General features: G+C 37.7%; 120 protein-coding genes, 1 other RNA gene, 4 pseudogenes and 2 other annotated features (2 of these 127 only partly in view). Of the genes and pseudogenes, 90 read left to right on the forward strand and 35 right to left on the reverse strand.

Annotation, left to right across the window (positions count from 1 at the left end):
- The 7 genes from CEF16_RS00950 to CEF16_RS00980 all read left to right on the forward strand — a co-directional run.
- Nucleotides 1–1,382 carry the 3' portion of an AMP-binding protein gene (locus CEF16_RS00950; protein WP_091586899.1) on the forward strand. 259 nt of this gene lie to the left of the window's left edge, so the window shows 1,382 of its 1,641 coding nt (coding positions 260–1,641); its start codon lies off the left edge, out of view; the stop codon is at nt 1,380–1,382.
- Nucleotides 1,383–1,399: 17 nt separating this feature from the next.
- A complete protein-coding gene (locus tag CEF16_RS00955; protein WP_091586900.1) occupies nt 1,400–2,749 on the forward strand; it encodes an acetyl-CoA carboxylase biotin carboxylase subunit in 1,350 nt (449 codons plus the stop codon).
- Between the two features lie 16 nt (nt 2,750–2,765).
- Nucleotides 2,766–2,978: an acetyl-CoA carboxylase biotin carboxyl carrier protein subunit gene (locus CEF16_RS00960; protein ID WP_091586901.1), complete on the forward strand. Its 213-nt coding sequence runs from the start codon at nt 2,766–2,768 to the stop codon at nt 2,976–2,978.
- 14 nt (nt 2,979–2,992) lie between these two features.
- Nucleotides 2,993–3,925 (forward strand): hydroxymethylglutaryl-CoA lyase, encoded by a 933-nt coding sequence (locus CEF16_RS00965; protein WP_091586902.1) that lies wholly within the window; start codon nt 2,993–2,995, stop codon nt 3,923–3,925.
- On the forward strand, nt 3,922–4,704 hold the full coding sequence (locus CEF16_RS00970; protein ID WP_091586903.1) for an enoyl-CoA hydratase: 783 nt from the start codon (nt 3,922–3,924) through the stop codon (nt 4,702–4,704). The genes CEF16_RS00965 and CEF16_RS00970 overlap by 4 nt, the downstream gene beginning before the upstream one ends.
- A gap of 12 nt (nt 4,705–4,716) precedes the next feature.
- The gene (locus CEF16_RS00975; RefSeq protein ID WP_091586904.1) at nt 4,717–6,246 is read left to right on the forward strand and encodes an acyl-CoA carboxylase subunit beta; all 1,530 of its coding nucleotides are present in this window, start codon (nt 4,717–4,719) and stop codon (nt 6,244–6,246) included.
- 154 nt (nt 6,247–6,400) lie between these two features.
- Nucleotides 6,401–6,610, forward strand: a complete 210-nt coding sequence (locus CEF16_RS00980) for an alpha/beta-type small acid-soluble spore protein (RefSeq protein ID WP_091586905.1) — start codon at nt 6,401–6,403, stop codon at nt 6,608–6,610.
- A gap of 136 nt (nt 6,611–6,746) precedes the next feature.
- Here the strand turns inward: CEF16_RS00980 and CEF16_RS23505 are convergent, their stop codons facing one another.
- Together CEF16_RS23505 and CEF16_RS00985 are read right to left on the reverse strand one after the other, a co-directional pair.
- Nucleotides 6,747–6,914: a hypothetical protein gene (locus CEF16_RS23505; RefSeq protein WP_170031462.1), complete on the reverse strand. Its 168-nt coding sequence runs from the start codon at nt 6,912–6,914 to the stop codon at nt 6,747–6,749.
- Between the two features lie 71 nt (nt 6,915–6,985).
- Nucleotides 6,986–7,213, reverse strand: coding sequence for a DUF5342 family protein (locus CEF16_RS00985; protein ID WP_091586906.1), 228 nt, complete (start codon nt 7,211–7,213; stop codon nt 6,986–6,988).
- A 158-nt stretch (nt 7,214–7,371) separates the two neighbouring features.
- Between CEF16_RS00985 and CEF16_RS00990 the strand changes: the two genes are divergently transcribed.
- From CEF16_RS00990 to CEF16_RS01005, 4 genes are all read left to right on the forward strand, one after another.
- Nucleotides 7,372–8,511, forward strand: a complete 1,140-nt coding sequence (locus CEF16_RS00990; protein WP_091586907.1) for a DUF445 domain-containing protein — start codon at nt 7,372–7,374, stop codon at nt 8,509–8,511.
- 75 nt (nt 8,512–8,586) lie between these two features.
- Nucleotides 8,587–8,946 (forward strand): YlbF/YmcA family competence regulator, encoded by a 360-nt coding sequence (locus CEF16_RS00995; RefSeq protein WP_091586908.1) that lies wholly within the window; start codon nt 8,587–8,589, stop codon nt 8,944–8,946.
- 146 nt (nt 8,947–9,092) lie between these two features.
- The gene (locus CEF16_RS01000; RefSeq protein ID WP_091586909.1) at nt 9,093–9,932 is read left to right on the forward strand and encodes an HAD-IIB family hydrolase; all 840 of its coding nucleotides are present in this window, start codon (nt 9,093–9,095) and stop codon (nt 9,930–9,932) included.
- 183 nt (nt 9,933–10,115) lie between these two features.
- On the forward strand, nt 10,116–11,639 hold the full coding sequence (locus CEF16_RS01005; protein WP_091586910.1) for a coproporphyrinogen III oxidase: 1,524 nt from the start codon (nt 10,116–10,118) through the stop codon (nt 11,637–11,639).
- A gap of 28 nt (nt 11,640–11,667) precedes the next feature.
- On the opposite strand, the gene CEF16_RS01010 is transcribed toward CEF16_RS01005, so the two are convergent.
- A complete protein-coding gene (locus tag CEF16_RS01010) occupies nt 11,668–11,847 on the reverse strand; it encodes a YhzD family protein (protein WP_091586911.1) in 180 nt (59 codons plus the stop codon).
- A gap of 161 nt (nt 11,848–12,008) precedes the next feature.
- Between CEF16_RS01010 and CEF16_RS01015 the strand changes: the two genes are divergently transcribed.
- The 9 genes from CEF16_RS01015 to CEF16_RS01055 all read left to right on the forward strand — a co-directional run bounded on the left by CEF16_RS01015 (nt 12,009) and on the right by CEF16_RS01055 (nt 21,198).
- Complete coding sequence (locus tag CEF16_RS01015; protein ID WP_091586912.1) at nt 12,009–12,659, forward strand: lytic transglycosylase domain-containing protein; 651 nt, start codon at nt 12,009–12,011, stop codon at nt 12,657–12,659.
- Nucleotides 12,660–12,692: 33 nt separating this feature from the next.
- Nucleotides 12,693–12,965, forward strand: coding sequence for a hypothetical protein (locus CEF16_RS01020; protein WP_091586913.1), 273 nt, complete (start codon nt 12,693–12,695; stop codon nt 12,963–12,965).
- Between the two features lie 27 nt (nt 12,966–12,992).
- A complete protein-coding gene (gene yidC / locus CEF16_RS01025) occupies nt 12,993–13,754 on the forward strand; it encodes a membrane protein insertase YidC (RefSeq protein WP_245917731.1) in 762 nt (253 codons plus the stop codon).
- 63 nt (nt 13,755–13,817) lie between these two features.
- Nucleotides 13,818–14,360 (forward strand): hypothetical protein, encoded by a 543-nt coding sequence (locus tag CEF16_RS01030; RefSeq protein WP_091586914.1) that lies wholly within the window; start codon nt 13,818–13,820, stop codon nt 14,358–14,360.
- A gap of 269 nt (nt 14,361–14,629) precedes the next feature.
- Complete coding sequence (locus CEF16_RS01035) at nt 14,630–15,862, forward strand: metallophosphoesterase family protein (RefSeq protein ID WP_091586915.1); 1,233 nt, start codon at nt 14,630–14,632, stop codon at nt 15,860–15,862.
- Entirely contained in the window at nt 15,859–18,735 is a 2,877-nt protein-coding gene (locus CEF16_RS01040; protein ID WP_170031465.1) for an ATP-binding protein, read from the forward strand. Before CEF16_RS01035 ends, CEF16_RS01040 begins: the two co-directional genes overlap by 4 nt.
- An 89-nt stretch (nt 18,736–18,824) precedes the next feature.
- Nucleotides 18,825–19,508, forward strand: a complete 684-nt coding sequence (locus CEF16_RS01045; RefSeq protein WP_091586917.1) for a response regulator transcription factor — start codon at nt 18,825–18,827, stop codon at nt 19,506–19,508.
- Nucleotides 19,505–20,851 carry a sensor histidine kinase gene (locus tag CEF16_RS01050; RefSeq protein ID WP_091586918.1) on the forward strand — a complete coding sequence of 449 codons (1,347 nt, stop codon included), beginning with the start codon at nt 19,505–19,507 and terminating at the stop codon, nt 20,849–20,851. The genes CEF16_RS01045 and CEF16_RS01050 overlap by 4 nt, the downstream gene beginning before the upstream one ends.
- A gap of 80 nt (nt 20,852–20,931) precedes the next feature.
- Nucleotides 20,932–21,198 (forward strand): sporulation YhaL family protein, encoded by a 267-nt coding sequence (locus tag CEF16_RS01055; protein WP_245917732.1) that lies wholly within the window; start codon nt 20,932–20,934, stop codon nt 21,196–21,198.
- Between the two features lie 65 nt (nt 21,199–21,263).
- On the opposite strand, the gene CEF16_RS01060 is transcribed toward CEF16_RS01055, so the two are convergent.
- A complete protein-coding gene (locus tag CEF16_RS01060; protein ID WP_091586919.1) occupies nt 21,264–22,151 on the reverse strand; it encodes a peptidylprolyl isomerase in 888 nt (295 codons plus the stop codon).
- Nucleotides 22,152–22,296: 145 nt separating this feature from the next.
- On the opposite strand from CEF16_RS01060, the gene CEF16_RS01065 reads away from it, so the two are divergent.
- The gene (locus CEF16_RS01065) at nt 22,297–22,380 is read left to right on the forward strand and encodes a YjcZ family sporulation protein (RefSeq protein ID WP_091272676.1); all 84 of its coding nucleotides are present in this window, start codon (nt 22,297–22,299) and stop codon (nt 22,378–22,380) included.
- 31 nt (nt 22,381–22,411) lie between these two features.
- Nucleotides 22,412–22,498 (forward strand): YjcZ family sporulation protein, encoded by an 87-nt coding sequence (locus CEF16_RS01070; protein ID WP_091586920.1) that lies wholly within the window; start codon nt 22,412–22,414, stop codon nt 22,496–22,498.
- A gap of 153 nt (nt 22,499–22,651) precedes the next feature.
- Here the strand turns inward: CEF16_RS01070 and CEF16_RS01075 are convergent, their stop codons facing one another.
- Nucleotides 22,652–22,834, reverse strand: a complete 183-nt coding sequence (locus CEF16_RS01075) for a hypothetical protein (RefSeq protein WP_091586921.1) — start codon at nt 22,832–22,834, stop codon at nt 22,652–22,654.
- A gap of 134 nt (nt 22,835–22,968) precedes the next feature.
- Between CEF16_RS01075 and CEF16_RS01080 the strand changes: the two genes are divergently transcribed.
- The gene (locus CEF16_RS01080) at nt 22,969–23,538 is read left to right on the forward strand and encodes a YpmS family protein (protein ID WP_091586922.1); all 570 of its coding nucleotides are present in this window, start codon (nt 22,969–22,971) and stop codon (nt 23,536–23,538) included.
- Between the two features lie 21 nt (nt 23,539–23,559).
- On the opposite strand, the gene CEF16_RS01085 is transcribed toward CEF16_RS01080, so the two are convergent.
- From CEF16_RS01085 to CEF16_RS01105, 5 genes are all read right to left on the reverse strand, one after another.
- Nucleotides 23,560–24,108: a DUF3267 domain-containing protein gene (locus CEF16_RS01085; RefSeq protein ID WP_091586923.1), complete on the reverse strand. Its 549-nt coding sequence runs from the start codon at nt 24,106–24,108 to the stop codon at nt 23,560–23,562.
- Between the two features lie 376 nt (nt 24,109–24,484).
- A complete protein-coding gene (locus tag CEF16_RS01090; protein ID WP_091586924.1) occupies nt 24,485–25,048 on the reverse strand; it encodes an HTH-type transcriptional regulator Hpr in 564 nt (187 codons plus the stop codon).
- Between the two features lie 83 nt (nt 25,049–25,131).
- Complete coding sequence (locus CEF16_RS01095) at nt 25,132–25,488, reverse strand: YtxH domain-containing protein (protein ID WP_091586925.1); 357 nt, start codon at nt 25,486–25,488, stop codon at nt 25,132–25,134.
- A 271-nt stretch (nt 25,489–25,759) separates the two neighbouring features.
- Complete coding sequence (gene serC, locus CEF16_RS01100; protein ID WP_091586926.1) at nt 25,760–26,845, reverse strand: 3-phosphoserine/phosphohydroxythreonine transaminase; 1,086 nt, start codon at nt 26,843–26,845, stop codon at nt 25,760–25,762.
- A 192-nt stretch (nt 26,846–27,037) separates the two neighbouring features.
- A complete protein-coding gene (locus CEF16_RS01105) occupies nt 27,038–27,466 on the reverse strand; it encodes an HIT family protein (protein WP_091586927.1) in 429 nt (142 codons plus the stop codon).
- Between the two features lie 177 nt (nt 27,467–27,643).
- Between CEF16_RS01105 and CEF16_RS01110 the strand changes: the two genes are divergently transcribed.
- The 5 genes from CEF16_RS01110 to CEF16_RS01130 all read left to right on the forward strand — a co-directional run bounded on the left by CEF16_RS01110 (nt 27,644) and on the right by CEF16_RS01130 (nt 32,770).
- Complete coding sequence (locus tag CEF16_RS01110) at nt 27,644–29,233, forward strand: long-chain-fatty-acid--CoA ligase (protein ID WP_091586928.1); 1,590 nt, start codon at nt 27,644–27,646, stop codon at nt 29,231–29,233.
- A gap of 199 nt (nt 29,234–29,432) precedes the next feature.
- Nucleotides 29,433–29,921: a PCYCGC motif-containing (lipo)protein gene (locus tag CEF16_RS01115; RefSeq protein WP_091587001.1), complete on the forward strand. Its 489-nt coding sequence runs from the start codon at nt 29,433–29,435 to the stop codon at nt 29,919–29,921.
- A 139-nt stretch (nt 29,922–30,060) separates the two neighbouring features.
- Nucleotides 30,061–30,801 carry an ABC transporter ATP-binding protein gene (locus CEF16_RS01120; protein ID WP_091586929.1) on the forward strand — a complete coding sequence of 247 codons (741 nt, stop codon included), beginning with the start codon at nt 30,061–30,063 and terminating at the stop codon, nt 30,799–30,801.
- Nucleotides 30,801–32,021, forward strand: a complete 1,221-nt coding sequence (locus CEF16_RS01125) for an ABC transporter permease (protein WP_091586930.1) — start codon at nt 30,801–30,803, stop codon at nt 32,019–32,021. The genes CEF16_RS01120 and CEF16_RS01125 overlap by 1 nt, the downstream gene beginning before the upstream one ends.
- An 11-nt stretch (nt 32,022–32,032) precedes the next feature.
- Nucleotides 32,033–32,770: an EcsC family protein gene (locus CEF16_RS01130; protein ID WP_091586931.1), complete on the forward strand. Its 738-nt coding sequence runs from the start codon at nt 32,033–32,035 to the stop codon at nt 32,768–32,770.
- 156 nt (nt 32,771–32,926) lie between these two features.
- Here CEF16_RS01130 and CEF16_RS01135 read toward each other — a convergent pair whose 3' ends face one another.
- Together CEF16_RS01135 and CEF16_RS01140 are read right to left on the reverse strand one after the other, a co-directional pair.
- Nucleotides 32,927–34,099 (reverse strand): M20 family metallopeptidase, encoded by a 1,173-nt coding sequence (locus tag CEF16_RS01135; protein WP_281259133.1) that lies wholly within the window; start codon nt 34,097–34,099, stop codon nt 32,927–32,929.
- A 131-nt stretch (nt 34,100–34,230) separates the two neighbouring features.
- Complete coding sequence (locus CEF16_RS01140) at nt 34,231–34,947, reverse strand: cytochrome c biogenesis CcdA family protein (RefSeq protein ID WP_091586932.1); 717 nt, start codon at nt 34,945–34,947, stop codon at nt 34,231–34,233.
- A gap of 542 nt (nt 34,948–35,489) precedes the next feature.
- On the opposite strand from CEF16_RS01140, the gene liaF reads away from it, so the two are divergent.
- The 7 genes from liaF (at nt 35,490) to hemY (ending at nt 43,989) form a co-directional block, all read left to right on the forward strand.
- The gene (liaF, locus tag CEF16_RS01145) at nt 35,490–36,383 is read left to right on the forward strand and encodes a cell wall-active antibiotics response protein LiaF (protein ID WP_091586933.1); all 894 of its coding nucleotides are present in this window, start codon (nt 35,490–35,492) and stop codon (nt 36,381–36,383) included.
- Nucleotides 36,383–37,465: a sensor histidine kinase gene (locus tag CEF16_RS01150; RefSeq protein ID WP_091586934.1), complete on the forward strand. Its 1,083-nt coding sequence runs from the start codon at nt 36,383–36,385 to the stop codon at nt 37,463–37,465. Before liaF ends, CEF16_RS01150 begins: the two co-directional genes overlap by 1 nt.
- Nucleotides 37,443–38,072 carry a response regulator transcription factor gene (locus tag CEF16_RS01155; RefSeq protein WP_091586935.1) on the forward strand — a complete coding sequence of 210 codons (630 nt, stop codon included), beginning with the start codon at nt 37,443–37,445 and terminating at the stop codon, nt 38,070–38,072. The genes CEF16_RS01150 and CEF16_RS01155 overlap by 23 nt, the downstream gene beginning before the upstream one ends.
- A 184-nt stretch (nt 38,073–38,256) precedes the next feature.
- A complete protein-coding gene (locus CEF16_RS01160) occupies nt 38,257–40,410 on the forward strand; it encodes a transglycosylase domain-containing protein (RefSeq protein ID WP_091586936.1) in 2,154 nt (717 codons plus the stop codon).
- Nucleotides 40,411–40,602: 192 nt separating this feature from the next.
- Nucleotides 40,603–41,646 (forward strand): uroporphyrinogen decarboxylase, encoded by a 1,044-nt coding sequence (hemE, locus tag CEF16_RS01165; RefSeq protein ID WP_091586937.1) that lies wholly within the window; start codon nt 40,603–40,605, stop codon nt 41,644–41,646.
- Nucleotides 41,647–41,649: 3 nt separating this feature from the next.
- Entirely contained in the window at nt 41,650–42,579 is a 930-nt protein-coding gene (gene hemH, locus CEF16_RS01170) for a ferrochelatase (protein WP_091586938.1), read from the forward strand.
- A gap of 18 nt (nt 42,580–42,597) precedes the next feature.
- Nucleotides 42,598–43,989: a protoporphyrinogen oxidase gene (hemY, locus tag CEF16_RS01175; RefSeq protein WP_091586939.1), complete on the forward strand. Its 1,392-nt coding sequence runs from the start codon at nt 42,598–42,600 to the stop codon at nt 43,987–43,989.
- A 54-nt stretch (nt 43,990–44,043) separates the two neighbouring features.
- Here the strand turns inward: hemY and CEF16_RS01180 are convergent, their stop codons facing one another.
- The 4 genes from CEF16_RS01180 to CEF16_RS01195 all read right to left on the reverse strand — a co-directional run bounded on the left by CEF16_RS01180 (nt 44,044) and on the right by CEF16_RS01195 (nt 47,078).
- Nucleotides 44,044–45,063, reverse strand: a complete 1,020-nt coding sequence (locus CEF16_RS01180; RefSeq protein WP_091586940.1) for an aliphatic sulfonate ABC transporter substrate-binding protein — start codon at nt 45,061–45,063, stop codon at nt 44,044–44,046.
- Between the two features lie 29 nt (nt 45,064–45,092).
- On the reverse strand, nt 45,093–45,860 hold the full coding sequence (locus tag CEF16_RS01185) for an ABC transporter permease (RefSeq protein ID WP_091586941.1): 768 nt from the start codon (nt 45,858–45,860) through the stop codon (nt 45,093–45,095).
- Nucleotides 45,793–46,638, reverse strand: a complete 846-nt coding sequence (locus tag CEF16_RS01190) for an ABC transporter ATP-binding protein (RefSeq protein WP_091586942.1) — start codon at nt 46,636–46,638, stop codon at nt 45,793–45,795. The genes CEF16_RS01185 and CEF16_RS01190 overlap by 68 nt, the downstream gene beginning before the upstream one ends.
- Before the next feature lie 179 nt (nt 46,639–46,817).
- Nucleotides 46,818–47,078 carry a hypothetical protein gene (locus CEF16_RS01195; protein ID WP_091586943.1) on the reverse strand — a complete coding sequence of 87 codons (261 nt, stop codon included), beginning with the start codon at nt 47,076–47,078 and terminating at the stop codon, nt 46,818–46,820.
- A 187-nt stretch (nt 47,079–47,265) separates the two neighbouring features.
- Between CEF16_RS01195 and CEF16_RS01200 the strand changes: the two genes are divergently transcribed.
- The 4 genes from CEF16_RS01200 (at nt 47,266) to pheA (ending at nt 50,775) form a co-directional block, all read left to right on the forward strand.
- The gene (locus CEF16_RS01200; protein ID WP_091586944.1) at nt 47,266–47,802 is read left to right on the forward strand and encodes a Spo0B C-terminal domain-containing protein; all 537 of its coding nucleotides are present in this window, start codon (nt 47,266–47,268) and stop codon (nt 47,800–47,802) included.
- A gap of 10 nt (nt 47,803–47,812) precedes the next feature.
- Nucleotides 47,813–49,096 carry a GTPase ObgE gene (gene obgE / locus CEF16_RS01205; RefSeq protein ID WP_091586945.1) on the forward strand — a complete coding sequence of 428 codons (1,284 nt, stop codon included), beginning with the start codon at nt 47,813–47,815 and terminating at the stop codon, nt 49,094–49,096.
- A gap of 297 nt (nt 49,097–49,393) precedes the next feature.
- A complete protein-coding gene (locus CEF16_RS01210; protein WP_091586946.1) occupies nt 49,394–49,846 on the forward strand; it encodes an ACT domain-containing protein in 453 nt (150 codons plus the stop codon).
- A 44-nt stretch (nt 49,847–49,890) separates the two neighbouring features.
- Nucleotides 49,891–50,775, forward strand: a complete 885-nt coding sequence (gene pheA, locus CEF16_RS01215) for a prephenate dehydratase (RefSeq protein ID WP_091586947.1) — start codon at nt 49,891–49,893, stop codon at nt 50,773–50,775.
- 79 nt (nt 50,776–50,854) lie between these two features.
- Here pheA and CEF16_RS01220 read toward each other — a convergent pair whose 3' ends face one another.
- Nucleotides 50,855–51,391, reverse strand: a complete 537-nt coding sequence (locus CEF16_RS01220; RefSeq protein ID WP_091587003.1) for a transcription repressor NadR — start codon at nt 51,389–51,391, stop codon at nt 50,855–50,857.
- A 234-nt stretch (nt 51,392–51,625) separates the two neighbouring features.
- Between CEF16_RS01220 and safA the strand changes: the two genes are divergently transcribed.
- The 10 genes from safA (at nt 51,626) to yajC (ending at nt 59,658) form a co-directional block, all read left to right on the forward strand.
- Nucleotides 51,626–52,657, forward strand: a complete 1,032-nt coding sequence (gene safA / locus CEF16_RS24720; protein WP_091586948.1) for a SafA/ExsA family spore coat assembly protein — start codon at nt 51,626–51,628, stop codon at nt 52,655–52,657.
- 90 nt (nt 52,658–52,747) lie between these two features.
- Entirely contained in the window at nt 52,748–53,452 is a 705-nt protein-coding gene (locus CEF16_RS01230; protein ID WP_091586949.1) for a YhcN/YlaJ family sporulation lipoprotein, read from the forward strand.
- Between the two features lie 228 nt (nt 53,453–53,680).
- Nucleotides 53,681–54,436, forward strand: a complete 756-nt coding sequence (locus CEF16_RS01235; protein ID WP_091586950.1) for a YebC/PmpR family DNA-binding transcriptional regulator — start codon at nt 53,681–53,683, stop codon at nt 54,434–54,436.
- 111 nt (nt 54,437–54,547) lie between these two features.
- Entirely contained in the window at nt 54,548–54,829 is a 282-nt protein-coding gene (locus CEF16_RS01240; protein ID WP_091586951.1) for a BofC N-terminal domain-containing protein, read from the forward strand.
- 79 nt (nt 54,830–54,908) lie between these two features.
- Nucleotides 54,909–55,514, forward strand: coding sequence for a Holliday junction branch migration protein RuvA (gene ruvA / locus CEF16_RS01245; protein ID WP_091586952.1), 606 nt, complete (start codon nt 54,909–54,911; stop codon nt 55,512–55,514).
- A gap of 241 nt (nt 55,515–55,755) precedes the next feature.
- Entirely contained in the window at nt 55,756–56,760 is a 1,005-nt protein-coding gene (gene ruvB / locus CEF16_RS01250) for a Holliday junction branch migration DNA helicase RuvB (protein WP_091586953.1), read from the forward strand.
- Nucleotides 56,753–56,971 carry a DUF2905 domain-containing protein gene (locus tag CEF16_RS01255; protein WP_175488375.1) on the forward strand — a complete coding sequence of 73 codons (219 nt, stop codon included), beginning with the start codon at nt 56,753–56,755 and terminating at the stop codon, nt 56,969–56,971. Before ruvB ends, CEF16_RS01255 begins: the two co-directional genes overlap by 8 nt.
- 192 nt (nt 56,972–57,163) lie before the next feature.
- Nucleotides 57,164–58,216, forward strand: a complete 1,053-nt coding sequence (queA, locus tag CEF16_RS01260) for a tRNA preQ1(34) S-adenosylmethionine ribosyltransferase-isomerase QueA (RefSeq protein WP_091586955.1) — start codon at nt 57,164–57,166, stop codon at nt 58,214–58,216.
- Nucleotides 58,204–59,343 (forward strand): tRNA guanosine(34) transglycosylase Tgt, encoded by a 1,140-nt coding sequence (gene tgt / locus CEF16_RS01265; RefSeq protein WP_091586956.1) that lies wholly within the window; start codon nt 58,204–58,206, stop codon nt 59,341–59,343. The genes queA and tgt overlap by 13 nt, the downstream gene beginning before the upstream one ends.
- A gap of 60 nt (nt 59,344–59,403) precedes the next feature.
- Nucleotides 59,404–59,658, forward strand: a complete 255-nt coding sequence (yajC, locus tag CEF16_RS01270; protein WP_091586957.1) for a preprotein translocase subunit YajC — start codon at nt 59,404–59,406, stop codon at nt 59,656–59,658.
- A 336-nt stretch (nt 59,659–59,994) separates the two neighbouring features.
- Here yajC and CEF16_RS01275 read toward each other — a convergent pair whose 3' ends face one another.
- Nucleotides 59,995–60,369 (reverse strand): TIGR04086 family membrane protein, encoded by a 375-nt coding sequence (locus tag CEF16_RS01275; RefSeq protein WP_091586958.1) that lies wholly within the window; start codon nt 60,367–60,369, stop codon nt 59,995–59,997.
- 370 nt (nt 60,370–60,739) lie between these two features.
- Here CEF16_RS01275 and CEF16_RS01280 point away from each other — a divergent pair, with 370 nt between their 5' ends.
- Both CEF16_RS01280 and CEF16_RS01285 read left to right on the forward strand, forming a co-directional pair.
- On the forward strand, nt 60,740–62,035 hold the full coding sequence (locus CEF16_RS01280) for an ArsB/NhaD family transporter (protein ID WP_091586959.1): 1,296 nt from the start codon (nt 60,740–60,742) through the stop codon (nt 62,033–62,035).
- 68 nt (nt 62,036–62,103) lie between these two features.
- Entirely contained in the window at nt 62,104–62,757 is a 654-nt protein-coding gene (locus tag CEF16_RS01285; RefSeq protein ID WP_091586960.1) for a DUF421 domain-containing protein, read from the forward strand.
- Between the two features lie 11 nt (nt 62,758–62,768).
- Here CEF16_RS01285 and spoVB read toward each other — a convergent pair whose 3' ends face one another.
- Nucleotides 62,769–64,307, reverse strand: coding sequence for a stage V sporulation protein B (gene spoVB / locus CEF16_RS01290; RefSeq protein ID WP_091586961.1), 1,539 nt, complete (start codon nt 64,305–64,307; stop codon nt 62,769–62,771).
- 286 nt (nt 64,308–64,593) lie between these two features.
- On the opposite strand from spoVB, the gene CEF16_RS01295 reads away from it, so the two are divergent.
- The 11 genes from CEF16_RS01295 to aspS all read left to right on the forward strand — a co-directional run bounded on the left by CEF16_RS01295 (nt 64,594) and on the right by aspS (nt 78,725).
- Nucleotides 64,594–64,908: a post-transcriptional regulator gene (locus tag CEF16_RS01295; protein WP_091586962.1), complete on the forward strand. Its 315-nt coding sequence runs from the start codon at nt 64,594–64,596 to the stop codon at nt 64,906–64,908.
- Between the two features lie 328 nt (nt 64,909–65,236).
- The gene (secD, locus tag CEF16_RS01300; RefSeq protein WP_091587004.1) at nt 65,237–66,538 is read left to right on the forward strand and encodes a protein translocase subunit SecD; all 1,302 of its coding nucleotides are present in this window, start codon (nt 65,237–65,239) and stop codon (nt 66,536–66,538) included.
- Complete coding sequence (gene secF, locus CEF16_RS01305) at nt 66,528–67,475, forward strand: protein translocase subunit SecF (RefSeq protein WP_091586963.1); 948 nt, start codon at nt 66,528–66,530, stop codon at nt 67,473–67,475. Before secD ends, secF begins: the two co-directional genes overlap by 11 nt.
- A gap of 95 nt (nt 67,476–67,570) precedes the next feature.
- Complete coding sequence (locus CEF16_RS01310; RefSeq protein WP_091586964.1) at nt 67,571–68,467, forward strand: cation diffusion facilitator family transporter; 897 nt, start codon at nt 67,571–67,573, stop codon at nt 68,465–68,467.
- Between the two features lie 22 nt (nt 68,468–68,489).
- On the forward strand, nt 68,490–68,816 hold the full coding sequence (locus tag CEF16_RS01315) for a LapA family protein (protein ID WP_091586965.1): 327 nt from the start codon (nt 68,490–68,492) through the stop codon (nt 68,814–68,816).
- Nucleotides 68,817–68,894: 78 nt separating this feature from the next.
- A complete protein-coding gene (gene recJ / locus CEF16_RS01320) occupies nt 68,895–71,270 on the forward strand; it encodes a single-stranded-DNA-specific exonuclease RecJ (RefSeq protein ID WP_091586966.1) in 2,376 nt (791 codons plus the stop codon).
- The gene (locus CEF16_RS01325) at nt 71,260–71,775 is read left to right on the forward strand and encodes an adenine phosphoribosyltransferase (RefSeq protein ID WP_091586967.1); all 516 of its coding nucleotides are present in this window, start codon (nt 71,260–71,262) and stop codon (nt 71,773–71,775) included. The genes recJ and CEF16_RS01325 overlap by 11 nt, the downstream gene beginning before the upstream one ends.
- Nucleotides 71,776–72,329: 554 nt before the next feature.
- Nucleotides 72,330–74,528 (forward strand): RelA/SpoT family protein, encoded by a 2,199-nt coding sequence (locus tag CEF16_RS01330; RefSeq protein ID WP_245917733.1) that lies wholly within the window; start codon nt 72,330–72,332, stop codon nt 74,526–74,528.
- 40 nt (nt 74,529–74,568) lie between these two features.
- A complete protein-coding gene (gene dtd, locus CEF16_RS01335) occupies nt 74,569–75,018 on the forward strand; it encodes a D-aminoacyl-tRNA deacylase (protein WP_091586969.1) in 450 nt (149 codons plus the stop codon).
- Between the two features lie 51 nt (nt 75,019–75,069).
- Nucleotides 75,070–75,297 (forward strand) — a binding site (T-box leader).
- Nucleotides 75,298–75,666: 369 nt separating this feature from the next.
- Nucleotides 75,667–76,947, forward strand: a complete 1,281-nt coding sequence (gene hisS / locus CEF16_RS01340; RefSeq protein ID WP_091586970.1) for a histidine--tRNA ligase — start codon at nt 75,667–75,669, stop codon at nt 76,945–76,947.
- A complete protein-coding gene (gene aspS / locus CEF16_RS01345) occupies nt 76,947–78,725 on the forward strand; it encodes an aspartate--tRNA ligase (protein WP_091586971.1) in 1,779 nt (592 codons plus the stop codon). Before hisS ends, aspS begins: the two co-directional genes overlap by 1 nt.
- A gap of 9 nt (nt 78,726–78,734) precedes the next feature.
- On the opposite strand, the gene CEF16_RS01350 is transcribed toward aspS, so the two are convergent.
- Nucleotides 78,735–79,043 (reverse strand): hypothetical protein, encoded by a 309-nt coding sequence (locus tag CEF16_RS01350; RefSeq protein ID WP_091586972.1) that lies wholly within the window; start codon nt 79,041–79,043, stop codon nt 78,735–78,737.
- Between the two features lie 275 nt (nt 79,044–79,318).
- Between CEF16_RS01350 and ssrS the strand changes: the two genes are divergently transcribed.
- A non-coding RNA gene (gene ssrS, locus CEF16_RS01355) (6S RNA) lies at nt 79,319–79,502 on the forward strand.
- 79 nt (nt 79,503–79,581) lie between these two features.
- The gene (locus CEF16_RS01360; RefSeq protein WP_091586973.1) at nt 79,582–80,352 is read left to right on the forward strand and encodes a tRNA threonylcarbamoyladenosine dehydratase; all 771 of its coding nucleotides are present in this window, start codon (nt 79,582–79,584) and stop codon (nt 80,350–80,352) included.
- A 61-nt stretch (nt 80,353–80,413) separates the two neighbouring features.
- On the opposite strand, the gene CEF16_RS01365 is transcribed toward CEF16_RS01360, so the two are convergent.
- Nucleotides 80,414–80,995, reverse strand: a complete 582-nt coding sequence (locus CEF16_RS01365; protein WP_091586974.1) for an RsfA family transcriptional regulator — start codon at nt 80,993–80,995, stop codon at nt 80,414–80,416.
- A 404-nt stretch (nt 80,996–81,399) separates the two neighbouring features.
- Here CEF16_RS01365 and CEF16_RS01370 point away from each other — a divergent pair, with 404 nt between their 5' ends.
- The 8 genes from CEF16_RS01370 to CEF16_RS01405 all read left to right on the forward strand — a co-directional run bounded on the left by CEF16_RS01370 (nt 81,400) and on the right by CEF16_RS01405 (nt 89,842).
- On the forward strand, nt 81,400–82,707 hold the full coding sequence (locus CEF16_RS01370; protein WP_091586975.1) for a replication-associated recombination protein A: 1,308 nt from the start codon (nt 81,400–81,402) through the stop codon (nt 82,705–82,707).
- Between the two features lie 401 nt (nt 82,708–83,108).
- Nucleotides 83,109–83,810: a YczE/YyaS/YitT family protein gene (locus CEF16_RS01375; protein ID WP_091586976.1), complete on the forward strand. Its 702-nt coding sequence runs from the start codon at nt 83,109–83,111 to the stop codon at nt 83,808–83,810.
- Nucleotides 83,743–84,162 (forward strand): cysteine metabolism transcriptional regulator CymR, encoded by a 420-nt coding sequence (cymR, locus tag CEF16_RS01380; RefSeq protein ID WP_091586977.1) that lies wholly within the window; start codon nt 83,743–83,745, stop codon nt 84,160–84,162. The genes CEF16_RS01375 and cymR overlap by 68 nt, the downstream gene beginning before the upstream one ends.
- 27 nt (nt 84,163–84,189) lie before the next feature.
- Nucleotides 84,190–85,332, forward strand: a complete 1,143-nt coding sequence (locus tag CEF16_RS01385) for a cysteine desulfurase family protein (RefSeq protein ID WP_091586978.1) — start codon at nt 84,190–84,192, stop codon at nt 85,330–85,332.
- Nucleotides 85,333–85,349: 17 nt separating this feature from the next.
- On the forward strand, nt 85,350–86,471 hold the full coding sequence (gene mnmA / locus CEF16_RS01390; RefSeq protein ID WP_091586979.1) for a tRNA 2-thiouridine(34) synthase MnmA: 1,122 nt from the start codon (nt 85,350–85,352) through the stop codon (nt 86,469–86,471).
- 72 nt (nt 86,472–86,543) lie between these two features.
- Nucleotides 86,544–87,203 carry a tetratricopeptide repeat protein gene (locus CEF16_RS01395; RefSeq protein WP_091586980.1) on the forward strand — a complete coding sequence of 220 codons (660 nt, stop codon included), beginning with the start codon at nt 86,544–86,546 and terminating at the stop codon, nt 87,201–87,203.
- Nucleotides 87,204–87,217: 14 nt separating this feature from the next.
- Nucleotides 87,218–89,512 (forward strand): SF1B family DNA helicase RecD2, encoded by a 2,295-nt coding sequence (gene recD2, locus CEF16_RS01400; RefSeq protein ID WP_091586981.1) that lies wholly within the window; start codon nt 87,218–87,220, stop codon nt 89,510–89,512.
- A 138-nt stretch (nt 89,513–89,650) separates the two neighbouring features.
- Entirely contained in the window at nt 89,651–89,842 is a 192-nt protein-coding gene (locus CEF16_RS01405) for a hypothetical protein (RefSeq protein ID WP_091586982.1), read from the forward strand.
- A 248-nt stretch (nt 89,843–90,090) separates the two neighbouring features.
- Here the strand turns inward: CEF16_RS01405 and CEF16_RS25175 are convergent.
- From CEF16_RS25175 to CEF16_RS01420, 3 genes and pseudogenes are all read right to left on the reverse strand, one after another.
- Nucleotides 90,091–90,263, reverse strand: a pseudogene (locus tag CEF16_RS25175) (IS3 family transposase); the annotation flags it as partial.
- A gap of 72 nt (nt 90,264–90,335) precedes the next feature.
- A pseudogene (locus CEF16_RS25180) lies at nt 90,336–90,554 on the reverse strand (helix-turn-helix domain-containing protein); the annotation flags it as partial.
- Nucleotides 90,554–90,853, reverse strand: a complete 300-nt coding sequence (locus CEF16_RS01420; RefSeq protein ID WP_091586984.1) for a helix-turn-helix domain-containing protein — start codon at nt 90,851–90,853, stop codon at nt 90,554–90,556. The gene CEF16_RS01420 and the pseudogene CEF16_RS25180, both read right to left, overlap by 1 nt.
- Before the next feature lie 380 nt (nt 90,854–91,233).
- Here CEF16_RS01420 and CEF16_RS01425 point away from each other — a divergent pair, with 380 nt between their 5' ends.
- Nucleotides 91,234–92,310 (forward strand): AI-2E family transporter, encoded by a 1,077-nt coding sequence (locus tag CEF16_RS01425; RefSeq protein WP_170031472.1) that lies wholly within the window; start codon nt 91,234–91,236, stop codon nt 92,308–92,310.
- Here CEF16_RS01425 and CEF16_RS01430 read toward each other — a convergent pair.
- Complete coding sequence (locus tag CEF16_RS01430; RefSeq protein WP_091586986.1) at nt 92,288–93,202, reverse strand: proline dehydrogenase family protein; 915 nt, start codon at nt 93,200–93,202, stop codon at nt 92,288–92,290. The genes CEF16_RS01425 and CEF16_RS01430 overlap by 23 nt on opposite strands.
- Nucleotides 93,203–93,936: 734 nt before the next feature.
- Nucleotides 93,937–94,139 (forward strand) — a binding site (T-box leader).
- A 153-nt stretch (nt 94,140–94,292) separates the two neighbouring features.
- On the opposite strand from CEF16_RS01430, the gene alaS reads away from it, so the two are divergent.
- The 12 genes and pseudogenes from alaS to CEF16_RS24185 form a co-directional block, all read left to right on the forward strand.
- Nucleotides 94,293–96,932, forward strand: coding sequence for an alanine--tRNA ligase (gene alaS, locus CEF16_RS01435; protein ID WP_091586987.1), 2,640 nt, complete (start codon nt 94,293–94,295; stop codon nt 96,930–96,932).
- Between the two features lie 109 nt (nt 96,933–97,041).
- Nucleotides 97,042–97,314 carry an IreB family regulatory phosphoprotein gene (locus tag CEF16_RS01440; protein WP_091586988.1) on the forward strand — a complete coding sequence of 91 codons (273 nt, stop codon included), beginning with the start codon at nt 97,042–97,044 and terminating at the stop codon, nt 97,312–97,314.
- Complete coding sequence (ruvX, locus tag CEF16_RS01445; RefSeq protein ID WP_091586989.1) at nt 97,311–97,727, forward strand: Holliday junction resolvase RuvX; 417 nt, start codon at nt 97,311–97,313, stop codon at nt 97,725–97,727. Before CEF16_RS01440 ends, ruvX begins: the two co-directional genes overlap by 4 nt.
- A 22-nt stretch (nt 97,728–97,749) precedes the next feature.
- The gene (locus tag CEF16_RS01450) at nt 97,750–98,037 is read left to right on the forward strand and encodes a DUF1292 domain-containing protein (RefSeq protein ID WP_091586990.1); all 288 of its coding nucleotides are present in this window, start codon (nt 97,750–97,752) and stop codon (nt 98,035–98,037) included.
- Nucleotides 98,038–98,359: 322 nt separating this feature from the next.
- Nucleotides 98,360–99,490 (forward strand): endolytic transglycosylase MltG, encoded by a 1,131-nt coding sequence (gene mltG, locus CEF16_RS01455; RefSeq protein WP_091586991.1) that lies wholly within the window; start codon nt 98,360–98,362, stop codon nt 99,488–99,490.
- Between the two features lie 138 nt (nt 99,491–99,628).
- A complete protein-coding gene (locus CEF16_RS01460; RefSeq protein ID WP_170031475.1) occupies nt 99,629–100,270 on the forward strand; it encodes an O-methyltransferase in 642 nt (213 codons plus the stop codon).
- A gap of 18 nt (nt 100,271–100,288) precedes the next feature.
- On the forward strand, nt 100,289–101,221 hold the full coding sequence (locus tag CEF16_RS01465) for a peptidase U32 family protein (protein ID WP_091586993.1): 933 nt from the start codon (nt 100,289–100,291) through the stop codon (nt 101,219–101,221).
- Nucleotides 101,222–101,234: 13 nt separating this feature from the next.
- On the forward strand, nt 101,235–102,500 hold the full coding sequence (locus tag CEF16_RS01470; RefSeq protein WP_091586994.1) for a peptidase U32 family protein: 1,266 nt from the start codon (nt 101,235–101,237) through the stop codon (nt 102,498–102,500).
- Nucleotides 102,501–102,679: 179 nt separating this feature from the next.
- Nucleotides 102,680–103,156, forward strand: coding sequence for a transcription elongation factor GreA (greA, locus tag CEF16_RS01475; RefSeq protein ID WP_091586995.1), 477 nt, complete (start codon nt 102,680–102,682; stop codon nt 103,154–103,156).
- A 289-nt stretch (nt 103,157–103,445) separates the two neighbouring features.
- Nucleotides 103,446–104,123 carry a YrrS family protein gene (locus tag CEF16_RS01480; protein WP_091586996.1) on the forward strand — a complete coding sequence of 226 codons (678 nt, stop codon included), beginning with the start codon at nt 103,446–103,448 and terminating at the stop codon, nt 104,121–104,123.
- Between the two features lie 118 nt (nt 104,124–104,241).
- Nucleotides 104,242–104,370, forward strand: a pseudogene (locus CEF16_RS25185) (helix-turn-helix domain-containing protein); the annotation flags it as partial.
- 141 nt (nt 104,371–104,511) lie between these two features.
- Nucleotides 104,512–104,799: pseudogene (locus CEF16_RS24185) on the forward strand (transposase); the annotation flags it as partial.
- A 384-nt stretch (nt 104,800–105,183) separates the two neighbouring features.
- On the opposite strand, the gene CEF16_RS01490 reads toward CEF16_RS24185, so the two are convergent.
- Nucleotides 105,184–105,396 carry a DUF2536 family protein gene (locus tag CEF16_RS01490; RefSeq protein WP_091587110.1) on the reverse strand — a complete coding sequence of 71 codons (213 nt, stop codon included), beginning with the start codon at nt 105,394–105,396 and terminating at the stop codon, nt 105,184–105,186.
- A gap of 101 nt (nt 105,397–105,497) precedes the next feature.
- On the opposite strand from CEF16_RS01490, the gene mtnN reads away from it, so the two are divergent.
- The gene (gene mtnN / locus CEF16_RS01495) at nt 105,498–106,202 is read left to right on the forward strand and encodes a 5'-methylthioadenosine/S-adenosylhomocysteine nucleosidase (RefSeq protein WP_091587111.1); all 705 of its coding nucleotides are present in this window, start codon (nt 105,498–105,500) and stop codon (nt 106,200–106,202) included.
- 116 nt (nt 106,203–106,318) lie between these two features.
- A complete protein-coding gene (locus CEF16_RS01500; protein ID WP_091587112.1) occupies nt 106,319–106,543 on the forward strand; it encodes a YrhC family protein in 225 nt (74 codons plus the stop codon).
- 570 nt (nt 106,544–107,113) lie between these two features.
- Here CEF16_RS01500 and CEF16_RS01505 read toward each other — a convergent pair.
- Complete coding sequence (locus tag CEF16_RS01505; protein WP_091587113.1) at nt 107,114–107,746, reverse strand: NUDIX hydrolase; 633 nt, start codon at nt 107,744–107,746, stop codon at nt 107,114–107,116.
- A gap of 139 nt (nt 107,747–107,885) precedes the next feature.
- On the opposite strand from CEF16_RS01505, the gene CEF16_RS23510 reads away from it, so the two are divergent.
- Complete coding sequence (locus CEF16_RS23510; protein WP_170031478.1) at nt 107,886–108,062, forward strand: hypothetical protein; 177 nt, start codon at nt 107,886–107,888, stop codon at nt 108,060–108,062.
- 71 nt (nt 108,063–108,133) lie between these two features.
- On the opposite strand, the gene CEF16_RS01510 is transcribed toward CEF16_RS23510, so the two are convergent.
- Nucleotides 108,134–110,128 carry a S9 family peptidase gene (locus CEF16_RS01510; RefSeq protein ID WP_091587114.1) on the reverse strand — a complete coding sequence of 665 codons (1,995 nt, stop codon included), beginning with the start codon at nt 110,126–110,128 and terminating at the stop codon, nt 108,134–108,136.
- Nucleotides 110,129–110,607: 479 nt separating this feature from the next.
- Nucleotides 110,608–110,769, reverse strand: a complete 162-nt coding sequence (locus CEF16_RS24190; protein ID WP_245917734.1) for a hypothetical protein — start codon at nt 110,767–110,769, stop codon at nt 110,608–110,610.
- 227 nt (nt 110,770–110,996) lie between these two features.
- Between CEF16_RS24190 and CEF16_RS23515 the strand changes: the two genes are divergently transcribed.
- Together CEF16_RS23515 and sigK are read left to right on the forward strand one after the other, a co-directional pair.
- A complete protein-coding gene (locus CEF16_RS23515; RefSeq protein WP_170031480.1) occupies nt 110,997–111,137 on the forward strand; it encodes a hypothetical protein in 141 nt (46 codons plus the stop codon).
- Between the two features lie 94 nt (nt 111,138–111,231).
- Entirely contained in the window at nt 111,232–111,978 is a 747-nt protein-coding gene (gene sigK / locus CEF16_RS01520) for an RNA polymerase sporulation sigma factor SigK (protein WP_091587115.1), read from the forward strand.
- A gap of 194 nt (nt 111,979–112,172) precedes the next feature.
- Here sigK and CEF16_RS01525 read toward each other — a convergent pair whose 3' ends face one another.
- From CEF16_RS01525 to CEF16_RS01550, 6 genes are all read right to left on the reverse strand, one after another.
- Complete coding sequence (locus CEF16_RS01525; protein WP_091587116.1) at nt 112,173–112,445, reverse strand: HU family DNA-binding protein; 273 nt, start codon at nt 112,443–112,445, stop codon at nt 112,173–112,175.
- A gap of 267 nt (nt 112,446–112,712) precedes the next feature.
- Nucleotides 112,713–113,078, reverse strand: coding sequence for a monovalent cation/H(+) antiporter subunit G (gene mnhG, locus CEF16_RS01530; protein ID WP_425427944.1), 366 nt, complete (start codon nt 113,076–113,078; stop codon nt 112,713–112,715).
- On the reverse strand, nt 113,059–113,340 hold the full coding sequence (locus tag CEF16_RS01535; protein ID WP_091587118.1) for a Na(+)/H(+) antiporter subunit F1: 282 nt from the start codon (nt 113,338–113,340) through the stop codon (nt 113,059–113,061). Before CEF16_RS01535 ends, mnhG begins: the two co-directional genes overlap by 20 nt.
- Nucleotides 113,340–113,816, reverse strand: coding sequence for a Na+/H+ antiporter subunit E (locus CEF16_RS01540; protein WP_091587119.1), 477 nt, complete (start codon nt 113,814–113,816; stop codon nt 113,340–113,342). The genes CEF16_RS01535 and CEF16_RS01540 overlap by 1 nt, the downstream gene beginning before the upstream one ends.
- 6 nt (nt 113,817–113,822) lie before the next feature.
- Complete coding sequence (locus CEF16_RS01545) at nt 113,823–115,307, reverse strand: Na+/H+ antiporter subunit D (protein ID WP_091587120.1); 1,485 nt, start codon at nt 115,305–115,307, stop codon at nt 113,823–113,825.
- Nucleotides 115,300–115,343 carry the 3' end of a Na(+)/H(+) antiporter subunit C gene (locus tag CEF16_RS01550; RefSeq protein ID WP_091587121.1) on the reverse strand. 298 nt of this gene lie beyond the right edge of the window, so only the last 44 of its 342 coding nucleotides appear in the window; its start codon lies beyond the right edge, outside the window — the gene reads right to left on this strand; it ends in the stop codon at nt 115,300–115,302. The genes CEF16_RS01545 and CEF16_RS01550 overlap by 8 nt, the downstream gene beginning before the upstream one ends.

The raw sequence follows: 115,343 nt of genomic DNA on the forward strand, positions 1-115,343 counted from the left end.
TAACGGTCAACACAAATTATATGGCACAAGAGCTGGAATATTTACTTCAACAGTCGGATGCTTCCACCTTAATTTTACAAGAATCATTTAAAGGTGTTTCTTATACAGAAATTCTTTATGATGTCATCCCTGAACTAAAGAATGCAGAGCCTGGCAAGCTATCTAGCGATAAGTTTCCTTTTTTAAAAAACATTATATTTTTAGGTGATGAACAAAAACCTGGCATGCTTACATGGAAACAATTAATGGATATGTCAAACGGCACAAGTGAAGAAACTTTAAAGCAGCGAATGTTGTCTTTAAACCCTGATGATGTAATAAATATGCAATACACCTCAGGAACGACCGGATTTCCTAAAGGAGTAATGCTTACACACAAAAATATTGTAAATAACGGCCTAAATATTGCAGAATGTATGGAGCTTACAGAAGAAGATCGTCTTTGTATTCCAGTTCCGTTTTTTCATTGTTTTGGCTGTGTTCTTGGAACAATGGCATGCGTAACGAAAGCGGCAGCTATGGTTCCAGTAGAAGAGTTTGGACCTTTGAAAGTGTTAAAAGCGGTGGAGAGTGAACAATGCACTGCGCTTCATGGAGTCCCAACAATGTTTATTGCTGAAATGAACCACCCGAAGTTTCCAGAATTCAACCTCCGTTCCCTCAGAACAGGAATAATGGCAGGCTCAAATTGTCCGGTAGAGGTAATGAAAGGTGTCATCGAAAAAATGGGGGCAGACGAAATAACGATAGCATATGGTCAAACTGAATCTTCCCCCGTTATCACTCAGACAAGAGTAGATGATTCGATTGAACGAAGAGTGGAAACAGTTGGAAAAGCTCTTCCTAATGTCGAAGTCAAAATCGTAAATCCTAACACGAAAGAAGAACTTCCACGCGGGGAACAAGGTGAGCTTTGCACGAGAGGCTATCACGTGATGAAAGGCTATTACAAACAAAAAGAGGCTACGAGAAATGTTTTATCGGAAGATGGCTGGTTATTTACAGGGGACCTGGCCGTGATGGATGAAGGCGGATACTGTAAAATTACAGGCCGTTTAAAAGATATGATTATTAGAGGCGGAGAAAACATATATCCACGAGAAATAGAAGAGTTTTTATATCAACATCCAAAACTTCTTGATGTGCAAATAGTCGGTATACCGAATGATAAATATGGAGAAGAGGTCTCTGCATGGGTTCGATTAAAAGAAGGAGAAGTATGTACTGCTGACGAAATACGTTCGTACTGCGAAGGGAAAATTTCACGTCATAAAATCCCTGCCTACATTACTTTTGTGGATGAGTATCCTATGACTGCTTCGGGAAAGATCCAAAAATTTAAACTCCGTGAATTAGCGAAAAGCCAATTTTCTATTAAATGAAGAGTGAGGTGAAAAATTTGTTTCGTAAAGTGTTAATTGCTAATAGAGGAGAGATTGCTTGCAGAATTGTGCGGGCATGTGAGGAACTAGGTATTATCTCTGCAGCAGTTTATTCAGAAGCAGACCACCAGGCTGAGCATGTAAAAATGGCTGATGAAGCTTATCTTATCGGTCCTGCACCAGTTAAAGAAAGCTATCTTAATATTCATTCTATTCTGCAGGCAGCTAAAGATGCAGGGGCTGATGCAGTGCATCCCGGATATGGTCTATTATCAGAAAACGCTGATTTTGCAAAAAAATGTGAAAGAGAGGATATTACGTTTATAGGACCTTCTCCGGAAAGCATGGAATTAATGGGAGATAAAATATCGGCTAGAAAAGCAATGAAAAATGCAGAAATACCGATTATTCCAGGTATAAATCAAAGGGTGGAAAGCGTAGAGGCTGCTTTAAAAGACGCTGAACAAATAGGATATCCCGTCATGTTAAAGGCCTCTGCAGGCGGGGGCGGAATTGGTATGCAGAAAGTTAACAATGAAAAAGAATTAAGAAAAGCATTTGAAGGGAATAAAAAACGAGCCAGTGACTTTTTCGGAAATGGAACTCTTTATATTGAAAAAATTATTGAACATGCAAGACATGTTGAAATACAAATTCTCGCCGATCAGCATGGAAATGTGATTCATCTTGGAGAGCGAGATTGTTCGATACAGCGCCGTAATCAAAAAGTGCTAGAAGAAAGTCCATCTCCTTTTATAAACGCTGCCACTCGTCAAAAAATGGGAGAAGCAGCAATAAAAGCAGCAGAACATATCGGATACAGGAATGCAGGAACGATTGAATTTTTAGTGGACGATCAACAACAATTTTATTTCTTGGAAATGAACACAAGACTTCAAGTGGAGCACCCAGTTACGGAAGAAGTAACAAACGTTGATATAGTCCAGTGGCAGCTGCGCGTAGCTTCAGGAGAAATACTTCATATAACACAAGATAGTATTATACAAAATGGTCACGCATTAGAAGCAAGAATTTATGCTGAGGATCCAAGTAATTTTTTTCCTTCTCCTGGAAAAATTACAGCTTTAACTCTGCCAAGAGGAGAACATATACGTCACGAATGCGGGGTAAGGGAAGGGATCGTCGTCACTCCTCATTATGATCCGATGATTGCTAAAATTATTACTACTGGTAAAGACCGACACGAATCCATTAACCAAATGATCAGCGCTCTCAATAATTATCACGTTGAGGGGATAAAAACGAATATTCCAATGATATTAGAAGTACTTAACCATCAAGATTTTAAACAAGGACAGACAACAACGGCTTTTGTAACGGATATTCTTCGTTCTACAAATGTATAAGCAAGGAGGCAAAAAAATGAATGTCATAACAGCTTCAATGGCCGGTAACTTATGGAAATTATTAGTAAGTTCCGGTGAAGAAGTAAAGGAAGGCCAGGAAGTAGCCATTTTAGAATCCATGAAAATGGAGATACCGATTACAGCAAAAGCAAACGGCAAAATAAAAACAGTGTTAAAAGAAGAAGGGGAGTTTGTGAATGAAGGGGATGAATTGTTTGAATTAGAGTAGATAGGGGGAGCAGGATGAGTTGGCCAATAAATGTAACGATAAAAGAAGTAGGACCTCGTGATGGTCTTCAGAATGAAAAAAAATTAATCCCGACTAAAGTAAAAACGGACTGGATTAATCAATTATCACAGAGTGGATTACGCCATATTGAAATTACGTCTTTTGTCCACCCAAAGTGGGTTCCTGCTTTGGCGGATGCAAAAGACGTTGTCAAATCGATTCAGCGAAAAGAAGGAGTAGTCTATACCGCATTAGTTCCAAATCAAAAAGGGCTTGAAGCTGCAATAGAGACTAACGTTGATGAAATTGCAGTTTTTATGTCCGCTACAGAAACCCACAACAAAAAGAATGTAAACAAAAGTATAGATGAAACACTGCCGGTTTTACGACAAACAGCAGAAGAAGCAGTCAAAGCAAATATACCCGTTCGAGCCTATGTATCTACAGCATTTTTTTGTCCTTATGAAGGACGAACCAATTCTGAAAATGTACGAAGAATAAGTGAATCACTTTTAGAAATAGGGGCATATGAGTTATCGATTGGAGATACAGTTGGTACGGCTTCTCCTATGCAAGTAGAAGACACGTTGAACCATTTATTAAAAGGCATTCCTGCAAATAAATTAGCTATGCATTTTCATGATACGAGGGGAACCGCCCTTTCTAATACACTAAAAGCACTTGAAATGGGGATACAGACTTTTGACAGCTCTTGTGGAGGATTGGGAGGCTGTCCATACGCACCAGGTGCTTCTGGAAATACAGCAACGGAAGATCTTCTTTATATGCTTCACCAAATGGGCATCAAAACAGGTGTTTCAGAAGAAAAAATGGTCGAAAACGCTATGTTTATGGAAAATCATATTGGAAAGCCTTTACCAAGTAAAGCGCTGCAAGCACATAAAGGAAAAAAAGCAATTCTAGCTAAGAATGGAGAGAACAGATGACCCGATACATTCGCGTTGATAAGCCGCATGAAGGAATAACGGTAATAACTTTGAATAGACCATCCACAGCAAATGCTCTATCAATATCCCTTTTAAATAAATTGCAAGAGACTTTAAAAGATCTCGCTTATGATGCTTCCTGCCGCGTTTTAATTATTCGTGGAGAAGGAGAAAAAGTATTTTGCGCTGGAGCAGATCTAAAAGAAAGAGCTAATATGAATCAGATCGAAGTTCGAAAAACTGTCTCTTTCATCAAGGAATCCATAAATCGAATTGAAAATTTTCCAAAACCGGTCATTGCTGCAATGAATGGAAGCGCTCTTGGCGGCGGACTTGAATTAGCTCTCGCATGTGATTTGCGTATTGCAAGTGCCGACGGAAAATACGGACTGCCAGAAACTTCTCTAGCTATTATCCCTGGAGGAGGCGGAACTCAGCTTTTACCTCGGCTTATTGGAAAGGCAAAAGCGAAAGAATTAATATATACAGCCCGGAAAATTTCTGGAAAAGAAGCAGTTGAATTAGGAATCGCGGAGTATGCAGCAGAAAGTGGTCACGTATTTAATAAAGCAGTGGAGCTGGCATTAGAAATAAGAAGAAATGGGCCTGTTGCTGTATCAGCTGCGAAAACAGCCATTAATGGCGGGATTGATTCAGAATTAACGACGGGTCTTGTAATTGAAGAAAAATCCTATGAAGCCACGATAAGTACAGAAGACAGATTAGAAGGGCTAAGGGCTTTCAAAGAAAAACGTGAGCCAGTATATTACGGTAAATAGGAGGTGTACATTATGATAAACGAAGATTTTCACCAACAATTAGTCAATCGCATCGAAAAAGGCGGGGAAGAAAAATATCATGAAAAAAATAAAGAAAAAGGCAAATACTTTGTCCGTGACCGTCTAAATTTATTGTTGGATGATGGATTAACTTATGAAGACGGAAAATTTGCAAACAGCCAAGCGGAAGGGCTTGCTGCAGATGGTGTTATTACTGGTACTGGAAAAATTAATGGGCAGTTCGTTTGTTTTATGGCAAACGATTCTACTATAAAAGCAGGATCTTGGGGGGCAAGAACTGTAGAAAAAATTATTAGGATACAGGAAACCGCAGAAAAGCTGAGTGTACCTATACTCTATTTGGTTGATTCTGCAGGAGCAAGGATCACCGATCAAGTAGAAATGTTCCCAGGTCGACGAGGAGCTGGACGGATTTTTTATAACCAGGTGAAGCTGTCTGGACAAATTCCACAGGTTTGTATACTTTTCGGTCCATCAGCTGCTGGTGGGGCTTATATTCCAGCTTTTTGTGACACAGTAATTATGGTTGAAGGAAATGCTTCTATGTACCTTGGTTCTCCTCGAATGGCTGAGATGGTTATTGGGGAAAAAGTCTCTTTAGAAGAAATGGGAGGAGCAAAAATGCATTGCTCTGTATCTGGATGCGGAGACATACTTGCTAAAGATGAAGCAGAAGCTATCGAACATGCTCGTCAATATTTATCTTATTTCCCAGCTAATTTTGAAAATAAGACATCGTTAAATACACCGGAACCAGCGGTCCCTCCTGAAAAACCCTTGAAAGATATTATTCCTGCGAATCAAAACGCTCCATATGATATGTATCAGCTTATTAGTCATATTACAGACGCAGATCAATTTTTTGAAATGAAAAAAGAGTTCGCACCAGAAATTATTACTGGATTTGCTCGTTTAAATGGAGAAGCCATCGGAATTATTGCCAATCAGCCGAAAGTCAAAGGAGGAGTATTATTCCATGACTCTGCAGACAAAGCTGCCCGGTTTATTACGCTATGTGATGCATACCATATTCCCTTATTATTTTTAGCTGATATACCAGGATTTATGATTGGAACGAGTGTAGAAAAAGCAGGTATTATTCGTCACGGAGCAAAAATGATCGCTGCAATGTCAGAAGCAACCGTTCCAAAAATATCTGTTATTGTTCGAAAAGCATATGGAGCAGGATTATACGCAATGGCAGGTCCAGCTTTTGAGCCTGATTGCTGCTTAGCACTGCCTAGTGCACAAATTGCAGTAATGGGTCCAGAAGCTGCTGTGAATGCAGTATATGCAAACAAAATTGCAGAACTGTCTGAAAAAGATAGACCAGATTTTATTGAAGAAAAGCGTCAGGAGTATAAAGAAAATATTGATATATATAGACTAGCTTCAGAAATGGTTATAGACGGCATTGTAGAACCAGATGATTTAAGACGGGAATTAACCGAGCGGTTTGAGGGCTATAGGAGAAAATATCAAGTATTTTCTAAAAGAAAACATGCAGTTTATCCTGTATAACAGCAATATAATAGAAATGTATAGATTGACGAAGTAGAAAAACACATGGTTATACTAACTCCCTTCTCTTTTTTTCCTTAAATTACTATTCTTTTTGTAGCATAGTGTTTGAAATTCGATACAAACTATAGGTACAAAGAGGAGGTGAAAAACCATGGCAAACAACAACAGCGGTAACACTAACCAATTAGTAGTACCTGGAGTTTCTCAAGCTCTTGATCAAATGAAATTCGAAATTGCTCAAGAATTTGGAGTGCAACTTGGTGCTGACTCTACTTCTCGTTCTAACGGTTCTGTAGGAGGAGAAATCACTAAACGTCTTGTTCAAATGGCTGAGCAGCAAATGAGTGGTCAGCAGCAATAATTAAATAACATGGCTAGAGAGACTGTCGATAGGGGTGGCATGCCGCCACCTTGACAGTCTCCTATTTGTATAAGAAAAGAAAAAACAACTTAAATACAGCCTGGTTTGTTATACGCAAAGCCAGGCTGACGTGTATTTAATTGTGGGAAGGAGGTTCCTCTTTATCTAACTTTCTAGCTCCATCAATTTGAAAATTTTCATATTTTGGATTTACAGTACCTCCTGCCATTCCTTCGTTGATCATTCGGTCTACATCCATTCTATAATTTGTCTTATCCGTTTGTCCTTTTTGCAATTTATCCATGCCTTCCCCTCCCGTATTTTTAGCATGTCCCTTCATAGAGACGGTATACGGTGCATATTTTGGGAATTCATTTATACGGGCGGAGTATGATCCTCAAAAATATGATACAAAACTAAATCATGAACCTGAGTTGTTATATTTTCTTTGTCATTAGAAGGAAGCTGTTCTCCCTCCCATTTAATCGACCCGTCTTTAAAATACACGCCATTGTAGTATGATCCTTTAAAATAAAAGGAGAATGCCCACTCTTTTCGCAGCCAGTTATTCTTTTTTTCATACCATTGAAAATGCATAATCATTTCTATCCCCCCATTTCTAGGATAGTAAGTATTCTTTGCATCTTATCATATCAGAAAACAATCAAAAAGTTACTGCTGTCATGCTTGCCGAAAATTTATCCAATTGGTAAAGTAATAATGGTAAATTCATCAAGGTGCTAATTCAAAGGAGTTTAAAAATGGACGGATTATGGCTGATTATAATAATGATCACGGTTGGAGCTGTTATAGGCGGATTGACAAACTCGTTAGCTATAAAAATGTTGTTTAGACCGTATAAGCCAATTTACGTGGGGAAATGGAGAGTTCCTTTTACGCCTGGGCTTATTCCAAAACGAAGAGGAGAAATGGCAGAACAAATGGGGAAGATGGTGGTCAATCATTTATTGACACCAGAGGGAATTCAGAAAAAAATAATAGAAAAGTCTTTTCGCGTGAAGATGACAAAATGGATAACAGACGAAATCACTAAATCGCTTTATAGTTCTGCAGCTCTGACTGATTTTTTTCAAGAAACCTGGAATGTAAATGACATTAGAAACACGATCCAAGAGAAAACCGAATATTTTATAAAAGAAAAATTAGATCGTTTTATAATGGAAAATAAACATAAAGAAATAAAAGAACTTCTTCCTAAAGGTGTAATCGAAAAAGGAGATGAATTAGTTCCTTTTCTTGCTCGAAAAGTTACAAAAAAAGGAGTGGAATATTTTAAAGGGGAAGAAGGACGAAAACAGCTTTATGTTCTTTTGGAGAAATTTCTCCAGGGAAAAGGCTCAATGTTGAATTTTTTAGGTTCTATGTTTGGTAATGATAAAATAATTGAAAAACTTCAGCCGGAGATTGTTCGTTTTTTTGAAGATCCAGCCTCAGAAGTATTCATTAGGGATTTAATTGAAAAGGAATGGTTAAAAATACAACGGAACCCCTTTTCTACAGCAGCTTATCTGATTGATACGGATAAATCAGCCAAGAAGACGGCTGATTTATTAAACAAAGAGTTACCTCTTTTCAATTATTTAGATAGTCCTTTATATGAATGGGCACCATCCTTTGAAGAAAAAATAACAAAACAATGGATACCTGGGGTTATCGAACAAGTACAAGGTTTTTTAGCGGACAGACTGAGTAACTTGTTTGAACAATTGGAGTTAGAAGATGTTGTGAGAGAAAGAGTAGACACATTTTCGGTAGATCGGCTAGAAACAATGATACTCTCTATTTCAAGACGTGAATTTAAAATGATAACTTACCTTGGTGCTCTTCTAGGTGGATTAGTTGGACTGTTTCAAGGCGTATTTGTTATCCTTTTTCTTTAAAAGTTGGGGATAAGGATGATTTATAGAAGCTTTTCATGTTATGCTCGGTAAAGATTTAAAAAAGGAGGACCAATAATGTCCAATATTTATGACAGTGCCCGAGAATTATCTCAGACTTTAAGAAACAGTGATGAATTTCAAAACTTGAAAAATTTGCATGAAGAAGTGGAAAACGATGAAGTAGCAAAAAGAATGCTTGATAATTTCCGCCAAATACAATTGGACCTTCAACAAAAACAAATGCAAGGCCAGCAGCCATCGGAAGAAGAGATTACACAAGCACAAAAACAATTTGAAATGGTTCAGCAGCACGATGTTATCTCCAAATTGATGGAAGAAGAACAACGTATGAGCACTATAATTAGTGATTTGAATAAAATTATTACCGAACCTCTTGAAGATCTTTATGGGTCTCCTGAAGAGCAGCAAGGTTAGTAAAAAATTTTCCCTGCAGAAATGTTTCTGCAGGTTTTTTCTATACATAAAAGTCATTTGTTTCATGATTTGTTTCCGTTCTAAAGAATGCCCGGACAACATAGGGTAAAGTAGAAAAGGCTTAGCGCCGAGGAGGGGGAAACAACATGAAGTACCGATTATTGGCGATGAGTATAGACGGTGTACTTTTGAAAAATAATGATCGGATCAGCCGGGAAACAAAAGAAGCCGTTGATTTTGTTCGAAAAAAAGGAGTATATTCTGTACTTGTAACCAACCGAAGTTTTTCAGCAGCTAAAAAGACAGCAAAACAATTAAAAATGGAGCATGAGATGATTTCTCACGGCGGAGCCTTATTAGCAGGCATGTCGGGTATGCCGATCTTAGAGGCCAGAATGCCTACAGAGATGGTATTTGATGCTGCTGAATATTTAGAACGTTATCCATGCCGTATACAACTTGAAAGTCAAGACTATGAATGGGAAAATAAACATCAGCATACCAGAAAGATGCTCGGTAAGATACAATTCAGCCTGGGAGAGGGGTTATTCCAGCCCAAAACATACACAGAAAAAGTATCTGCTTCTGTTTATGAACAACAGCTAAGTGCTTTACGGTTGTTCGGAGAGTTTGAAGAAGAACAGCAAGCTGTAAAGTGCAGGGAGGAGTTATTAGAAGCTATACCAGGTATTATAATAGAACAAACTGGAAAACATTTAACAATAAAAAAAGAGCAAGCAACGAAGGAATATGCATTATCCTATCTTATGTCTGAACTTGGTATAAACAGGGAAGAATCAATTTTTGTTGGTTCAGGAACCGCGGACGCACCTGCCTTGGAAATGGCTGGAATTGGGGTAGCTATGGGGCAGGCGTCTGATGAGTTGAAGGAAAAAGCAGACTGGGTTACACGTTCAAATGAGCAAGACGGAGTAGCATATATGATTAAAGAAGTATTCCGAAAGCAAATGAGAGTAGAAGTATAACACCTATAAAACAGCGGGCCGGTATAAATACCGGCCTTTTCTAATACTTTAGGAAAGTATCAGTTTGCTAAAGGTTCAAAGTATAACATAAGGGTTCACTGGCAAGCCGAGTTTTTATTGACCACAGGAAATACATTATGTACACTTAAGCTGATTTCAACCAAACAGGAAGGAATGAATCAAATGATTATTCATATAAAAGGGGCAGGAGACAAAGAACTGCGCCCTCTTCAGCACATTGCTGACATGTACGATATAGATGCAGAGATAAATATGGCCACAAAAACAAATTCAGAAGCGGTAGTTACTTTTGAAGAAACAAGGAAAGGTGAGTATATTGCTTTGACAGCGACATTTATACATACTAATGGAGCCTGTTTAAAAGAGACGTTCCAAAAGCACGCCCCTCTATTATTAAGCGAAAAAGATATTTATAAGAAAGCAAAACAAGTAAGAGCTCATCTGTTTGTGAAGCTTTTAAACAAATGGACAAGCACCATTCAGCCTTGGGGAACCCTAACCGGTATTCGTCCTACTAAATTATGGCACTCTCTTTATCAGGATGGACTTGAACTAGCAGAAATAAAAGAACACTTGCAAAATGACTATTTAGTGTCAGAAAATAAAGCTGCCCTTTTAGAAAGTATCGGCCGCCGCCAGCAAAAAGTGCTGCCAGACTTATATGAATTGCATAATGGCGTAAGCATTTATATAGGAATACCGTTTTGCCCTACAAAATGTGCTTATTGTACATTTCCAGCTTATGCAATAAACGGAAAGAATGGGTCTGTCGAAGCATTTCTTACTGGACTGCATTTTGAAATGGAACAAATTGGAGCATGGCTTGAACGAACTGGGGTGCCGGTAACAACCATATATTTTGGAGGAGGTACGCCAACGAGTATAAGTGCAGCAGAAATGGATGAGCTATATGCAAAGATGTATGAAGTTATTCCTGGAATACATGACGTACGAGAAATAACAGTTGAGGCTGGCAGGCCTGATACAATCACTCCCGCAAAGCTTAATGTCCTTTCAAAATGGAATATAGATCGTATAAGTATTAATCCTCAGTCTTTTGATAATCAAACGTTAAAAGCAATCGGCCGGCATCACTCCGTTGAAGAAACAAAAGAAAAGTACGAATTATCTCGTAAAATGGGAATGAAAAACATAAATATGGACTTAATAATCGGTCTTCCTGGGGAAGGGACAAAGGAAATGGAAAAAAGTCTAGAAGAAACAGAAAAATTGTCTCCTGAATCCGTAACGGTTCATACGTTATCTTTTAAAAGAGCTTCTACGATGACAAAGCAAAAAGAAAAATATAAAGTAGCAGAAAAAGATGAAATTGAAAAAATGATGGAGATGACAGCTGCTTGGATGAATTCTCATCATTATCACCCTTATTACCTGTACCGGCAGAAAAACATATTAGGTAATTTAGAAAACGTAGGATATTCATTAGAAGGACAAGAAAGTTTATATAATATTATCATTATGGAGGAAGTTCAAACAATTATTGGTCTTGGCTGTGGAGCTGCAAGTAAATGGGTAGATCCGGTTACTAAAAAAATAGGCAGATTTGCCAATCCAAAAGATCCGGTATCCTACAATAATCGGTTTGAAGAATACACAGATAAAAAAATCGCCTCATTAGATCAATTGTTTAAAAACCATATAGATCATAAAGCTGTTCCGGAATAACCTTGGAACAGCTTTATGTATAATTCGTTTACCTGTGAAACAATAGTAATTTTCCATTTCGGGTCATCCGGTGAGTTACATCTTGAAAGTTTTTTTCTTTAAGCCGCTGCTTTCCGTGGTCAATAGCTAATGTATCTTTTTCATATTCGAATGTTTCATTTAATAATAAGGAACCGTCTTTATCAAACACCGTAAGAAAGTATTGCAAGTGAAATCCCCTCCTTTAATTTAACTGAATATTCGTTTAATATATTTATTTTACGACGAAATAAAACATCAAACAAGTCACTTTATTTATAAATTTTGTCACTATTTCGTCTATAGATTTATTTGTTGTTTTTGGTAACATGGTAGAGGGGAGGTGCAGCATTGGCAAAGAAAGAAAAGAAAAAGCCGGTACGAACTGCTATCGTTTTGTTCTCCTTGTTTTTATTCATTGGAGCGTTATTTTTAAAAGCAGTCAATAACGGAGAATCAGGTAAAGAAAAGTTTTCCCAAACTTTTTCAAAAGAAGAAATACCAGAATCTTTGATTCCTATATATAAAGAGGCAGCAGAAGAGTACGAAGTGTCATGGGAATTACTTGCAGCCGTTCATAGAGTAGAAACAGTGTTTTCAACGATGGATGAACTAGAGAGTCCAGCCGGTGCAATCGGGCACACCCAATTTATGCCATGTACTTTCATCGGTTGGGGATATCCAGGATGTGAAGACGAAGAAAAAGGAAATTTGGATATACCAAAATCTACTTTAACGGATATGTCTGTTATTAATAAATATGGTGGTTACGGTGTGGATGGGAATGGAAATGGCAGAGCAGATCCTTATGACATAGAAGATGCGGTTTATTCCACAGCAAATTACTTGGCCGCAAATGGAGCAGCAGATGGAAAGGAAAAGAAAGCAATATTTCAATACAATCAAGCTGATTGGTACGTGGAAGAAGTGTTAGCTTATGCTGAAGAATATGAAAAACATTATGTGGCAGTGAAAAATAAAGAATATGACTTACATAATTAAGTGCTTATTTAGAAGAAAAGGAGCGGGTGACTATTGATTGAATTCATAATCGATGTAAATTTAATCGAAATGTTGTTCGTCATTTCTTTGCTTTATATTGCTGGATGGTCTGTATTAGAGTCATCTTCTGGATACTGGAACTGCAGTCACCAAATAATACACCGTCTTCAATTAGAGAGAGAAAACTTTGAGCCTCTGTTTATTCCAAAATATTTTTCGTTCACTTTTATTAAAAGAAAAGTTCCAGCAGTGGATGATCATAAGGATGAAGATGAAGCTAGTAATCATTTCTCCAAAAATGTTTAAAAAACAAACGGGAGGAATGATGAAACTTTGGATAAAAAATGGAAATTATTTTTAGCAGCTTTAGCAGCAGTAATTCTTATTTCAGGTTGTGGAATAGAGCAAGCCCCGATTACTTCAGAAAGTGAGGGCATATGGAACCACTATTTTGTCTATCCGCTTTCCTGGGTGCTGACTTTTTTCGCAGACCTTTTTCTAGGCAGTTATGGATCAGCGATCGTGATGGTGACCATAATTATTCGCTTGCTCCTGCTGCCTCTGTTTTTAAAACAGCAAAAAAGCACTTTGGCCATCAAACAGCTTCAGCCTGAAATGGAAGCTTTGAAAAATAAATTTGATTTAAAAAAACAAGAACAGATGCAGCAATATCAACAGGAAATAATGAGCCTTTATAAAGAAAATGGAGTTAATCCGATGGCAGGCTGTTTGCCTATATTTATTCAAATGCCGATCTTAATGGCGTTTTATTTTGCAATTGTACGAACGGAAGAGATTGCAAATCATAGTTTTTTATGGATGAATTTAGGCGAGCCGGATCCATGGTATATTACACCTTTAGCAGCTGGTATTGTTATGTTTTTACAGACAAAAATGAGTATCACAGATACTTCTTCTGCTCAGATGAAGCCGTTGTTGTATATAATGCCAGTTATGATGGTGATAGCAGGAATCGCATTGCCGTCTGCTCTCTCTTTATATTGGTTTGCAGGAGGAATATTTATGGTCTTTCAATCTCTCCTATTTGCGCACCAAAGAAAACAAATGAAAGAACAGGAATCAACTCAGATCTAAAGGATTATGCACAAACGCCCGTGTCTTGAATAGGATAGGATGGAAAAGGAGGCGGGCGTTTATATGAACAATGATATGCATATGTATAATTTGTGCCAGCAGCATCTGGGTCAATTTGTGATGGTTCAAACAAAAAACAATGAATATTTTAATGGTTATGTTGAAGACGTAGACGAAAACAATGTTTATTTGATGATTCCAGATTATGATAACAATCATGCGTACCAAAACATGAATGGAAATAATATGGAAGAGGTAATGCCGCAGTACATGAACGGAAACGATATGCACCACATGATGCCGCAGCACATGAACGGAAACGATATGCACCACATGATGCCGCAGCACATGAACGGAAACGATATGCACCACATGATGCCGCAGCATATGAACAATAACCATATGGAAAATGTGATGCCTTACACTTCTCCATCGAAGCAAAAAAAATGCGGCTGCAATAATAGAGATGACCGGCAATTTTACGGATTTGGCGGATACCCTGGTTTCTATTACCCTTACTACTACCCCTATTACTACCCTCGTTTTAGAAGATTAATTCTGCCATTAGCAGCGCTCGTTGCGTTATCTGCACTACCATATTATTAAACACTCAGCTCCCTCTTCGAAGAGGGGGTTTTTACATGTCCAGGAAGCTTTCTGCTGTGGATAATTTTTCGTATTATTTGATTAGTGTCGAGCTTCAGAGTCTAGCCCCACAGTTAAAGAGGACCTTATACTAAAACAGCGAATGTTCTAAAAGAAGACAAGCCGAGTTTTAATATTTTTCTAATAAAACAGCAAGGAACTCATACGAGCATATGTTCACTTGATTTTGATATAATGAAATAATAACAAATAAGAAAGGTTGGCCTTATATGGAAGCATTGCGATTTATTCATGCTGCTGATCTTCATTTGGGCTCCCCCATACCGGCAGCTGCTGGAGCTTCTTCCTTATTAAAAAATCAATTGGAAGATAGTATATATACTGCTGTACATAAAATGATTGAAGATGCTATTCAATTACAAGTGGACTTTGTAATATTAGCAGGCGATTTATTCGATCAAGAAAACAGAAGCGTAAAAAGCCAGCTTTTTCTCAAACAAAAGTTAGAGCTGTTAAAACCCTATGATATTAACGTTTACATTCTATTTGGCAACCATGATCCCATGGACAAAAAATATGCACCGGTCGGATGGCCAGATCACGTTGAAACTTTTTCAACAGAGCCGGAGACAAAAATTTATTTTAAAAACAATAGACCAGCAGCCCGTCTCTATGGATGCAGCTATAGTGATCGATCACTTCAAACGAACATTGCTAAAACATACGAGAAAAAAGAAGGAGTTCCATTTCACATAGGTGTTGTTCACGGCCAAGAAAAAAATATGGCAGGGTCCGCTCATTATGCTCCTTTTTCCTTGAGGGATCTTGAGGAAAAAAATATGGATTATTGGGCACTTGGACATATTCATACAAGGCAGTATTTAAGACGTCATATTTGTTATCCAGGTAATATCCAAGCAAGACATCGCAAGGAACAAGGGGAGAAAGGCTATTTGTTAGTGGAATTGGAAAAGGATAATATTGATGTTTCTTTTCAAGCCGTTTCCCCAGTGGTGTTTGAGAAAGTCGACGTGATAATAGATGGGCACGAAACATTTGATAGTTTATCGAACACACTGTTAAGTCAAATTAAAGAAATGTCCCATAATAATGCAGCTGGTTTATGGCTTGAAGTGGAGTTTACCGGGAATGGCAATTTAAGTGAATATATTCAAAGCGAAACAATTATCGAAGAATGGAAGGAAACTTTGAATGAAATTGGTTCATCAGAAAGTCCTTTTTTTTATATTTACGAAATAATAAATAAAACACTTCCACTTTCTATATCTAAACAAATCAACGAAGGTGATCATTTTCTCGGCGATGTGGAGCAAGCAGCGAATTATTACAAAACGTCTCCAAAAATTCTTGAAAAAGAATGGGAGGAGCTGCTTGGCCATCCATCAGTGAAAAAGTTTATTTCACAACCGGAAATCGATTTTATTATAGAAGAAGCAGAGCGGTTAGTATGGAATAAGTGGGGAAAGGGGGAGTCGAGTTGAATATTGAAAAAATACATATTTATGGTTTCGGAAAGTTTATAGATTGCTCCATTGATATTCAACAACCCATTCATATTATACAGGGAGAAAATGAAGCAGGAAAATCTACTCTGCGGGCTTTCATCGCAGCTATTCTCTTTGGATTTCCTTTTAAAAAAGAAAAAAGGCTTCGATATCAACCAAAAAAAAGCAGTTCTTATGGCGGAAGCTTAACATTGCGGTTACAAAGTGAAAAAGTAATTACCATTGAACGTGTAATGAGAAACAAAGCAGCTGGCGATGTTGCGGTGTACTTAGAAAATGGGGAAATATTAGGAGAAGAATGGCTGCTTTCCTTTTTAGGAAACATGGATCGAACGGTGTTCCAAGGAATTTTTTGTTTTGGTTTAGAAGGCCTAAGTGAAATCGAGCAATTAAAAGGAGATGCCTTAAACAGATATATTTATGAAGCTGGCATGACAGGAACAAAACGAGTTTTTCAAATGGACAAAGATATAGATAGTGAGTTGAGCGCTCTTTTTAAGCCAAAAGGGAAAAAGCCAGTAATTAATAAAAGTATTAAAGAGCTAAACAGTCAGCTAATGGAGCTGAGAAAATGGGAAAGAGAATTTGATCGTTATAGTATGCTTCTAAAACAAAAAATGCAGTTTAAACAAGAGCTGGATGCACTTCAAACAGAAAAAAAACGGTTACTGAAAGAAAAGGAAAATCTGCAGCGAAAAGAGACCTTACTTCGTTCAGTGCAGGAAAAAATAGAATTAGACCGAAAAGCGAAAGTTTTGGAGCCATTTGATAAGGTAGCTCTAGAATTAGAGGAACAATGGAAACATTATAATAATGATAGAACGGAAGCAGAGAAAAGAATAGAAGAAAATAATATACGCATTCAACAGCTGTCTTCTAAACATTCTGGGGCTTTCGTTAATTGGACTATTATTAATGCAAAAGATAAAATTTATGCATTAAAAGAAAAAGTCCCACTGTATAAAAAATACGTGAAGGACAAAGAAGGTCTGGGTTTATCTATACAGAAAAAAAAAGAGAAAGCAGCAGACCGATTAGAACGTTTAGGGATATTAGATGAAGGACAACTGGAATTAAGTGTAACAACCATTTTGGCCGAGAAGGAACTCCATCAAATTATAGAAAAGGGCAAAGAGCTAAAAGAAAGACAGCGACTGCTTGAGGAACAACATATAGAGCAGCAACGAAAACTCGATCTATTAAAAATGGATCTCTTTGAACTTGAACAACAACGAAGGCCTCTCTCTGAGTGCAATAATAGTAAGAGAATAGTGTTTGACCAAGAATATCTGGAAAAAGGTTTTCGCCGTTCAGGAAATACAACCGAGGTGATGCTTCAACTAGCAGCAATTATTTTTTTAACCTTAGGATGTTGGGAAATACTAACCGGCAGCTTGCTTTTTGGGGGTGTTGTATCCGTAATAGGAACTGCCGCGTTTGTTTTCTTATTTTACCGAAAACAAAGACAAAAAAACTCTTTTGAAGAAAGTGATAATCAAAATTATTCAGAGCATAAGCAACTGCTTGAACAAGATCAAAGGACAGAAGCTGCTGTAAGAGAAATGAAATGGCAGTCTGACAGAGAAGAAAACATATATCAATCTTTTGTCGATCGATTAAAAGAGGCAGCTGTTAAGTGGAAGGGACTAGAAAATGAATTACAAGAATGGTGCAGCCGTTATCAATTTCCTTCTATAAACAGCATTCATATTGCTGAAAGTTTCTTTCAAGCTGTTAGAGAATGGAAAGAATTAAACGAAGAAATATTAGAATTGAAGAAAGAACAAGAGATGGTTAGTAAAGACTTAGAAGAAATAAAAACAGAAGTAAATGATATCGCAAAGCTAACCGGTTTTCCATTGGATAATCCTTTAGAAGACATTAAAACGGGATTGTGGGAGCGATATAAAAGAGAAGAACAAGAAAATAATATATATTTAAAAGAAGCAGAGAAAATAGATGCAGCGTTTCAACAGAAACAATATTGGATGACAAAGAAAACAAATGCTGTAAAACTTATCAATAATCTCTATAAAACAGCTGAAGCTGACAACCAAGAAGCATTTTTTCATGCGATCAGCCAAAAAAAGCAATATTTAGAATGGAAAAAGCAAAAACAATGGCTTGAACAGCAAATAACTGGTCAACTCCTGCCAGAAGAAACAATAGAGGATTGGGTAAAAGAACTGCATTCCACTTTTACTCAGCCAGAAGAAAAAAGAGGGCTGCTGCATGACGATTTAGTCAGCTTAGAACAAAAAGAACAAGACCTTTTTCAAACGCTTGCAGAGGTTAGACAAGATATAAAAAAAATAGAAGAAGGGGGAACTTACGAAGAAAAATTACAACAATTTGAAGAAGACAAAGCAAATTTACGGAAGAGGATTCATCAATGGCTTGTCTTAAAAACATCTAAACAATTGATTGAGCAAGCAAAAGCTGTATACGAAAAGGAAAGACAGCCTCAAGTGATTCAAAAAGCATCGTCTTATTTTTCTTATATCACAAGAGAAAAATATGAACGACTGTTTGCACCAGCTGGGGAAGAAAAATTTATCGTAGAAGATTCATCGGGATTAAGGTTTTCGCCTGAGGAATTAAGTCGGGGAACAGCTGAGCAGTTATATCTCTGCTTGCGTCTTGCCCTTGCAGAGGCGTATAGCCAAGCAGAAGTTGTTCCGCTCATTATGGATGACCCTTTTGTGAATTTTGATCAAGTCCGTCAGCAATCAGCTTTTTCATTATTACATAAAGCTGCTGCCAACAGACAAGTCATTTATTTTACCTGCCAAATCCCCTCTAGCCGCGTCTTATCGGAGTGTGCTGTAACACGGCTTTCTAGCAGTTGATCATAAGGATAGGTGGAACTATAACAAAAAGCCTGCTACGATAAACCTTGACCCAAAATAATATTCAGGCTCAGAAAGGATAATAGAATATGAGTACGTATAAAATTTATCTCGTCGAAGATGAAAATAATTTATCAGAAGTATTAAAAGCATATATGGAAAAAGAAGGCTGGACAGTCAACGTGTTTGATAATGGGGATGATGCCATTGCTGCAGTAAAAGAACCTCCTCATTTATGGGTGCTTGATATTATGCTTCCTGGTACCGATGGCTATCAAATTTTAAAAGGAATTCGAGAAAATGAAGGGAACGTTCCTGTTATTTTTATATCAGCGAGAGATCAGGATTTAGATCGGGTGCTGGGCCTTGAAATGGGAAGCGATGATTATTTAGCTAAGCCATTTTTACCTCAAGAACTCATTATCAGAGCGAAAAAGTTGTTATCACGTGTTTACGGTGAACAGACTAATGAACATAAAAAGGTAGAATTAAATGAATATGTTATTGATCCAGAAGCAAGAACGGTTACGGATCAAGAAAATAGTAACCAGCATGTTGAACTGACGACAAAAGAAATGGATCTCATATTACTATTGACTGAAGATATTGGAAAAGCTCTTTCGCGAGAAGAAATTATTGAAAAGGTATGGGGAGAAAATTATTTTGGTTCCGAACGGGCAGTAGATGATGTCGTACGACGAGTTCGTAAAAAAATGCCGCGTATTCATCTAGAAACGTTATATGGCTATGGGTACCGTGTTTTGTCGTCATGATGAAAGTTAACTTAACACAGCGGATTTGGTTATCATTTATTGCTTTAGTTGTATTGGTCGGTTTAACGATGATAATCGTTTATCCGATATCTATCAAAGGAACTTTAACAGATGAAACGTACCGTATTATTGAACAAGAACAGGCAAGAATGGCTAATCCATTTAGCGATTATTTTACTCCTCCTCAATCAGAACTTGACTTCATTGAAAGAAGGGAAGCAGAACGTTCTGTCGGTCATCTGTTTTTATTCAATGATTTAGGAACATTACGCGGTGAGCCGGTGCCGCCCGATAATGTTCTAAAAGAAATGGTTTCAAACGCAGTTAATCAAGATAACGAACGAGAACGGTATGAATTAACGTATAATGATGCTACTTTATTTTATGTAATCACAAGGATTGAATCCGATGGGGAGGAAGCATTCCAAATTTCATACATGTGGGACACATACAGGGATCTTATGGTAAACAGATTGTGGGAAAGACTTATATACTTGCTTTTGATTACAAGTGCTCTTAGTTTGCTGCCGGCAATATGGTTAAAACGCTATCTACGCCAGCCGTTAAGAGTGTTAGGGAACCATTTTGAACAAATAGCAAAACGAAATTGGAAAGAACCTTTTCGTTGGGAAGGAGACGATGATTTTCAGAAGCTATCTGACCAATTTGAAAGCATGAGACAAAATCTTATACGTTATGACCGTTCGCAAAAGACGTTTATTCAGCATGCTTCCCATGAACTAAAAACACCTATTATGGTAGTGAAAACGTATGCACAATCAGTTAAAGATGGAATTCTTCCAAAAGATAATATCGAACAGACGATGGATGTCATATTAGATGAAGCAGATCGCATGGATAAAAGGGTAAAAGATATGCTCTATTTTACTAAATTAGATGCGTTGAAAAAAGAAACCATTAATGTAGAAGAAATAATGTTTGGGAACTTGGCTTTTCAAATTGAAGAAAGATTTCGTATGCAGCGTGAAGATTTGAAGTTCATTATTCAGGGGGCTGATGTGAGAATAAACGCGGACCCTGAGCATATGCAGGTATTATTAGAAAATTTAGTAGAAAATGCGATGAGGTATGCAGAAGATACAATATGGATGAAAGCAGAACAGAAAAAAGATACAGTCGAAATCCATGTTAAAAATAATGGTACACAAATTAACAAAGAAGATATTCCTCATTTGTTTGCTCCTTTTCGCAAAGGCAACAAAGGTCAATTTGGTCTAGGACTAGCTATTGTTAAAAGAATTGCGGAGCTACATCAAGGGCATCATGAAGCGGTCAATGAAGAAGATGGTGTGACGTTTAAAATTACCTTGCCGAAGAAGTGAGATTCTGCAGGAGAATAGAATATCTTTTTGATAGGCGCATATGATGAAAGCAAGGACAAGGTTTTACGAAGGAGGGGCTTATGAATAACCGCTCAAAAAAATTCTTGATGACGCTTATCGTACTGTTTTTCGTTCTGGTAGTATGGCAGCGTTTTGCACAATCAGGTCCAGTTCAAGTTCCATCATGGGTGCTGTTAACAGGGGTAGGGATTATATTTAGCGGATATATGTATTGGCAGACAAGCAGGACGGAAAAAAAGGAAGATGAACGCTGGATTGAACAAGAAGGTCGTATTTTTATACGCAGGATGGAGGAAGAAAGAGAAAAAAGACGTGCTTCTTCCTAAGCTGCTGTAACAATCAGCCTGGCTGAGGTTTAAACCCGGCCAGGCTGATTATATGAAAAAGGAATTTATGACTGAATCCAGTCCTCATAAGAAGATTCTTTTACGTCAATGTTGGCTTCTTCCATTAATTCCTGCATCACTTCTTCTGGAGATTTTGACTGTTCTTCTCGTACTTTCTCTTCGATATCTTCTTCAAGTTCTTCATATGATTCATTTTTGTCGAGCACTTCGATAATATGATAGCCAAATTCACTTTTAACTGGTTCACTGATTTCTCCAGGTTCCATTGAAAAGGCTGCTTCATCAAATGCTTCGACCATTTCTCCTCTAGTAAAAGTATTTAGGTCTCCTCCTTCAGAAGCAGAGCCAGGATCCGTTGAATGTTCTTCAGCCAGTTCAGCAAAATCTGCGCCATTTTCGAGTTCTTCACGAATTTCATTAGCTTGATCTTCATCCTCTACCAAAATATGACGAGCAGAAATGCTTACTAAATCTTCTTTGTTTTCCTCAAAATATGTTTCTTTATCTTCCTTGGTAATCTCTACATCAGCTGCTGCAAGCTCTTCTAAAACGAGCTGCGGCTTTAAAAAATCATTTTTGAAGTCATCCATTGAGTCAATAGGAAGCTGAAATTGAGTTTGAAGCATGGTCAAAAGCTCCTCATCTTTTTCCACACCGTAATCCTCTTTAAATGATTCGAGCTCTGCATCAACTTGTTCGCTATCAATACTTAGCTGTTCAGATTTATCTTGAATAATAATATTTTGTACCATTTCATTTAAAACCTGTTCGCCAACATTATTTTTTAATTCTCCTATAAATTCTTCTTCAGTAAGAGAAGTATCATTAACCTCTACAATTGTTTTCTCTTCTCCGGCTCCTTGGTCACCGCTGCAGGCTGTTAATACAAGCGTTCCACTTAAAACAGCTGCCAAAAAATAAGATTGTTTCATAAAACTTCCATCCCCTTAACATTTATCAGACAAACTATATCTTATCACACTATCCCAAAAAAAGAAAAAAATTTAGGCAAAAACCTAAACCAAGTCATCTCTCTATACATAACATAATTCAGCAAGAGAAATAGGAGGTGTGAATATGTCTAAGGGTTATTACGGTGGATTTGCCTTAATTGTAGTCCTTTTCATACTGCTTGTTATTGTAGGTGCGGCTTGGTGTTAAATATATCGCCGTGAATAAGGGAGGGAGAAAAATGGGATATGATTACAACTTCAATTTTGCTCTGATTGTCGTGCTGTTCATTTTGCTTATTATTATTGGGGCAGCATGGATGTATTGATGTATTAATGAAAAAAACTTTCCTGAAGGAAAAGTCCTTCGGGAAAGTTTAAATACTCTGTTAGTATAAAATTTTATTGGATAATAATACGGAGACACAACCCGACGGCTTTAAAAAAATTTTTATACCGTAAGACTTAGTCTCCTAATATACCTATACAAACCATAATTCTACAAAAGTAGATGTGAGTAAAATGGTTAGTAAAATATTAATGGTTCTAAAAATTTTAGGCTGACGTTCTGCTGGAATCTCTTTTTGGACACAGAGGGCATTTGTCATGGAATTTATAACAAATAAATAAACTAAAGAAAATAATAAGAAAAATACAACGAGCATAATTTTACCCCCAATACCTTATATCTACTTTACTTTAACAAAACTTTTTACAAAATGATAGTTTTTTAGGTGGCTGGAATGGAAATGGACAAGCATAATAGTAATAGTTTAATTGTAGAAAGCAGGTGTTAACAATGAGTCGAAGCAAAAAAAACAGTTGGAAATGGTTATTCTTTTTATTGCTGACTCTTAATGTATTATTTGTGTTCAGCGTATTTCTATTGATTACAACAAACCCCAATTCCGAATCTGAACCACATGATGATTACTCTTCTGATGAATATACCGAATATTTTTCGGTACATTTAACCCAATCACAGCTCAATCACTTGCTGCATGAACAACTAGAAGAGGAAAAAGTAAGCGCAGAAATAGTTGATAAAGAGGCTAGAATTTCATCTTCTGTATCCATATTGGGGAGAACAATCGATGCAAGCATGGATTTTGAGCCAGCTGTCTTAGAAAATGGAAATATTGTATTGCACCAAAAGTCTTTCAATATAGGAGGATTATCCTTACCAGGTTCAGAGGTTTTATCTATATTAAGCTCACAAGCTGATATACCGGATTATGTTGAAGTGCAGCCTGGTAATAATCAAATTTTGGTCAAGTTGAATGAAATACAGATAGCTGATCAATATTATTTAAGAGCGGAAACCTTCGACTTGGAACAAGATGCTATAACAATAAAAGTTGGAAAATGAACTGGTGTATAAAAGCAGCCGTCAAATCGGCTGCTTTAGTAATATATCTATACCATTTTTGTTTTGTTCAATAAAACATTCTCGAGGAGCGCCAGACAATTGTTTAAGATAAATAAAATCATAGACGGCAAGACCTGTATTAAATGAAAACACCAATAAAAAATAATACATATATGGTGGAAATGTAATAGCTCCTAAAAAGGAAGCAAAGTTAATAAACAAGGTTGGAAACAACATGGCACCTACATAAAAGTTCCGCCCCACCGGTTTTGTGAATTTCATCATGATTGAAGGGAATTTTTGTCTTCTGTTAAATTTGAAGTCAGCTTTGATTCGTACACCCACAAACCATAACGGAATGATATGAAGCAGAGTGTGCACAGGATACAATAACATTAAGAAGCCAAACGTTTTTAGCATACTTAACTCTGCATAGGTGACTTCATTATAATAAAGACTAAAAACTAAAAAACTGAATATAAAAGTTATAATTATAAAAGTTAATGAGATAAGCATTAATCTCGAAGGGTTGTATTCTTTTCTTAAGTTAATGGATTTCCAACAATTCATGAGGATTCCCCCTCTCTCTACTACCTAATTGAATAATTTAAAGCCTAAAGCGTCAAAAATCAATAGAATAATGAAAAATAGTCAAAAGAAAAACCTTTTCGACAATTCTGGACAAGAGAGGGTTCCCTTTAGTAAAACTTGGCTTACCGTCCATTCTTATGGCGGAAGACGAAGTTTTGCTTATAATTTGATCCTTTAACAAAGTTATATATTCCTAAAGTATTAGAAAAACTCGGCTTACCGCCGAGTCCTATGGCGGAAGACGAAGTTTTGCTTATACTTTGATCCTTTAACAAAGTTATATATTCCTAAAGTATAAAAAATGTCTGGTTCGCAATCGGAACCAGACACTGAAAAAACGGATAAAAATATTATGTTACTCGGAAGGTTTTACAGGGGTGAGGGTACCATTTTCTTCTGTAAACTCTTCATCAAACGTAAACAAGGACTTTTCGAATATCTCCATGAAATCTTCACCGTAAATATGACGAAGAATAGTTGTAAGCTCTGAAAAATCAGGAAATTTCCCGTAGAGTTCTTTAATTGGCAATGCGCCGTTATATACACTATACGTATCTGGATTATATGCTTCAATTGTTGCTAATAATAACTTATCTCCTTCTGGTGTTAATTCAATATACGTGTTTCTTTTATCATTTGTTTTTTTAGAAAATGTCAATAATTCTCTTTCCTCAAGTTTTTTTGAGAAGTTGAATGCTGTGGAAACATGCATTACGCCAAATTTTGCTATATCTGAAATGGAAGCTCCCTCCATATGATATGCAATCCATAAAATTTGGTGTTCATTAATATTTAAATTATATGGTTTAATCCATTGCTGCCAATCTTTTTCAACAGATTTCCATAATGCTTTTGTAATCTGGGCAAATTTATGGCTGAACAGTATAGACTGTTTTGTAGAAAAAGAAGACTGGTCCATCTTCTCCCTCCCCTCCCTGGTATTATTGTAATAAAAAGATTAATTAATTTATTTTTCCAAAAATTAAAGATGCTAAACGACAATTATTCAGACTCTTTACGAATTTGATCATTTAATTCAGCAATAGCATCTGAAATTTCTTTCACTTGATGTTGGATGGCTTCTACTTCTGGTTCGACTTCCTCTTTATAGCGGCTGTATGTTCTTTTCATCTCTTGTGTTAAGCCATCAACAGCTTCGAAACCTTCAGTAGCCGCATAGCGCCAGTCTTGAACTGTATCTCTTCCTTTGCTTGCAGCTTTTTGATTAAGAGATCTCCAATTAAAGTTCTTAAAAGAATCTCTTGTCCTGTCTCCAGAAGCGGGAGCAGTAAGCAAGGCAGAAAGCCCTCCAATAACAAAACCGGTAAATATGCCAGTAAATAATGATTTCGAATCCACTCTACCACCTATCCTTTCTCTCTTTTTTTACACTTTTAGGAAAGTATAAGAAAACTACGGCATTCGCAATAATGCTTTGCCGACAAGCCGAGTTTTCTCTAACAATATTTATTAAAATATTATTCTTTTATAACAGTATAGAGAAAAATTTTGACAATGAAAAGCATTCTAGGGTATTTAGCGTTAAAAAGAGAAAAAATGAAAAGAAAAAAGCTGTCCACAGATTTATCATCTGAAAACAGCAAGAAATTAAATCGGTTACGTTTAAAAGTTATTGATTTTTTTGTTGAAAATCGATCATAAAATCTTTTAAGGCTTTACAGGATTCAACAGAAACAGCATTATATATAGAAGCTCTGCATCCTCCAACAGACCGGTGACCGTTTAAACCCACAAAACCTGCTTGTTTTGCTTCCATAAGAAATTTTTGGTTTAAATCTTCCTTTTTAAGATTAAAGGTTACATTCATATATGAACGGCTTTCTTCTTGAGCATGCCCCTTATAAAAGCCACCGCTGTTATCAATTACGTCGTAAAGCAGTTCTGCTTTTTCTTTATTACGTATTTGCATACCAGCTGCACCGCCGTTATCTTTGATCCAATGCAATACTTTATTAAGCATATAAATGGCAAATGTCGGCGGGGTATGATACAAAGAATTCTTTTCAACATGTGTGTTGTATTTTAATAATGTAGGGATATTTTCTTTTGATTGTTCAAGAAGTTCTTTTTTCACTATTACTAGCGTAACTCCTGATGGCCCAAGGTTTTTTTGCGCACCAGCATAGATAAAAGAGAAACGATCTACTGGAATTGGTTTGCTTAAGATATCACTTGACATATCTGCAAAGAGGGGCGCGCTCGTGTTTAAATCGAAATCATGGTACTGCGTGCCAAAAATCGTATTATTTGAAGTAATATGAACATAGGCATCATCACTGCTTGTTTCTATGCTGTTTCTATCGGGAATATACGTATAGTTACTTTCTTTAGATGCTGCACCTATTTTTGTCTCTCCCAACGCTTTTGCCTCTTTTAAAGCTTTTTCAGACCAGGCCCCCGTAAGTATATAGTTTGCTGTTTTTCCATTGGTAAGAAAATTCATTGGAATCATTGAAAACTGAAGACTGGCTCCTCCCTGTATTAAGAGGACTTCATAATCATCTGGAACGTTTAGAAGGTCTTTTACTAAAGAAATTGCTTCATTATGTACAGCTTCATAATCTTTGCTACGATGACTTAATTCCATCACAGACATCCCAGTGTTATTAAAATTCACGAGTTCTTTTTGCGCTTCTTCCAGGACCTCGACAGGAAGAGCTGCAGGACCTGCATTAAAATTATGGGCTCTGGCCATATTCTCCACTCCTTTTATAACTAACAAAATTAATAAATTGCTTTTGTGAATATCCTAACAAAACTGTATTAGAAGTGCTAATACTTTTTTGAAAAAGAAGCAGAAAAGTAGAAATTTTTATTGATTGTTCTTTGTTGTTTTGTAAAAAAACCTGCTGGATCATCCAACAGGAAATAATGCTTATATCATTGTTTAAAGGTGCTGGTTAATCCCTTGGGCAATTTGCTGAAGTTCTTCTGCTGAATATTTACTGCTGTTATCCTGCCAAGTCGGCTGAAAACCATCTTCTGTTCCATAGCGGGGGATAAAGTGCAGATGATAATGAAAAACAGATTGAGAAGCAGCTTCCCCGTTATTATTAACAAGATTTAACCCCGCAGGATTGAATTCTTTTTTGATGGCATTAGCGATGTTAGGGACAACTCGGAATAACTGAGAAGCCGTATCTTCTTGCAATTCATATACATTTGGCTGATGATCTTTAGGTATTAATAAAGTATGACCTTTTGTAACTTGTCCAATATCTGCAAAAGCTATGACATTGCCGTCTTCGTATACAATAGAAGCAGGAATGTCACCGGCAACTATTTTACAAAAAATACAGTTTTCGTCTCTTTTCATCTTTTTCTCTCCTTTGGTGAAAGTATCTATTTTCCATTATCTTATCAGCCAATGTAAGTGAAAACAATAAGTGCATCTGTATTATAACTGAATAATTAATAAAATTCTTACAATTGAATATGGAGAATGATATAATACTATTATCTTACTGGTAATGAAGGCAAAGGAGGAATTATAATGTATGTCCCTCTTGTACTAACACAGTTTCTTGACCGAGCAGTCGAACTATATGGAGAAAAAATTGCAGTTATTGATGAAAACAAAAAAGTAACGTATTCAGAATTAAACGATAGGGTGAATCAATTATCGCACGGTTTGAAAGCGCTTAATATAAAAAAAGGCGATAAAGTTGCTTATCTCGCTCCTAACACACTTGAAATGCTAGAAGGGTTTTATGGCGTGTTCCAGCTTGGCGCTGTTATGACACCCCTTAACACTAGGTTGAAACCAGAGGATTATCAATTTATTTTAAACCATAGTGAAAGTAAAGTTTTGTTTGTAGAAAACGAATTATTTCCATTGATCCAACCAATTGTTCCGAAACTTGAGACAGTAGAAACAATTATTGTTCACGGAGCTGAGTCGAATAGGGAAGAATATAAAAGTTATGACATTTGGCGTGAACAATTTTCAAAGGAATCTGTTGAACGAGTGGAACTCGATGAACATGACATTGCAAGTCTGCTTTATACAAGCGGCACTACGGGCAATCCAAAAGGAGTATTGCTTACACATCGCAGCAATTACTTGCACGCTATGTCAACAATGCATCACCTTCGCGTTTCCGATCAAGATACGCTTTTACACGTTTTGCCAATGTTTCATGTGAATGGGTGGGGATCTCCTTTTTATTATACTGCAAACGGAGCTACGCAGGTTATGCAAAGGAAAGTAGAACCTGCTTCCATTTTTGGGAATATACAAAAACATAATGCAACAGTAGCTCATATGGCCCCAACGGTCTTAAACATACTGTTAGAATATTACAGTTTAAATAAAGAACGATTAAATACAGACCAGGACATGCGCATTGTAATTGCTGGTTCTGCACCGCCTCCTGCATTTGTAACAAAAGTAGAAAAAGATCTCGGCTGGGAATTCATACAAGTTTACGGGATGACCGAGATTTCTCCGCTCGTCACTATTTCACAAATTCGTCCACAGCATTCTCATTTGTCTATAGAAGAAAAACATTCAACGAAAGCCAAAACCGGATACGCTATGATAGGGTCAGAAGTAAGGGTGGTAGATGAAAAAGGGAACCAGGTACCAGCAGATGGCAAAACAATAGGGGAAGTAATTGTTCGTTCAAATAATGCAATGGAGGGATATTTAAAAAATCCGGAAGCAACCTCAGATACGATAAAAAACGGCTGGCTGCATACAGGAGATATGGCAGTGGTCGATACAAATGGTTACATTCAAATTGTAGACAGAAAAAAAGATGTAATCATAAGTGGTGGAGAAAATATATCTTCAATCGAAGTAGAAGGATATTTGTATAACCATCCGGATGTAGTAGAAGCAGCCGTTGTTGCTGCTCCTCATGAAAAATGGGGAGAGGTTCCTCATGCTGTCGTCGTTAAAAGAGAAGGGTCTAATGTTTCGGATCAAGAATTAATAAACTTTGCTAGAAGTAAAATGGCTCATTTTAAAGCACCAAAAAGCATATCGTTTATTGACGCACTCCCCAAAACGGCTTCTGGCAAAATTCAGAAAGTACAGCTTCGTAAAGAGTTTTGGGGGGAAAAACGAAAAGTTAATTAGTTCTAACAAGAAAACGCAAAATAATTAAGGGAGAATGCTTCACTTTAGTGGAGTGTTCTCTCTTTTTATCCACTTGGATTTGCCGGCTAGCGGAGTTTTTCTAAAGTCAGGAGGTATCATAACGCCATATAATTGTCAGGAAATACGGATTCAAGACTGTGATACAATAAATATTGAAAAAATGAGAAAAGGTGAGGGTATGAAAAAAATTAGAAATGTAGTTTTCCTTCTTGGTATATCTGTTATTCTTGCTGCATGTTCTGAATCTGAAAATGCCGGGCCGCCTGTAGGAGAACAAGAAGAAAAAGGATATGATATATTGGAAACCACAGCTTCCGCTGCAGAGGGTCCGCAATTTTTAGAACACGCCAACGGCTCTATTCCATCAATTTATGAAGAAACTGCTGGCCATCAAGAACTTTTAACACACATTCCATGTTATTGCGGATGCGGAGAGTCTGCTGGTCATGATCATGCGTTTGACTGTTTTATAGATCATGTAAATGAAGATGGTACTGTTGTATGGAACAATCATGGTATGAAATGCGGCGTGTGCCTTGAGATAGCAGCTAGAGCTGTGGACATGAAAAATGATGGGTATTCAGATAAAGAAATTCGGGAAACTATTGATAAAGCTTATATTGACAGTGGTATGGAACCTACTTCAACACCGAAGCCGCAAGCATGAAATAGAAAAAACCTTTGAAAATGTGGTCTTATCCGTTTCAAAGGTTTTTTAGCAGCTTCTTTTCCTTCGGATTCAGAGAGGGTAAAATGAAAATTGTATCGTTGCAGTACTGTGAAAAGCTAGTTAAAGGAGTAAAGATATGACAGATTTGTTAGAATTAGATAACGTCAGTGGAGGCTACAATATCCATAAGCCTGTATTACACGAGCTCAATTTCAATTTAAATAAAGGAGAAATGGTTGGTTTAATAGGTTTAAATGGTGCCGGCAAAAGCACGACCATTAAACATGTGCTGGGATTAATGGAACCAAATCAGGGTGAAATCCGTATAAATGGACAACGTTTTCAAGAACACCCTGAAACATATCGAAAAACGTTTACATATATCCCGGAAACTCCTGTATTATATGACGAACTAACGTTATGGGAACACTTAAAATTAACTGCTATGGCATATGGATTAGAAGATAAGATTTTTAAAGAAAGAGTAACTGGTCTTTTAGAAGAATATAGAATGGAAAAAATGAAAGATTGGTTTCCAAGTCATTTTTCTAAAGGGATGCGCCAAAAAGTAATGATTATGTGTGCATTCTTAGTGAAACCTGAATTATATATAGTGGATGAACCATTTGTAGGGCTAGATCCTGTAGCTATAAAATCACTCCTTGATATGATGGTACAAATGAAAGAAGAAGGAGCAGGCATTTTAATGTCTACCCACATCCTGTCTACTGCGGAACGTTATTGTGATCGATTTATTCTTCTGCACGAGGGACAAATCTGTCTAAGCGGAACGTTAAAAGAATTGAGGGAGCAGGCTGGTATGGCAGATGCTAACTTAGATGATTTATACATAGAAGTAACTAAAGGAGAAATATAATGGATGTTACTGATTTATGGGAAGAACGATCAAAACGTTTTTGGAATGAGGCAATCCGTTACCTTCGACTATTAGGAAACAGCGGTTTTATGTTCAGTTTATATGCCTTGTTCTTAGCAGGCGGCTATTTTTATCCTTCATTTATCGAATGGCTTCCTGAAACTTTTCCAATTCCTTTCGTACTTACGGCGTTATTCACCTATTTACTAACTGTCTGCCCTCTTCGTACATTTCTTAAAGAAGGGGATTTAGTTTTTTTATTGCCTTTAGAAACAAAATTAAAATCTTATTTTCGTAAGTCAGTTATCTATTCTATTGTGATGCAATCTGTCCCGTTATCTATTTTATTACTGCTGACTGGCCCACTATTTCAAGATAGAGTATCATCAAATACCAGCTATCTTTATATCGTATTATTACTCCTGCTGACAGGAAATGTATGGAACTATGCTGTACGCTGGGCAGAAGTTCGAATACAAGATGATGAAAAACGAAAAGTACACACCGGGGGAAGAGCGCTGATTAATACGGTTTATTGTTATTTTCTATTCGTGGCAGCACCGTTGTGGTTTGTATTGACTGTTTTACTGATCATGGTATTTCTTTTCTGTTTTTATCATATAAAACTTTTAAGAAATCATCCATTGAAATGGGAATTGCTGCTTCGCCTAGAGGAAAAACGTTTATCTGCATTCTATAGGTTTGTGCAGTCTTTTACAGATGTCCCCCATATAAAAATGGCTGTGAGACGCAGAAAATGGTTATCAGCAGCTGCAGACCGTTTTTTATGGAATTCAGGCTCTATATACTCGGTATTGTTTGGAAAAGCATTCATACGTTCGGGGGAATATTTCGGAATGTATGTAAGGCTTTTGTTAACAAGTGCTTTGGTAATGTATGCCTTTCCGTCTGAATGGGTTCGGTTGGGAGCTGCTTTGTTGTTTTTATATATGACCAGTGTTCAGTTAAAGACGCTATGGCACCATTTGGATACTATCATGTGGCCTGATCTATATCCTATTTCTTATCACGAAAAAGAAACGGCTTTCAAACAGTTAATGAAAAAATTATTAATATTTCAGACCATATTGCTGACGGTTGTTTACTGGATAGTAAGTGTGAGCGTGTTACCTGGCCTCATGATTTTAGCGGCAGGATTTATATTCAGTCTAACGTACCCGGTGTATAAAGGGAAAAGGAGCGTACTCCAAACGAATTAGGAGGAGGATTAATGGATACGTATGAGCAACAGGCTTATGAAGATGTTCAAGTGTGGCTTAGAAAGCTAAAAAAACCATCCAGTATGACGCAAACCTTTACAAAAAACATTCAAAGCAGAATGAATAATTTGGTTCCTAAAAAATTTCATCATTTAATGGGGCAGGCTGTTAAGCAGATGGTGGAAGGTGTACTAAATGGCTCCGAGTATTTACCAAAAGGAGACTATAAGAAAGCAAAAACTCTAAGAGAAGCAGATGAGAAACTTCAAGAACTTATTCCTGTTTTTCAAAAAGGGGCCGCAGCGGAAGGGGCAGGTACTGGAGCTGGCGGCATCTTTCTAGGAGCGGCTGATTTCCCTCTTCTTCTCGGTTTTAAAATGCGGTTTTTATTCTCAGCTGCACAAATATATGGATTAGATGTATACGATTTTAGAGACAGATTGTATATGCTTCATCTTTTCCAAGCAGCGTTTTCAAGCCCAGAAAAAAGGTGTGAAACAGCAGATAGGCTGGAAAATTGGGAAGAATATATTAGTGATAAACCAAGAAAAATATCGATGGCAGCAGAATGGGATTGGACATCTTTTCAGCAGCAATATAGAGATCATATTGATTTAGTCAAATTACTTCAGCTAATGCCTGGTTTTGGAGCAGTGATCGGAGCGGCTGCAAATTATCGGCTGCTTGGTCAGCTCGGGGAAGCTGCAAAAGAAGGCTATCGATTAAAATGGCTTCATTCAAAAGAATAATAAAAGAAAAGTGCGGGATTATCCGAGTTCAAACTAATATGCTGTACTGAAAAAGAAAAAAGAATTACAAGACCCCTATTTCTAAAGAATTAACTTTAAAAATAGGGGATTTTTTTCATCTAACCGAGACATAGGACCACCCGGGTTTTTACTTTTTTAATTGTCATACTCAAGTGCTGCTTTTCCCATTACTTTAGCAGCTAGAAGCATAGAACGTTCATCAATATCAAATTTGGGATGGTGGTGAGGATAGGTTTTTTCCCAGTTTGGATGTTGGGCGCCGGTAAAGAAGAAAGTCCCTTTCGCGTGTTTTAAATAATAAGCAAAATCTTCTCCGCCCATTTGCGGTTTCATTTCTTCTGTTTCTGTAACTCCAGGTACCTGATAGGCACAATCTGCAAGAAAAGCTGTTTCTTCTTCATGGTTAACAACAGCAGGATATCCACGTGAATAAGTAAAATCAGCTTCTGCGTTTGCACCTTGACATGTGGCATGTGTAATGGTTTCCAATTCTTTTTCTAATAAGCTGCGTACGTCTTCGCTGAATGTTCTTACCGTACCTGTAAGTTTCGCTCGGTCTGCAATAACATTGAAAGCGTTTTGTGCAACAAAAGAACCGACCGAAACAACCGCAGGCTCTTGTGGATCAACCCGGCGGCTGACGAGCTGCTGCATATTTGTAACAAGCTGTGATCCAATAACGACAGCGTCTTTGGTAAGATGTGGCATGGCACCGTGCCCTCCTTGACCAATGATTTCTATCTCAAATCGGTCCACTGCTGCCATCATCGGTCCATGTTTATATTGAATTTTTCCATGTGGAACAGTGGCCCATAGATGGGTGCCAAATATGACATCAACCCCGTCGAGGCAGCCATCTTTAATCATATCAACAGCCCCGCCTGGCGCATATTCTTCTGCATGCTGGTGAATAAAAACAACCGTACCTCTCCATTTCTCTTTTAAAGCATTTATTGCTTTTGCCAAAATGAGTAAAGTTGCTGTATGTCCGTCATGACCGCATGCGTGCATCACTCCATCTACTTTAGAACGAAAAGGAAGATCTGTTTGTTCGTGAATAGGAAGCGCATCAAAGTCTGCCCTTAAGGCGATGACAGGACCGGGTTTACCGCCTTGCAAGACGGCAGTAACACCTCTTCTTCCAACATTTGTTTTCACATCATGGCCAAGCTTTTTATGAAAATCTGCTATATATGCCGGTGTATGTTCTTCTTTAAAGGACAGCTCTGGATACTGATGAAGATATCTCCTGATTTCTACCATTTCATTATAAAAACGATCTAGTAAATCATAAAGTTTAGTTTCCAAAAAACAACCCCCCTGTATTTTATTAATGTTTTTCTATTTTATCATAGCTGATTTCCTTTCATCGTACTTTAGAAAGGTTTAACTTGCTAAAAGAATTGCATTATGAGGACTAGGCGGCAAGCCGGTAATTATTATAGTCCAAAAGGAACGAATCGGGCTAGATAGCTTGAAAGCATTTGAAAGTAACCAGTAAAAAGCATAATACCAAGCACGATCATAATATAGCCGCTAGTCTTTTGAATGATAGGAACCCACTTGTTTAATCTTTTTAATTTATTTAGTGATTTTGAGTAAATCAATGCTACTAATAGAAAGGGAATGCCTAAGCCGATGGAATAAATGAACAGCATAAATATTCCTGAATACATTGTCTCGGCCTGGCTTGCTAGTGTAAGTATAGCTCCAAGCACTAGTCCTATACAAGGGGACCAGCCGGCTGCAAACAATAATCCAAGCAGAACAGAACTTGTAAAACTAGTTGATTTTTTTGGTTCATAATGAACTTTTTTATCAGTTAATAGAGAGCGGATAGAAATAATACCAGCCATTTGGAGTCCGAAAATGACGATTATAATTCCTCCAAGTTGTTCTATGAGGTTATTCCACCTTGCAAATTGCTGTCCTAAATAGGTTGACGAAGCACCTAGCAGCATAAAGATGATCGTAAAACCAAGAATGAATCCTATACTTCTTGTTAAAATTAAACGCTTTTGGGCATTAACTTGATTGTTAGAAACTGTTGTACCGGTCAATTGAGCTAAATAAGCTGGTACAAGCGGAAAAATACAGGGAGAAAGAAAAGAAACTATTCCTGCGCCGAACGCGAGCCATATGCTTACTTCATTCAAAAGAGTTACCTCCTATTGCTATTCTGTCATTTTTATATACACAAGCCGTTTTTATTATACACTGGAAATATGAAAATTGCGTGAAGCGACGAACGTTAACTTGTACTTTAGGAAAGTTTCACTTTGTTAAAGGTTCAAAGTTAAGTAAAACTACGTCTTCCGCCATAGGATTCGACGGCAAGCCGAGTTTTTCTAATTAGATAGGAAAGTATAAAATTTTGCGCTTTGATGTCTAGCTTCAGGGGGCCCGAGATGGTTTAAGGAACTTTTGCTAGATTCGCGAACATCGTGTTCCGAGCGCAAAAGTCAGCACCTCCTGTGCAAGCCAGTTCGACGTTCTCACAGGACGAGAGGAACTTAGCCGAACGTCATTTAAAACAAGGACGCTTGCGCTTTTCTTAAGTATCCGTCTGTAGACGGATAAAAAAATAAACTCTGGCTGGTCGCATGATAAGAACTTTCATATTACACTAAATATATACAAAATTTATATGGGTTATTATTCCAAAAAATTTTAGCAGCAAGGAAGGATAGATGCGCTCATGCGTAGCTCAGGAAATATAGTATTAGGATTAATAATTATTATATTAGGACTAAACATTTTATTTGATCAGTTGTATATCGATATAAACTTAGGCTTACTTATATGGCCCATTATAGCTTTTTCATTAGCATACCATTTTTATAAGAAAGGTCGAAAATGGTTGATGTGGTTATTTACTGCTCTAGCTGTTATTTCAATTAGTAATGAAATTTTTCATTTTGATTTAACAGGTTTTATTATTGCAGCTGTTTTTCTATATTTTGGGCTGAAACTTATGAAGCGAAATGACACTGCAAAAGAAATTGATATTGACAAGGATTTGCCCTCTATAAATGAAGAGGAGAATTCAAACACATCCTCTCCATATACTGTTGATCAAACTCCAGACTTAGCGCCGTTCATTACTAATAGAGAAGAAATAAAATACAAATCCACCTCAGAAGCAGAAGAGTCTGTGAAAAACCGTCATGCGAACAAAACAAAAGTCTCTCAAGCAGATAAAAGAAAGGAACCAATTGTCACACCTTCTTACAAAAATATGTTTATCGGTGATTATAAATTAATGAAAAGAAGGTTTGCTTTGCAGGATATGAATGTGAAATACGGAATTGGTGATATTTCGATTGATTTTTCAAAAGCCATTATTGATGAAGGAGAAACGGTGATTGTTTTACACGGAGGTATTGGAGATGTAGATTTATACGTTCCTTATGAATTGGATATATCGGTTCAAGCGAGTGCCACCATTGGGGATATGAATATATTAGGTCAGCGTGAAGAAGGGCTTAATAAGCAGCTTACTATTAATACCGATTATTATAAAGAAGCTGATCGAAAAATAAAGGTTATTATATCTGTGATTATCGGTGATATAGACGTGAGGTATGTATAATGCGAAAAATGGTAAACATCCAATGGGACTATATCCGATATTCTTTTGGAACAGCAGTGATTACAGCTGTGCTGTTATTTTTGATTCTGTTATCTAGCACGGAAGATTTATTATTATTACTCACTTTTAAAAGTTGGTTTGGTTTACCTACACTTCTAATATGGGTTGTTGTGTCCTTTCTTTTAGCCTTATTGATAGGATGGCGAGGCGGAAAAAGGCAGAAACTGCGAATAAACAAATTATTAGCAGGAACATTGGCGTTGGAAAAAGGAGATTTTTCTAAAAATATACACATAGACGGTGAAGACGAGTTTGCAGTAATGGGAAATCACTTGAATGCTGTGGCAAGCAGGATGGAAGAACAAGCAAGGTCTGTTCAAAAGCTTTCGGCGGAACGAGCTGAATGGCAAGCTTCCATTAAACAATCAGCTGCAGCTGCTGAAAGACAAAGGCTGGCCAGAGAGCTGCATGATGCGGTAAGTCAACAGTTATTTGCTATATCGATGACGACGGCAGCTCTACAGAAAACGATACCGAACGATATTGTTAAAGGAAAAAAACAAGTATCACTTATAGAAAAAATGGCAGGAAATGCACAAGGGGAAATGAGAGCATTGCTTATGCATTTACGTCCGGCAAGTTTAGAAGGTAAATTACTAGAGGATGGTTTGAAAAATTTGCTGCAAGAGCTTTCAGAGAAGACAAAATTGCAAATTAAGTGGAATATTCAAGAAATTCCAGACGCAGGGAAGGGGATTGAAGACCATCTTTTCCGGATTGCACAAGAAGCACTTTCCAATGTATTAAGACACGCTCAAGCTGCTCAAGTAGATTTTCAACTAAAGTGCTATTCTGGTCAGTTGCGAATGAAAATCATTGACGATGGAGTCGGATTTCACTTAGAAAGAGACCAAAAACAATCGTCTTATGGTCTTTCTATGATGAAAGAAAGAGTGAACGAACTTGGGGGAGTAATTCATATTTTATCTTATCCAAGAAAAGGGACACAGATTGAAGTAAATGTTCCAATAGTGGATGATAAAGAGGAGGAGAAGCCGATTGATAAAAGTAGTGCTGATTGATGATCATGAAATGGTGCGTATGGGAGTATCAGCTTACCTTTCAACGGAAGAAGATATAGATATTGCAGGAGAAGCTGCCAATGGAAAAGACGGCGTAAATGTAGTGCGAGAACATAAACCTGATGTCGTTTTAATGGATCTTATTATGGATGAAATGGATGGTATTGAAGCAACGCGACTGATTACATCTGAGTTTCCGAATACAAAAGTCATCGTGCTTACTAGCTTTTATGATGATGAACAGGTTTATCCTGCGATTGAAGCTGGGGCGTTCAGCTATTTATTGAAAACGTCAAAAGCACATACGATTGCAGAGGCAATACGTGCAGCGATGAACGGGGAATCTAAAGTAGAAGCAGAAGTTACGAAGAAGATGATGAAAAAAATGCGCCACCCTGATCAAATGCGTCATGAAACGTTAACATCAAGAGAGCTAGAAGTGCTGGCTTTAATTGGAGAGGGGAAAACTAATCAAGAAATTGCTGATGAATTATATATTGGAATTAAAACCGTAAAAACCCATGTGAGTCATATATTATCTAAGTTAGAGGTAGATGACAGAACACAAATAGCGGTTTATGCTCATCGACATGGATTAGTAAAATAAGAGTGTTTAAATTTTTCAATGGGTATTTCCGTAATTTTTCAAATAAATATTAAAAAATAACAGATAATATAAAAGGATATGTAAAAATATATCGAAACAGAGCTAACTGATTTATAATAGATTCGAGCCAAATACCTATTGAGTCTTGCGCTTAAATATGCGCGTATAATGAAGGAGTAATAGCATGAGGAATAAATGGATAATCTGGGGGCTTGCAGTTTTTACTTTTATTATATTGAGCGCCGGGATTTATCTTTCTTCTGTCGTAATTGGTGCGGCCGCGATAGATGAGAAAAAATTAGTAATGAACGAAACTACTGAAATCTTTGATAATAATGGAGAAAAATTGGCAGAACTCTATATTGAGGACAGAGATTTGATTAATATAGAAGACATACCTGACCATGTTAAACAGCCTTTTGTAGCTATAGAAGATATTCGGTTTTATGATCACCAGGGAATTGATCCTCGCGCCATACTTAGAGCCTTATATCGTGATATTTTAGCAGGGTCTAAAGTAGAAGGCGGAAGTACGATTACCCAGCAATTAGCAAAAAATGCTTTTCTATCGAGTGATAAAACCTTGCTTCGTAAAACAAAAGAAGTACTTATTGCCATGGGACTTGAACGGAAATTCAGCAAAGATGAAATACTAGGATATTATTTAAATCAGGTATATTTTGGCCATGGTGCTTACGGTATAAAGTCAGCGGCAGAACTTTATTTTGACAAAGCTGTCGAAGATTTGACAACAGATGAAGCAGCTTTACTTGCTGGTATACCTAAAGCACCGGGAAATTACTCGCCTGTTGAAGATGCGGAACGTGCAAAAGAAAGACGAAACACTGTTTTAGCTCTTATGGAGCGGCACGGATTTATTACAGCAGAGGAAGCAACAGCATATCAAGGAAAAACAGTGCCGGATTCACTTAACCGGTCAAAAGAAACGACAGCTTTTTACACATATATCGATATGATGTTAGAAGAAGCTGAAAACAAGTACCATCTCACCCCAGAAGAAGTATATCGAGGCGGATACGATATTGTTGTTCCGATGAACAAAGAAATGCAGCAAGCTTCCTACGACTTATTTCAAGAAGAAGCCTACTTCCCTGAAGAAGCAAAGGATGCCGAAGGGGCTTTTTTCATGATGGATCACCATAGCGGCGGAGTTGCAGCTGTGCAAGGCGGAAGAGAGTATGTTCGCAGAGGTTTAAACAGAGTAAAAGTGAAACGACAGCCAGGGTCAGTCATGAAACCACTTGCTGTGTATGCTCCGGCATTAGAATCAGGAGAATACCATCCGTATTCGTTACTAAAAGACGAACAGATGGACTTTGATGGGTACTCTCCTAAAAATTATAATGGCGAGTACCGCGGTGAAATATCGATGGCTGATGCAATCACTGAATCTACCAATACGGCTGCTGTTTGGTTATATGATCAGATTGGAGAAAAAGAAAGTAGTACATGGATGGAGGAGCTTGGACTTCAAATAGAGGATAACGGCTTGGCTGTGGCACTTGGAGGACTTACTGAAGGTCTTTCTCCAATGGAACTGGCATCTGCGTATACTGCCTTTTCTAATCAAGGCACAAAAGTTAACCCTTATTTTATCGAAAAGATAACCGATAGAAATGGGGAGGTAATTGGACAAGCAGATCCCGAAACAAAAGAAGTAATGAGTGCACAAAATGCCTGGTATATGACAAGACTTCTGGAAAATGTAGTGCAAGAAGGGACCGGAACTGCTGGAGAAACGGTTTATCCATTGGCGGGAAAAACGGGCACGACTTCTTTTTTAGAAATAGAAGGAGGAACACGGGACGCATGGTTTGCCGGGTTTACTCCACAATGGACCGGGGCTCTTTGGATGGGATATGACAAAACTACAGAAGATCAGCATCTTCAGGCAGGCAGCTCGTATCCAACACGTTTATTTAAAGAAATTCTTAACGACGTTCCTGCTGATGATAGTGTGCAAACTGCATTTCAACAACCAGAAGATGTGAAAGACTTAGAAGAACCTGTAGAAATGGCCCGGGTGAACGATTTGTCTGCTTCACTCAGTTTAAAAGGAGGCGGGCTTTTCAATGTTCACTTAAAATGGTCTGCGGCGGCAGATGAACGTGTAATATATCGAGTGTATGAAGTGAACGATGGAGAAGGTGAAATCATTGAAGAAGTTGAAGGAGACAGCGAATTTACGATTGAAGGAGTCAATGTTTTTAATTTACAAGATTATATGGTCGTGCCTTTTAATCCACAAACAGAAAAAGAAGGTGAGCCATCAAACGTTGCAGAAGTAAGTGTAGGCTCTTTATTTGGAGCTGGTTAAAAATAATATGGATGGGGCTGTGTTAAGGCACAGTCCTTTTTTTCTTTCTATTTTATGAACAAAGTCTATGAGTACTGTACATGACAATAAGAGAAGAGTATGGTAAAAAGGGTATGGAAATAATATTAAAGAAATAATTTATATAACTTATATAACGTTTGTAAGCGTATTAGATAAAAGGAGTGCTTGGCTATGGGTGAAGAAGCATTTAACGATAATTTTTTGAGGGCTGCTTATGGACAAAATACAGATCACATCCCTGTGTGGTATATGAGACAAGCAGGTCGTTCTCAGCCTGAATATAGAAAACTAAAAGAGAAATATTCTTTGTTTGAGATTACTCATGATCCAGAACTTTGTGCTTATGTTACTAAGTTACCAGTAGATCAATATAATAATGACGCTGCGATTCTCTACAAAGATATTATGACCCCTCTTCCATCTATTGGAGTAGATGTAGATATAAAACCGGGCGTCGGGCCAGTTATTAATAATCCAATAACACAACCGAAAGATGTTGAAAAGCTGGGAAATATTGATCCTGAAAAAGAAGTGCCCTACGTGTTAGATACAATTAAGCTGCTGAGAGAACAACTGAATGTACCATTAATTAGTTTTAGCGGAGCGCCATTCACACTGGCAAGCTATATGATCGAAGGCGGTCCTTCTAAAAATTATCATAAAACCAAAGCTTTTATGTATTCCAAACCCATTGCCTGGTTTGCTCTTATGGATAAATTAGGAGATATGACGATCCGCTACGTGTCCTCTCAAATAAAGGCAGGAGCTCAAGCTATTCAAATATTTGACTCATGGGTAGGGGCTTTAAATGCGGAAGATTATCGGTTTTACGTAAAGCCGGTTATGAAACGAATCTTTGAAACGATACAAAAAGAAGAAGTTCCATTAAGTATGTTTGGAGTTGGAGCTGGTCACCTTCTGCAGGATTGGAACGATTTTTCATTACAAATTATCGGTCTAGATTGGCGAACTTCTATTTCGGAAGCTAGACAGCTCGGAGTTACAAAATCTTTGCAAGGGAATTTAGATCCTTCCATTCTATTGGCACCTTGGGATGTTATAGAAGAGAAAGTGAAGCCTATCCTTGAAGCAGGTATGCAAGAAGAAGGTTTTGTTTTTAACCTCGGTCACGGGGTCTTCCCAGAAGTAGATCCAGATTCATTGAAGCGGCTAACCGCTTTTGTTCACGATTATACCAATAAAATTGGGAGGTAAAGCATGAAAAAAATCGGATTACTGGTAATGGCTTACGGCACTCCTAGAAGTTTAGATGACGTGGAGCCTTACTATACACATATAAGAAGAGGAAGAAAGCCGTCTGAAGAAGCATTACAGGATTTAATATCTCGGTATGAAGCTATTGGAGGAATTTCACCTCTAGCTAAAATTACTGACAATCAAGGAGAAAGCTTAAAAGACCGTTTAAATGAACGTTATGATGATATAGAGTTTCACTGGTATTTAGGTTTGAAGCACATTGATCCTTTTATTGAGGACGCAGTCCAAAAAATGAAGGAAGACGGTATTGAAGAAGCATACAGCATTGTACTAGCCCCGCATTTCTCTACGTTCAGCATTAAATCTTATAATGGACGAGTTCAAGAAGAAACGAAAAAAATAGGTGGGCCTGTCATTCATTCTGTAGAAAGCTGGTATGATGAACCAAAGTTTATTGACTTTTGGGTAAATCAGGTGAAAGATACACTGGCAAAAACAGAAAACGAGAAAAAAACATGTGTGATTTTTTCAGCACACAGCCTGCCGGAGAAAATTATTCAGGCGGGGGACCCTTACCCTGAACAGTTAGAAAAAACCGCTAAATGGATTGCTGAAAAAGCACATGTACCACATTATGCTATCGGCTGGCAAAGTGAAGGGAATACACCAGATCCATGGCTTGGACCTGATGTGCAAGATTTAACAAAAGAACTTCATCGTAAATATGGATATACTTCTTTTGTCTATTGTCCTGTAGGATTTGTGGCAGATCACTTGGAAGTATTGTTTGATAATGACGTGGAATGCAAGCAGGCTTGTGATGAAGTAGGGGCTTCTTATTACCGTCCTGACATGCCAAATGCACATCCTGATTTTATTGATGCTCTTGTAGATGTTATTACCAAAAAGATGAATGAAAAGACTGGTTAAGTAAACGGGGAATATATTATGAAAGTAGCAATTATTGGCGGCGGGATAACGGGGCTGACCGCTGCTTATTATTTACAGAAAGAAACGATGAGTCAAAACATCAATATGGATTATCATTTATATGAAAGTTCTAGTCAACTTGGCGGGAAAATACAAACGGATTATCATAATGGTTTTATCATTGAACAAGGACCGGATTCTTTCTTGGCAAGAAAAGAAAGTGCTGCAAAACTAGCTAAAGAAGTAGGACTAGAGCATGAACTCATCTTTAATAATGCAGGGAAAGCATATGTTTTAAAAGGCCAAACGCTTCATCCAATTCCTGGTGGAGCTATAATGGGAATCCCGACAAAACTTGGTCCATTTTTGACAACAAGCCTTTTTTCACCTGCTGGTAAGACCAGAGCAGCCTTGGACCTCTTCTTACCAAAAAGCAGTACAAATAATGATCAATCATTAGGCGGTTTTTTTCGACGCCGTCTTGGCAGTGAAGTTGTAGATAATCTCATTGAGCCGCTTCTCTCAGGAATTTATGCAGGCGATATTGATCGCTTAAGCTTGCAATCAACTTTTCCTCAGTTTCATCAAGTGGAACAAAAACATCGCAGTTTAATTCTCGGAATGAAGGCATCCAGGCCTCTTGAAAAATCGCAAGAAAAGAAGACAGGAGCATTTCAAACATTAAGGAATGGCCTGCAATCGCTGGTGGATGGACTAGAAAACCATTTAGACGAAGATGCGATTAATAAAAACAAAACATTAGAGCAAATCGTGCCAGAACAGAGCCAATATAAACTGTTATTTACAGACGGTGATTCAAAAATTTTTGATAGAGTAATTTTGGCAACCCCGCCTCATGTAAATGCGAAGCTCTTTAATGATAAGGAGACCCAGCATTTATTTTCTTCGATTACTTCTACATCAGTGGCTACTGTTGCAATGGCTTTTGAGGAGGAGCAAATTCCGGAGGATTTTAATGGCACAGGATTTGTTGTATCTAAAAAAAGTGATTATACGATAACTGCTTGCACATGGACTCATTTAAAATGGGAGCATACTGCGCCAAAAGGGAAAGCTCTCCTTCGCTGTTACGTAGGGAAGCCAGGAGGCGAAAGTATTGTGGAAGAAGATGATGAGAGTATAATAGAAGTCGTACTAAAAGATTTAAACAAAGTAATGAATGTGAACGGACGACCTGAATATTACAAGATTACACGCTGGCGGAATTCTATGCCTCAATATGAAGTGGACCATGCTATACAAATGGATAAAATAAAAAACACAATTCAAGCATCATACCCTGGTGTGTTTGTTGCTGGAGCGGCTTATGAAGGGGTTGGCTTACCGGATTGTATCAACCAGGGAGAAGACGTCATCCATCAATTATTAACATCCCTGAATGAAAAATAAAACCACCCAATCCTGCTTTGAAGCAGGTTAGGGTGGTTTTTTGTGTTCGATTCTTTATTCTTTCTCTTCTATTTCTTCCAATAATGAAGTATCAACAAGTCCCTCCAAATTTGGTTCGTCTTCAATAAAGCCGAGTTCATAGGATGCATCGGCCCAAGATTGAAGGGCATCTGCAGAAACTTCTGTGGTAATATTCATGCGCTCCCATGCGTTTTGCAATACACCGTCTGAAAATTGAGTTTGAGAAAGTTCATATACAAGATCGTTAACAGCATTGAGCGTTTCTTCTTCGTATTCTCCTGTGAATGCCACCGCTTTTTCATGTGCAGCTAGAACACTTTCAACTTTCTCTGGATTTTCTTCCATAAATTCTTCTGATGTTACTAGGACAACACTTGGTAGAGATTCTCCAAGGAATACTTCATCCCACTCTGTAACCACATTTGCATTTAATTCTTCGACAAGGTAGGTTCCCCATGGCTCGGGTGCAGCGGCAGCATCTACTTCCCCTTGTTCAAAGCGAACCATCATAGAAGCTGGATCCACACGTGATTGGTGTTCGACTGTTCCGCCTACTCGATTTGATTCCATACCAAGTTCTTGAAGCATAATTTCTAACTGGACGTTATGGGTACAGCCGTTTCCAGGGGTGCAAAAGGATTTCCCATCAAAATCATCTAAGGACTCAATGCCGGAGTCTTCACTTGAAACAATCAGAGTAGCGCCGTTTGCGGCACCGCTTAGTATTTTTATATCCCCGCCGCTTAAATGATAGTTAATAGCTGGTCCTGGACCCACATAACCAATATCTAAATCCCCAGCGTCAAGAGCTTCAATAAAATCATTTCCATTTGGAAAGTTAGTAAATTCTACGTCAGTTCCTTCTAGCTCTTCTTCAAAAATACCTTCTTGTTTTCCGATGATTCCTGCAGCATGGTCAAGATTAGGAAAGTAACCTATATTAATTTCCCCGCCGTTGTTTTCTCCGTCACCTGAAACAGACTCCCCACCGCCGCAAGCAGTTAGTCCTAAGACTGCTATGGATATGAGGGTTGTAAGACCCCATTTTTTCATGTTAACCTCTCCCTTTTAATAATTATGTTTTAAGAAGACAATCCCCAGCGTGAAAAAACTTTTCTTTCTATGCGATCAAAAATAACATACTCCATAATAAGACCGATTGTTGCAATGATAATCATTATAGCGATAACTAAATCCATATTATAAAAATCTCTAGCGTCCATTAAGGTGCGCCCTAAACCGCCTGATCCTATCAATTCAGCAGCCATCAATGCTCTCCAAGCAAAAGCCCAAGCCAGTCTCGTTCCTGATAAAAAAGATGGAACAGCTGCTGGAATCATAACACGCCACACAAGTTCAGACCCTTTATATCCTAATGTTCTGGCAGCTCTAATCAAAATAGGCTGAACGGATTTAATGCCGAGCCTCATATTAGAGGTCATAACCCATGTTCCTCCTAAAGTGACGATCATGACAATAGAAAGCGTTCCGGTACCAAATAACATTAACATGATTGGCAGCCAAACAATACTAGGTATCGATTGAAGAGCAATCACAAGCGAACCAAGCGTTTCATCAGCTAATTTAGAACGTGCTAACAATAGACCGAGAGCTGTGCCAATAATAATCGCAATGATAAATCCGATTATTAACCTTTGAATACTGGTTGTAAGTGCTTCTGTTAATATACCTGTCTCAAAAAAGCCAATGTATAGTTCGTTTACTGAATTAAAGGGCGATGGAAACCCTGTACCTGGAAAGAATTGAAGCGATAAATTAATCCTATATATTATTTCCCATGTTGCGATCAGAATGATAAAGAAGAGCACCCTTCTTACTGTTGTAATCATCACCCATCTCCTCTCTCATCACTTTCTCAATTTCTCTTGCTAGTTTTTGCTGAATTCTTTCTTCAAGCTCGCCAAATTGTTTAGATGATGGTTTTCTTGGTCTATCAAGTGGTACATCAAATATTTCAACAATTCTTCCTGGGCGGGTTCCCATCAACACAATCCGATCAGAAAGAAGGATGGATTCGCGAATGTTATGAGTGACAAACACAATCGTTTTCTGTGTTTTCTCCCAGATGTATTGTACTTCTTTATGGAGCATAGAACGGGTTTGTTCATCTAAAGCTCCAAACGGTTCATCCATAAGAAGAATATCAGGGTCTAAGGCAAGCGTTCTTGCAATGGACACGCGTTGTTTCATGCCTCCTGAAAGTTCATGTGGGTAAGAGTCAATAAATTTACTTAAATGAACTAATTTTAAGAAGTATTTGGCTCTTTCTTTTGCTTCTTCTTTTTTCATTTTCTTTCGGAGACCAAACATTACGTTATCTAAAACCGTCAGCCATGGCATTAGCGCAGACTCTTGAAAAACAACGCCGCGATCAGGTCCAGGTTCTTTTACTTTTTTAGTACCTACATTAATTATTCCGTTTGTCGGTTGCTCAAGTCCGGCAATAATGTTTAAAAGAGTAGACTTGCCACACCCTGAAGGTCCTAACAACGAGACAAATTCCCCCGATTTAATTTCGGTTGTAATATCCTTAAAAACTGTAAATGATGATTTGTTTTCTTTATCAAAAAATGTTTTTTCTACATTATCTATAATGACATCAGCCATTGGGACTTCACCGCCCGATTCTATAATTCATATAAATTTAGTAGGTTTTATGTTGTTAGTATATGTGGCAGCACGGTTGATGTCAATATTCTTTCTATAAAAACTAGAAGCTTATCATAAAAAGGGTCCCCCGCTAAATTGGGGAACCCTAATCACTAGTATTAAATGATTTACGTCAATTAACCCTGTTGTTGTGCTTGCTGAAGTTGTTGTTGTGCTTGTTGCAGTTCTTGCTGGGCTTGTTGAATTTGTTGCTGGTTTTGTGTGTTACCTTGCTGCTGGACCTGCTGCTGAGCTTGTTGAAGCTGCTGTTGTGCTTGCTGAAGCTGCTGCTGTGATTGTTGAAGTTTTTGTGGATCATTAGCTGCATTTTGCATGTTTTGTTGAGCTTGTTGAATGGCTTGCTGAGCTTGTTGGACTTGCTGATTTTGTTGTGGCATAATAACCCTCCGTTTTAATGTTGTATAGGTTAACGATATTTATCGTTTCCGTTGTACAAAATAATATGCACAAACCGTAAAAAACTTGGCAATTGAAAGATAAATGTATTACGTCTATGCCCGTTTTTTTGGTTATGGTACAATATGTTTTATCCTCAAACGCCAAAATAATGAGGAGTGCTAAGCAGTGGATGCAAAAAAGCAATTAGAATTATTAAATCATTCTAGGCATGATTGGATGAATGTTTTACAAATAATAAAGGGAAATATCACGTTAGAACGCTATGAAAAAGTAGAAGAAATAGTGGAGAAAACGATCCAGAAAAAAGAGCATGAAAGCAGATTAACACGTTTGCAAATGCCTAAAACAGCAGCATTTTTACTAACTTTTAATTGGTATTCCCGCATGTTCACTTTAGATATAGAAGTCACAGAGAATACAGGAAGCTGCACTGTTTATGATAATGATTGGAATTATTTAATAACGACTTTCCTTCATACTCTGGATCGATCAGTCCTTCCGGGGGCTGATAATCAGTTACTTATTACGATTCATACTTTGGAGAAACCTTTTCTGGAGTTTGATTTTCTAGGAGAAATTGAAAAGCTAGAAGAAATAAATAATTGGCTTTACGCTTTCTCCTCTTCTTCTAATCATTGCTTTGTAACGAATGTTGTTTGCAATGAAAAGGAAATATTTTTTACAGCATGGAATAATAAATGAGGTGAAAACATTGTTTGTGGATAAAGTAAAAGTTTATATAAAGGCTGGTGACGGCGGTAATGGAATGGTTGCTTTCAGGCGTGAAAAATTTGTTCCTGAAGGCGGTCCTGCAGGCGGAGATGGTGGGAAAGGTGCGGATATAATTCTTGAAGTGGATGAAGGACTTCGTACTTTAATGGATTTTCGATATCAAAAGCATTTTAAAGCAAAAGCCGGAGAAAATGGCCGTCCTAAAAATCAGCACGGTAAAAACGCCGAAGACCTTGTTATAAAAGTCCCTCCTGGAACGACGATTACAGATGATGATACGAAAGAAGTCATTGCAGATCTCACAGAACACGGAGAGCGTTCAATTGTTGCAAAAGGTGGAAGAGGTGGAAGAGGAAATACACGTTTTGCGACTCCGGCAAACCCCGCTCCTGAATTAAGCGAAAAGGGAGAACCAGCAGAAGAACGGTACATTAATCTTGAATTAAAAGTATTAGCGGATGTTGGGTTAGTTGGATTTCCAAGTGTAGGTAAATCAACCTTGTTATCTGTTGTTTCTGCTGCTAAACCTAAAATTGCTGATTATCATTTTACGACATTAAATCCCAATCTGGGAGTGGTGGCGGTAGATGACGGCCGCAGTTTCGTGTTGGCTGATTTACCTGGCTTAATAGAAGGAGCACATGAAGGCGTCGGTTTAGGACATCAATTTTTACGTCACATTGAACGTACGAAAGTGATTATACATGTTATTGATATGTCGGGTTTAGAAGGCCGGGATCCCTTAGAAGATTTCGAGAAAATTAACGATGAGCTGAAACAATATAATTTAAGGCTGCTTGAACGTCCCCAAATAATAATGGCTAATAAAATGGATATGCCTGATGCAGAAGATAATTTCGAGCAATTTAAAGAAAAAGTGCCGGATAATTATAAGGTCTTTCCTGTATCTGCTTTAACCAAAAAAGGCTTAAAAGAAATGATTCGAGAAGTGGCTGACCTAGTCGACAACACTTCTGAATTTCCGTTATATGATGAAGAGGAAAACAAAGAAAGAGTAGTTTATCGATTTGAGAAAAAGGAAGATCCATTTTCTATATCCCGTGATGTTGATGGGGCATTTGTCCTTTCTGGACCAGAAATTGAAAGAGCATTTAAAATGACTGATATGACACGTGATGAGTCTATAAGACGTTTTTCTAGGAAAATGCGTCATATGGGTATTGATGAAGCATTGAGGAAAAAAGGAGCCCAACATGGTGATACGATTAGGCTGCTTGATTTTGAATTTGAGTTTATTGAATGATGGGTATAACAATAGAACTTTAGGGATCTAGAAACATATTCAGCGTTTTCGTTATTAATTGACAATGCTCAATTCTAAGACGCTGCGTTGCCGTAGAACGTACTTTCAAGCGGTGATCAGTATACGGTTAAACACATGCCGTCTAAGCGGGATAGACGGCATGTGTATGCCTATTCGCTTTTTATTATGAAGAAGTAATTTATAAAGGAACGTTGTCAAAAAGTTTTTGCAACTTTATAATAAGTAATCAGTGCGGTACAATCACTGGACGTAACCAGTACCGGCGGTGGTGTATATATGGCAGAAAAAATTGATAACTTTTATTTGGTGAGACAGGATATGTTAACAGAAGCCATGCAAAAAACATTAGAGGCTAAAGCACTTTTAGAAAGCGGTAAAGTTCATAAAGTAGCAGAAGCTGTACAAACAGTAGAATTGAGCAGAAGCGCTTTTTATAAATATAGGGACGCTGTTTTCCCGTTTCATCAAATGATTCAAGAACAAATTATTACTTTGTCTATACAACTCGCAGATAAGTCAGGTTCATTATCTGCATTATTAAAGGAAGTGGCCAAAGCGAACTCGAATGTATTAACCATTAATCAATCCATTCCTTTACAAGGACGCGCAAATGTGACTTTGACTGTGGATACTTCTGCCTTAAAAATGGAAGTAATGGATTTGGTTAAAAGGATTCAAGCAATGGAAGCTGTGGATAAAGCAGAAATTGTTGGATCAGGTTCCCTTTAGGTAAATAAAACACATGACGGTTTAAATGAAAAGGAGTGGAGTAAATGACAAAAAAAGTCGGGTACTTAGGGCCAGAAGGATCATTTACAGAAGCGGCTGCAAAAGCCGTATTACCAGATAATGATCGCTATCCTTATTCTACGATACCTTCTTGTATGGCTGCAGCAGCTAAAAGTGACATTGATATTGCTGTTGTACCATTGGAAAATGCCATTGAGGGTTCGGTCAATATGACCCTCGATTACTTAATCCATAAACATGACCTTCCAATTATTGGCGAGATCACCGTTCCGATTGAACAGCATCTCATGGTACATCCAGCAAGAGAAAAGGACTGGAAGGATGTAAGTAATATTTATTCTCATCCGCAAGCCATTGCTCAATGTGATGATTTTATAAATAATAACTTGCCAAATGCAAAAATTCATTACACCAATTCCACGAGCTCCGCAGCAAAAGATATTTCTGAGCATCCGGGATTTAATGGAGCTGCTATTGCGAATTATTTAGCTGCAGAAAAATATGGTTTGAAAATAGTTGAACAAAATATTCATGATTATGATAACAACCATACCCGTTTTGTATTGCTTTCTAATAAAGATAATAAGGATTCTTTCGAAAGTAAAGAAAATCAAAGCGGAAAAACTACTTTGATGATTACCCTTCCTTCAGATTATTCAGGCGCATTACATCAAGTACTTTCAGCTTTTGCCTGGCGAAAATTAAATTTAACAAAAATTGAATCCAGACCCATGAAGACAGGAATCGGCAATTATTTCTTTATTATTGATGTGGACCAAGATATGGATGATGTACTAATTCCAGGTGTTATTGCAGAATTAGAAGCACTTGGATGCGGAGTACGTATTCTTGGGAGCTATCCCTGTTTTCTCTCTCTCAGTTTAGAAGTTAAGCCTATCCTCGAATAAGGGGAAGGCTTAATTTATTTATAAAATAAGATTGAAAAACAGCATAATAAGAAAATTACCATGCTTTCCATAAATGGCACTATTCTTTTGTAAATGAAGTCAATAGAAATCCTTTATTTTTTAGTGCTTCTTCTACGTCCTGAATAATTTTTTCAGAAGAGGCTTCGATTGTATGTAAATGAGTACCATCTGTCAGTTCAGAAAGTAGAGGCGCATTCGTCTTATCTAACTCTTTAATAAATTGCTGTACGTCTTTTCGGCTTGATACCATTAGAGAAGCTGTTAAATCACCATATAAAGGATGTTCGATCGTAACATCCACCACTTTGGCACCATGATCTACCATTAAATTTAATTCCTCTTCCGTTACAGTCCGATCAGAAGAATGAAAACACGCTATCTGCTTTCTTATGGATGTGTTTTCTTCATTAGCAATAAGTAAATAACCTTGAGCCGTTGCAATAATTGGGTGGTTTTTTGCTTTAAGCAAAGAAATGTCTTGAACAATAACTTGTCTGCTCACATTTGTTTTTAAAGCAAGTTCACTTCCTGTAATGGGATCATTACTTTCTGAGAGCCAGTCTAAAATCAGTTCTCTTCGTTTTTTTCCCGGCATTTTATCTGATTGTTTTACCAATGTAATACCCTCCAATACAAAAATAATGATTAGTTAAATCTTACAAGATCCTGTTTTTTATGCATAGTATAGGGTTTTAGCGTTTTGCAGGGAAGTCATATATATATTTCCTCTAGCATATGCTTGCCATAGACGATGGGAACGGAAGGGAAGAAGTAAGCCGTTATAACTTCTTCAAACCGGCTTCGATCATTTCTAGGAGGAGGAAATATAATGCAAATTCATATTGTTCAAAAAGGAGATACATTATGGAAACTTGCCCAGCAGTATAATGTTGATTTTGATTCAGTAAAAAAGGCGAATACACATCTATCTGATCCGGATAAAATAATGCCAGGGATGAAGATAAAGATCCCGACAAAAAGTGTGCCGGTAAAAAAAGAACAACAGAAACCCGACGTTAATCAACAGTATAAACCTAAAGAACAAAAAAAAGAGGAGCAAGTACCAAAAAAGCCTGAACCTAAACAACCAATTCAGAAAAAGCCAGCACCAAAACCAGCACCAAAACAGCCTCAAGCACCTAAACCTAAAATGCCTCCGAAACCACCGGTAGTCAGTCCGTCACAAGAACAGCATTTTAATATGAATGTTAATTTATACAAACCGTATCCGTCAAAGGCACCAACCGAAGCACCTAAAAAAGAAAAGCCCAAGCAGCAGCCTGTAAAAGAAAAATATGCACCTAAGAAACAAGATAAAAAACCAATGGTTAAGCCAATGGAACAACAAAAAATGCCTAAAATGCCAAAAACACCAAAAATGCAAACTATGCCAATACAGCAATCCCCTATGCATCATACAATGCCTTATATGATGCCAGGACCAGGACATAGTCATTGCCCTCCAATGCCGCCAATGTTGCCTTGCTGTTCTCCTTGCGGTCCTTCTCCTATGATGCCTATGCACCCGCCGATGCACCCGATGCACCCGATGCATTCTCCAATGAGCGGAGGACCTTGTGATGGAAACATGATGCAGCATATGACTATGCCATACGCTTCTGAGAGTATGAATGGCTATAACCAATATTCACCAAACCACATGATGAATCCATATCACAATTACAATGGTAATTATGGAGATTACAGTAATTATAATAATAACTATAATAACGACAATAATTATAACAGCACCAATAATTACAATAACTATAACAACGATTACGACAACCATAATAATGACAATGATTTCGGGGGAATGTATTCTCCATGGATGAATAATTATAACAGAGACGATGAATAAAAAATAAATACATTTACCTTTATTACCTTCAACTAACAGCTTAAAAAAACCCTCCTTGAGTCAAGCTAAATGATGAAAGGAGGTTTTTAAATGAAAAAAGCTGCATTAACGATGACAGCATTTACAATTATTGCAAGTGGGATAACAGGTTGTGGAGCTGCAAATGACGATAATGAAATGGGAGCACCTGCACGCTATAGTGGATATGATAATAACATGGATGGCCGAAATACTGGCGGGAACTTTAGACGTGATAATTATCGCGGTGAAGGACCAGTTACTGATATGATGACAGTAGATGATCGCCAGCAAGGCGGCAATTACCGAGGCGTAGGAGATGGCCGTGGTCAAATAGGTGACAGAGGTGGAATGATTGGTGACCGCGGAAATTTAAATACTAGAAATATAAATAATGGTCAAGGTGGCGGCCAAGCCGGAGGTCAAGGCAATAACCAACAAACTGCAGAAGAAATTTCTAGTGAAGTAGAAGATTTAAATGGTGTAGATGATGCCCGAGTCATTGTGCGTGACCAGGATGTTCTTATTGGTATTGACACCTATGAAGATGAAGAAAAAGCAGATAAATTAGCTGAAAAAATTAAAGCTGAAGTTGAAGAAGATTTAGATGAAAATAAAAATGTTTATGTTACTACCGATGAAGAACAATATGGAAACATTCAAGAGATCGACAATAACTTGCAAAATGGTATGGGATTAGATGAAGCAGGAGATACCATTAACTCAATGATTGAAGATTTAAGTAATGCAGCACAAAGACCTTTTGAAGACAGCTAACAATAAAAAGCGTTTCACAGCAGGAAAAATCCTCTGTGAGACGCTTGATTTTTTACTTTTAGAACGTTTAATTTTATTAAATGATTAAAGTATAAGTAAAACTACGGCTTCTACCATAAGGACTCGGCGGCAAGCCGTTTTTTTCTAAGTTTTTCGATTATAATTTGGGAAGCCTTTCATTGTTCTGGATTTTTGTGCTATATTTAATTATTGGAGGAGGAATGAACAATGGCGGGACATTCCAAGTGGCATAATATTAAGAGAAGAAAAGAGAGTCAGGATGCTAAACGCGCCAAAATTTTTACTAAGCTTTCAAAAGAAATTTTTGCTGCAGTTAGAGAAAGCGGAACGGATCCAAATACAAATTTAAGGCTGCGCATGGCTTTGACAAAAGCAAAAGCGGAGAATATTCCAAACGATAATATTGAAAGAACGATAAAAAAAGCAGCTGGCGAATCAGGCAGTGTGCAATACGAAGAAATAACATATGAAGGCTATGGTCCAGGCGGGGCTGCAGTTATGGTTCAAGCTCTTACCGATAACAAAAACCGTTCAGCAGCAGATATTCGTCATGCATTTACAAAGCATGGAGGAAACTTGGGTGAAAATGGCTGTGTTTCCTTTCTCTTTGATAAAAAGGGCCAATTAATTATTAGTCGTACAGAAGATATTAATGAAGATGAACTTATGCTAGAAGCGATAGAGGCAGGAGCAGAAGAGTTTGAATCAGACAAAGAAAATTTCTTCATTCAAACTGCTCCAGAGGAATTTGAAAACGTAAAACAAGCCTTAGAAGAAAATAACTTTCGTTTTTCAAAAGCAGAAGTAACAATGATACCACAGACTTACGCTGAAGTTACTGATGAACACGCAGAAAAAATGTTAAAAATGATTGATGCATTAGAAGATAATGATGATGTGCAAAGCGTTTATCATAATTTTGAAATAAATGAAGAACAGCTTTCTAGAGTGGCTTATGAATAATATTAGCATAAAAACCTTTTTTGTGGGGGATCATTTCCATAAAAAAGGTTTTTCATTGTCCTTTGGTAAAATATCACCTTTCATGGTAAGTAAAGGAAAAGGAGAAAGCATATGTTAATATCAGTAACTCGATATGTTGTAACTATTTTTTTGACTGGAACAATTCTTTTTTCACCTCAAGCAGAAGCGGAAATGGATAATTACCATCCTCGTTATCCTGCCATCTATGAAGTGATATTAGAAAAAGAAACATCAAATGGTTTGGTTGTAACAGAAAAAAAATATGAGACGGTGTGGGCAGTAGAAGATTTTTGGAGTAAGTATCAAAATTGGGAATTAATTGATCAAAAACAAGACCAAATAATTTTAAGAAAACCATATGAAAAGCATTAATATGTTTTTCATTATGACCACAGTTTGCTATTATTAAAGAAAGCATGTTCGCGTTTATAAGGAAAGGAAGTAACTTGTTTTGTATGAATTTCTTAGAGGATCGGTTGTGCATACGGAAAGAGAGACAATAACCTTAGAAGTAAATAATATTGGATATCTTATTTATTGTGCAAACCCGTTTGTTTTTGATAAAAAAGGCCAAGAGATCATTATTTATACATATCAATATGTTCGAGAAGATGTTTTGCGATTATATGGGTTTGCATCTAGAAAAGAAAGAGGATTATTTGAACTTCTTTTGCAAGTATCAGGAATTGGACCTAAAGGAGCGCTTGCAATTCTTGCAGCGGGAGCACCAGCTCAAGTAATGCAGGCAATTGAAGAAGAAAATGATAAATTTCTAGTTAAGTTTCCTGGAGTCGGTAAAAAAACAGCTAGACAAATGATACTCGACTTAAAAGGAAAACTGCAGGATATCATTGGAGATTCTGCTGGTTCCTCTTTAGATTTAAAGGATGAGCCAATAAACTCCATGGAAGAAGATGAATTAGAAGAAGCTTTAGAAGCACTAAGAGCCTTAGGCTATGGTGAAAAAGAAATCGCAAAAGTAAAACCAAAATTAAAAAAGGAAAATTTGAGTGCGGATGAATATGTGAGAAAAGCATTACAATGGATGCTTGCTTAAATTAATTATTAACATATTTACGTGGACGAACAGCTTTATTTTATAATTTGGAATGTTTAACTTTGTTAAAGGAACAAAGTACAAGTAAAACTACGACTTACGCCATAAGGACTCGGCGGCAAGCCGAGTTTTTCTAAAAAATTAGTTGAGAATGTTTACCTTTTTTAAGTAGTCCTCATCTGAAAGCTTGGTACAATATACGAGTTTGATGAGTTAAAGCAAGCAAGCAGGTGGTGTTAATATGGAAGAGCGCGTGGTTTCGCAGGAAGCTCACGGTGAAGAAGATATCGCAGAAAGCAGCATTAGACCGATAGATTTCTCTCAATACATTGGCCAGGAGAAAGTAAAAGAAAATCTTGAAGTCTTCATAGAAGCGGCAAAAATTCGTGAAGAGTGCCTTGATCATGTCCTTTTGTATGGACCCCCAGGACTTGGGAAAACAACCCTTGCAATGATTATTGCAAATGAAATGGGGGTAAACATCAGGACAACCTCAGGACCTGCCGTGGAACGTCCTGGTGATTTAGCAGCCGTGTTAACTGCACTAGAACCGGGCGATGTCTTATTTATAGATGAAATCCACCGTTTGCCTCGTTCTGTTGAAGAAGTATTATATCCAGCCATGGAGGATTTTTGTATAGACATAATTATTGGGAAAGAATCAACCGCAAGATCGGTTCGATTAGACCTTCCTCCTTTTACGCTTGTAGGAGCGACAACACGGGCTGGTATGCTGTCTTCCCCTTTAAGAGATCGTTTTGGGGTACATTCTAGACTCGAATATTACAATGAAACAGAACTCGCAAAAATTGTTAATCGCAGCGGTGAGTTATTGGGTGTTCAAATAGAGGAAGACGCAGCCCTAGAACTGGCAAGGCGGTCCAGAGGTACACCTAGAATTGCGAACCGTTTATTAAGAAGAGTCAGGGATTTTGCTCAAGTAAAAGGAAGCAGCAAAGTCTCTTCATCGCTGGCTGATACAGCCCTCGAAAAATTACAAGTTGATCGCCTTGGGTTAGATGAGGTTGATCATAAACTGCTTGTCAGCATTATAGAAAAATTTAGAGGAGGCCCTGTCGGTGTAGAAGCACTTGCGGCTACGATAGGTGAAGAAGCAAACACACTAGAAGACGTTTATGAACCGTACTTAATGCAGATAGGATTTTTAGTAAGAACTCCTCGAGGCCGCATGGTAACAGCACAAGTCTATGAGTATTTGCAAATGGAGGTGCCAGATCGTGGCTGATTTTCCAAAAATATTGATCGGACTTGGTATTGCTCTCATCCTGTTTGGCCTCATTTGGCAGGTAGGAGGAAAGTTCATATCACTTGGTAAGTTGCCAGGTGATATTATAATAAAGAAAGAAAACTCTACATTTTATTTTCCGATCGTTACGTCCATCGTTATTAGCATCGTTCTTTCCCTTGTATTTTATATTATAGGTCGATTCCGTTAACTGCTTGTCATCGTCTAATTTTTTTTGTACTGTTAGGAAGGTATAAGTTATATTGGTAAACAGTATAAGACAAAACTAAGTATCCGTTATTTGAGCTCGGCGGCAAGCCAAGTTATTCTAATATACAGATGCAGGTATGTTACCTCATTACCGGTATTAAAGAGGAAACAGGAGAAAAGAGGTTGAAGAGAAATGAATGTGGAAGATTTTAATTTCACGCTGCCAGAAGAATTAATTGCTCAAATCCCCCTAAAAAAAAGAGATGCCTCCCGGTTAATGGTACTTGACCCGGAAGCGGCAAGTTACAAACATGAAATGTTTCCTGCTTTATTAAATTATCTTAAAGAAGGGGATTGTCTTGTTCTTAACGATACAAGAGTCCTCCCTGCCCGTTTGTTCGGAGAAAAAGAAACAGGTGGACAGGTAGAAGTGCTTCTTTTAAATCAAGAGCAAGAAGATGAATGGGAAACGTTAATAAAACCAGCTAAGCGAGTGAAACCTGGTACGAAACTTTCCTTTGGAAATGGTAAATTAACAGCAGAGTGTACAGGGATTTTAGAACATGGCGGGAGAATGCTCCGATTTGAATATGAAGGTGTATTTTTAGAAATACTCGATGAATTGGGAGAGATGCCGCTTCCTCCTTACATAAATGAAAAGCTTTCTGATAATGATAGGTATCAAACGGTTTATGCAAAACATGATGGCTCTGCTGCAGCTCCTACGGCCGGCTTGCATTTTACAGAGGATCTGCTGCATCGTATAAAAAAAATGGGTGTTCACGTCACTACAGTAACACTCCATGTAGGGTTAGGCACGTTTCGTCCGGTGGCTGCTGAAACTATAGAAGATCATCATATGCATGCAGAGTTTTTTCAAATAAGCGAAGGTACAGCTAAGCTATTAAACGAAACAAAAGACAACGGAAATAACATTATAGCAGTCGGCACAACTTCTGCGCGAACATTAGAGACAGTTGCCCAAAAGGAACAAGGTAGATTTAAAAAAGATTCGGGCTGGACGGATATTTTTATTTATCCTGGCTACTGTTTTCAAGGAATAGATGCGCTTCTTACCAATTTTCACCTGCCAAAGTCTACGCTTGTTATGCTTGTTAGCGCTATGGCAGGAAGAGAGTTTTTATTATCTTCATATCAAGAAGCAGTTAAAGAACGTTATCGTTTCTTTAGTTTTGGCGATGCTATGCTTATTATGAAAGGAAGTCACAACAAATGGCGGCAGTGACATATGAACTGATTAAAACATGTAAACAATCAGGAGCAAGATTAGGGAAAATCCACACCCCTCACGGTACAATTGACACTCCTATTTTCATGCCGGTAGGTACATTGGCTACAGTGAAAACGTTAAGTCCTGAAGAATTAAATGATATGGCAGCACAGATTATTTTAAGTAATACATATCACCTATGGCTTCGTCCTGGAGAAGATATCATTGCTGAAGCCGGCGGCCTTCATTCCTTTATGAATTGGGATAAGCCAATACTTACAGACTCAGGTGGTTATCAGGTTTTCAGCTTAAGTAAACTTCGAGATATTAAAGAAGAAGGGGTACATTTTAGAAATCATATCAGCGGCGAAAAACTATTTCTATCTCCTGAAAAAGCAATGAACATTCAAAATGCGCTTGGGCCTGATATCATGATGGCATTTGACGAATGTCCGCCATATCCTGCTGAAAGGGATTATATGAAAGCTTCGGTTGAACGTACTACAAGGTGGGCGGAACGTTGTTTAGAAGCTCATCAAAGACCAATTGATCAAGCTTTATTTGGGATTGTCCAAGGTGGAGAATATGAAGATTTGAGGAAACAATCTGCAAATGATTTGATTTCCTTAGACTTTCCGGGTTATGCTGTAGGCGGATTATCTGTAGGGGAACCTAAAAATGTTATGAATGAAGTATTGGACTTTACTACTCCGCTTTTACCAGAAAACAAGCCCCGCTACTTAATGGGAGTAGGTTCAGCAGATTCTCTAATTGATGGGGCAATTAGAGGAATAGACATGTTTGATTGCGTACTGCCAACTCGTATTGCTAGAAATGGTACATGCATGACCAGCAGAGGACGTCTTGTAGTACGAAATGCTAAATATACCCGGGATTTTCGCCCGCTTGATGACCATTGTGATTGTTATACATGTAAAAATTATTCGCGAGCTTATATTAGACATCTAGTTAAGTGCAATGAAACATTTGGTTTTAGATTAACTTCTTACCATAATCTTTATTTCCTGTTAAAATTAATGAAACAGGTTCGTGAAGCTATTGAAGATGACAGGCTGCTTGATTTTAAAGAAGAATTTTTTGAACAATACGGATTTTACAGCCAGAACGCTAAAAATTTTTAAAGGAAGAAAGCGCTGTATATTCAGTTTCACTGATGGAAGGCTATGAAGGGAGGGAAAATAATGGAAGCAATTATTATGCTGGTGCTCATGTTTGCTATTTTTTATTTCTTGCTGATCCGGCCGCAGCAAAAACGACAAAAACAGGTTCGGGAAATGCATTCCAACTTGCAAAAGGGAGACCGCATTGTCACCATTGGCGGTTTGCATGGGACAATTGATGCGTTAGACGAAAACAAAATTGTTCTTCTCGTTGAGAATAATCAAAAGCTAACTTTTGATCGCAATTCTGTACGAGATGTCGTTAATGAGGACTAATATGTCTTCATTTACATAAGTAAGGTACAAACTAGCGAATAAAAGAACTCAAAAGGGCTGTCTCAAAAGGTTAGTTTACATTGGTTATCTAGCAACTGGAATATGTGATACTTCTCAGCGGTAAATAGGGCAGTATGAAGACCCCTCAGTGAGGGGTAACCGTCGCCCGCAAATAGTAAGTATGTTCCAGTTGCTCTTGCCGAGAACTGACTTATGGGACAGCCTTTTCTTTAACACTTTACGAAATTTAAATTTGTTAAAGGAACAAAGTATAAGTAAAATTACGACTTCCGCCATAAGGACTCGGCGGCAAGCCGAGTTTTTCTAACATAATTATTAAAGGGAAACAGCGTTTACGCCAATCGCCCCTCCGATTGCGGAAGAAGCGAGAAAACTAGAGAAAAAAACGGCTTGCATACTTGATAAAGAACTGTCATACCCAAGATATTGAAATAATACGACAATACATAAGACTCCTGCAGCTGTTAAGATGCCAGTGAACATCCCCTTTTCCTTTGCCCGCAGTCCTGAAATAAATCCTCCTATTCCAAAACTGATGAGAGCCAATATAAATAATAACCATTGGATCGATCCTTCAGATATAGCTGTGAATCGAAGCATTACAGAAAAGATGATGCTGCAGCCAATAAGCAGCCCGATAATGACAACCATACCTGCCCCTATTGCATTGAAACGGCTAGAACGCTCCATAATTCTCCCCCTTTATTTCTTGTTATTAAAGGTATATGGACAAGGAGACGAAAATAGAAGAAGTTTGTTTTGGCAGCAGCCATTTTTCCTTGTACCTTTAGGAAAGTTTAAGTTTGTTGAAGGATCAAAGTATAAGTAAAACTACATCTTCCGCCATAGGACCCGGCGGCAAGCCGAGTTTTTCTAACATTGTTAGAAAAGTAAACGTATTGGTAAAAAAGTATAAGCAAACGACCGCATGTCAGTGTATAAGACCTGGCATTGTTTCCTTTAGGAGGCAATCCAGGTTTTCATAAAAACAAATTATCAGTTCAAAAGAGTGCTCTCTATACATAAGCTAGTACAAACCCGTAAAAAGGTGGTAGCTTAAGTGGAAGAAGTAGCACTTGCTCTTTTAATATTCATGATTAGTTATTTTTTTCTTATTACCGAAAAAGGCGACCGTGCTCTAGTAGCATGTGCAGGCGGCCTGCTTATGGTTATTTGCGGAGTGCTTGATCTAGGTCTTGTTTTCTTTCGGTACATAGATTGGCACACGATTGCCTTATTATTATCTATGATGATCATTGTATCTATAAGCAGTCAGAGTGGAATGTTTCAATTTGCGGCTGTAAGGACAGCACAACTAGTAAAAGGAAGGCCTTTACCTCTCCTTGTATTACTATCTTTCTTGACAGCCGTGGGCTCTGCATTTCTTAATAATGTTACAACCGTTCTGCTCATTACACCTGTGGTGTTCACATTAACGAACATGCTGCGTTTAAAAACACTTCCTTTTCTTATGGCTATTATTATTTCATCAAACATAGGTGGAACGGCTACATTAATTGGAGACCCGCCAAATTTAATGATTGGACAGGCAGCAAAAGATTTATCATTTAATGATTTTTTGGTGCATCTAGGACCTCCTTCAGTCATAATTTTTATATTTGCTATGACTGGACTCGCCCTATATTACAAAAACGTGTTGAAACGAAAAAACAGTCAGGAAGCAAGGCAGAGTTTAATGGATCTTACAGCAGCCGATTTTATTACGAGCAAATCGTTGTTAAAAAAATCGGTATGGGTACTGGTTTTGACGATATCAGCTTTTTTGCTTCAGCCTTTGATTAAAGTAGAATTAACAGCGATAGCGATGGGCGGAGCCCTCTTTTTAATGTTTTTAACACAAAAAGAAGCAAACCCTGAAGCTATCTTTAAACAAATGGAATGGACGACCATTTTCTTTTTTGCAGGGCTGTTTATGCTCGTAGGAGGTCTTGAAGAAACTGGTTTATTAGAAGAATTAGCTAGAGGCATAATATTTATGACAGAAGGAAATATGACAAAGACATCTCTATCATTGTTATGGATCTCTGGAATCGTATCAGGTTTTGTAGATAATATTCCGTTTGTAGCAGCAATGATTCCTGTGGTACTGGAATTAGAAGGTTATGGAATGGGAGATCTTGAGCCAGTGTGGTGGGCATTAGCGCTTGGAGCATGCCTAGGAGGAAATGCTACTCTCATTGGGGCAACAGCTAATGTTATTGTTGCAGGTTTGGCTTCCAAACAAGGAAAGGGTTTCAGTTACCTTGATTTTTTTAAGATCGGCGCACCGACGGCTCTTGTTTCATTGATTGTTTCCACCCTTTACGTATATTTGCGTTATCTATTGCTTTACTAAACAATACATGTATATAAGGATGATAGGTAACAATAACGGAGACGAATTGAGACAAGAAGGTGTGGAATGTGGAGGTCTTGACTATTGTGCTGCGCACCATCGTCGTATATTTGTTCTTATTGATCATTTTGCGAGTGATGGGGAAAAGAGAAATCGGGGAACTGTCTGTTTTAGATTTTGTAGTATCTATTATGATTGCTGAACTTGCTGTCGTATCAATAGATAATGTCAATGTACCAGTTATTGAAGCGTTTACTCCTATAATTGTACTCTCTATCATTCAAATAGTATTGGCGTATTTATCTTTAAAAAGTCCAAAACTGCGGCACCTTATTGATGGAAAACCTGTCGTTTTAATCAAGGACGGAAAAATAAATGAAAAAGAGATGAAAAAACAACGATACAACTTTGATGATTTGCTCATGCAAATTAGAGAGAAAGATATAAAAGATGTGTCAAACGTAGAATTTGCTATACTAGAGCCTTCAGGTGATTTGTCTGTGTTTGAAAAACAAAACGAAGAAGATGAACAGGAATACACCTATCCGATCCCCTTAGTTATTGACGGTGAAATTCAAATTGAGCAGTTGGGAATGGCAAAAAAAGATGAACTATGGCTTCGAAGAGAATTACGAAAGGCTGGAATTGACAATTTAAAGGCCGTCTCTTATTGCGTATTGCAGGAAAGTGGGATATTATATATAGATTTAAAAGAAGAGTAGATCTAACCGCTCTATACTTTAGGAACGAGCTTTTTAAGCTGGTTCCATTTTATTATTCCAGCTGAGAATAAAAGAATAAAATACAGTCCTGCAGACAGCAATGCTGCAGCTGCGGTTTGTATAAAAGTCGTTTGTTCTTCCAAAAAATGGTTAATAATTATTTGTGTACCTATTACAGATGAAAGAGCTGTTAGAATAACCAAAAAACAATACCCAGCTTCAAAAATAAAACCTACAGTTTTAGAGACCACATAAAGATGAAGCAGTGTAACCAGCATCATATTAATAGCAACAGCTAAAGCAGCACCCTTAATGCCCAGTTCAGGCTGTGATGTAAGAACGAAAAGAGCAGCCATTTTAATAACAGCACCAACTAACGTGTTTATCATCGCAGACCTTGCAAGGTTAAGACCTTGTAAAACAGCTTGAAGAGGGCCTTGCAAGTATAGAAAAATGCTGAATGGAGCCAGGATTTTAATATAATATGCTGTATGCGGGGCATCATACATGACTGTCATTACTAATTCTGCAAAGACATATAAAAAGAGAGATGAAAACACCCCAGCTAATAACGCTGTCCTAAGCGTTTGGCGGAGCCTGTTTTGAATAACTGCATAATTATTATTAGCTGCAGCTTCGCTTACAGCAGGAACTAATGTTACAGAAAAAGAATAAGTAATAAAAGTAGGTAAAAACAAAAGAGGTATCACAAACCCGCTTAATTCACCGTATTGAGCTGTTGCTGCAGCCGTAGCTACCCCGGCGAGGGCAAGACTTTGAGCAATGATGATCGGTTCAAAAAACAATGATATAGATCCGATCATACGGCTTCCAGTAGCTGGTAAAGCAATAGCCATTAAATTATGAAAAGTATTCTTACTTTCTTTAAGAGCCTCTAGAAATTGGCTTCTTACTTTTAACGGTTTATTGCTTTTAAAACATTTCATCATATACAGTAACGAAACAAGTTCTCCTGCCACTACAGAAAGCATTGCGCCAGCTGCAGCATATTCTAGCCCATAGGGGAGTAATGCTTTCGTACATACGGCTACCAGGGAAATACGCACTGTTTGTTCTAATACTTGTGAAATGGCTGTCGGTTTCATATTCTGTCTGCCTTGAAAGTATCCTCTCAATACTGCAGAAACAGCTACAATAGGGATGATAGGAGTAATAGCAATTAAGGGATAAAGGGCGCGATCGTCTGTTAAGAAATATTTTGCAAAGAAAGGCGCTGCTGTTAGTAAAGCGATAGTGAAGAGAACACTTAAAGTCCCTGTAACACAAAGAGACACTACAAGTACTTTTTTCATTTTCCGGGTGTCATTTTGAATATCTGCTTCTGCAATTAATTTAGATATCGCAACAGGAAGGCCTAATTGTGTTAAGGTAATAATAAGTAAAAGAGACGGAAAAGCCATCATATACAGGCCTACACCTTCAGCTCCTAATATCTTAGCAGTGATTATTCTATTTATAAATCCAAGAATGCGAGTAACTAAACCAGCAATAATTAATATTATCGTTCCTTGAATAAAGGTTTGTTTCATCCTTTCGCCCCCGTCTTTTTTTCACAGTGCAACCTTTCTTAAAGGCTGCTGTATCTGTAAGTAAAGAAGCACCGAATTTTAGCTGGCACCTCAATTTGATTTTGCAAATATGATTAAGAGGGATGATATCATTGCACCTATCGCATTTACGGGCCTGTACTATGAAAGACGCACTCGTTGAAGTTGCAATTTATGGTCAGTAACCTCTACTTCTAGAAATGTATATGCAAAAAGTCCGGACAGGCATGACATTTTTTTAAAGAAGAAAAACTTGGGAGGAACTATTATGTGTGAGCAGCAATTCGAAGTTTGGAAATCAGACGCTGAACCGGCTTTAAGAAGTAAAGTTGAGGAGTTTCAGCTGATGGGCTACAATCATGCAGATAAGGATGAAGTGTGGAAGTGTGTTATTGAAAAATTAAAAAAGAAAAAAGATTATGTACGCTTTCATGTACTTATCAATTCAATATTAACGTTAAGACTTAGTGAATACATGAACAGATTAACGATTTCTGCTTATAAGGAAAGCCGCACCTCAAATTTAAACAACTTAATGAATGAAATTGAAAACCATAATTCAAATAAACGTCATTTGACATGAAAAACCAGGCATCAGTATAATTAAAATGCTGCTTCATAGGCAATCTTTTACATAGTTTGTTTTTTATAGAAAGAGGTTTATAAAGAATAGAAATGCCCAGCCACTCGGCCCCCAAACGAGATGGGGTCGTTTAGCGTTACAGGGTGTGGTGGATGCTGTTAGTGCAGGACGTTTGCAATTGCAGCAGGAGTTCTTTTATTTTATTTGAACTTCCCTATTCCCATGGTGTTTGTGCTTTTTTATTGGTAGTTAACACCCGGTTTTAGTCAGCCTTTTTCCTGTTTTTAAACGGCATCAGGGAACTGGCCGAAGGAGGATGAAAGCATTAATGGTGAAAAAATCGAGAATTGTGGCTTTTTTTGTGATAATTGCCCTTTTGGGTGGAATCATTTCACAAACTGTCATGGACACCGCAAAAGGAATTAATTTAGGGTTGGATTTACAAGGTGGTTTTGAAATCTTATATGAAGTGAATCCAGCAGAAGATGGATCAGAAATTACAGAAGAAACGTTACAGGCAACAGTAAGCGCCTTAAATCAGAGAGTTAACGTGCTGGGGGTTTCAGAACCGAATATTTCCATTGAAGGAGAAGATCGGATTAGAGTACAGCTTGCCGGTGTAGAAGATCAGCAGACAGCTCGTGAACTGCTGGCTACAGAAGCTGACTTAAGCTTTAGGGATGTAGATGACAATGAACGTCTTTCTGGTGAAGATCTTGAAGAGAACGGAGCAAGCGTAGGCTTTGATCAATCTAATCAACCGGTTGTAACGGTAACGTTAAGAGATGGAAATGCTTTTGGGGAAGTAACGGAAGACATTCTTAATGATTATAGTCCTCCTAACAATCGTCTTGTCATTTGGCTGGATTATGAAGAAGGAGACTCCTTTGCAGAAGAATACCAACAAGAGGAACCTAAATACTTATCAGCCCCGGCTGTGAACCAGCCTCTTTATCATAAAAATATACAAATAGAAGGTAATTTTGAATTAGAAGAAGCAGAGTTTTTAGCAGAAGTACTTAATTCCGGTTCTCTACCAGTAGAGCTTGAAGAAATTTACTCCAATGCTGTTGGTGCTTCTCTTGGGGAAGATGCGATGGAAAAAACAATATTTGCTGGTTTCATTGGTATAGGCCTTATATTGGCGTATATGATGATATACTATCGTTTTATGGGAGTGGTTGCAGCAATCACCCTCAGTGCTTATATTTATATTGTCCTTACGATATTTAATTGGATGGAAGGCGTGTTGACACTCCCAGGTATTGCTGCTCTCATTTTAGGGGTAGGTATGGCAGTGGATGCTAATATCATTACATATGAAAGAATAAAAGAAGAGATTAGGTCTGGAAGATCTATTATGTCAGCATTCAAATCAGGTTCTAGAAGATCGCTTTCAACTATTCTAGATGCTAACATTACAACGATTCTTGCGGCAGGAGTCCTGTTCTATTACGGAACCAGTTCTGTGCAAGGTTTTGCGGTTATGCTTATCGTTAGTATATTAACAAGTTTTTTAACGGCTGTTTATGGTTCCAGGCTGCTTTTGGGATTATGGGTGAAAAGCAGAATATTTAACAAGAAGCCGCGTGTTTTTGGAGTGAAGGAGAGTGAAATCAATGAACTTTAAGACAAATAAACGTGTTCCTTTTGTTAAACACCGTAAAAAGTTCTTTTTGTTTTCTCTCGTCTTTACACTGGCTGGAATTATTTTATTATCGACAGCAGGATTAAACCTCGGTATTGATTTTGAGAGCGGCTCAAAAGTAGAGGTATTGGCAGATGAAACATTGACAGAGGAAGAAGTTTATGAACAGTTTGCTGAAGCCGGAAGTGGATATGAGCCGGATGATGTAACGCTTGCCGGAGATAATAATGAAATGGCTTATGCGAGTTTTATTGGTACGTTAGATCAAGCGGAAATAGCAGAAATTCAAAATTATTTTGTTGATCAATATGACAATGAACCAAGTGTGAGTACGGTTTCTCCCCAGGTTGGTCAAGAATTAGCTAAAAATGCTCTCATATCTGTGCTTATTGCTTCAATAGGGATCATTATTTATGTGAGTATTCGTTTCCAATTTTTATATGGTGTAGCGTCGATCGTTGCTTTACTGCATGACGCCTTTTTTATCATTGTTGTGTTTTCTATTGTGCAATTTGAAGTCAATGTACCATTTATTGCGGCGGTGTTAACAATTGTAGGTTATTCTATCAACGATACAATAGTTACGTTTGACCGCATTAGAGAAAATATGAACGAAACAGAAGAAATAAAAACCTTTGATGATTTGGCCGAAGTCGTAGATGTGAGTTTGAATCAAACATTGACAAGGTCTATCAACACAGTGTTAACTGTTGTATTTGCTGCTGTTTGTATATTTCTTCTCGGCGGGGAAGCTATTCGATCCTTTTCTTTTGCTTTAGTTATAGGGTTGATAGCAGGTACCTATTCTTCATTGTTTTTAGCTTCTCAGTTATGGCTCGTTTGGAAATGGAAAAGCTTAGAACGTGAGAAGAACAAGCCGAAAAAAGAAGATCCAGAGGATTTAGAGCCTGAAGTATAGTCTTTTAAAAGGTCATGGTACATACCATGGCTTTTTAATTGGTATAATTTAAAGGACATCTTTCGCTTAGGTACGTCTTAACTGGTGGTGGGAAAATGGAAAACTATGAGGAACAGCGTTATAAAATGGTAAGAGTCGGAGCCCTGGTCGGTATTTTCGGTAACATTTTCCTGGCATTACTAAAAGGAATCGTTGGGTGGGCAGCAGAAAGCAGGGCATTAATTGCAGACGCAGTTCATTCTGCTTCAGATGTAGTAGGTTCTGTTGCTGTGTTAATAGGAATACGTGCAGCGAAGCTCCCGCCCGATAAAGATCATCCATATGGTCACGGGAAAGCAGAAACTGTAACATCTATTATTGTTGCTGTTTTACTTTTTATCGTAGGTTTCGAAATTGGTTTAGATGCGGTAAAGGATGCAGGTCATACTATTGTTATACCTAAGCCGGCAGCATTGTATGCTGTAGTTTTTTCTATTCTATTAAAAGAAATAATGTTTCGTTACAAGCATTTCTTGGGAAAAAAATATAGAAGTGAGGCACTTTTAACAGATGCATGGCATCATCGCTCAGATGTGTTTTCATCATTAGCTGCACTGTTAGGTATTGGCGCCTCTATTATAGGGGATCAATTAGGCATTTCCTGGTTATTATACGGCGATTTGGCTGCTGGTTTATTTGTAGCTGTATTAATTATGAAAATGGCGTGGAAATTAGGAGAAGAATCTATTCACAATGCACTTGATCATGTATTACACCCAGAAGATACTGTTAAAATGCGGGAACAAGCTGAACAAATAAATGGTGTAATACAGATTGATGAATTTTTTGCAAGAGAACATGGTCACTATGTCATCGTGGATATAAAAATTGCGGTGGACCCTGGTATCACAGTGGAAGAAGGACACGCCATCGGAAAAAAGGTGAAAGAAAAACTTTTACAAAATGAACACATAAAAGATGTTTTTATTCACATAAATCCATACGAAGGCTAAGTCTTTGGAAAGGGGGAAGATAATGAGGGGACAATCCGCGTTAATATTAGGATTTATTGCTGCTCTGGTTATCGCTGTTTTTGCAGTAATTAATGTTGATGGTGTAGAAGTAAACTATTTGTTTGGTTCTGCTGAATGGCCCTTAATTTTAGTGATACTTGGTTCTGTAGTGATGGGGGCTGTTATAGTTGGTTCTCTAGGTATGATTCGAGTATATCGATTGCAGCAGGAAGTGAAACTCTGGAAGAAAAGAGCAGAACATTCTACAAGAGAGCAGGAAAATGCAAGAGGATCAGTTGAAGAAAACTCCGATTCCATTAAAAAAGGTGCGGCTTCCAAACCAAAATAAGAAGTTTATGTGAAAGGTATGTGACTGATTGTAACCCTTGACCCCCTTTAGTATAATGGGTGGGTCAGGGGTGGTTTTATGTTGAGACCAAAAACGAGATGGGAATGCACAGAAGAGGAATTTAACGGAAATGAAGAATTACAACAAGAAATGAATCTATCTTCTTTGACTTCAAAAATTTTATGGACAAGAGGATATAAAAGTATAGATGAAGCAAAACAGTTTTTGAATACAGATATATCTCAAACGCACGACCCGTTTTTAATGGATGGAATGCAGCAGGCTGTTGATAGAATAAGACAGGCTGTACAAAACGAGGAGAAAATTCTTGTATTCGGTGACTACGATGCAGATGGTGTTTCAAGCACGACTATTATGATCATGTTGTTAAAAGAATTAAAAGCTAATTTTGGGTGGTACATACCAAATAGATTTACAGAAGGATACGGACCGAACATTCCAGCACTGAAAACAGCAAGTGAAGAGGGAGCTTCACTAGTTATAACAGTAGACACTGGAATAGCAGCTGTGTCAGAAATAAGAGCAGCGACTGAAATGGGACTTGAGGTAATTGTTACGGACCATCACGAACCGCCGCCAGAACTGCCTGAAGCCTACTCTATTGTAAACCCTAAAAAGCCAGGATGTCAGTATCCATTTAAAGAACTTGCAGGAGCGGGAATTGCTTTAAAGGTAGCACATGCAGTATTGGGTTATTTCCCAAAACATATGCTTGATATATTTACTTTAGGCACCATCAGTGATCTAGTACCTTTACTAGATGAAAACAGAGCAATGGTGAAAACTGGTTTAAAAGAACTTACTTTTTCTCAAAAGCCGGGAATACAAGCATTAAAAAGTATTTGTGGTATTGACGGGGAAGACATTCAAGAAGACCACGTCGGATTTGCAATGGGACCGCGAATAAATGCGGCAGGAAGAATGGAAGCGGCAGATCCAGCAGTTCATTTACTTACTGCTCAAAACCTAGAAGAAGCCAAGGAATGGGCTCATGTGATAGATGAATTAAACAAAGAACGCCAACAGATAGTCAATGAAATGACAAAAGAAGCGATAGAAGAAGTAGAAACAAATTTTCCGCTAGACGAAAATAAAGTAATTGTTATTGGGAAAAAAGGATGGAACCCAGGGGTCATTGGCATCACCGCTTCAAGGTTAACAGAAAGGTTTTACCGCCCGGTCATTGTGTTAGCAATTGATGGAGAAACAGGGGAGGCAAAAGGTTCGGCCCGCAGTATTGAAGGTTTTGATATGTTTAAACAATTATCTAAAAACCGAGACCTGCTGCCGCATTTTGGAGGTCATCCCATGGCAGCAGGTCTTACGATGAGCATGCACGATATAGAAGAATTAAGAAGCCGGTTATGCAAACAAGCAGAAGAAGATGTAGAGGAAAGTGCTTTTATTCCAATGACCAAAATAGATCTGCCGATAGCTTTACAAGAAGTAACTGTTTCATCTTTAGAAGAAATGAGCAAACTTGCACCGTTTGGGGTAGGCAATCCTAAACCAATATTTATCATCAAAGATACAGAAATTACTTCTAAACGAAAAATAGGAAGTGAAAGAAATCATTTGAAAATGGAACTTGGCTGGGAAACGGTCCGTTTGGATTGTATAGGTTTTCGACTAGGACATTTAGAAGATGAATTAACAGAAAAAGCGACAGTTTCTGCTGTTGGAGAATTGTCTATTAATGAATGGAATGGCTTTCGAAAACCTCAATTATTTTTAAAGGATGTAGCTGTGAACACTTGGCAGTTATTCGATAAAAGAAAAAATAGAAAAAGTCTAGAAGAGCAAATAAACCAATTGCCAGATGAAGAAACGGCTGTATTAATCTTTCAAGATAGTACATATTCAACGTTATTGCCAATTTTGCAGAATAAGCAAGTACTATACAATACTAAGGAAAAAGAGGAGAAGATTTCAGCAGCTTACGTGGTGATTGCTGACATGCCTTCGTGTATGTCTGAATTAGCTGATCACTTAGCACGTGTTAATAATGTGGAACGGCTTTATGCTTTTTTTGAAGAGAAAAATGAACTTTACTTTCAACCTACCCCAACACGCGATGATTTTAAGTGGTATTATGCATTTTTAAAAAAACGGGAAACATTCGATGTGCAAAAACACGGGGATGAATTAGCCAGAAGAAAAGGATGGCTTTCTGCATCGGTTACTTTCATGACAGAAGTGTTTTTTGAACTTGATTTTGTTACAATGAACAATGGTGTTGTTACTATTAATAAATCACCATCTAAAAAAGATCTTACGAATTCTTTATATTATCAAAAACATATTCAAAAAAAACAAGCTGAACAAGAATTGTTATATTCTAGCTATAATGAATTGAAAGAGAAATTGGAGCCGTATATTTCGGATGTCTCTCTGAAAAATGATTTGAAGGAGAAGGTTGGCAATGGATTTTAAAGATTATATCACTGTAGTAGAAAATTACCCTAAAGAAGGTATTCGATTTAAAGACATAACAACTTTAATGCAAAATGGAAAAGTCTATAAAAAAGCAATAAACGATATGACCGCTTTTGCTTCCAATCAAAATATAGATGTCGTTGTGGGACCGGAAGCTCGAGGTTTTGTAGTAGGCTGTCCGATTGCATACTCTCTTGGTAAAGGCTTTGTTCCTGTTCGTAAAAAAGGAAAACTTCCTAGAGAAACAGTTGATGTGGAATATGGTCTTGAATATGGAAAAGATAGTCTTTCAATCCACAAAGATGCTATCCTTCCCGGGCAGAATGTTTTGATTACAGATGACCTTCTTGCAACAGGTGGAACGGTAAATGCTACGGTAAAGTTAGTCGAAGACCTTGGCGGTAAAGTTGCTGGTCTGGCATTTATGATAGAATTAAAATACTTAAACGGTCGAAAAAATCTTGATCAGTATAATATTTACTCCCTTGTTGAATTTGATTAAGGAATATAAAACAAATTATACTGTGTGAGGGTGCTGTTTGCGCTATACTGATTAATAAGCTTAATTATGTTGTATGAAGTGTCCGCAAAAAAACAATAATTCTTTCCAATGGAAAGAGTTATTCACTCCTATTTTGATTAAGCTCGCCATTCGGCGAGTTTTTCTAAATAAAAGACCGGCGTCTTCTACAGCACTTATTATTTTAGTAGCAGGTATATTCGTCCTTTTCTAGCTGTTAATAGAAACGTTTGCAATGGTAGAAAGTACATGTGATCTTTTAAAATAACTTCCGACCTGCGATGGACGGCGTAAGCATATTTATTTTCGAAGATAAGAGAAGTCCTTTACATAAGCTGACATTATTCACATTGCAGGGATTTTTGTTCTTCTACAGTTAAAAAATGAGGCTGATCAATGGTATAAAGTAAAACGACGGCATTCGTCATAGAAAATCGGCGACAAGCTGTGCTTTTTTAAGCGCGTCAAGCTTCATAATACTTTACAGAACCATGAAACTTAAAGATAATATAAGGTAATAATGATTTTAGAAAGGCATGCAGGGTGATTCCATGACCATCGATGAAGTGTTGGAAAAAGCTCAAAATTATTTGTCGAATGAAGACGTTTCTTTTTTGGAACGTGCATATAAATATGCAGAAAAATCTCATAGAGAACAGTATCGCAAATCAGGTGAGCCTTATATACTGCATCCTATTCAAGTCGCAGGCATCCTTATCGAACTTGAAATGGATCCTGATACGATAGCTGGAGCATTTTTACATGATGTCGTAGAAGATACGGAAGTGACCGTTGAGGAGCTGCAAGAGGCTTTTAATGAAGAGGTCGCAATGCTTGTTGACGGCGTAACGAAGCTGAAAAAAATTAAATATAAATCAAAAGAAGAGCAACAAGCAGAAAACCACCGCAAAATGGTGGTGGCAATGGCCAAGGACATCAGAGTTATTTTAATTAAGCTGGCTGACCGTCTTCACAATATGCGAACTTTAAAACATCTGCCGCCGGAAAAGCAGCGCCGTATTTCAAATGAAACATTAGAAATTTTTGCTCCCTTAGCTCACCGTTTAGGGATTTCGACTATAAAATGGGAGCTTGAAGATACTGCATTAAGATATCTAGATCCTCAGCAATATTATCGTATTGTTAACTTAATGAAGCAAAAAAGAGCGGAACGAGAACAGTACATTGAAGAAGTTATTGATAATATAAAAGATAGTATGGGAGATATTAATGTAGACCCAATTGAGATTTACGGCCGTCCTAAACACATTTACAGCATTTACAGAAAAATGGTCAAGCAAAAAAAGCAATTTAATGAGATTTATGATCTTTTGGCAGTTCGCATTATAGTAAAAAGCATTAAAGACTGTTATGCTGTTCTCGGCATTATACACACTTGCTGGAAGCCTATGCCTGGACGTTTTAAAGATTATATCGCTATGCCTAAAGCTAATATGTATCAATCTCTGCATACCACAGTTATCGGACCAAAAGGAGAACCGCTTGAAGTACAAATTCGTTCAGAAGAGATGCACCGTGTTGCTGAATTCGGGGTAGCTGCGCATTGGGCATATAAAGAAGGAAAAAATGTATCAGGAAAAAAATCGTTAGAAGATAAATTAACATGGTTCCGTGAGATTATCGAATGGCAAAATGACGCATCGGATGCACAGGAATTCATGGAATCCCTAAAAATCGATCTCTTCTCTGATATGGTTTTTGTATTTACTCCAAAAGGGGATGTTATCGAGCTCCCAAGGGGTTCCGTTCCACTTGATTTTGCTTACCGCATTCATACAGAAATAGGAAACCGGACAATAGGAGCAAAAGTGAACGGTAAGATGGTTCCTCTTGATCATCGATTACACACAGGGGACATTGTTGAAATGTTAACATCTAAGCATTCATATGGGCCAAGTAAAGATTGGTTAAAGTTAACACAAAGTTCACATGCCAAAAATAAAATCAAACAATTCTTCAAAAAAGAACGCCGCGAAGAGAATATTCAAAAAGGCAAAGAAATGATAGAAAAAGAATTAAAGGCTCAAGACTTCGAAGCAAAAAACATTTTAACTGAGGAAAATATACAAGAAGCAGCTGATAAATTCAGTTTTAACGGTGAAGAAGATATGTTTGCGGCTGTAGGATATAACGGAGTCAGTCCAAAACAAATTGTTACCCGCCTTACAGAGAAACTGCGGCAGCAGCAAGAAAGAGAAGAAGAAGATAAATCTGTTGCTGAAGCAGTAAAAGATGTCTCGACACAAACTATATCTAAAAAGACGAATACGGGAGTTAAAGTAAAAGGGGTGGATAACCTTCTCATACGCCTTTCTAAGTGCTGCAACCCTGTACCCGGTGATGAGATTATCGGTTTTATTACTAAAGGCCGAGGGGTTTCCATTCACCGCGTAGACTGCCCAAATGTAAATAATGAAGAAGCACAAAAGCGGTTACTCCCAGTAGAGTGGGAAGGTTCTAATGAAAAACGAAAAAATTACAGTGTAGATATTGAAATTACAGGGTATGATAGGCGCGGATTATTAAATGAAGTACTGCAGTCTGTTACGGAATCCCGTACTAACATCAGTGCTGTCAGCGGCCGTTCTGATAAAAATAAAATGGCAGTTATCGATATTACCATCTCAATCCACAATATTGATCACTTGCACCGAGTAGTAGAGAAAATAAAAAAATTACCTGATATTTATTCTGTTCGAAGAGTAATTCATTAAAAATATATATAGCCAACATCAGAAAGGATAAGTTGTACGTATGAAAGTAGTTGTTCAGCGTTCACAGAATGGAGAGTGTGTGGTAGAAGGAGAAATTACTGGATCTATTGATCACGGAATCGTCGCATTAGTAGGGTTTACTCACGACGATACTGAACAAGATCTAAAATGGATGGCAGATAAACTCATTCACTTAAGAATTTTTGAAGATGAAACGGGCAAAATGAATAAAGGACTCATGGATACGAACGGTAAAATACTGTCGATTTCTCAATTCACTCTATATGGTGATTGCAAAAAGGGAAGACGTCCTAATTTTATGGAAGCTGCAAAGCCTGAAAAGGCAGAAGCATTATATAATCAATTTAATAAAATTATTAAAGAAAAAGGTGTTGAAGTTGAAACTGGAAAATTTGGAGCAATGATGAATATCACCTTGACAAATGATGGTCCTGTTACTCTTATTTTAGAAAGCACTCCAAAAAAATAGCAGGTTGACAACAATCACCTACATTCGTATGATAGATATCAGTTAATAAGAGTTAAGCTGATGAAGGAGAAAGTAGGCGGGAGATAAGTATACACAGAGAGGAACTGCAAGGGCTGAGAACAGTTCTATATACTTCCTGCTGAAAGACACTCTTTAGGCTCTGTTTCGAAAGCACTGGTTAGTAGGGACAGACGTAAACCAGGCGTTAACTGTAGCAAGTGGAAGCACAAATTACTGCTTCAACCAGGGTGGTACCACGGGTGAAAACTCGTCCCTCGTTGTTTACGAGAGACGAGTTTTTTGTGTTATCAAAGAAAACAGAAGTTATAAGAGAAAGGGAACTGTCTCAAAAGATTAGTTCAAGGTGTATGTTCATCCAGCAGCGGAAATATGCGGAAGTCCTGCTGAAATGGGCCCGTGTAAAGACTACGCAGTGAAGGATTTGCTTACGAGAAGGCTGAACCGCCGCCTGTGGAAAGCGAATATATTCCAGTTGTGTTTGCGAGGAACAGGCTTATGGGAAAGCCCTTCTGATTTTCAGTTTTTTAAGTATATCTTTTTTTGTTTTGAACCCTTTTCATAAAGGTGTGGGTAATAAGACGTTTTTCGCGTGAAGCTAAAAGGGGAGCCTAGAAAGGAGCATTACATATGGATATTCGCATACCTAGAGGGACACAGGATATTTTACCGGGAACCTCTGAAAAATGGCAGTGGATTGAAGGGAAAGTTCATGAAATTTGCCGAAGATTCAACTATGCTGAAATTCGAACGCCGATTTTTGAACAAACAGAATTATTTCAGCGTGGTGTAGGAGATACAACGGATATTGTGCAAAAGGAAATGTATACATTTACAGATAGAGGCGGCCGCAGCTTAACGTTGAGACCAGAAGGTACTGCATCTGTTGTCCGTTCCTACGTTGAGAACAAACTTTATGGAAGTGCGACTCAGCCGGAGAAGTTGTACTATATTGGTCCGATGTTTCGTTATGAAAGGCCTCAATCAGGGAGAATGCGGCAGTTTTTTCAGTTTGGTGTAGAGGCTATCGGAAGTGATGACCCGGCTATTGATGCAGAAGTCATTGCTATGGCCATGGAATTTTATAATGAATTAGGTTTGAAAGGATTAAAACTTGTACTTAACAGTCTGGGTGATCAAGACAGCAGAAAAGCTCACAGAGATGCGTTAATCGCTCACTTTAAACCTCACATTCATGAATTTTGCAGTGATTGTCAAGACAGGCTGGAAAAAAATCCACTTCGCATTCTTGACTGCAAAAAAGACCGAGACCACCCATTGATGGATAATGCTCCTTCCATCTTAGATTATTTAAATGAGCAGTCCCGTCAATATTTTGCCGCTGTCCAGCGTTTACTAGATAACATGGACATTCCTTATGAAGTAGATTCGGGGCTTGTGCGTGGTTTAGATTATTATAACAATACCGCTTTTGAAATTATGATTGAAGGCGAAGGTTTTGGAGCAATTACAACGTTAATGGGAGGAGGCCGCTATAACGGTCTCGTTGAAGAAATGGGAGGTCCGGAATCTCATGGCATTGGATTTGCATTGAGTATTGAAAGGTTATTAATGGCATTAGAAGCACAAAAAGTGGATCTTCCTGTAAAAAAAGGCTTGGACTGTTATCTTGTTGCTTTAGGAGAACAGCCATCAGAAGAAGCGGCAGTTTTATTAACCGAATTGCGAAGGGCTGGTATTTCTGCTGACAAAGATTATGTAAATAAAAAAATTAAAGGACAGTTTAAGGCAGCAGACCGCCTGCAAGCTTCTTATACAGCTGTACTAGGAGAGGACGAGCTGCAAAAAGGAATTATTAATGTTAAATCTATGGCAAGCGGGGAACAAAAAGAAGTCCCGCTTAAAGAATTTACACATTATATTAGAGGGAAAATGGAGGAAGAAAAGTAATGATTGGACGTACTCATTATTGTGGAGAGATTTCAGAAAAGCTAATCGGAGAAAGAGTAGAATTAAAAGGCTGGGCTCAAACGAGAAGGGACTTAGGACAAGTTATTTTTGTTGATTTAAGAGACCGAACTGGCATTGTACAAATTGTTGCCAATCCCGAAATATCAGCGGAAGCGTTGGAAAAAATGGATACTGTAAGAAGTGAATATGTACTTGATGTGAAAGGTACGGTCGTTAAAAGAGATGAGGAAACATATAATGAAAAAATTCCAACAGGAACCGTTGAAGTTCAAGTTGATGAAATGGCGATATTAAACAATTCAAAACCGCTTCCATTTCAAGTGGATGGTGAAACAGATGTATCAGAAGATGTTCGTTTGAGATACCGCTATCTTGATTTACGTCGTCCTGAAATGAGAGAAACATTTAAACTTCGTCATAAAACGACAAAATTAATTCGCGATTTTCTTGACGAGAATGACTTTTTGGACATAGAAACTCCTATGCTCACAAAGAGTACACCAGAAGGGGCCAGAGACTATTTAGTGCCAAGCCGTGTGCATCGTGGTGAATTCTATGCGCTTCCTCAGTCACCGCAGCTATTCAAGCAGCTATTAATGGTATCTGGTTTTGAGAAATACTTTCAGATTGTGCGCTGCTTCCGTGATGAGGATTTAAGAGCAGATCGGCAGCCAGAATTTACGCAGGTAGATATCGAAGCCTCCTTTATGGATAAAGAAGATTTTCTGTCTATGATGGAAGAGATGATGAAAAAGATTATGAAAGAAGTTCACGGTCTTAATATACCTGCGCCGTTTCCGCGTCTTACATATGAAGAGGCGATGAACCGATACGGCTCGGATAAGCCGGATACTCGCTTTGGGATGGAACTAGTAGAACTTTCAGACATTGTAAAAGACAGTGATTTTAAAGTATTTGCTAATGCAGTTAAAAACGGCGGTATTGTAAAAGGCTTGAATGTAAAAGGCGTGGCCAATGAGATGTCAAGAAAAGAAATTGACGACTTAGCAGATTTTGTAGCGGTGTACGGAGCTAAGGGACTTGCCTGGTTAAAAGTGGAAGAGGAAAGCCTGAAAGGACCGATCGCAAAATTCTTCAGCGAAGAAGAAACAGCAGAAATTAGAAAAGCACTTGATGCACAGGCAGGTGACTTATTGTTCTTTGGTGCAGATAAAAAGCAAATTGTATATGATGCAATGGGAGCACTTCGTCTGAAATTTGGAAAAGATCTTGGCTTGATCGACCACAGCAAATTTAATTTCTTGTGGGTGACAGAATTTCCGCTTATGGAATATGATGAAGACGCTGACCGCTATACAGCAATGCACCATCCGTTTACAAGTCCAATTCGTGAAGATATTCCTAAATTAGAGGGAAATCCAGAAGAGGTTCGTGCAGAAGCGTATGATCTTGTGTTAAACGGCTACGAATTGGGAGGGGGTTCTCAACGCATATATGAAAGAGAGCTTCAAGAAAAAATGTTTAAAGCTCTCGGTTTCAGTGAAGAAGAGGCTCGTGAGCAATTTGGATTTTTATTAGATGCATTTGAGTATGGAACGCCTCCTCACGGCGGGATTGCCCTAGGCCTTGATAGATTGATAATGCTGCTTGCTGGCCGCAATAACCTTCGGGATACGATTGCTTTTCCAAAAACGGCCAGTGCAAGCTGCCTGTTAACTAAGGCACCTGGGGAAGTAAGCAGCAGTCAGCTTGATGAACTGAATTTAGAAATAGTGAAGTTTGAAGAAGAAGAATAGGGAACCCGTTTATAAATGCTCCATTCCTCTAAACTTTTGAACAAAATAGGACGGGTCTGACTGTATGTGAAAGGTTCTGACCCCTCCAGTAGTATGAAGGTACAAAAAACCAATTTGTCCAGGCGACCACCTATAAGATATATCAAACACTTCCTTTAAAGAATAGCTGTGCTCGCCTGCTATGATCGAATGAGAAAAAAGGTAAATAAACTCTCTATATTCTGATTGTGTTTTTTGCAGCCATTCAATTTTTTGTTCGATAACAATTATTTCTTGGCTTGCAAGTGGTTGATCAGCCGCAAGATCTTCTTCTGTCATGTTGAATCATCTCCTAGAGTCTAATTGTATGCTCAAAAAACGCAGGATTTATTTAAGCAGGGAATGGGCAGAAGATTGTTTTATTGTATCTTCCTGTTATACAATGTTAACGAACACTTACTATACCCAGATTACATCAAGTGCAAACATTAATTAAGGGAAATGAACAAGGTACAGGAGATTTATCCTATTTTGTTAAAACAAAGGCAACAAGCACTTGGAAACACCTTGACCTGATTGCCGCTCCGTGCTATTATATAATCAAATCAATTTGAAGAGTCCTGAGGTGTACGTGGGACACTCATCGTTTTGAGCCAACATTTTCACATTGGGAGCCTGCAGTTTCAATCTGGATAACAAGCCTCTAATGAAGTGGACGTTTGAAGGATTGAACAGGGCACCCACCTGCCAAGAGCAGGCTTCAAAACTAAGTTCGTTTGACGGCACATCGGGACTCTTCCAACTTTGAAAAACAACCCCCTGGGGAATTATCCCCGGGGTTTTTTATGTGAAATGACATTTTGAAGGAGGGACTATCATGCTTCATCAGTTTTCTCGAAATGAATTAGCTATAGGACAAGCAGGATTGCAGCAGTTGAAAAATAAATCAGTGGCTGTACTCGGTGTTGGAGGAGTCGGTTCTTTTTCTGCTGAAGCGCTTGTTCGATCTGGAGTTGGACGTGTTATCCTTGTTGACAAAGATGATATCGATATTACAAATGTTAACAGACAGTTGCATGCTCTAATGTCTACAGTTGGAAGACCTAAAGTAGATGTGATGAAAGAGAGACTTCTGGATATTAATCCTGAGTGTGAGATTGAAGATGTAAAAATGTTTTATACGGAAGAAACGCATAAAGAGTTTTTTGCATACGAACCCGATTACATCATAGACGCCTCAGATACAATTTCTTACAAGATCCACTTAATTAAAGAGTGCCATGAGCGGGGAATTCCAGTGATTTCAAGTATGGGAGCAGCAAATAAAATGGATTCTTCCCGATTATCCATTGTAGACTTGTTTGAAACAGAAAATGATCCAATGGCCAGAGTGATGCGAAGAGAACTAAGAAAAAGCGGTATATATAAAGGGATAGACGTAGTGTTTTCAGATGAAACACCAATCAAAATAAAAGAGGAAGTACGAAATCGGATTGTTCCAGATACAGCGGAAAAGAGTAACATACGCAAATCGAAAATGCCGCCTTCTTCTAATGCATTCGTACCCTCGGTTGCTGGGTTAATAGCAGCAGGTCATGTTATTAATAAGCTGCTGGAAGGAATCGACATTCAACGAATGCATGAGTAACAAAAAAACTGTCTCTGATTACACGGAGACAGTTTAAATTAACACTTAATTTGAATGCAGTTCAGATGGAAAGCTTTTCTAAATTGCCGTTGCGATCCATACGAAAAACGTTAGAGGCAGGGAGACTTTCTTCTGTCATAGCCATTTCTCTTGCTCGATTCATCATATGAACAATAGTATCATAATCACGTTTCATCGTATTATACTCATTTTTCATTTCATTAATTTCTTGCTGCAATGTCTTTTTTGCTTGTTCTAGAGAAGTAATCTCTTTTTCAATGTCCTCCGATGGAGCAGGACCATGTTGATCTAATTCATCGGCTACTCCTTCTAGATGAGTGATAATATGGTCTATTGTAAGTGAACCGCTATGACGTGCAGGATTAATTTGGTTTGCGGCTTGATTTGCACTAGCACGCATTCTCATTTTGCGTTCTCGTTTTGCTTCCTTCACTTTATGCTCATATTTTTGCCGAACAATTGCATTCCAGCGGAATCCGCAGGCAGCTGAGGTCCTTTCTAACATATCTCCTGTTTCATCAAACGCTTTTAGTTGTGTGCTTCCTTCACGAATATGTTTTAAAACAGTATTGGCCAAAAGTCGGTCGTCTTTATCTGACCATGCATCCTGTCTCAAATTCATAATTATTCTCTCCTTTATTTCATTTGCTTATCTTTACTTCAATTCATAAGGCATCCTGTCTTTAGAGCGCAAAAAACTAGATTTACCGTTAACCAGTCTGGACGCTAAAATGACTTTTTATACGTAGTAATGAGGAATAACAATTTATGAAAATACTGGTGTGTGCTTATAGTTTGAGCATTATCTGTTACATAGATTTAATGAAATTTCTTTAAGTGATGTGTAGTGAAACGAGGCGAAGAGCAGCATTTTACATACCAACTCTATAATAAGTGAAGCAAAAAGATAGAAAAGACGGATTAACATTTGGTAATGTGTTTTATGTATTGTGTTACTTATAATGAAAGAAGCAATGAGAGAAAGCCTTTTAGTACTTTTAATGTCTAAAACCTGGAGTGAAAAGTATGAAACATGAACCTCTAGCATATAAAATGAGACCGGAAGTAATAGAAGAAGTTATTGGACAAAAACATTTACTTTCTGAAGAAAAACCTTTGTTCCAAATGATTAACAAGGAACATTTATCCTCCATGATCCTTTACGGAAGGCCCGGAGTAGGTAAGACATCTATTGCCAATGCTTTTGCTGGTTCTACCGGCCTTCGTTTTCGAAAACTTAACGCAACCTCAAGTAACAAAAAAGACTTGGAGATCGTGGTAAATGAAGCCAAGATGTATAACGAGACTATCGTACTTTGTGTGGATGAAATTCACCGTTTTTCTAAGACACAAATTGAGTTCTTGCTGCCGCATATAGAGAAGGGACTTCTAATATTAATAGGATTGACAAGTGAAAACCCGTACCACAATATAAACCCCGCTATAAGATCTAGATGTTTAATTTTTGAGTTACAGCCGCTAACGAAAAGTGAAATTGTAGAAGGTTTAAAAAGAGCAGTTGAGGATGAAGAAAAGGGGCTTGGACAATACGAGTTAGATGTGGAAGATAATACGCTGCAAGTAATCGCAGACATCAGCGGCGGTGACATGAGAGCTGCACTTAATAAACTTGAAATTTCCTTTTTAAGCAGTGAAGTTGATAGCAATAACCGTGTCCCTATCACTGTGGAAACAGTGAAAAATTCTGTGCAAAAAAATGATCTTAATATAGATAAAACAGGAGACGGCCATTATGACGTTTTAAGTGGATTTCATAAATCTATTAGAGGAGGAGATGCGGACGCAGCATGTTTAATGCTTGCTCTTTTAATAGAAGCAGGAGATTTAGTCGGTATTTCTAGAAGAATATTATGTGCTGCTTATGAAGATGTAGGATTAGCAAAACCTGAAATGGGAGAACGAGCACTAGCAGCAATCCAGACTGCCGAACGATTAGGATTTCCAGAGGCAAGAATACCACTTGCAAATATAGTCATTGAACTATGTCTTTCTCCGAAATCAAACCGTGCTTATATGGCGATAAATGAAGCAATATCATATGTTCAAGAAGGAAAAAGAATAACGATTCCAGATCATTTGAAAGACGCTCATTATAAAGGTGCTGAAAAATTGGGGCATGGCAATGAGTATAAATATCCCCACCATTATCCGATAGGTAAATTCGGCGGCTGGGTGGCACAGCAGTATCTTCCGAGTGGTATGGAAAACATTGGATTTTATGACCCAATCGAAGCAGGACAAGAAGAAAAATTCAAGAAGGTATATGAAAAATTAAAAGAAGAACAGCTCCGGCAATTAAAAAAAAATAATTAATTATTATTTTTTTACAGTACATGAACGGGATCTTTTAAACAACTGAGAAACATGTCAGCTGCATGGAAGCATGCGTCATGCAAAATCATTTACATTCATGCTATAATGGCACTTGGCTGTAAAGAAATTTTTATTTTTACACTTATTAGCACATATACCTTTTATGGTTAACAGTATAAATAAACGTCAGCGTTCAACGTACAGCATGTACGAATGCCATCGTCACAAAACGAGGGGTTCTTTGCAGAATGTGCTTAAGACTATTTGGAATATAGTAAAAGGGTAACTATGCTCTGTCACTGCCTTTCAGACTCGTCAATTGCCGGTTTTCTTTACAAGGTGTCAAGCCGAGTATTTCTATTATATCATTAGTTTTTGCTAAAATAGAGAGAAGGGGAAAAATGGAGAGAACATTCGTAAAAGGGGAGCACCTCTTATCAAGGTGGCTTATTTTTATGGCCGGATTAATTATCATGTCATTCGGAATTGCCATGATGATTACTGCAGATTTAGGAAGTGCTCCGTGGGATGTCCTGCACATCGGGCTTCAAAAGCAGCTGGGATTGACAGTTGGTACATGGAGCATTATAATGGGTATTTTTATTATTGGGTTTACCTCCCTTTTGCAAAAAGAATGGCCGCAGTCTGGCGGTATAGCCAACATGGTTTTAGTTGGAGTTTTTATAGACATTTTTTTGTTTTTATTATCGACGCCTGATGCATTTGTGTTTAAGCTTTTAATGCTTTTATTAGGAATCTTAATTATCGGATATGGAATAGGCATTTATATTGCCCCGGAATGCGGAGCTGGTCCAAGGGACAGTCTTATGATTGCACTTCAAGAAAAAACAGGCTGGAAAGTATCCCGTGTTCGGGGGATAATGGAAATAACAGTTTTATCAGCAGGATGGTTTTTAGGAGGCCCTGTGTTTATAGGGACGATTTTATTTTGTATCGGCATAGGCCATGTCGTTGGTTTTGCCTTGCCGCAGTGCAGAAAACTTGTTCATCGACTTATTGAAAGAGGTGTAAAATGTGAAGATATCAACCAAGGGACGATACGGACTAACTATAATGATGGCTTTAGCAAAAAAATACGGTGAAGGCCCTGTATCTTTAAAATCAATTGCAAAAGAACATTCTTTATCCGAACACTACCTTGAGCAGCTGATTGCTCCTTTAAGAAATGCTATTTTAGTAAAAAGTGTCCGCGGCGCATACGGAGGTTATATGCTCTCAAAAGCCCCATCAGAAATAACTGCCGGAGATATTATTCGTGTACTTGAAGGACCAATCAGCCCTGTAGAAGTATTAGATGATGAAGAACCCGCCAAGCGGGATTTGTGGATAAAAATAAGGGATGCAGTCAAAGATGTTCTTGACAGCACAACATTAGAAGATCTTGCTTCCTATGAAGGAAAAGATGATCACGAATATTATATGTTTTATATCTGATTGTAAGCACTGTAGGACGGTGAAAATGTGAAAAAAATTTATGCAGACCACGCTGCAACTACTCCAATTCATTCAGAAGCAGCAAACGTAATGATGAAAGTAATGCAAGAGAGTTTTGGAAATCCATCTAGCATTCATAACTATGGACGAAAAGCCAGACAAGAGTTAGATAAAGCCCGAGATCAGCTAGCTCAAACAGTTGGAGCTTCCCCTGATGAAATTGTTTTAACGAGCGGAGGAACAGAAGCTGATAATATTGCTATTATTGGTTATGCACAAGCAAATAAAGATCGAGGCAATCACATTATTACGACAAAAATAGAACATCATGCAGTGCTTCATACTTGTGAAAAGCTTGAAAAGTATGGATTTGAGGTCACTTATCTTCCTGTAAACAATGAAGGCTTTGTCCAATTAGACAAACTAAAAGAGGCGATAACAGATCGTACTATTTTGATTACTATAATGCATGGAAATAATGAAGTAGGCACGCTGCAGCCCATTTCACAAATTGCAGAATTAGCATCTGCGTATAATATTGCATTTCATAGCGACGCCGTACAATCCTATGGACTAGTGGCTATCGATATAAGTGATACACCTCTTACAATGATGACTGTTTCTTCTCATAAAATTAACGGCCCAAAAGGAGCCGGATTTTTGTATGTTAAAAAAGGAACAAAACTGACCCCTTTTTTAACTGGGGGAGAACAGGAGAAAAAACGCAGAGCAGGTACGGAAAATTTAGCTGCTGCTGCAGGGTTTGCAAAAGCAGCAGAAACTGCAATACAAGAACGACAAAAACGATATGACGCTTACAAAACATTAAGCGATCAATTTTTAAAAGCTTTGCAGGCTGAAAAAATACCTTTTGAAATGAATGGACCGGATAAAGATAAGCTCCCTCATATTACAAATGTATATTTTCCAAATATACATTTAGAGTCTTTTCTTGTGCAGTTGGACCTTGCCGGAATTGCAGCATCAAGCGGTTCTGCTTGTACGGCTGGTTCCGTAGAACCTTCTCACGTATTAAGCGCAATGTTTGATGATAAAAATAGGGCGTCTTCCTCTGTAAGGTTCAGCTTTGGAAAGGGAAATACAGCCGATGAAATGGAATATATAGCTGCTGAAATACGAAAAATATTAGATCGTATGAAAGCTATTTAAGAAAGGAGGAAACAATTATGTCTGCTTCAAAAAAAAAGCCAGAAGATACAAGAGTAATTGTAGGAATGTCAGGCGGTGTGGATTCTTCGGTAACAGCCGCTCTTTTAAAAGATGAAGGATATGAAGTAATCGGTATTTTTATGAAGAATTGGGATGATACCGACGAAAATGGTGTTTGTACCGCTACAGAAGATTATGATGACGTTATAAAAGTATGCAATCAGCTTGGAATCCCTTATTATGCAGTGAATTTTGAACAGAAGTATTGGGACCATGTGTTCACCTATTTTCTAGACGAATATAAAGCGGGAAGAACGCCGAATCCCGATGTGATGTGCAACAAAGAAATTAAGTTTAAAGCATTTCTTGACCATGCTATGTCCCTGGGAGCTGATTATCTTGCTACTGGTCATTATGCAAGAGTACAAAGAGAAGAAGACGGCACGGTCTCTATGCTGCGCGGAATAGATAACAACAAAGATCAAACATACTTTTTGAATCAATTAAATCAAAATCAGCTTCAAAAAGTGATGTTTCCGCTAGGACACTTAACGAAAAAAGAAGTCAGGACGATCGCTGAAGAAAAAGGGCTTGCTACAGCGGGCAAAAAAGACAGCACTGGTATTTGTTTTATTGGTGAACGTAATTTTAAAGACTTTTTGAAGTCATATTTGCCAGCACAGCCAGGCAGCATGGTTACTCCAGATGGAGAAGTGAAGGGATCGCATGACGGCCTTATGTATTACACACTAGGTCAAAGACAAGGATTAGGCATTGGCGGCTCCGGAGAACCGTGGTTTGTTATAGACAAAAATCTAGAAGATAATACACTGATTGTAGGACAAGGTTTTCATCATCCAGGTCTTTATTCAGAAGGACTTTATGCGTCTGACATGAACTGGATAAACGGTAAAGAAAGAAAAGAACCGTTTTCTTGTACTGCAAAATTCCGCTATCGTCAATCCGATCAGGAGGTCGTTGTATATCCAAGTGAAAACGGTATAAGAAAAATCATGTTTAAGACTTCACAACGGGCAATTACCCCTGGTCAGTCTGTCGTGTTATATGATGGAGACATCTGTCTTGGAGGCGGCACAATTGAACAAGCAATAAAAATAAGGGAAAGCGTAGGGGCGTAATACGTTTTCCCTTTCTTACATATAGTGGAAATTCATTGAACAGCAGGATTCAAGTGGGAGTGTGATGAAGATATGAGTTCCAACGAACAAGCGATGAAAGCTATACAAAATGGCGAGTTGGAAAAAGCACTGGAGTTATTAAATAAGGCTATTGAAGAAGAACCCGAAGATCCGGTGGCCTATATCAATTTTGGAAACCTTCTAACTGAAATGGGAGAGAGCGACAAAGCACTTAACTTTTTTCAAAAAGCGTTAGAATTAAATAATGAGGCAGCTGCTGCTTATTACGGGGCAGGAAATGTATTATACAACGCAGAAAAATACGGAGAAGCTATAACGATGTATCAGCAAGCCCACAAGGCAGGGTTAGACGATGAAAGTTTACATTACATGATGGGGATGTCTTATATTCAATCTGGAAGGCTTCCTCATGCACTAGCCTCGTTACAAAGAGCATTGGAGTGTAATCCAAGTGACACGGATGCAAGATTTTATTACGGATTATGTTTAGCTCAATCTCACCAAATTGATGAAGCTGTTCCTCATTTTAAAAGAGTAGTCAAAGAAGATGAAACACACGCGGATGCTTATTATAATTTAGGTGTTGCCAGCATGTACCAAGACGAATTAAAAGAAGCTATTTCTTTTTTTGATCAAGCAATTGAACAGCAGCCTGACCATTTGTTAGCCCAGAATGGAAAAGAACAAGCAAAAAAGCTGCTGGATAAATAATCCGGAGGTTTCTTATGTCAAGTGTTTCTTACGAAAACGATTTACCTTCCAAATCGTTTATAAGCGGCACAGTCGTTCATGTTATTTTTAGAAATGAAGAAAATGGGTATACCGTTCTCATTGTAAAAGTGAGAAAATCTCATCCCAAGGCAGACGAAAAAAAAGTAACCGTTGTTGGGTACTTTCCATCAGTGGAAACGGATGAGCGGTATTATTTTGAAGGCGTCTTTAAAGAGCATCCGCGTTTTGGAAAACAATATCACGTTCAAATATATAAAAAAGAAATACCGACTGAAAAGGAAGCACTTATTGCATATCTTTCAAGTGAGCGATTTCCAGGAATAGGTAAAAAAACGGCTTCTGTACTAGTTGAAAACTTCGGGGAAAACGTGATCGAAAAAATTCTTAATGATCCGGATAAACTCAAAAAATTATCTGGATTAAATCAAAAAAGAAGGCAGAATATTTACCAGACCATGCTTGAGAACCAGGGAATGGAACAAGCGATGACAATGCTGACCCGATATGGGTTTGGAATGGAGCTGGCTGTAAAAATATATAACGCGTACCGAGAGCGTACTTTTGATGTCATACAGGATACACCTTATCAGTTAGTTTGGGATATAGAAGGAGTGGGATTTTACAAAGCAGACAAATTAGGGAAAAGTCTTGGCATTAAACGCGATGATCCCGAACGTGTTAAGGCTGGAATGTTATATATTTTGTATGAAAAAACAATGCAGGACGGTCATGTATATGTACCGTGGTCTCTTCTCACCCAAGAATCAAGGCACTTATTAAACGATTCCCAAAATAAGATAAGTAATGAATTATTAGAATCGGCACTGCTTGAACTTGCTGAAGAAGATAAATTAATTCAAGAAGATGACAGGGTATACATGGCATCTCTTTATTTTGCAGAAAAAGGGTTTGTTACTAAAGTTAAAAAATTGCTTGAGCGAGAAGAAGAAGCGGCTTTTTCTGAAGCGGAATTTTTAAAAGCCCTTGGTAAAACAGAAGAGCAATTTGGTATTGAATACGCCGACCATCAAAAAGAAGCCATTCAAAAAGCGGTTCACTCCCCTTTAATGATATTGACGGGGGGGCCTGGAACTGGGAAAACCACTGTAATTCGAGCCATTGTAGAAATATTCTCGAAGCTGCATGGGTTTTCGCTTGACCGTTCGACTTATAAAAAAGAAGAACCGTTTCCAGTGCTGCTGGCAGCTCCAACTGGACGTGCCGCTAAGCGGATGAAGGAGTCTACGGGTCTAAAAGCAAGCACTATCCATAAATTATTAGGATATAATGGCGTGGATGGTGATGAAGCTTTTGAAAAAGATGAAGAAGAACCTTTGGAAGGGAAACTTTTAATTATTGATGAAGTATCTATGGTAGACATGTGGCTTGCCAATCAATTATTTCGATCTGTACCTGAAGACATGCAAGTAATTTTAGTTGGTGACGAAGATCAGCTTCCTTCCGTTGGTCCAGGACAAGTGTTAGGTGATCTGCTTGAAACAAACATTGTTCCCATTGTTTCCTTGTCTGTTGTGTATAGACAAGCAGAAGGCTCATCTATTATTAATCTTGCTCACTCGATAAAAAAAGGCATGCTCCCGCATGATTTAATGAGTCCTTGTAAAGACCGCCGCTTTTTTTCCTGTAATAAAATTCAAACATCCGATGTAATTGAAAAAGTTTGTGAAGGAGCTGTCAAAAAAGGCTATTCACCTTTAGATATACAAGTGCTCGCACCAATGTATAAAGGTCCTGCAGGTGTAGATGCGTTAAATAAAACACTTCAACAGCTTTATAACCCTCATGAAGATAAGAAACGGAAAGTCTTATTTGGGGAAACGACGTATTCCAAGGGTGATGTCATTCTTCAACTCATTAACAATCCTGAAGAAGGCGTATTTAATGGTGACCGCGGCGTAGTAGAAGCTATTTTTGAAGCAAAAGAAACGGCTGATAAGCAGATGCAGATCGTTCTATCTTTTGAAGGAAAAGAGGTCACGTATACAAGACAAGACCTTAACCAAATAACTCTTGCTTACTGTACTACGATTCATAAAGCCCAAGGAAGTGAATTCCCAATTGTAGTAGTTCCGATGCTTATGGCTTATAAAAGAATGCTGCAGCGGAATTTGCTGTATACGGCAATTACAAGAGCCAGAGATTATTTGATATTATGCGGAGAAAACAGTGCTGTCGAATTTGCAGTTGACAATAAACATAGAGAGAATAGACATACAACGTTGAAAGAAAAACTCCTTGAAAAGGATAATGCTTCATTTCATGAATAAAGCTTAAATAGTAAATTTTAATATCCTCCAGACAAAGTAGTATCCGTAAAAAGTATATTCTTTAGAAAGCTGGGACATAATGGATAAAAACTTTTCGTGTTTACGAAACAATTTACGAAAAAAGGGAAGGTTATTTATATGGAATGTCCCTATTGCAAAGCAAAAAATACAGGTAAAATAGGTACAGAACATTATTATTGCTGGGAATGTTTTGTAGAATGGACAATTGAAAACGGAGAATATACTTTATATCAGGTCGAAGAAGACGGAACGCTTTGTTGTTTGGATGATTTATTTGGTAAAAATTGGTATTCCGAACACGGAGGATGAGGAACAAATGACAAGGAGAAGAAATATTTGGACATCTCTTGCTGTAGCTGGTATTACACAGCTGCAGGAATGACAAGACGCCGCAGTCGTGCTAATTTTTCTGCTGAAAACATCTGGGATTAACCCAGCACTGGGCGAAAACCTGGAGAAGGAAATAACAAACAGTTTATTAAAACGAAAAGATCAGGTGGCCGTCCCATAAGTAAACTGCACCCCGTCAAGTAGACAGTAGAAATAATAAAAAGAATCTAAGCGGCTTTACTCCTATATTCCATAGGGGTAAGGCCGTTTAATCGTTTTTGTAGCCGTTCGTGATTATAAAAGTGTATATAGTCATCGATAACTTGTTGTAACTCGCCAAACGTTTGTACTTATGTAAATAATACTTCTCTCACTTTAGCGTACCCCAAAAAGATTCCATCGAAAAAGTAGTATGGGAAGTCAAATCCCCAGCACACCGTTTTTTCTTCTGGGGTGTCACTCTCCCACGTCGATCTCGAAGAGCATCTTCTCCCCCTTCTTCGTATTTCTTGGTCCATTGATACTCTTGTTGATAGGACACATTATACCGTTCAGCGATGCCTTGATAGTCTTTATTATTCTCCATGTAATCTCTGGCAATGAAAATTCTTTCTGCTAGTTTGGTTGTTCTTCCTTTGGTCATTGGACGATTCACTCTTTTCCCCGTGGTTTTCACGTCTTTTTTGACCATTACGTTCGCAAAACCGACTGGGTGGATATCCCGTAACGAATAATAATCCCCGCGAGAGAATACTTCCCCGAAAGATAGTCATGAACTGCCTGTAATTTTGTTTCTTTCAAATAGGTTGTCCAGCTTTTTGAAGGTTGTAAACCTTCGAGGCCCAGATGATTGTACTTATTTCTCCAATCTTTAAAGGCAGATAATCTAATCTGATACTGTTCTATGACTTCTTTGATGGAAGAATTCCCTTTTTCATAAGCTTGGATCACTTCAAGCTTTTCTTGTGCACTAAACTTACTTTTCGCCATAAAAAATACTCCCCTTGAGGTCAAACAGATTTTTTATTTAATCTGTCTACCTTTTGGGGAGCATACCATAAGTCGGGTCGGCTAAATTTTTTAATTAACTTAAGCTGCAATACACGTAGACTCCATCGGGAAAAGCAATAGCTGAAGCGTTGTCCTCGGTAAAGAAGACACTACGAGAACGATCAAAGAGAGTTTGAGTAGATGTCGCACTTGTACCCTGAGGGAGAAAGCGAAGTTTATTTCAGCTGAAAGACAGCCCCTTTTAATCAATAGGAAAGAAAGTATACATTTTGTTGTTTGAACAAGTTAAATTTTCATATTTTCTTTTCATAAATAATTATGATAAGCCCCATCCTATAATGAAGAGGAGGGGTATTATTATGTTAAAAGAAAAGGAATGGATCTGGCTTCAGCGTCTTTTGTTATTAGCTGTATCTCTATTGATTATCTATTTATTGAGTTTGCTGAAACCGATTTGGTCTTTCTTACTTAATGCTGCTGGAAAAGTACTGCTTCCTTTTATTATTGCTGCATTTATTGCTTATTTACTTCACCCTATTATTGATTTCTTACAAAAACGCCATATACCTAGGTCTATTTCTATCTTAATTGTGTATGTTGTTTTTTTTGGAGGAGGAGCATGGGCGATATGGTATTTTAGTCCAGTAATGTACAACCAGGTTGAAAAGTTTACCCGCTATCTCCCGGGATATTTTGAACAGTTATATACTATTTTTTCTAATCTTCATCATCGAATTGATACACTGCCTCCTGCTATTCACGATAGTATTGAATTAGCTTTTGAACAATCAGAATTAAAGGCTAAAGAGAGTCTGAATGGGTTAATTCATAAATGGAGAAACGTAGTGGATATTATTATTCTGCTTCTACTCCTGCCATTTTTAGTTTTTTACCTTTTAAAAGATCTAAAGGCGATTGAAAGAACGATAAAGCATGTCGTTCCCAATAAATGGAGAGATGAAGGGGAAATGCTTGCAGGTGCTGTTGATGAAGCCCTTGGAGACTATATTAGAGGGCAGTTCATGGTGGCAGGTGCAGTAGGAATTCTGTCATTTTTTGGATTATGGCTTATAAACATACCAAACGCTATAATACTTGGGCTCTTTATCGCCATCACTGATATAATACCTTATTTCGGACCAGTTTTAGGAGCTGCTCCTGCGTTAATGGCAGCTGCTTCGGTTTCTACGAGTAAACTAATTATAACCATAATTCTTTTATTTCTTATTCAGCAAATTGAGGGGAACTTTTTGTCTCCTTACGTCGTTGGACGAAATGTTCATCTGCATCCTTTAGTTATTGTCTTTGCTCTTTTATTAGGGTTTGAAGTAGCTGGGTTTCTTGGTCTTTTGATCGCCGTGCCGATATTTGTAGTCGCAAATAATATTTTTCATACGTTTAAAAAGCAAAAGGTCACTTTGAAAAGAACCCCTTAAAAGCAAAAGCTACATTTTGCGGCCTTTCCGCTAACCGTCTCATAAAATACCCATACCAATCTTTTCCGAATGGTACATAGGTTCGGAAACGGTATCCTTCGGCTGCTAATGTTTTATGCATTTCTACACGAAATCCATAAAGCATTTGAAATTCAAATAAGTCTCTTGGAATGTTATTTTCTTGCACAAACTTTTTTACTTTTTCAATGATATGATGATCATGAGTCGCTATCGCTGTGTAACTGCCATTGCAAAGGTGCTGCTTAATAATGTGGATAAAATTGTTATCAATGTCGGATTTCTTCTGTAATGCGACTTCAGGTGGTTCCTTATAAGCACCTTTAACAAGCCGCAAAGGAATGCCTTTTAATGCTTCTACATCTGCAGAAGCCCGGTGCAGATATGCTTGAATAACTGTACCTGTATTGTCATACTTCATTCGCAGTTTTTTTAAAATGTCAATTGTCGCAGGATAATGGCTGAAGTCTTCCATATCAATTCTTACAAATATTCCGTATTTTTTGGCAGCGGAAAGAATATTTTCCATGTTATACATGCAGATCTTTTGGTCAATATCAAGACCTAGCTGAGTCAGTTTTAAAGAAAGGTTGCAATCTACGTTTTTACTAACTATAGCATCCAACGTTTTTATACAGTACTCTGCAGACTTCAATGCTTCGTTTTCATCGGTAACAAATTCACCAAGGTGGTCGACCGTACACATAATCCCATCCTCATTTAATTGTTGTACAGCCTGCATAGCGCTATTAATATCTTCTCCAGCAACTACTCTTGAAGCTCCTAATTTCCACCCCCATCGTTTTGCACTTTTATTTAATGTTTGATTTTGTGAAAGAAACAGGAAGAAATTCCGGGAAAGATTTTTCAATATATATCTTCCTTTCCTATTAAATTTTTTCGCAAAAACATTAAATGAAGCGTGAATTTATAAAAGCATATGCACATTTTAGAAAATCAGAAAGGTTTTCTTTTAGGGAGAAATTTCACTTGTTCATAAAACTGTTTTTGAGGAGATTTGTAATAGCTTTTTTAATTCCGTTCTTTACTGCAAGTGTATTATAATTATATCAATGAACTTGAACAATAGATAATCAAAAAATCAATTTCTGTTCGGTCTGTATTTAATTCACCGTGTTTTTCTTCCCTTAGCTGAAAAATAAGGGATTTGACAGATGACTTCATTTTTTATACTGTTAAGAAAGCATAAAATTTTATTAGATTCCAGTGAATCAATTTCATAAGTGCCTATTTTGATTATCAAAAACGAACATTATATCGATTGTAGCGGAAGGCGGCGACTCCTGCGGGATAAGCTTGAGCTGAAGACCACGCAGGCAGATTGCTGCCGAAGAGGCTGAAGCCAAGCCCGCGGCAAAGAAGACAATACGAGAACGAACAAAGTGAGTTGGAGTAGATGTCGCGCTTGTCCCTGAGGGTGAAAGCGTCCGCCTGAATCGAAAATCGAACGATAACGAGGAAATTTTATATAATGTTCATTTATGATAATGTAGAAATGAATTATGAAATTCATTTCAGTATAGATTTTTTCTTTTTTAAGACCTGGCGGCAAGCCAAATTTTTCTCAATAAAAACGGAAAATATAATGATAACATGAAGATGGGGAAAGTATGCTAAAGCCCTCTGCACAGAGACCGTTTTACTTGGCTGGAATAAAACGGCAGAGAAGAGTAGCAGAAAGCTGTCCCGGAATGCAGTTAATTGCTGCCGTGAACCTGCGTTAATGGCATAAGTTGACAGACTTTAGTCTGTAAACAGGGTGGTACCGCGAAACAAACTTCGTCCCTGCACCATGGGGGGCGGAGTTTTTTTATTGTCCAGGAAATTATATTTTCTCTTTTGTGGATTACGATACGATCCGTCTTCATAAAAATGGATGTTTTGTCTAATGTTATGGCAGTCGAAAACATAATGAATATCATTTTACCTAGGAGGAATAAAAAATGAAAGCTTATACTGCTGCGGAAGTAAGACAGAGGTTTTTAGATTTTTTTAAAGAAAAAGGACATTCCATAGAGCCAAGTGCTTCATTAGTTCCACATGAAGACCCAACTCTTTTATGGATTAACAGCGGTGTTGCAACTTTAAAGAAGTACTTTGACGGCAGAGTTGTCCCGGAGAATCCACGTATTGTAAACGCCCAAAAATCAATACGAACAAATGATATTGAAAACGTCGGAAAAACCGCCAGACACCATACATTTTTTGAAATGCTTGGAAACTTTTCCATTGGAGATTATTTTAAAAAAGAAGCTATTGAATGGGCGTGGGAATTTTTAACGAGTGAAAAGTGGATCGGATTTGAAAAGGAAAGACTATCAGTGACGGTCCATCCAGAAGATGATGAAGCTTATGATTATTGGAAAGAAGATATAGGTCTGCCTGAAGAACGGATTATTCGTTTAGAAGAAAATTTCTGGGACATCGGTGAGGGGCCGAGCGGGCCAAACACAGAAATATTTTACGACCGCGGGCCAGAGTATGGGAATGATCCAACTGACCCGGAATTATACCCAGGAGGCGAAAACGAACGGTACTTAGAAATCTGGAACTTGGTATTTTCACAATTTAATCACAACCCTGATGATACCTACACCCCGCTTCCAAAGAAAAATATTGATACAGGTATGGGGTTAGAAAGAATTGTATCTGTTATACAAGATGCTAAAACGAATTATGACACTGATTTGTTTTTACCGATCATGAGGACAGTAGAAAAAATTACTGGTCTTTCTTATGGTTCGTCTGAAGAAAAAGATGTAGCTTTTAAAGTAATTGCTGATCATATTCGTACAGTAAGCTTTGCTGTTGGTGATGGTGCTTTGCCTTCGAACGAAGGAAGAGGATATGTTTTAAGACGATTGTTAAGAAGAGCGGTGCGTTATGCAAAGCTTATCGGTATAGAACGGCCTTTTATGTACGAATTAGTGCCTGTTGTCGGAGAAATTATGGCAGACTATTATCCTGAAGTAAAGAACAAAGAAGCGTTCATTCAAAAAGTGATTAAAAATGAAGAGGAACGTTTCCATGAAACGTTAAGTGAAGGGCTTGCTATTTTATCAGATATAATGAAAAAAGCAGAACAAGCTGATACATCTGTTATATCTGGAGAAGATGTCTTTCGTTTATACGATACGTATGGTTTTCCTGTCGATCTCACAGAGGAGTATGTTACAGAAAAAGGCTTTGCTATTGACTTAGAAGGGTTTGAGAAAGAGATGCGAGCGCAGCGCGAGAGGGCAAGAGCAGCTCGTAAAGAAGATGCTTCTATGCAATCACAAAATGCGGTATTAGCTGAAATAAAAGAAAACAGCGAATTTATCGGCTACGACGAGCTTCAAGCGGAGGCAGTGGTACAAGTAATCGTTCACGAAAAAGAAAAAGTTGATACCGTTTCTGCTGAAATGACAGCTCAGCTCATTCTTGATCAAACACCTTTTTATGCTGAAAGCGGTGGTCAGGTCGCTGATAAAGGAAAAATAGTTAACAAAAAAATGGAAGCAAACGTTGTTGATGTTCAAAAAGCACCAAATGGCCAGCATTTACACACTGTTGAAATAGTAAGCGGATCGCTTAGAACAGGCGCTGCCGTTAAAGCTGTCGTGGAAGAAAGAGAACGCGTCGATATTGTGAAAAACCATACGGCTACGCATTTACTTCATCAGGCGTTAAAAGATGTACTGGGAGACCATGTAAACCAAGCTGGTTCTTTGGTTTCTGAAGACCGTCTGCGTTTTGATTTTTCCCATTTTGGTCAAGTGAAACAACACGAATTAGACCAAATTGAAGAAATCGTAAATGAAAAAGTATGGAAAGCTATTCCTGTCACCATCGAACAGAAAAAACTTGAAGAAGCTAAAGAAATGGGAGCTATGGCTTTATTCGGGGAAAAATACGGTGACGAAGTAAGAGTAGTTCAAGTAGGAGATTATAGTATAGAGTTATGCGGAGGCTGTCATGTAAATAATACAGCTGAAGTAGGAATGTTTAAGATCGTTTCAGAAGCAGGCATCGGAGCAGGAGTGCGAAGAATTGAAGCAGTAACCGGACAAAAAGCATATGAGTTTATGAATGATCAAATGAACATTTTAAAAGATGCTCGTGATAAACTTAAAGCTAAATCCCTGCAAGATGTTCCACAGCGGGTTGAGGCACTTCAACAGCAGATTCGTGATTTGCAGCGAGAAAATGAATCTCTGAATGCGAAAATTGGAAACATGGAGGCAGGAAATCTGCTTGATAATGTAAAAGAAGTAAACGGTGTTAATGTTATCGCACAAGAAGTATCTACTGCAGACATGGATGGCCTGCGCAACACAGTGGACGAATTAAAACAAAAAATAGACTCTGGTATTGTTGTATTAGGTGCAGTAAATAATGGTAAAGTAAATCTTGTCGCTGGTGTGACAAAAGATTTAACCGAAAAGGGATATAAAGCAGGAAATATTGTTAAGGAAACAGCTTCTATATGCGGAGGCGGCGGAGGAGGCCGTCCGGATATGGCCCAGGCCGGCGGGAAAAACCCAGATAAACTTTCCGAGGCATTGGATGCAGTCACTGAAATTGTGAAATCCATTTCCTAAAAGGGAATAATTGGTGTACAATAAGGGCAAGATGTTGAAAGCATTGGACTGTTATATGTAATAATTGTCCTTAAAAATAAATGCAGTACTTATTGAGGAGGTGTATGGGATGGGTTCAAACGACAACACCATGAAATTTAATGTCCAGGATGATTCCATAGACGTAGATGCCAGCGAAGTATTGTTTACGGTTTACCAGGCTCTTGAAGAAAAAGGATATAATCCAATTAATCAAATTGTAGGTTATTTGTTGTCCGGTGATCCTGCATACATTCCTAGGTACAAAGATGCCCGTACTCTCATCCGGAAGATTGAAAGAGATGAGCTGATCGAAGAATTAGTGAGGTCTTATTTGCATGAACACGGGAAGGAGAAGGAATGAAAGTATTAGCCTTAGATGTTGGCATGAAAAGGATAGGGGTTGCTGTTTCTGATGCATTGAGATGGACAGCCCAAGGGCTTGAAACTATTCATGTTAAAGGGGACAACCCACAGGAAGCATTTGGAAGAATTTCAGAGTTAATGAAAGAACATGAAGCTTCTGAAGTAGTAGTTGGTCTTCCTAAAAATATGAATGGGACAATAGGTCCGCGCGGGGAACAATGCCAAGAATTTGCCAGGCACCTAGAGAAAGAATTACAAGTGCCAGTCTATATGTATGATGAACGTTTAACAACACAGGCTGCAGAACGTACTTTGATTGAAGCTGATATGAGCAGAAAGAAAAGAAAAAAAGTCGTTGATAAAATGGCAGCCGTGATGATATTACAAGGATATCTTGATCAAAACCAATAGAATGACAGCGGAGGTGTAACGAATGACACAAGAAGAAAACGAGCGTATTGTAATCCCTGACGATGAAGGTAATGAACATCTTTTTGATGTATTGTTTACATTTGATGTAGATGATACAGGGAAATCCTATATGGTATTAACGGATGCTGGAGAAAATGAAACCGAAGAAGAAGTCGAAGTGTTTGCCTTCCGTTTTGAGGATGAGGGAGAAAAAGACTCAGATATCTCTTTATTTCCGATTGAAACAGATGAGGAATGGGATATCATAGAGGAAATGGTTGAAACATTCAGTGCTGGTGAGATGGAGTAAAGATATATACAAGTGAATGATAAAATAAGCTGCCTTAAAAGAGTGAAGTTTCTCTTTATAAGGCAGTTTTTATTAGACGATTGGGAAAGTGTATATAGTATAGACAAGCAGTATAGACAAGCGATTGGTTTTTCATTTAGATTTATCTAGAAGATCAAGGGAAAAACTTGTTTGAGATTCTATGATTATCAAAATTAGTGAATAAATGCTTTCCTCCAAAACCAACTGTAACAGCTTTGTCACTATCAGCATTATGATTTCGTGAAACTCGAATATTGACAAATGTTGTATAATGAAAGCGTTGGAAAAGGGGGAGGCTTTTATGAGTGAGAAAAATTCAAAAAATCAATTGACAGAACGAGCTGGACAAGCAAAAATTGTGAGACGGATTGTGTTTATTGTGATTGCTGTCATATTGCTTGTCATTATTGGAGTCAGTTTAGGCGGGTATATATACATAACATCAGCGTTAAAACCATTAGAGGAAGAAAGCGAAGAAACAGTAGAAATAGAGATACCGATTGGCTCAAGTAGTTCGTCCATAGGACAGATACTAGAAGAAAAAGGCGTCATAAAAAACGGAACAATATTCCGGTACTATGTGACATACAAAAATGAAAAGGGTTTTCAAGCTGGAACGTATGAATTATCTCCTTCCATGGATATAGATGAAATTATTCATTCTTTAAAAGACGGAACGGTCATAAAAGAACCAGAACTGACTTTTACGATACCAGAAGGTACTTGGTACGAAGATATTATATCCCAAATTGCAGAGGCAGTACCTTATGAGGAAGAAGAAATTGAGTCACAGCTTGAAGATGAAGAGTATGTAAAAGATTTAGTAGAACGTTTTTCTATTCTAGACGAAGAAGTACTTGAGGCAGATATTCGTTATCCGCTTGAAGGCTATTTGTTCCCGGCAAGATATGACTTTATGGAAGAAAAACCTGAGCTTACTTACATAATAGAACAGATGATTGAACGTATGGAGGAAAATGTGGTAGAATTTTCAGAACAACTAGAAGCAAGTGACTATTCGATACATGAACTATTAACATTAGCTTCTATTGTTGAAAGGGAAGCCCAGCATGAAGAAGATCGGCCAATCATTGCAGGAGTACTTTTTAATCGGTTGGAAGAAGGCATGAGACTTGAGGTGGATCCTACAGTTGCTTATGCGATAGGCGAACATCGTTATATGACTTCTTTAGAGGATACAGAAATTGACTCACCATATAACACTTATCGGTATGGTGGATTACCACCAGGACCAATAGCCAGCCCCGGAGTTAATTCTATAAGAGCAGTTATGCTGCCAGAAGACAGTGAATATCTTTATTTCTACGCAAGGCCGAATGGTGAGGTTATTTATAATGATAATTACGAAGAACATAGAAGAACACAAGAAACATATAGAAGTGAATGGGAAGAGGCGGAAGAAACTGAATAAATAAAAGTAATTTAGGAGAAATCTTGATCTATACATTTAGATAAAGCTCCAGCGGCTTTCCTAAGTTATGGGAAGCCGCCTTTTAAGGATACATCTATGAAAAAATAAAAACATTTATTAATGTACAGGAGAGACACAATGTATGAACAGCCTGAAATGATAAAATATATACGTGATCTAAACAATAAACCTAGCCTATTATTCCTTGAAATGGAGAAATTCGCAGAAAATAACAATGTCCCTATCATAGAAACAGAAGCGTTAGATGTTATGCTGCAAATATTACATATACATAACAGCAAACGTATCCTTGAGATTGGAACTGCTATAGGATACTCAGCGCTTCGAATAGCAAATGATTCACCAGAGAGAAAAGTTATTTCTCTTGAAAAAGATAAAGAGCGTTATGAAACAGCTCTTAACTTTAGAAGTAAAAGTAAATTAAAGTCTCAAACTACGTTTGTTCACGTGGATGCACTTGATGAGACTTTTTCTCTTGAAGACAGATCTCCATTTGATGTATTATTTATTGATGCTTCGAAAGGAAAGTATGAAGAATTTTTTATAAAGTACACCCCTTGCTTGAAGCATAAAGGTCTTGTGATTACAGACAACGTCTTTTTCAAAGGACTGGCTGCTAAACCTGAGGACGCTCCTAGACGTATTCGTTCGATGGTAAGAAAAATTCATTCATATAATAAATGGCTGGCAGATCATCCTTCTTTTTCTACAAAGTTTCTTGCTGTTGGTGATGGGCTGGCTGTAAGTCAAAAAATATAAATAAAGCAGGTGAGATGCATGGCGGACAGACCTGAATTGCTCGTCACTCCTCATCAAGCAGATGACATCCCTGATCTGGTTTCTGCAGGGGCTGATGCATTTTTAGCTGGTGAAGAAGCTTTTGGTTTAAGGCTTGCAGGGAATTTTGACAGAGCAGAAATGGAAAAAGCTGTGGAATTAGCCCATAAAAGGGGAACCAATGTTTATGCAGCAGTAAATGCTATATTTCATAATAATCAATTGAAATACCTTAAGGAATATATTAGGTTCTTAAATCGTATAGGAGTAGATGCAATTGTTTATGGAGACCCTGCTGTTCTTTTAATAGCCAAAGAAACTGCTCCATTTATTCCCCTTCATTGGAATACAGAAACTACAGCAACGAATTGGCAAGCTGCCAATTATTGGGGGAAACAAGGAGCCGAGCGAGCTGTTCTTGCCCGTGAATTAAATATGGATGCTATTACTGAGATAAAGGAAAATGCAACGGTAGACATCGAAATTCAAGTTCACGGTATGGCGTGTATGTTTCAATCTAAACGACAATTAGTTGGAAATTATATGGAATATCAAGGGCGGAATTTACAAATAGAGCGCAGAGATAAAGAACGCAATCTGCATTTATATGATTCAGAACGCGATGTGAAATATCCCGTTTTTGAAGATGGAAACGGTACCCACATTATGAGTCCTAGAGATATGTGCATTATTGATGAGTTAGATGAACTGCTTGATGTTGAAGTAGACGCCTTTAAAATAGAAGGTATTTTCAAGGATAAATCATACCTTACAGAAGTTACTGCTCTTTATAAACAAGCGATAGACTTGTATTATCAAGACCAATCACTATATAGCAAAAAAAGAGAAATCATGTTAGATAAAGCAAAAAGTCTTCAACCTCGTACACGAGACATAGATACAGGCTTTTTCTTTAAAGAAACAGTGTATTAAAGGGGGGGTTGAAGTGGAGGCAGCTGTACAGAAAAAGAAGGACAATAGGACGACGAAAGAATTAAAAAAGCCGGAACTGCTGTTACCTGCTGGGAACCTCGAAAAATTGAAAATTGCTGTTCATTATGGGGCAGATGCAGTGTATATAGGCGGCCAAGAGTTTGGACTTCGGTCGAATGCCGGAAATTTTTCAATCGAGCAAATGAAAGAAGGCGTGACGTTTGCACAGAAATATGGAGCAAAAGTGTATGTGACAACAAATATATTTGCTCATAATGAAAACATGGAAGGGCTTGATGAATATTTAGAATTAATTGAGGCAGCTGGTGTGGCGGGAATTATTGCTGCAGATCCGCTTATTATAGAAACGGCTAAAAAAGCTGCACCTTCTCTAGAAATTCATTTATCTACTCAACAATCATTGGCTAATTGGATAGCTGTTAAATTTTGGAAAGGACAAGGGTTAGATAGAGTCGTGCTGGCTAGAGAAGTCAGCCTTGAGGATATGCTTGAAATAAAGAAGTACGTTGACATAGAGATCGAAACATTTATACATGGAGCGATGTGTATATCGTACTCAGGCAGGTGTGTATTGAGCAACCATATGACAGCTAGAGATTCTAACAGAGGCGGTTGCTGCCAATCGTGCCGTTGGAACTATGATTTAATAGCATCAGAAAAAAAAGAAGAAAAACCTCTACATTCTATAAATGATGTACCTTTTACGATGAGCCCAAAAGATTTGAATTTAATTCAATCGATACCTAAATTAATGGATGCAGGGATTGACAGTTTAAAGGTTGAAGGCAGAATGAAGTCTATTCATTATGTAGCAACTGTTGCATCTGTATACCGAAAAGTAATAGATGAGTATTACACCAATCCTGAACATTTTCAAATAAAAAGAGAGTGGTTAGAAGAGCTTGGGAAGTGTGCCAACCGTGATACTGCACCGGCTTTTTTTGAAAATGTACCAACTTATAAGGAACAATTGTGGGGAGAAAGTAAAAAGAACGCCCCATATGAATTTGCTGGTATGGTCCTTGATTATGACAAGAAGACAAAAATGGTCACCCTTCAACAAAGAAATCTTTTTAAATCTGGGGATGAAGTGGAATTTTTTGGACCAAACAGTAATAGTTTTAAACAAACCGTTCCTATTCTTTTTGATGATAAAGGAAATAAAATGGATGCTGCTAGACATCCTCTCCAAACCGTTTGCTTTCAAATTGATCAGCCAGTAAAGCCTTGGGATATGATGAGGAAAAATAAAGAGTAAAATTATTTGTATTTTTTCTAAACCATGCGTATGATAATGGCAGAAAGAATTGTGTGTTATTTTTAACCAAAGGAAGGCCTGTTCCTTAAAAACTGTGGAACAGACCTTTCTCATATTTATTTCGTGTGTATAACAATTTAAATATATGGTAATTATCAGTTAGAGGAGTGACTAATAAAATGGCAGAAGAAAAACAGCATTATATGACAGAAGAAGGAAAGCACAAATTAGAGAAAGAATTAAATTATTTAAAAACAGAGCGTCGACAAGAAGTTGTTGAACGTATTAAAATAGCTAGAAGTTTTGGAGACCTCTCTGAAAACTCTGAGTATGATGCAGCTAAAGATGAACAAGCATTTGTTGAGGGCAGAATCAACCAAATTGAAAAGATGCTGAAAAATGCTGTGATTATTGAGGAAGATGCCTCTAATAATACAGAAGTAGCCCTTGGGAAATCAGTGAAGTTTAAAGAACTCCCAAATGGTGAAGAAGAAGTATATACAATTGTAGGGAGTGCAGAATCAGATCCGTTAGAAGGCAAGATTTCTAATGATTCTCCTATGGCAAAGAGCTTACTTGGAAGAAAAGTAGGAGAAGAAGTAACAGTGAGTACACCAGGAGGAGACATTGAAGTAGAAATTATTGAAGTAAATTAAATGATTTTATAAGCAGCGAGTTAATATCGCTGCTTTTCTTTTTATACTTTAGGGAAGTTTAACTTTGTTAAAGGATCAAAGTATAAGTAAAACTACGTCTTCCGCTATAAGGATACGGTGGAAAATTGAGTTTTTCTAATGTCAAATTATAAAGCATAAAAAAATATATGGATTTGTGTAAAATACTGAAAAAAACATAAAACCCTCTCGATTAAACTTATAAAATCTTATATTATGAAGAAGAGGATAGTTATTATTATGTGCTGAAAGGAATGGCAGGTGGTGAAAGGTGAATAATGATAACAACCGTGGTTTCGGAGAAGATACTCGGTATGAAATGCGGAAAAGAAAACGAATGAATCGTATCCTTAACGCTTCGATTGTTGCGGTGGGTGGTCTTATTATATTTTTTGCAGTTCAACTATTTTTTTCAGGGAATGACCAAGCAGTGGAAGAGAACGAAACAGATAATATAGCAGAAGAAGCGGAAACGGAACCTGTAGAAGAAACAGAAGAAGAATCGGAAAACGTACCTGAGGAGGCGCCTGAAACGGATACAGAAGAAAGTAAAGAAAATAGTGATACGGATGAAATAGAAGAGAACTCCGAAGAACCAGAAGAAGAGCCCGATGGCCCCCAAATTCCTGAAGGAGATGGTGAAAGCGGGGAGTGGGAACCGATTGGAACAGAACAGTCTGGATCATTTAGTCATGATTTTAATAAAGGCAGTCAAAACTGGAAAGAAATGAAAATGGCTTTGCGGTATGCAACGAATCTTGATGAGACCGACGAAGACGATATAAGATATTGGAGAATTGAAAACGGCGGTGACAGCCACACTGTTGTAGGAATAATTAGTGACAAAAATAATGAAAACAATCCTTATCATGTGACGATGGAGTTTATTGAAAACGAAGGCTGGAAACCCATTGAAGTGAAAGTATTAGATTCAAATCCTCATAACTAAATGAATGATAAAAGAGGAGCTGTCCCAAAGCAAGTTTGTACTGCACCCCAAAAGTTAGAGTAAAATCTAACTTTTGGGGTGTTTCTTTATGGCTAAATATAGTGAACAATTTAAGTTAATGGTAGTAAGAGAATATCAAGAGGGTTATTTGGGATATGACACGTTGGCTAAGAAGCATTGCATGACAAACAGTTCACCAATTAAAAGGTGGGTGAAACTATACGAGAAATTTGGGATAGAAGGATTAAAAAGGATACGACAAAAGAAAGTTTATTCTGTTCAATTCAAGCTGGAAGTATTAAGCTTTTATGAAGAGAACAGGTTCTTCAGAAACGGAAACAGCCCTTCAGTTTGGTATAACAAACCCTCCAATGATAAGTTCATGGCTCAAGGGTGGCATTATCAACATAGAAGTTGGGTTAAGACACTAAAGAAAAATAATGTGTTTCAGAGTATGTCGCGGAAAGGTAACTGTATAGATAATTCTCCTATGGAGAACTTCTTCGGTCTATTAAAACAAGAGATGTATCACGGTGAGGCACGATCCTCATATGAAGATTTAAAAAAGAAAATTGAAGAACATATCGATTATTATAATAACAAGCGTATAAAGCAAAAATTGGCAGGTATGAGTCCAGTTCAATACCGGATTCATACTTGCCAATTAGCTGCTTAATATAAAACTCTAACTTTTGGGGGTCACCTCAGTTCAAGCACAGGGGCGGCTCTTTTTAGTGTGTAAATAGAGCTTAGTTGAATGAGGTCATCCCATTTAACTATGTTAGAAGAAAGGGCTTACTGTTCTGAAAGTATAAATTTTATTGGTAAACAGTATAAGTAAAATGACGCATTCAGGGCTGAACTAAGACACCGTTGCCGTAAGACGTCTTCCACACAATGTGCTGGCTTCTGCGCCTCCTTACATTCGACAAGCAGAGTGCTCCTTACACATTTATGTTAAAAGGCCTTGAACATAATAAAAGAAATACCCGGGCCGTAAAAGGATTGCATTTAAAGGTTGCTGTCATTTTCACAGCACTCGGGAAATTGCTAACGTTCATCAAGTTTGTTTCCCCTTAAAATGAACGACAGCAGTATAAATAGGCCTAGAGGTAGCCGGATCATAATGAACGTGATGCTGCACATGATGTACATACAATAAAATAGCTTCGTTATGTTCTACTTGTTTATTAATTTTTTCTTCTAAATGATGAAGAGAGGGCGCTTCAAAGAATTCTATTTTATCTCCTATTGGCTGTAATTGTATACTCAAAAATGGTACCTCCTTTATGTAACCTTTAACTAACCGTGATAGTATTATAATATAGGGAAAGCAGCATGTGAAGAAATGATAATAAGAAGGGGATTGTTAGGATGAGAATAGCAGTAATCGGAGCAATGGACGAAGAAGTGGAATTGTTAATAGATCATCTGGAAAATCGGATTGAGGAAGAAATTGGCGGAAGTTTTTTTTATAGGGGATACATACAAGGACAAGAAATTATACTAGTTAAATCCGGGATAGGTAAAGTAAATGCGGCAATTAGTACATCGATTCTGCTGGAAAAATTCCAGCCTGATGCTGTTATAAATACAGGTTCGGCTGGCGGGTTTAATCCAGCTTTGAAAGTGGGAGATCTGGTAATTTCTAAAGAGGTCCGCTATAATGATGTGGATGCAACTGTATTTGGATATGAATTTGGTCAGGTACCTCAAATGCCAGCAAAATATGAAGCGGATGAAACACTAGTTCAAGCAGCAAAAAAATGTGCTATAAACGAAAAATTAACGACGTTGGAAGGTTTAGTTGTCTCAGGTGATTCTTTTATGAGTGATGATTCGAGAGTTGCCTTTTTAAAAAATACATTTGTAGAACCACAGTGTGCTGAAATGGAGGCAGGGGCTATAGCTCAAGTTTGTTATCGATTTAACGTTCCATTTGTAATTATTCGTTCACTAAGTGATATAGCGGGACAGGATGCTAAACAATCATATGATCAATTTCTAAAAAAGGCATCCGTTCACTCTGCAAATTTAGTTCTTTCAATGATTGACGAGTTAAAAAATAGGCAAATATAAATATAAATATATGCAACTACTAAACATCTTCTATTTTTGGTTAAAGTCTCCTAATTATCCCTCTCATCCCCTGTGATATAATCAATTATAACAGTAGGCATAGGGAGGGAGAGAAGATGGAAAAGGAGACAGAAGAACAGCAAAAACTGGCTCGGGATTTCTCTACTTTCAGCAGAATATTGTTAACGCTGGCTTCGTTTCTCAGTTTGGGCTATTTTTTACCAGATACTTTTTCCAAACAAGAGGAAACGACTGCTTTGATTATCATTAATGTTCTTTTAATGGTTTCCATTTTTCTCCATATTATAGGAAAAAGAGCAGAGGAAAAAGTTGATGAATAGATTGACAGAATGTTTTTCACTGTTAGGAAACTATAAAATTTTTTATTTATAAACTGTATAAGAAAAACGACGCCATTCAACGCACAGGACGTATAATGCCCCGTTGCTTCAAGCATACTTTCACACGCTGCGTTACTTGCACAGGATGTGTTGACTTCTGCACAGGTACAGGATGTTTGCGAACTTAACAGAAGTCCTTTACCTTCTGTTAGGTGTTTTCGTTGACATGTCGGAAAGCCGAGTTTTTCTTAAAAAAAATAAGAAAGTAAAGATTTAAACCATATTCTCTTTTTTGAGAATGTGGTATTTTTTATGCATTAAGGCCAATACGCATCTAAAGCTGAAGCAACAAAGGAATGAAAATGATTTTAGGTGCCGAAACTTCTTTTAATGACCGGAACGCAGATGCCTTTTATTGGCAGCTAGAACGTCCTGTCGTCCGTTGTCAAAAACGTCGTGTCGTTTGACATTGACGACATTAGCACGCCCTGTGCGTCGACGTGTACGTTTTTAGTAGAAGTACCTTTTTGTTAGTCGGTTTCCTTTTTCATGGCCAAAACACGCGGCTATTTACTTGTCATTCACGTTCAATTCATCAATAAAGTGTTTAATAATTCTAGCGGTCAACCCCCATATAACATAATCCTTATAAAAATAAAAATATTCGGGTATTACTCCTTTTTTCCACTGATAATTCTTCCCTCCTGGAAGGTGCTCATAAGGAAATGAACAGCCTGCTTCTACGTTTAGGTACACATCATGGCGTTCAGGTTCCATATCGAGAAAAAAAGATAAAGGTACAGTAAAAAGCTCATCCACTTCTTCTTGATTGGGCGACATTGGAGCAGAACGGTTTAAAAAGCCTACATAAGGATAGATGATTTGGTTGAAAGGGGATACCATCCTATCTAGACTGCCCGTTAAGGAAATGTATTCTTCACTAACTCCTACTTCTTCGCACAACTCACGAACTGCAGCATCACCAGGAGTGCGATCAGAAGAATCTACCATCCCTCCTGGAAAGCATATTTCACCAGGTTGGCGGTTCATATGTTTAGCTCGCACTTCAAATAATATGTGCATTTCTTTTTCTATCTCTATTAAAGGTATCAATACAGCATAGCGGCGCATTTCGTACTCATCAATAATTCCTTGTTTCCTATTTGCAAATCTTTTTAGGACTGTTTTTTTATTTACATTCACTTATATTATTTCCCCTTTTCCTTCTTTTCTTATTATGATAGCAGAGAATGCAGTTTAACTCATCATTATGGCCTTATGTTTGTTCATTTTATCATCGTGGTATATACAGTAATAAGAAGCTAATGAAGGAGGATTTTTAATGCCTGAGTCTAAAAGGCAAAATAAGAATAAATCAATTAAGACGACAAAGGACACACCTCCCACAATCCATGAAGATCCAGTACCATTAGAAGACTTAAAAATAGAAGAAAAGGAAATGAAGAAAAAAGAAAAATCGAAAAATTCATCCTCAACAGAGAGAAAAGAGACAAAATAAGAAGCCAGAGGTGAGACTTCTGGCTTCTTTCTTTGCTCATAACCGACCCATTGTGAGAACAACAATGGTATTTAAGAATGAAGATGTTCTTGAAACCATTCTACCATATGGTTTAGGCGTTCTAAACGCAGAGATGGAGGGCCGCTTCGACTTAACTCATGATTAGCTTCAGGGAAGCGTAAAAACACAACAGGTTTTTGGAGATATTTTAACGTTATAAAAAGTTGTTCACCTTGTTCTATTGGACAACGATAATCTTTTTCTCCGTGCATGATAAGTAAAGGCGTGTTTATATCTTGGGCATATTTAATTGGAGAGTGATGCCATAGCTTTTCAGGATCGTCAAAAACATTTGCGCCAAGTTCCCACTCAGTAAAAAAGTAGCCAATATCACTTACACCATAAAAACTGGTCCAATTAGATATAGATCTTTGGGTTACAGCAGCTTTAAAACGGTTCGTATGACCGACAATCCAGTTAGTCATAAATCCGCCGTAGCTGCCTCCTGTAACACCTAAACGGTCTTCATCAATAAAGTCATAATGTTCTAGAACATGATCTACAGCGCTTATCAAATCATGGTAATCTTTCCCGCCATAATCATGACGGCAAGCGTTTACAAAAGTTTGCCCATAACCGTGGCTTCCCCGAGGATTGGTATAAAGTACAACGTATCCATTAGCTGCTAGGAGCTGAAATTCATGAAAAAACGTATTCGCATACATGGCATGCGGTCCGCCATGAATTTCAAGTATCATTGGATAACGTTGTCCTTCTTCAAAATTAGCCGGTCTCATTATCCAGCCATGTATTTCCCAGCCATCCTCGGCCTTTGCCAAAATAGGTTCTGGTATGGAAAGATGAATTTCTTTTAAAAACGATGAATTAATATCAGTTAATCGTACTTTTCCTTTTTCTTTACGCATTATTTTGAATAAATCCCCAGGATTAGAGGGGTCACTAATTCCAACAATAAATAGGTCCAGGTCAGCATGATAGGAACATCCGAATAAGTGGTTCTCTTCTTCGTGTATGGACGTGATTTCACCTTGCATATCCATTTGGTAGAGACCAGTATTTCCATGATCACTTGCTGTGAAAAATATGTGCTTTTCATCACTCGACCACATTGGTCCTGGATTAGAGTGACTTGAACGAATATCTCCTATAGAGGCATCGCCAATTTGAACATCCCACTTCAACGTCATACACGTTCGTTCTTTTGATAAAGGATCTATTATCCATACTTGATTTAGTGTAGCACCTTTGTACTCTAATTCATGGCCGAAACAGGCAATCTTTTTGCCAGTATTGGACCATTTTGCCATGGAAAAGACACCTGTAGAATTAGTTAGTTTCACGATGTCTTTTGTTTCCGTGTCAATAATAAAAAGATCTAACGTATTGGAACGGTCTTCGTTTTCATCTCGGTTAGCGCTGAAAACAATTTGGCGGCTGTCTGGTGACCAATCAGCCGAGTGGTGGTCAAAATCACCATCTGTCAGAACTTCCATGTGTTCTTTTTTTATATCATATAACACTAGCTGCGTTCGCTTTTCTTTATGAAATCCTTTTTCATCCGATTTGTATTTAAGTTTTTCAACTTTTACCGGTTTGTTTTGTTCGTTACTGTTATGTTCTTCGTCACTTTCTGAAGCCAGCATTTCATTTGCTGCTAATGGTGTGGAGAAAAGCAAAAATCGTCCATCAGGCGACCAAATAGGTTCCGCAGCTCCGTTTTTTAATTCAGTAATTTGACGAGGTTCTCCTCCTGCTGCAGACATCATCCATATTTGGTTTGTACCTGAACGATTTGAAACAAAAGCTAGCTCCGAACCATCAGGAGACCAACGGGGAGAGTGATCTCTCACTTTTCCAAAAGTCCACTGAACTGGCAGGTCATCGGCAAGGTTATGAACAAACAAATGTGAATAGTATTCCAAATCTTCACCGACTATTGTTTGAATAAAAACATATTTTTCCCCATCTGCGGCAATATGCGGTTCTTTGACTATATTAATTTTTTTTAGATCCTCAGCTGTAATTGGTCGTTTATTGACGGTCAAAAACAACTCCCCCTTTTAAGTAAAATTATCACCCTTATTATTGCTATATTTAATTATTCATACATGCTACAATAGCGAATAAAATGAAAATCTGTAGAAATATGGATGGTGAATATGTGAAATCAGTATAGTAAAAATAAGAAAAAAACTCAAACGTTTTCATTTCCTTGAAACTTAAAAGTCAGATTACCTTACAAAATCAATGATATAATAATTAGAAATACATATACTAAAGATGAAGGAAGTCTTTGCCGACTGTACATTTTCTTTGTTGGCATCTCTCTCTCTCCACTTGAAGCTGCCTGTAAACAAAATAAAGCAGGCAGCTCTTTTTTATACTTTAGGAAAACTTTGCTAAAGGTTTAGTCTAATTTGAGATGGCGGCAAACAAAGTTTTTTTATTTTTAACATACTCATATTCAATTTCGTTATATTTTCTGCTGTATTTTACGGGTAAGTGATAATCTATAATATACCAATTATCTATCTTTTTCATCAATAAAAAACACGATACCATCATATTCAACTGAAGCCGCTGCTTTTTGGCCGGGATCAGCACCTAATGAGAAACCTGGCTGAATAGAAGAGTGCCCTCCGTATCTTGCAAAAAAACGAATATAATCCCCGTTTCTGGCTTCCATTTCTTCTTGAAACCATTTTACTGTACTGCTAGTTGAGTTACAGTAATTTTCATGTCTAACACACCTGAATAAAAATTAAATAATTCTACTATAGTGAAAGTATATAGGAAATAACATAAAAGCACAAAAAATTAAAGCTTATGGAATACATTTTTAAGTAAAATTAAATATGATAAGATAATATATATATAATAAAGAAATAAAAGGAAATAGTGGAGGGGGTCCATTTGGGACAAAGTACTACATATTTTTTATCCCTTAAAAAAAAATTTGAAAAAGAATTGGGAAGACCTTTAAAACCAAAAGAAAAAGAGTTGGTTGATGATATGGTCAGGAAACAATGGAAAGAAAATATGAAACACAAATGATATTTTTTTAAGAATTCAAAATGGACAAACAATTAAATAAACCTTCCGCATATAATGATTAGAGAATGTGCAGTGGAAGGAGGCGGGTTTGGTTGTGTCAGGCATATTGACTGCCGCCATTTATTTGATTAAAGAGCTCGCTCTTTTTGTCTCCTACGTAAAAAATAATGCTTTTCCGCAGCCTTTGTCTAAAGAAGAAGAAAAAAAACATCTTGAACGAATGCAGCAAGGTGATCAAGCCTCAAGAAATTTATTAATTGAACATAATTTGAGATTAGTCGCACACATTGTAAAAAAATTTGAAAACACTCGTGAGGATACGGAAGATTTAATATCTATTGGAACCATAGGATTAATTAAAGGAATTGAGAGTTACTCTCCTGAAAAAGGAACCAAACTTGCAACATATGCAGCAAGGTGCGTTGAAAACGAGATACTTATGCATCTAAGAGCATTAAAGAAAGTGAAGAAGGATATATCACTGTATGATCCGATTGGAAGCGATAAAGAAGGAAATGAAATCTCCTTGTTGGATGTTCTTCAAGAGGATGGCCCGGATATAGCTGACCTTATTCAGCTGAAAATGGAAAAAAAGCAAGTATATGGTTTTATGAATGTATTAGATGAACGTGAAAAAGAAGTTATTATATACCGATTTGGGCTAGAGAAAGAAAAAGAAAAAACGCAGCGGGAAATAGCAAAAGAGCTCGGTATCTCTCGAAGCTATGTTTCTAGAATTGAGAAAAGAGCACTTCTTAAGTTATTTCAAGAGTTTTATAAACAGCAGAAACAAGGTTTAACCGATGGCAACCACCTTTCATTTAGAAACTTTAATAATTAGATTAGAAAAACTTGGCTTTCCGCCAATTCCAAATGGCGGAAGTCATAGTTTTGCTTATACTTTGATTCTTTAACAAAGTTAAACATTCCTAAAGTAGAAAATGAAAAAGAAGCTTTTCCATTGTTAAGGAAAAGCTTCTTCGTTAATACTTTCTACTTTTTTTAACAATTGAAAGCAAAAAGCTCAATTTTTTATTAGTTTACAGCATCCTTAAGCTGTTTTCCTGGACGGAAGGCAGGATTTTTTGTTGCAGGAATTTTAATTTCTTCTCCTGTTTGCGGATTGCGCCCTTTACGAGCTGCACGCTCACGAACTTCAAAACTTCCAAAGCCAACAAGTTGAATTTTGTCACCTTTTTTCAAAGTGTCGGTAATGCTGTCGAATACAGCATCAACTGCTTTTGAAGCATCTTTTTTTGAAATGTCTGCTTGTTCTGCTACAGCGTTAATTAAATCTGTCTTGTTCATGAAAAAAACTCCCTTTCATTCCTAATAATATAGAGCCTGTACAATACAAATTTACTCATGAAATCCTTGATATGTCAAGTATTGACGGGGAATTTAAGCAAAATCGATGGTGGTTTGGCATTATTTTATCCAAAAATGAAACATTTCAAACCCCTTGATATGAAAGTGTTTTACAAAATCATCCATTTTGATGCCGTAAATCGACAACTAGAAGTAAGTTAAATCGATGAAATGAGACTTCTAAGTCAGCACTAATGATTGTGGAAATCAGGAAGAAGTGTGCTGTTTGTCCTTCTTTCCATTTAACTCGTCATGTATACTTGATTCCCATAACGAAACTCCCGAATGATAAGCAGCACGTGATATTAAATGACCTCCCACAGGGGCGGTAATAAAGACAAATACGATACCAAGCAAAATACGAGCGCTAACGTAATCTTTTATTACTGTGAAAAAAAGAAATAAACCAAATAAGATACATAACACACTTAATGTTGCAGATTTTGTAGCAGCGTGTGATCTAGTATAAATGTCAGGGAGACGCACTAAGCCGATCGCACTAATCAAGCTTAATACTGAACCTAAAAATACGATAATGCCAATAATCAAGCCGCTAATCTCGTTTACGCTCAATGACAACACCCTTTTCTATAAATTTGGAGAATGCAACCGTACCAATAAATGCTAAAATACCAAGCAGAAGCATAACTTCGAAAAATGCTGTCGTTTCTAAAATAAGCGAAACAACGGCTACCAAGCTTATTAAATTAATGCCTATCATATCTAGAGCAATAACACGATCAGGCATAGAAGGACCTTTAGCGACCCGGTACAAGGCTATTAATATCGAAACAGCGATAATAACAGCAGAAATGTGAAGCAGTAAATTCATCATTACCGGCTCACCCCCTGAATTGCTTTTTCAAACGTATTTTTAATGTCGCTTTTGGCTTTTTCTACATCAGGTAAATGCATAGCGTGTATATATAAAGTTTTGTTGTCAGGAGAGACATCGACTACGAGTGTACCTGGCGTTAAAGTAATAAGACATGATAACACGGTAACTTCCCATTCTTTTTTAAGCTTAATGTCCATTGCAAAAATACCGGGTTGTATATTTAATTTCGGCTGCATAATTTGTCCCATTACTTCAACACTCGAAAGAATAAGTTCTTTTAAAAAGATGACTATCAATTTCAAGATGGCCATAACGCCAATAAAATAAAATCTTGACGGGAAGAAATTACGTAATAAAAATAGTATACCTAACCCGATCACATAGCCGCTGACTAATCCTGACACTGTCCACGCATTATTCAAGAACATCCAGATAACCGCAATAATAAGGTTAATAATTAGTTGAAATGACATTTTTCATTACTCCTTTAACACGGCATCAATATAAATTTCAGGCTGCAATAAAGTCTCTGCTGCTGTGGCAACCAAAGGATATAAAGCCTGAGCACCTAATCCAAGAAAGACAGATACCGCAACTAAGATAGCACAAGGAAACAGTAAACCTTTTGTAGTACCATACTGGTCTGCTTCTTTTAATATAATCTTTCCATAAAATCCATTTAAAAATATACGGATCATTGAATACATAACGAGTAAGCTTGTTAACATCATTACTGCTACAATCCAATACTGACCTGAATCCACCCCGCCTTGCACCAATAATAGCTTTCCAATAAATCCGCTCAAAGGAGGTACACCAACTAGTGCCATCGTAGCTGTGAAAAACATCCAGCCTAGCTTCGGATGATGTTTGATTAAACCACTCATTTCTTTTAGGTGACTTGTCCCTGCAACGACGACCATGGCACCTATCATTAGAAATAAGGCCCCTTTAATAACCATATCATGGATAAGGTAATAAATCGCTCCCATGAACCCTGCTTCGGTTAGGGTAGCTACCCCAAATAAAACAAATCCAACCGCCACAATGACGTTGTAAACAAGAATTTTTTTAACATCTTGATGAGCAATGGCACCGATTACTCCAGCGAGCATAGTTATAGCTGCTAATACGGCAAGGATTTGGTGTGTATAACCTGTGTCATGTATAAAAACAATGGAATATGTTCTAAAAATAGAGTATATCCCTACTTTTGTCAGCAGTGCACCAAATATTGCAGCGATTGCTGAAGGGGGTGCAGCATATGAAGCAGGGAGCCAAAAATATAAAGGGAACAAGGCCCCTTTTAAACCGAACACAATTAAAAATAATACGGCAATAACAGTGAGAATAGGTGCTCCTGTTTCAAGGCTCCCTATTCTTTCTGATAAATGAGCCATGTTTAAGGTGCCGGTCACTGCATAAAGATAAGCTACTCCAATAACAAAAAGCGCCGATGAAATGATATTAACAAGTACATATTTAAAGGATTCTCTTAGTTGTACTTTTGTGCCGCCATGGACAATTAGAATATAAGATGCAATCAGCATAACTTCAAAAAATACAAACAAGTTAAATATGTCGCCTGTTAAAAAGGCACCGATTACACCCGTAATTAGAAATTGATAAAAAGGATAGTAGTAAAACTTTTCCCTTTCTGCACCAATAGAGTAAAAAGAAAAAAGAAGCACTGCTAAGCTTACAGTAGAGGTGGTAGTAACCAACAATACAGCCAGCATGTCTCCGACCAAAACAATGCCAAACGGAGGCTGCCAGCCGCCTAGTTCAAGAGTTTGTATACCGTTGTTTAAAATATTTAATATCAGGAAAATATTGACGCTTATTAATGACAGTCCAGATATAAGACTCAATATTTTTTGAAATGGTATGTTTTTTGGAATAAATAAAAGAATTACTCCCGTTAGTAAAGGGATTAATATTGGCAAAATAACTAAATTAGTCATACGAATCAGTTCCTCTCAATTTTTCGGTGTCATCTG

It is taken from the genome of Alteribacillus bidgolensis, assembly GCF_002886255.1.
In the GTDB taxonomy this organism is placed as follows: domain Bacteria; phylum Bacillota; class Bacilli; order Bacillales; family Marinococcaceae; genus Alteribacillus; species Alteribacillus bidgolensis.

What these genes read in the sequence shown, in the direction of transcription:
- CEF16_RS00960 (WP_091586901.1), top strand. Translation starts at nt 2,766, where the DNA reads ATGAATGTCATAACAGCTTCAATGGCCGGTAACTTATGGAAATTATTA.
- CEF16_RS00965 (WP_091586902.1), top strand. Translation starts at nt 2,993, where the DNA reads ATGAGTTGGCCAATAAATGTAACGATAAAAGAAGTAGGACCTCGTGAT.
- CEF16_RS00970 (WP_091586903.1), top strand. Translation starts at nt 3,922, where the DNA reads ATGACCCGATACATTCGCGTTGATAAGCCGCATGAAGGAATAACGGTA.
- CEF16_RS00975 (WP_091586904.1), top strand. Translation starts at nt 4,717, where the DNA reads ATGATAAACGAAGATTTTCACCAACAATTAGTCAATCGCATCGAAAAA.
- CEF16_RS00980 (WP_091586905.1), top strand. Translation starts at nt 6,401, where the DNA reads ATGGCAAACAACAACAGCGGTAACACTAACCAATTAGTAGTACCTGGA.
- CEF16_RS23505 (WP_170031462.1), bottom strand. Translation starts at nt 6,914, where the DNA reads ATGGATAAATTGCAAAAAGGACAAACGGATAAGACAAATTATAGAATG.
- CEF16_RS00985 (WP_091586906.1), bottom strand. Translation starts at nt 7,213, where the DNA reads ATGATTATGCATTTTCAATGGTATGAAAAAAAGAATAACTGGCTGCGA.
- CEF16_RS00990 (WP_091586907.1), top strand. Translation starts at nt 7,372, where the DNA reads ATGGACGGATTATGGCTGATTATAATAATGATCACGGTTGGAGCTGTT.
- CEF16_RS00995 (WP_091586908.1), top strand. Translation starts at nt 8,587, where the DNA reads ATGTCCAATATTTATGACAGTGCCCGAGAATTATCTCAGACTTTAAGA.
- CEF16_RS01000 (WP_091586909.1), top strand. Translation starts at nt 9,093, where the DNA reads ATGAAGTACCGATTATTGGCGATGAGTATAGACGGTGTACTTTTGAAA.
- CEF16_RS01005 (WP_091586910.1), top strand. Translation starts at nt 10,116, where the DNA reads ATGATTATTCATATAAAAGGGGCAGGAGACAAAGAACTGCGCCCTCTT.
- CEF16_RS01030 (WP_091586914.1), top strand. Translation starts at nt 13,818, where the DNA reads ATGAACAATGATATGCATATGTATAATTTGTGCCAGCAGCATCTGGGT.
- CEF16_RS01035 (WP_091586915.1), top strand. Translation starts at nt 14,630, where the DNA reads ATGGAAGCATTGCGATTTATTCATGCTGCTGATCTTCATTTGGGCTCC.
- CEF16_RS01045 (WP_091586917.1), top strand. Translation starts at nt 18,825, where the DNA reads ATGAGTACGTATAAAATTTATCTCGTCGAAGATGAAAATAATTTATCA.
- CEF16_RS01050 (WP_091586918.1), top strand. Translation starts at nt 19,505, where the DNA reads ATGATGAAAGTTAACTTAACACAGCGGATTTGGTTATCATTTATTGCT.
- CEF16_RS01055 (WP_245917732.1), top strand. Translation starts at nt 20,932, where the DNA reads ATGAATAACCGCTCAAAAAAATTCTTGATGACGCTTATCGTACTGTTT.
- CEF16_RS01060 (WP_091586919.1), bottom strand. Translation starts at nt 22,151, where the DNA reads ATGAAACAATCTTATTTTTTGGCAGCTGTTTTAAGTGGAACGCTTGTA.
- CEF16_RS01065 (WP_091272676.1), top strand. Translation starts at nt 22,297, where the DNA reads ATGTCTAAGGGTTATTACGGTGGATTTGCCTTAATTGTAGTCCTTTTC.
- CEF16_RS01070 (WP_091586920.1), top strand. Translation starts at nt 22,412, where the DNA reads ATGGGATATGATTACAACTTCAATTTTGCTCTGATTGTCGTGCTGTTC.
- CEF16_RS01075 (WP_091586921.1), bottom strand. Translation starts at nt 22,834, where the DNA reads ATGCTCGTTGTATTTTTCTTATTATTTTCTTTAGTTTATTTATTTGTT.
- CEF16_RS01080 (WP_091586922.1), top strand. Translation starts at nt 22,969, where the DNA reads ATGAGTCGAAGCAAAAAAAACAGTTGGAAATGGTTATTCTTTTTATTG.
- CEF16_RS01085 (WP_091586923.1), bottom strand. Translation starts at nt 24,108, where the DNA reads ATGAATTGTTGGAAATCCATTAACTTAAGAAAAGAATACAACCCTTCG.
- CEF16_RS01090 (WP_091586924.1), bottom strand. Translation starts at nt 25,048, where the DNA reads ATGGACCAGTCTTCTTTTTCTACAAAACAGTCTATACTGTTCAGCCAT.
- serC (WP_091586926.1), bottom strand. Translation starts at nt 26,845, where the DNA reads ATGGCCAGAGCCCATAATTTTAATGCAGGTCCTGCAGCTCTTCCTGTC.
- CEF16_RS01105 (WP_091586927.1), bottom strand. Translation starts at nt 27,466, where the DNA reads ATGAAAAGAGACGAAAACTGTATTTTTTGTAAAATAGTTGCCGGTGAC.
- CEF16_RS01110 (WP_091586928.1), top strand. Translation starts at nt 27,644, where the DNA reads ATGTATGTCCCTCTTGTACTAACACAGTTTCTTGACCGAGCAGTCGAA.
- CEF16_RS01115 (WP_091587001.1), top strand. Translation starts at nt 29,433, where the DNA reads ATGAAAAAAATTAGAAATGTAGTTTTCCTTCTTGGTATATCTGTTATT.
- CEF16_RS01120 (WP_091586929.1), top strand. Translation starts at nt 30,061, where the DNA reads ATGACAGATTTGTTAGAATTAGATAACGTCAGTGGAGGCTACAATATC.
- CEF16_RS01125 (WP_091586930.1), top strand. Translation starts at nt 30,801, where the DNA reads ATGGATGTTACTGATTTATGGGAAGAACGATCAAAACGTTTTTGGAAT.
- CEF16_RS01130 (WP_091586931.1), top strand. Translation starts at nt 32,033, where the DNA reads ATGGATACGTATGAGCAACAGGCTTATGAAGATGTTCAAGTGTGGCTT.
- liaF (WP_091586933.1), top strand. Translation starts at nt 35,490, where the DNA reads ATGCGTAGCTCAGGAAATATAGTATTAGGATTAATAATTATTATATTA.
- CEF16_RS01150 (WP_091586934.1), top strand. Translation starts at nt 36,383, where the DNA reads ATGCGAAAAATGGTAAACATCCAATGGGACTATATCCGATATTCTTTT.
- CEF16_RS01160 (WP_091586936.1), top strand. Translation starts at nt 38,257, where the DNA reads ATGAGGAATAAATGGATAATCTGGGGGCTTGCAGTTTTTACTTTTATT.
- hemE (WP_091586937.1), top strand. Translation starts at nt 40,603, where the DNA reads ATGGGTGAAGAAGCATTTAACGATAATTTTTTGAGGGCTGCTTATGGA.
- hemH (WP_091586938.1), top strand. Translation starts at nt 41,650, where the DNA reads ATGAAAAAAATCGGATTACTGGTAATGGCTTACGGCACTCCTAGAAGT.
- hemY (WP_091586939.1), top strand. Translation starts at nt 42,598, where the DNA reads ATGAAAGTAGCAATTATTGGCGGCGGGATAACGGGGCTGACCGCTGCT.
- CEF16_RS01180 (WP_091586940.1), bottom strand. Translation starts at nt 45,063, where the DNA reads ATGAAAAAATGGGGTCTTACAACCCTCATATCCATAGCAGTCTTAGGA.
- CEF16_RS01185 (WP_091586941.1), bottom strand. Translation starts at nt 45,860, where the DNA reads ATGATTACAACAGTAAGAAGGGTGCTCTTCTTTATCATTCTGATCGCA.
- CEF16_RS01190 (WP_091586942.1), bottom strand. Translation starts at nt 46,638, where the DNA reads ATGGCTGATGTCATTATAGATAATGTAGAAAAAACATTTTTTGATAAA.
- CEF16_RS01195 (WP_091586943.1), bottom strand. Translation starts at nt 47,078, where the DNA reads ATGCCACAACAAAATCAGCAAGTCCAACAAGCTCAGCAAGCCATTCAA.
- CEF16_RS01210 (WP_091586946.1), top strand. Translation starts at nt 49,394, where the DNA reads ATGGCAGAAAAAATTGATAACTTTTATTTGGTGAGACAGGATATGTTA.
- pheA (WP_091586947.1), top strand. Translation starts at nt 49,891, where the DNA reads ATGACAAAAAAAGTCGGGTACTTAGGGCCAGAAGGATCATTTACAGAA.
- CEF16_RS01220 (WP_091587003.1), bottom strand. Translation starts at nt 51,391, where the DNA reads ATGCCGGGAAAAAAACGAAGAGAACTGATTTTAGACTGGCTCTCAGAA.
- safA (WP_091586948.1), top strand. Translation starts at nt 51,626, where the DNA reads ATGCAAATTCATATTGTTCAAAAAGGAGATACATTATGGAAACTTGCC.
- CEF16_RS01230 (WP_091586949.1), top strand. Translation starts at nt 52,748, where the DNA reads ATGAAAAAAGCTGCATTAACGATGACAGCATTTACAATTATTGCAAGT.
- CEF16_RS01235 (WP_091586950.1), top strand. Translation starts at nt 53,681, where the DNA reads ATGGCGGGACATTCCAAGTGGCATAATATTAAGAGAAGAAAAGAGAGT.
- CEF16_RS01240 (WP_091586951.1), top strand. Translation starts at nt 54,548, where the DNA reads ATGTTAATATCAGTAACTCGATATGTTGTAACTATTTTTTTGACTGGA.
- ruvB (WP_091586953.1), top strand. Translation starts at nt 55,756, where the DNA reads ATGGAAGAGCGCGTGGTTTCGCAGGAAGCTCACGGTGAAGAAGATATC.
- queA (WP_091586955.1), top strand. Translation starts at nt 57,164, where the DNA reads ATGAATGTGGAAGATTTTAATTTCACGCTGCCAGAAGAATTAATTGCT.
- tgt (WP_091586956.1), top strand. Translation starts at nt 58,204, where the DNA reads ATGGCGGCAGTGACATATGAACTGATTAAAACATGTAAACAATCAGGA.
- yajC (WP_091586957.1), top strand. Translation starts at nt 59,404, where the DNA reads ATGGAAGCAATTATTATGCTGGTGCTCATGTTTGCTATTTTTTATTTC.
- CEF16_RS01275 (WP_091586958.1), bottom strand. Translation starts at nt 60,369, where the DNA reads ATGGAGCGTTCTAGCCGTTTCAATGCAATAGGGGCAGGTATGGTTGTC.
- spoVB (WP_091586961.1), bottom strand. Translation starts at nt 64,307, where the DNA reads ATGAAACAAACCTTTATTCAAGGAACGATAATATTAATTATTGCTGGT.
- CEF16_RS01295 (WP_091586962.1), top strand. Translation starts at nt 64,594, where the DNA reads ATGTGTGAGCAGCAATTCGAAGTTTGGAAATCAGACGCTGAACCGGCT.
- secD (WP_091587004.1), top strand. Translation starts at nt 65,237, where the DNA reads ATGGTGAAAAAATCGAGAATTGTGGCTTTTTTTGTGATAATTGCCCTT.
- secF (WP_091586963.1), top strand. Translation starts at nt 66,528, where the DNA reads ATGAACTTTAAGACAAATAAACGTGTTCCTTTTGTTAAACACCGTAAA.
- CEF16_RS01310 (WP_091586964.1), top strand. Translation starts at nt 67,571, where the DNA reads ATGGAAAACTATGAGGAACAGCGTTATAAAATGGTAAGAGTCGGAGCC.
- CEF16_RS01315 (WP_091586965.1), top strand. Translation starts at nt 68,490, where the DNA reads ATGAGGGGACAATCCGCGTTAATATTAGGATTTATTGCTGCTCTGGTT.
- recJ (WP_091586966.1), top strand. Translation starts at nt 68,895, where the DNA reads ATGTTGAGACCAAAAACGAGATGGGAATGCACAGAAGAGGAATTTAAC.
- CEF16_RS01325 (WP_091586967.1), top strand. Translation starts at nt 71,260, where the DNA reads ATGGATTTTAAAGATTATATCACTGTAGTAGAAAATTACCCTAAAGAA.
- CEF16_RS01330 (WP_245917733.1), top strand. Translation starts at nt 72,330, where the DNA reads ATGCAGGGTGATTCCATGACCATCGATGAAGTGTTGGAAAAAGCTCAA.
- dtd (WP_091586969.1), top strand. Translation starts at nt 74,569, where the DNA reads ATGAAAGTAGTTGTTCAGCGTTCACAGAATGGAGAGTGTGTGGTAGAA.
- hisS (WP_091586970.1), top strand. Translation starts at nt 75,667, where the DNA reads ATGGATATTCGCATACCTAGAGGGACACAGGATATTTTACCGGGAACC.
- aspS (WP_091586971.1), top strand. Translation starts at nt 76,947, where the DNA reads ATGATTGGACGTACTCATTATTGTGGAGAGATTTCAGAAAAGCTAATC.
- CEF16_RS01350 (WP_091586972.1), bottom strand. Translation starts at nt 79,043, where the DNA reads ATGACAGAAGAAGATCTTGCGGCTGATCAACCACTTGCAAGCCAAGAA.
- CEF16_RS01360 (WP_091586973.1), top strand. Translation starts at nt 79,582, where the DNA reads ATGCTTCATCAGTTTTCTCGAAATGAATTAGCTATAGGACAAGCAGGA.
- CEF16_RS01365 (WP_091586974.1), bottom strand. Translation starts at nt 80,995, where the DNA reads ATGAATTTGAGACAGGATGCATGGTCAGATAAAGACGACCGACTTTTG.
- CEF16_RS01370 (WP_091586975.1), top strand. Translation starts at nt 81,400, where the DNA reads ATGAAACATGAACCTCTAGCATATAAAATGAGACCGGAAGTAATAGAA.
- CEF16_RS01375 (WP_091586976.1), top strand. Translation starts at nt 83,109, where the DNA reads ATGGAGAGAACATTCGTAAAAGGGGAGCACCTCTTATCAAGGTGGCTT.
- mnmA (WP_091586979.1), top strand. Translation starts at nt 85,350, where the DNA reads ATGTCTGCTTCAAAAAAAAAGCCAGAAGATACAAGAGTAATTGTAGGA.
- CEF16_RS01395 (WP_091586980.1), top strand. Translation starts at nt 86,544, where the DNA reads ATGAGTTCCAACGAACAAGCGATGAAAGCTATACAAAATGGCGAGTTG.
- recD2 (WP_091586981.1), top strand. Translation starts at nt 87,218, where the DNA reads ATGTCAAGTGTTTCTTACGAAAACGATTTACCTTCCAAATCGTTTATA.
- CEF16_RS01405 (WP_091586982.1), top strand. Translation starts at nt 89,651, where the DNA reads ATGGAATGTCCCTATTGCAAAGCAAAAAATACAGGTAAAATAGGTACA.
- CEF16_RS01420 (WP_091586984.1), bottom strand. Translation starts at nt 90,853, where the DNA reads ATGGCGAAAAGTAAGTTTAGTGCACAAGAAAAGCTTGAAGTGATCCAA.
- CEF16_RS01425 (WP_170031472.1), top strand. Translation starts at nt 91,234, where the DNA reads ATGTTAAAAGAAAAGGAATGGATCTGGCTTCAGCGTCTTTTGTTATTA.
- alaS (WP_091586987.1), top strand. Translation starts at nt 94,293, where the DNA reads ATGAAAGCTTATACTGCTGCGGAAGTAAGACAGAGGTTTTTAGATTTT.
- CEF16_RS01440 (WP_091586988.1), top strand. Translation starts at nt 97,042, where the DNA reads ATGGGTTCAAACGACAACACCATGAAATTTAATGTCCAGGATGATTCC.
- ruvX (WP_091586989.1), top strand. Translation starts at nt 97,311, where the DNA reads ATGAAAGTATTAGCCTTAGATGTTGGCATGAAAAGGATAGGGGTTGCT.
- CEF16_RS01450 (WP_091586990.1), top strand. Translation starts at nt 97,750, where the DNA reads ATGACACAAGAAGAAAACGAGCGTATTGTAATCCCTGACGATGAAGGT.
- mltG (WP_091586991.1), top strand. Translation starts at nt 98,360, where the DNA reads ATGAGTGAGAAAAATTCAAAAAATCAATTGACAGAACGAGCTGGACAA.
- CEF16_RS01460 (WP_170031475.1), top strand. Translation starts at nt 99,629, where the DNA reads ATGTATGAACAGCCTGAAATGATAAAATATATACGTGATCTAAACAAT.
- CEF16_RS01465 (WP_091586993.1), top strand. Translation starts at nt 100,289, where the DNA reads ATGGCGGACAGACCTGAATTGCTCGTCACTCCTCATCAAGCAGATGAC.
- greA (WP_091586995.1), top strand. Translation starts at nt 102,680, where the DNA reads ATGGCAGAAGAAAAACAGCATTATATGACAGAAGAAGGAAAGCACAAA.
- mtnN (WP_091587111.1), top strand. Translation starts at nt 105,498, where the DNA reads ATGAGAATAGCAGTAATCGGAGCAATGGACGAAGAAGTGGAATTGTTA.
- CEF16_RS01500 (WP_091587112.1), top strand. Translation starts at nt 106,319, where the DNA reads ATGGAAAAGGAGACAGAAGAACAGCAAAAACTGGCTCGGGATTTCTCT.
- CEF16_RS23510 (WP_170031478.1), top strand. Translation starts at nt 107,886, where the DNA reads ATGCCTGAGTCTAAAAGGCAAAATAAGAATAAATCAATTAAGACGACA.
- CEF16_RS24190 (WP_245917734.1), bottom strand. Translation starts at nt 110,769, where the DNA reads ATGGAAGCCAGAAACGGGGATTATATTCGTTTTTTTGCAAGATACGGA.
- CEF16_RS01525 (WP_091587116.1), bottom strand. Translation starts at nt 112,445, where the DNA reads ATGAACAAGACAGATTTAATTAACGCTGTAGCAGAACAAGCAGACATT.
- CEF16_RS01535 (WP_091587118.1), bottom strand. Translation starts at nt 113,340, where the DNA reads ATGATGAATTTACTGCTTCACATTTCTGCTGTTATTATCGCTGTTTCG.
- CEF16_RS01540 (WP_091587119.1), bottom strand. Translation starts at nt 113,816, where the DNA reads ATGTCATTTCAACTAATTATTAACCTTATTATTGCGGTTATCTGGATG.
- CEF16_RS01545 (WP_091587120.1), bottom strand. Translation starts at nt 115,307, where the DNA reads ATGACTAATTTAGTTATTTTGCCAATATTAATCCCTTTACTAACGGGA.